We start from the raw sequence: 84,317 nt of genomic DNA, 5'->3' as shown, positions 1-84,317 counted from the left end.
ATCGAACAGGAACGGGCACCCCTGCAAGACCCCTATTAACAACCCGACCTATTAACAACCACCCAACACGCTTACAGCCACAAGGCCAAACCCCCAACATAAACAACGCGTTTAGTTCCTATAGCCCATGAAATATCAATTAAGCCCCTAGATTCCTTAAGAATCTCAGGGGCTTAATGGCTGGTGGCTCCGAGCGGGATCGAACCGTTGACCTAGCGATTTTCAGTCGCTCGCTCTACCAACTGAGCTACAGAGCCATGAACAGTCGAAAAGACCCGGAAAAACCGGGTCAGACCGTTCCCAGCGACTCCGGCCGGACTTGAACCGGTGACCTCCGCCGTGACAGGGCGGCGCTCTAACCAACTGAGCTACGGAGCCGAGGCTGCTTGAACAGCCAAGAGGAAAGTTTACATGAGCGCCGGGGGAATGCAAGCCCCGGCGCGTCGCTGCCTAGTCCTGCTGCTGCCAGCCATCGGTGTCGATGTGGTGGGCAGGGTTGGCCTGCCAGGCCTTCCAGGCTGATTCGACGATCTCCTCGACCCCGTACTTGGCATGCCAGCCCATCTCGGTGTTGATCCGGGTGGGGTCGCCGATCAGGTGTGGCGGGTCGCCGGCGCGGCGGGGCTTGACGGCCTCGGTGAAGGGCAGACCCGTCACCTTCTTGACCTCGTCCACGATCTGGCGGACGGATGTGCCCTGGCCGGTGCCCACATTGAAGGCATCATAGCGACGCTGATCGCGATCCAGGTAGTCCAGGGCGGCGATGTGGGCGTCAGCCAGGTCGGAGACGTGGATGTAGTCACGCACGCAGGTGCCGTCGGGGGTGGGGTAGTCATCGCCGAAGATGGCGGGTGCCTTGCCCTGACGCAGCCTGTCGAAGAGCATGGGGATCAGATTGAGGACCGCCGGATCCTCCAGGCTGACGGGTCCGCAGCCGGCCACGTTGAAGTAGCGCAGGGCGCAGAAGCGGATGCCGTAAGGCTGCTCGCAGGCCCGCGCCATCCACTCGCCGACCAGCTTGGTCTGGCCATAAGGGTTGATGGGGACCATGGGCTGCACGTCCTCAGGGACCACGTCGACCGGAGGCTCGCCGTATGTTGCGGCCGAGCTGGAGAAGACCAGCTTCTTGGCGTTGGTCTTTGCCATGGCGGACAGGACGTTGATCATGCCGTTCAGGTTCTGCCGGTAGTACCAGATGGGCTTCTCCACCGACTCGCCCACCTGCTTGCGGGCGGCGAAGTGGATGACCGAGTCGACCTTGTTCTTCTCAATGATCTCAGCCAGGCGCTGATCGGCGCCAGGTGCAGCCACGTCGGCGCCATAAAGCCTCGCATTGCCGATCCGGTCGGGCTTTCCGTAGCTGAGGTCATCGACCACGACGACCTCCTTGCCGGCCTCCTGCAGGGCGTGAACCACATGGGCGCCGATGTATCCGCAGCCGCCTGTAACCAAAACTGACATCTGCATGCCTTTCCTATCCAAAACCGCAGACGCGGTCATGTTCAATTTTGAGTAAAAATGTTCTATTTTGTTTCAATTTGAGTATATCACGGAGACGAACACGTCACGGTCCATAAGACAGCCGAATTTAGGATATACATGAAGGGTGAAAAATACTGAGCAACCACAGAAATCCAATCGAAGGACCATTGTCTCATACGTCTTGCGTTCCGGCAGGCTCAGTTCCCGTCTGGAAGCTGCCTGGAGGCGCTATTCCGGCATTTACATGTTGGACCTGCCGAGAGGGGAAGGATCCCCCTTGTCGGTGGCTCAGAATTTGCAACTGGATCAGGAGGCGGCTGATCGAATTTGGGGACGACGAGCGCCGCTGACCGTTGAAATCGGATCCGGCCAGGGCGAGAACATCGTGGCCGCCGCCCGTAGGCATCCTGAGCGTAACTACCTGGCTTTGGAAGTTTACCGTCCCGGTCTGGCCCACACTATGCTTATGGCCGGCAAGGAGGGGTTGACCAACCTGAGGTTGGCCCAGGTAAATGCCCCGGATCTGCTAGAGCACTTGGCTGTGAACCTGGTCGACGAGCTCTGGACTTTCTTTCCCGATCCCTGGCCCAAAACTAAGCATCACAAACGTCGGTTGATTCAACCTGCCCTGGCCGATGCGGTGGTGCCATGCTTGCAAGTGGGAGGGCTCTGGCGAATAGCCACAGACATTGAGGACTATGCCCTGCATGTACACGAGGTGCTGGATAACCATCCAGGTCTGCGCAATTTGGGCGATAGAACAGTTAGGCTGCCTCTGGGCCATGTGGGCAAGGGGACGGCCGCCATGGCTGAAGATATGCCTCATGGGGACTTTGTCGAGTCGAAGCGGTTCGAGGGTCGTATCGTCACTAATTTCGAGCGCAAAGGTATGCAGGCCGGCAGAACCATCCACGACTTAACCTACCAGGCGGTGGCAGTGGGATGACCACTGGAAGATCATCGGGCGCTGGTCTTCAACCCGTTGCCGAATCAGCAATAGGATCTAATCGGGCGTATGGATCCTGACGAGTAAGGTAAAACCGGACCGAGCAACTGATCGAAGAGGAGTTGGGTATGGCTAAGAGGCTTGTGGTTGGGTTGCTGGCTCATGTAGACGCTGGCAAGACCACATTGTCCGAAGCCATGCTTTACCGCGCAGGGAATATCAGACGGCTTGGCAGAGTGGATCATGGGGACGCCTTTCTGGACACTGACGAGACCGAACGCCGCCGAGGGATCACCATTATGGTCAAGCCAGCAAGACTTCGATATCGGGATCTGGATTTGACCATCTTGGACACCCCTGGGCATGTGGATTTCGCTGCTGGTATGGAACGGGCCCTGTCAGTGCTGGACTATGTGATTCTAGTAATGGATGCACGAATGGGTCCGGAAGGTTATACCGACACTCTCTGGCGACTCCTGGATGCCCATGGCATACCGACCTTTCTCTTTGTCAACAAGACGGATGCACCAGGAGCCGATCCAGGGGTTCTTTTAGAGGCCTGCCGACAGCACTGGTCGCCTGGTTGTCTAGAGTTCGGAGATGGACCAGAGGCAGCTGATCCGGAGGATCTGGCACTGTTGGATGAGGGCGCCATGGACGAGTATCTGGAGGCAGGCTATCTGAGCAAGCAGACCTTGAAGAGCCTCGTGGCCCGGCGACTGCTCTTTCCTGCATTCCGCGGCTCAGCCTTACATCTTGAAGGAATTGACGCCCTGCTTGATGGTTTGGAAACCTTGACTAGAACACCGAAATACAACGAGCAATTTGGCGCTCGTGTCTATCGTGTTTCTCATGACCGCAGTCATAGTCGGCTAACCTGGCTGAAAGTGACAGGAGGCAATCTTCCAGTCAAAACCCCGATGGATGACTTGCTCGATTATCAAAAAACTGAGGGAAAGACGGATGGTAATGGTGGACGTATTGATCAGCTGCGTCTTTATTCGGGCGACGGCTATCTGCTGACGAACATGGCGCATGCAGGAGATATTGTAGCCGCAACCGGGCTGGAGATGACCTATCCTGGGGAGGGTCTGGGTGTAGAGCCGGACTTGGGCAGGCCGGCCTTGGAGCCTGTGCTTACTTACGCTGTAAGGTCCCAGAATCAGAACTTGCACAGGATTCTGGAGGCCCTGAAGCTTTTGCAGGATGAGGAACCTATGCTGCATGTGTCCTGGGTGCCGCAGTTGCAGCAGATACAGTTACAGATCATGGGTCCGGTCGAGCTGGAGGTGATCCGTGAGGAGCTCCGTCGTCGTTTTGGACTGGAAGTGGACTTTAATCAGGGTGAGATCCTCTACAGGGAGACCATCCAGGCTCCTGTGGAGGGGGTAGGGCATTTTGAGCCCCTCCGTCACTATGCTGAGGTCCACCTGCTGCTGGAACCTACTGAATTGGGCTCCGGCCTGAGCTTCGCAAGCTCATGCAGTCGTGATCGGCTTGATGGAAACTGGCAGCGTTTGATCATGACTCATCTACAAGAGAAGGAACACCTTGGAGTGCTGACCGGATCGCCTATCACAGACATGCGGATCACTCTGCTGGATGGGCGTGCACACTTGAAACACACCGATGGTGGTGATTTTAGACAGGCTACCTACCGGGCAATTCGACAGGGACTGATGAAAGCCCGGAGTCTTTTACTTGAGCCCTGGTATCGGTTCCGTTTGAGTCTGCCACGTGAGTCTCTGGGGCATGCCATGTCCGACATAGCTGGGATGGGCGGTCAGCTGGGATCCCCTCATGGTTCACATGACATTGTGGATCTGGAGGGGCGGGCGCCGGTCTCGTATATGCGTGACTATGCCATTCGTCTCAGTGCTTACACTCATGGTCAGGGTCATCTGTCATGCTCGGTGGATGGGTACCGACCCTGTCATGATCAGGATGCGGTGGTGGCTGACATAGGTTACGACCCTGAGGCTGATCTGGACAATACCCCAGATTCGGTCTTCTGCGCTCATGGCGCTGGGTATACGGTCAAATGGAACTGCGTGGAGGATTTCATGCATTTGCCAAGCATGGCTGGGCATTGATGTGTTAAATGCGGGCTGGAACAGCAACCCCTATTGATTGATAGCCGTATTTATCGTTCAATTCGCCTGAATTTGGTATCTATGCACCCTGCTCGAGATGTGGGTTATATTCAGATACTGAAAAGCTGAATTGTTGTTTCAAAGACTGCCGCGGATCGCGGCAAGAAATGGCTAAGTTAGGGCTACCATCAATGCTAACCCCACAGGTGCAACCGGCATTGGTAATGTTTTACTGATGTGCTTGCAACATATATTGGTTGCTTGTGATGTTTAAAAATCCGGGCGATAGATAAAGTTATAAGAATTGAAAAACGGTGCGCGTTAATTCGGGAGTAGTGCTAGAAGGATATGATTTTTACAACTCCATGGTAGATTCCGGCGATAGCTTATTGTTTAAACTTGCATTCGTACCTTTATCGCGGTTATGCGTCGACAGGCGCTGTGCTGTTTCTTACTTTCAGACTGGTCGGTAGTACAACTTGATTATTAGTTATGGTGCCTTTTTCTTTGTCGATAAGCATGTTCGTGGCCATAACGGCCATCTCCTGTAACGGTTGGTGAACAGTGGTCATGGCTGGTCCCATAAAAGCGGAGGTCTGGATGTCGTCGAAACCGACAACTGATAGGTCTTCCGGAATCCGAATCCTCATTCTTCTGGCTGCTTCGTAGACGCCCATACTCTGCAGGTCACAGCCACCAAAAATTGCCGTGGGAGGGTTCGGCTCTTTCAGTAGGCTCAGAGCTTCCCGGTACCCACATTGAGTTGTGAAATCTCCTTCTCTTACAAGCTTCCTATCTAGCGGAATCCCATGCTCGTTCAATGCAGCCTTATATCCGTCAAAACGAGCCCTTGAACACATCATCTGATTGGGCCCGGTGATAATGCCGATGCGTTTGTGTCCTAGATCCAGAAGATGTCTGGTTGCTATGACGCCGCCAGTCCAATTGTCGGCTTGAACAGACATGTTATCGGGTGAAGGCGTACCTGATGGGTCTAATGTCAGATAGTTGATGTTGTATGAGTGCAGGAGCTTGGTCTCTTTGACTGTCAAATTAGAAAAAATCAGAATAACGCCGAGAGGCTGTCTGTGGATTACACCATTGACCCAGGATGAGTCAGGGTGCGTTTCGTCCCCACTTTCTGTAGTGATCACACTCAGACCGTGAGCCTGGGCTTCGGTGAGGATGCCACGCAGTATTTCTAGGCACCAGAGGCTGTCAAATTTTTGAAAAACTACTTCAATCAGCTTGCGATTCTTGGAGGAGCGGACCCTGCGGTGGTATCCATATGTTTCTATGGCTTCAGTTATGGTTTGGCGTGTTCTTTCCGAAACATCACTTCGTCCATTAAGTACCTTGGAAACCGTAGAGAGCGAAAAGCCGGTTTTCGCAGCAATGTCAGACAACTGTACCGTTGTATTGGCAACATTTTCCTTAAGCATGTCGGAACAGCCCCCACAAAGACGTTTCAGATGGTCACAACACAGTATACTCGAAACTTTCGTTTAGCGAAATAGGCTGCTGCATTGGGATTTTATTAATATCTGCTCAGAAACTAAGTTAATCATCGTTTTGACAACAACCTTGTTGACGGTTATATTATCAAGTACCGAAAAGAAAAGGTTTTTTCGGTATTCTTTTCGAAAGGAAGTGATGAACGGGCTGGTATCCCTTGGGCCGTCTTGGGGGGACAGGCCGTAGTGATTGTTCTAGCTGAGTTGCGGAACAATACAAAGGTGTGAAGTAACCGATCGTGAACAGTGTCGTTTGATCAGGAAAGGATCCCTGTTTAAGGGGAGCATGATGAGAGTAAAAACAATTGGAGCGGCTTTACTGACTTGCGTAACCGTTCTTTCACTTGGAGCTTGTGGAGGTTCGGATCATGCGGGTAAAGATGGCAAGGTCACATTAAATTTCTGGCATATTTCCACGACTGCATCAGGCAAAGCATATCAGGAAAATCTCGCTCGTAAGTTCGAGAAGAAGCATCCCAATGTGACAGTGAAGGTACAAGCAATTCAGACAGAAGATTATGATGGCAAGCTTCAAACAGCCATGCAGGATTCCAGTTCTGCGCCGGATGTCTTTTTGTCTAGGGGCGGTCAGAAATTGTCCGACATGGTTGAAGCTGGTCAGGTCATGGATCTGAGCGATAAGTTGTCCAAATCGGTACAGTCCCGTCTCAGCGATACTCTGTCTGTTCAAAAGGTCCAGGGTAAGCAATACGGCGTGCCGGTTATGCTTTCCCCCGGGGGTTTCTTCTATTCCAGGGATCTCTTCAAACAGGCAGGTATAGAACAACCCCCTGCCAACATGGCTGAGTTTAGCCAAGCTGTACAGAAACTGAAGGACGCTGGTATTGCCCCGATCGCTTTGGGTGCCAAAGATGCTTGGCCGGCTGCTCACTATTGGTACTGGTTTGCTTTGCGTGAGTGTGCACCGGCTACCTTCAATTCGACTGTCAAGACGAAAAAGTTTGAAGATAAATGTTGGACTAAGGCTGGACAAGATCTTGATGAACTTGCCAAGACATCCCCCTTTAATGAGGGATTCCTGACGACGTCTGCAGCACAAGGAGCCAATTCTTCGGCTGGTCTCTTGGCCAATCATAAAGCTGCAATGGAGTTGATGGGGAGTTGGGAGCCTATGAATATGATGGATCTGGCGCCCAATGGGAAAATGGATGATTTAGGATTCTTTGCGTTTCCCGATGTGTCGGGTGGAGCAGGTGATCAATCAGCCATGATGGGCGGTAGCGACGGATACGCGTGCTCGGTCAACGCGCCTAAAGAATGTGTAGACTTCCTTGACTTTATAGTGAATAAGGATAACCAAGAGGAGTACTACAAAGCTTTCTCGTCTATTCCTGCGGCTAAGGATGCGAGGAGCGCTGTTGATAATCCGACTCTGCAAGAAGTCTTGGCTGTGTATGCTAAGGCGTCTTCCATGTCTCTTTGGCTTGATACGCAATTCGGACAGAATGTCGGTAATGCGTTGAATACCGGCGTGGTCAATATGCTCTCTGGTAAGGGCGGGCCAAAGGATATCGTCAAGGCAACAGATCAAGCAGCCCAAAAAGGTTAAGCATCAGGTTTCATGGGTGATGCTGTCATCTGGCAGCATCACCCATGGTCTTACAGGCAACGCGCATAAGCATCGTATGAATCAGACTATTACAAGTAAGGGGGTTCGCATAACCAATGCGTGATCCTAATGCAATCACAAAATCCAGGCGTGAGAGAGTGGAAATAACCCTCCTGTCAACTCCGGCAATCATTATCTTTCTTGGTTTCGTCATATTCCCCGTTTTTATGGCGGTGTATTACGGACTCTTTAAGTGGAAAGGTTTCGGCTCGCCATCCAGCAACGGACAATTTATCGGTATTGATAATTTTGTTCTTATTCTCAAAGATCCGGTCTTTCAAAAGGCAGTTGGCCACAACTTCTTTATTGCCGTGATGTCTTTGATCATTCAAATACCGCTTGCCATACTCTTTGCACTGCTGCTCAATCAAAAGTTCAAGGGGAGGGGATTAATACGGACTTTGATATTTGTCCCCTATGTGATTTCCGAGGTAATTGTCGGAACTGGTTGGAGCTTGATGCTCCAAAGCAAGGGAGCTGTAAATGCAGTCTTAGCCAAGCTGGGACTTGCTGGAGCCGATTGGATCGCCAACCCTAAAATCGCCATGTGGACTCTGCTCTTTGTTATCTCTTGGAAGTATGTCGGTTTTTACGTCATCCTGATGCTGGCAGGACTTCAATCTATCCCAGAAGAGTTATATGAAGCCGCAGCTGTTGATGGTGCAGGATTTTGGCAGATGCAACGCAGTATTACATTGCCTTTGCTGGCTCCAACTGTGAGGATTGCCGCTTTTCTTTCCATTATAGGTTCTATGCAGCTCTTCGATTTGGTCTACATCATTTGGGGACAGTACGTTTCCGATACTGCCGGGACATCGACTATGGCTACCTATATGGTGCGCGAGGGGCGACTTGCATCAAATTACGGATATGGCAACGCCATAGCGGTGATTATCTTTCTGATTTCTCTGCTAGTGGCCTTGCTTTACCAAAAATTCGTACTCAGCAAGGATCTTGAGGGCGGGCTAACAGAGTCTAAATGAAGACGTACTGCTGATGCTATTGAGTTTTGTCGGGAAGGAACTAGAAAATGTCAAATCATAAGGGTGGTAGTCGTTTTGAAATATTGCAGCGGTGGAAGGGGGAACGCGCGTCGACTCCTTGGGGTAACCCTGTAGTCTATTTTCTTTCCCTTGTGCTTGTCGGAATCTGTGTTGGGCCGGTGCTGTATATCATCTTCGGTGGTTTTCGAACCAATGCTCAAATAACTCAAGATCCGTCAGGGTTGCCTAACCCTTGGGTTGTTTCGAATTACACGAGCGTTTTGGAATCCGGGACTTTTTGGCAACAACTCGTTAATTCCTTGCTCGTGGCGTTGCTAACAACAATTGGCACGGTAGCGCTTGGCCTTATGGTCAGTTTTGTCATTGCGCGGTATCGATTCAGGTATGCAGGATTGATGTATTCACTTTTCGCTGCAGGCCTGATGTTTCCAATGACGGTTGCAATTACCCCTCTTTACTTGCTTATTAAGGCTCTTGGGCTGGTGAATTCAATTTTTGGTTTGGTGTTGCCTGAGATCGCTTTTGCCTTGCCGACTACGATTATTATTCTGGTCCCATTCCTTAAGTCCATCCCTCAGGAGTTGGAGGAAGCTGCTGCCTTGGACGGCTGCTCGCGGATGGGGTTCTTCTGGCGCATGATTGTGCCCCTATCCATGCCTGGTGTAGCTACAACCGGAATTTTGGCTTTTGTCAACAGCTGGAATAACTACATGCTTCCGCTCTTTCTGATTAATGACCCGCACAGGTATACGCTGCCGCTCGGAGTCCAGATGTTCAGCTCCCAGTATTCCGTGGATACAGCCAAGGTTCTGGCTTTTACCTCAATGTCTATGATTCCGGCATTATTGTGCTTTACTTTCTTCCAAAAAAGGATTGTCGGAGGCTTGACCGGGGCGATCAAGGGTTGATGGCGTAAGCGGTGGAAAGACGTAAAGTGAGATTAAAGACCGATGGGGAAGTACGTTACCAGGCGGGGGAGTGATGAAGCAATGTCAAAGATGATTTCTAATCCTGTGCTCAGGGGTTTTAATCCTGATCCTTCGATTATCCGAGTTGGTGAAGCATATTATATAGCCACATCCACCTTTGAATGGTGGCCAGGCGTACGACTATATGAATCACATGATATGGTTAACTGGACATTGTTGCCCAGTCCGTTGAACAGGGTGAGTCAACTTGATATGAAGGGAACATGTGCATCTGGAGGTGTCTGGGCGCCGGACCTTTCATACAATGACGGGGTATTTTGGCTTATTTTTACTGATGTCAAACAAGTTGAAGGGGCCTTTAAGGATTGCACCAATTATCTCGTTACCGCTGAAAATATACGTGGACCATGGTCAGACCCCATCAGGTTAAACGGCGTTGGCTTCGACCCTAGTCTTTTCCACGACGGGGATCGCAAATATTTGGTGCAGCAGACGTGGGACTTTCGGGATTATCATCATACTTTCAACGGAATAACTCTGACTGAGTTCGATACTGGCACGATGAAATTAATGCCTGAAACCGAGCGGATAATCTGGAAAGGCAGCAAAGTAAAGGTCACTGAAGGACCTCATCTATATCGGATCGGGGACTATTATTATCTTTTTGCGGCCGAAGGAGGTACCGGCTATGAACATCAGGAATCCGTGGCTCGCTCGCGAAGTCTTGATGCCCTATCGTTCGAGGCGATGCCGAATAACCCACTGCTTGGAAACTATTTAACTCCTGAATCTTACCTGCAGAAACAAGGGCATGGTTCGTTGGTCGATACCCCCGATGGCCAGTGGTATTATGCGTCTCTTTGTGCTCGTCCATGGCATCGTCCGCAAGATCCAGTGAACGGAGTCAGAGGATGGTGCACTCTTGGCAGAGAGACCTCAATACAGAAGCTGGAGTGGACAGATGATGGGTGGCCTTATATCGTAGGTGGGCAAGCCGGTCAACGGTATGTCGATCCTCCCATAAAACCGAGTACGGAGAGCCAGCCATCCAAAAGGTTTCACGACGATTTTCAACTTTCAAAGCTAAACCAAGAATGGAATACATGTCGTGTACCGTTTTCCGAAAACATGGGATATGTAGGCGAAGGTTGTTTACGACTAAGGGGTGGTCAATCCTTAACCAGCAGGGATGAGCTCTCCATGATTGCTCGACGCTGGGACGCATTTAACTTTACTGCTGAGACAAAAGTCGAATTCAATCCCCACTCCTATATGCAGATGGCGGGTCTGGCCAATTATTACAATGATCGCTTTTGGTCTTGGATCTACCTAACTTGGGATGAAGAGCGCGGTTGCAAAGTAATAGAAGTCTCTGAGTGCGACAGAGGTCGTTACCATTCCTACCTGCATGACAGGAGCATAATAGTGCCCCAACAGGTTGAATCAGTGTGGCTTCGCACCCAGGTTGATACCGATATGTATAGGTATGAATATTCATTTGACGGTCATCGATTCGTTTCGTTGCCATGTGTTTTGGATGCTCGAATTCTTTCGGATGATTATGTTGCTCAGTCCTCTGGTGGGTTTTTCACTGGGGCTTTTTCGGGCTTGGCTTGTGTTGATCTCGGAGGATATAGGCGCGAAGCATATTTCGATTATTACGACTATAAAAGTAGGGATGCTGACTGAGAACGACGATTCAGCGTCCTCAACGCTGAGTCACTCCTTTACAGCTGGATGTCATCAAGACAGGGTGTTTTACTATTGTGATAGTTGTTGTGGTGGAGGCCTTTTATCCTAAGTTCATATTAAAAAATATGAACTCTGTGGTGTCTATTTGTGGCTTGCAGAGCGAAGGCCGATTCGCTAAGCCAAACTTCCTATAGGAAATGGAAGTATCGGGAGAGAGTCTGGCTAAGTCTCCAATAGACAGAGTTCCAGACATACAAGTCGATAAACATATGGTTCAGCATATGTTTATCGACTATTGATGAGATTGCTGCAAACAAATGTGTTTCGGCGTATTGTCGCAGTCGAGGCCTTCACCGGCTGACTGTTTAATATTGGATCAAGATATCTTATAGAATATTGTTTACTATCTTGCTAAAAAGAACTTGAGATTAGAACATGATCTGCGCCGGTTAGGCAGCTGAAGTGAGGTTCTGCGCAAAAGCGTGGCAAAAGGTTGTCCTTTGTCGTGACGGTAAGTGTATTGGAGTGTTTTAAGGTAGGCCTCGCTGTATGTGCCAAGGCAGATCTTCAGGCTGTGTGCGACCAATCCGATCTTTTGCGATGAGACTCAAAACAGCGAAGTTTTCTGTGCTTATTCAAGTACGGATCAGTTTATGAAGCTTGTAGTCACAGCTTTTATTCTCTTAGCAGGATATACGGTAAAACTTGTACCCCCGGAGAGAGTCGAACTCTCGCTGTCAGATTGAAAGTCTGGTGTCCTAACCGTTAGACGACGGGGGCGAACGTGCCCATGATACCCGCCCCCTATGGACCAGGCAAGCCTGGTGTGCCGTCCGCCGTTCAGTGATCCTCCTGGTCCAGCTCCTGGTCGCGGCGATGGAAGAGCTCCATCTGTTCGCGGATCCAGACACGTTCGGCAGGGTTGATATCGGCGGATTCCAGGTACTTCTGGTAGACGGGGTAGAAGGCCCTGAGGATGGGGTAGATGGCGTAGAGGGTGTGCTCGGGCTTCTGCTCCCTGGTGTGTTGCGGGTGGGCATCGAAGGTGTTCTTGAAGCGTTGCATGTAGTGGCGGAAGGATGTGAAGGAAGTGTCCATCCGGCGGGCGCTGATGCCCACGTTCATGTCCTTGCAGTAGACCGTCTTGAACCCCTGATCAATAAGGTGCAGGGAGATATCGACATCCTCGTGCATGATGTCCTCTTTGTCCCTGCAGACGTGGCTGCGTATGGCCCGCCAGGCCGTGGCGCGCAGGGCCATGTTGGAACCGTAGAGCAGGTATTGCCCGTCGTCGGCCCGGTAGATGGCCTTGCGGATGGTGTTGTCGCCCTTGAGCCCGATCCGCTTGCCTGGCATGTCATAGTAGGCCACCGGTCCAGTGGCGCCCATGGCTTTTGGATCACGGGTGAAGATGCCGGAGACCACCTCGACCCAGTTGGGTCGCAGCATGCAGTCGGCGTCGATCCGGCCCAGCACGTCGCCTGTGGCCCGGTCAAGTCCGTAATTGCGGGTGGGGATCAGCCCTTGTTCGCTGTCCTGGTGGAGGAGCTTGACATGCTGGTCAGGATGCTGGTCGATGAATTGCTGGACGATGGAGGCCGTTGCGTCCGTAGAGTGGTTGTCGACTACCAGCACCTCCTTGGGTGCCTGGCTCTGCCTGGTGGCGTTCAGTAGGCAGTCTTCAATGCGTTCTTCCTCATTCCAGGCGGGTATGACTATGGAAACGGTCAACATACCCCTCAGGATACGTGTGCCTGGATACACCGTCGGCTCAACCTGCGTCCCATAGCCCGCCATGTCAGCCATCTTGGGATAATGGAGCATATGGCCAACGAGCAAAAGCAGCGCTTCGATTTCGCGACGGTCTTCCCGCCCAAGGGGGATCCGCGCCGACCTCCGGAATGGTTCGGCCGCGCCCTCCTCTACGTGGTCATAGCCGTCTTCCTGGCCTGGTTCGCCTACTCCTCCTGGTGGAAGATCGAATTCCTGGTGCTGGACGTGGTGATCGCCATCTTCGTCTCTTTGGCCATGGAGCCTCTGGTGCTCAGGCTGGTCAAGCATGGCTGGCGGCGGGGAGCGGCCTCGGCGGTCACTCTGATAGGCCTGATTATTATTGTGATCGTCCTCCTGGGCATGTTCGGCAATCTGCTGGTCCAGCAGGTCATCGGCATGGCCAACGGGCTGCCGGCCCTTTATGAGCAGGTGGCGGAATTCATCGCCAGCCGCACTCCCTGGCACCTGCCGGCCATGCAGGATCTGGGCGGGGAGATCGTCAAGAATATCCAGACATCCTGGGTGACGGACTTCGCCGGGCAGGCCTTGACCACCACCGTAGGGTTGGCAGGATCCTTCATTAATATCATGACCGTTCTGCTGGTCATCTACTACATCTCCGCGGCAGGCCCCAAGCTGCGCCGCAGCCTCTGCCAGTGGCTGGCCCCCAGGAGCCAGCGTCGCTTCCTCTTCGTCTGGACCATCGCCCAGGACCAGATCTCCAGTTTCCTGTTCAGCAGGACCATCCTGGCGCTCATCTCCGCGGCCTGCATGTCGGTCTTCCTGGTCATCCTCAAGGTGCCCTATTGGTTGCCGTTGGCCCTCTTCTGCGGGCTGGTGTCCCAGTTCGTGCCCACCATCGGCACCTACATAGGCGGGGCCGTTCCCATAGTGGTGGCCTGGGGGAGCCGGGGACTGCTGATGGCTGTGGTTGTGCTGGTCTACATCATCATCTACCAGCAGATCGAAAACATGATCCTGGCCCCCAAGATCTCCCAGCGGACCATGGACCTTAACCCGGCCATCGCCTTCCTGTCTGTATTGGCATTGGGTGCGGTCTTCGGCGCCCTGGGCGCCTTCCTGGCCCTGCCTTTGGCGGCCAGCTTCCAGGCCATCTTCTCGGCTTCGGTCAAGCACTACGAGCTGATCGGCTCCCCGCTCATGCAGGATCCCAAGCCGGTCGGCAAGTCCAAGGTGGTCGAGGGGGTCGAGGCCTTCAACGAGCACGTGGTCCAGCCGGTGGCCAGCCACGTGGGCAGCAGGTCCGCCAAGGGAACCAGCGCCAGGGTTCGAGTGGACGATCCCGTCATGACCATTGCCAGCCAGCTTTACCCGACATCCTCGCCGACGGCCAAAGATCTGGATGAGTCGGCTACGGTGCCTATACCCAAATCCGCCTCGGCCCCGGTAAAGCACAGGCCGCTCAAGGGTACTGAGACCGGGGACGAGGCCTCCGAGGGGGAGGACAACCCCCGCAAGGAGTGGCGCTGATGGCCCTGCTCAAGGTATTGGACGTACTGATGATGCTGCTGGGCGGGGTGGGCATCGTCTACCAGGCCATCTGCATCGTCATCTCCTTCGTCTCCAAGCCGGCGGTCTTTCCCGATGCCCCCTTTGACAAGCGGTTCGCCGTCCTTATTTCCGCCCGCAACGAAGAACATGTGGTCGGTCATTTGATCAACTCCATCAAGGAGCAGACCTATCCATTCTCCATGGTCGATATATGGTTGGTGGCCGACAACTGCACCGACAACACCGCAGGACTAGCCAGATCTCTCGGCTGCCATGTGGTCGAGCGGCAGGACCCGGACCGGGTGGGCAAGGGCTACGCTCTGACCTTCCTGCTGGAGCAGATACTCGATCGAGGTCTTGACTCCTGCTATGATGCCTACTTCGTCTTCGACGCGGACAACATCCTGGACCGCCACTACATCGAGGAAATGAACAAGGCTTTCCAGTCTGGCTTCCGGATATTGACCAGCTACCGGAACTCGGTCAACTTTTCGGACAACTGGGTCTCCTCGGGCTCGGCCCTATGGTTCATCCGCGAATCCCGGTTCCTCAACACCTCAAGGATGGTCATCGGCTCCAGCTGCCATGTGGGCGGCACCGGATTCATGTTCTCCAAGGAGGTTATGGAGCGCAATAACGGCTGGAAGTTCCACCTGCTGACCGAGGACCTGGAGTTCACCATGGACTCGGTTCTCCACGGCGAGCGCATCGGCTATTGCGGCACCGCCATACTCTATGACGAGCAGCCGGTCACCTTCAAGCAGAGCTGGAGACAGCGGCTGCGCTGGAGCAAGGGCTTTCTCCAGGTCTTTCGCTACTACGGGCCTGCTCTGATTTCCCGGGCTTTTCGCGAACGCGATTTCTCGGCCGTTGACCTGACCATCCTGATCTGCCCCCTGACAGTCTTAGGTCTGGTCCGCTGCTTCTTCGGCCTGCTCTTCCCGGCTCTGGGTTTCGTGACCTGGACCAGCCAGGTGACCACCCTGATCGATGGCATTGCAGCTGGAATTCTGGGCATCCTGGCTATGATGGGCCTGGCTGCCCTGACCGTGCTGGCCGAGCGGGACAAAATCGGCGCATCCAACAAGGAGCTTTTTGCCTACTGCCTGAGCTTCCCCATCTTCATGCTCAGCTACGTGCCCATCTCCTTCCAGGCCATTTTCGCCAATCCAGGATGGAAACCCATCGAGCACTCAGGGCATTAAGGCCAGTTGTCCCTCAATCGTCAGTGAGAGGATCATACGGTAGACTTAAGGCCATGTCCGATGAAGCGCAAGCAACCAGTATGATCGGCCAGACGGCAATAGGCCCTCCGCCAGATCCGCAGGCAGCGGTCTCTATACGCGCCCTGGTCAAGTGCTTTCAGGGTCGGCCAGCTGTCAATGCCCTTTCTCTGGACATTCCCAGGGGGTCCTTTTACGGGATAGTAGGCCCCAATGGCGCAGGGAAGACCACTACGCTGAACATGATGACCGGACTTCTGGTGCCCGACTCTGGCAATGTCATGATCCTGGGCAGGGACGTGTGGTCGGACGTGGATACGGCCAAGCGGATCATCGGCGTCATGCCCCAGGGCGATCAGATCTTCGACAGGCTGACAGGTCTGCAACTGCTTGTTTACTCGGGCATGCTTCGACGGATGCCTCGCAGTGAGGCCCTGGGCCGGGCTAGGGACCTGCTGGAGGCCTTCGACCTGACTGATGCCGGTGGCAAGCGGGTCTGCGATTATTCATCGGGCATGACCAAGAAGATCTGCCTGGCCACAGCCATGATTCATTCCCCCAGGCTTCTGGTGCTGGATGAGCCCTTTGAATCGGTTGACCCAGTTTCCAGCGCCAATCTCAAGGACATCCTGGCTGAGTATGTCGACACCGGAGGAACAGTGGTCATTTCCTCGCATGTCATGGCCCTGGTGGAGCGGATGTGCACCCATGTGGCCATCATCGATCATGGTCTGGTTCGGGCTGATGGCACGGTGGCACAGGTCGCTGCCGGCGAGGATCTGGAGGATCGCTTCCTGGAGCTTGTCGGAGGCCGCCACCAGGCTAAGCGAATTGCCTGGCTGAACGGTTCCGGGTCCGAGGAAGACCAGGAGACGGAATGAGCACGGCATCCACCATCATCGCCATGCGTTGGTCCATTACCTGGGGCACGATCAAGCACTCCTCCTGGCAGATGGTCGGGGCCATCATCAGTTTGCTCATGGCCATAGGTATCTGCCTGGCCTCATGGCAGGCTGCGCTGACACTGGGGGGCTGGCTGCCCAGCGCCGGTCCGGGCGACCGGCAACGCATGGGAACCATATTGGTCATGTTCCTGGTCGGACTGACTCTGGGAGTGATCCTAATTCAACTGGCCTTTCTGGGCCAAGGGTCTAATCTGAGCTCTTCGCGATTTGTCCTTTACGGGATTCCTGACAGCCAGCTGCAAGTGGGGCTCTACTTGACCGGGCTGACCGGGCCTGCAGGATTGACCGGTCTTGGCTGCTTTCTCGCTCTGACAGCCATCTATGCCCGCACGGGTGTCGGAGCCACGATCATGGCTTTGATCGCAGCCCTGCTGGCTGTCATGGTGATGCTGGCCTTATCCCGGGCTGTTTTGGACCTGGTCGATACCTTGATGGTCTCCCAGCGCACCCGATCCGGGCTCTATCTGCTGGTCACCGTGGTGATCATGCTTTTGTGTCTGCTGCCCTCTCTGCTGGACAGCGGGATTATGGATGGCATGGCAGTCGACACTGATTCCCTCAAGCACTTGGCCGACATACTGGCCTGGACGCCACTGGGCGCCGCCGCCCGTCTGCCGGAGGATTTCCTCTCGGGATCATGGTGGGCTCTGGTCGGACGTCTGTGTGTGGAGCTGGCCACCCTGGCTCTCTGTTTCATGATCGGCATGCTGTGTCTGCGTCATGACCGTTTATACGCGGGGGCCAGTGCTGAAAGGTCGTCTGCCCCCAAGGGGCTGGGGATGCTGGGCCGGTCCCGGGACGCTGTGGATGCCATGACCGCGCGATTGCTGATCTATCTTCGTCAGGACCCCCGCAAACTTGTTAGCTATCCGCTTCTACTTGTTGTGGTGATTCTGTACGCGGTAATCTTCCGCCAGATGCCCATGATGCTATGGTTGGGGCCGGTTGTGGGCGCCTGGGTGCTGGAGGTTCCCGAGGGCAACGCATTGGCCTACGATGGGCTTGCCCTGCGCATGGAGATAGCGGCGGGAGTGAAGGGTCGTGAGGACCGGCTGTCACGTGTCCGAAGCCATCTGAGCGTGGCCATGCCCTGCATACTCCTGCTTGGGTTGGTGACTTTGGCACTATCCGGGGCAATGAAGGGCGGGCGAGATCTGGTTATCTCCCTGGATATGCTGGCTGTAACCATAGGATTGCTCCTGTCTGGGCTGGGAGTTGCCCAGGTCTTCTCGGCTCTGCTGATCTATCCGGTGCCCTCCATGGACCAACCTTTCACTTCACCGCAGGGACGTGCCGTTGCCCAAGGCTTCCTGCCCTTGTTGCAGTTGCTGGCTAGCCTGGTGATTATGTTGCCCACCTTCCTGGTGGCATTACTGGCCATGACCACGGTCGGGATTCTTCCGCTCTGGCTGCCCATGCCCGTCGCACTGGCGAACGGTCTGATTGTGCTTGCCGTTGGTGTCGCTATAGGGTCTCGAATCTTCGATCGTCGTCAGTCGGCCATTCTGCTGACTCTGGATCGATATGCCTCTCTGCAGTCCTGAGACAGTGACAGGACCAGTACTAGGCTAGTTGGATGATGCTGACCGAGCCGAACTCGGTTGGCGAAGGCAAGTCCGGGAGTGAGCAATTGGGTGACAGACATCAGCTGCGCATGACACGCCGTCGTCGGATTAAGCGACGCTGGCGGGTGGCCTTGGCCATGCTTGTGGCTGTCGTGCTTGTTGTCGGCTATGCGTGCATGGACTTGGCCGATTTGGTGCCCGGGCCTCTGACCTTGACCAAGACCAGTCATTCTTCGGTCCCCCCTGCTGTCTTGATGGGCGAGCCGCCGACCCTGGTCGCAGACAAGCCTGGGTCCGCAGTGGATGCCGGTCAGGTTCAGCAGTTGGTTAACACTTTCGCCGGCACGCCGGGCCTGGGCAATGCATACTCGCTGGTCGTCCGGCAGGCTGATGGGCGCGTGCTTGCTGAGAAGAATGCCGACCAGGCGCGCCAGCCGGCCTCCACCATGAAGACCTTGACAGCAGCAGCCGCCGCATCCGTTCTGGATATGTCCTCACAACTGGATACTGAGGCGGTTCTGAATTCCTCTTCCTCCGCGCAGGCGACGCTGACCCTGCGCGGTCACGGCGATATGCTTCTGGGGGTCGGCAAGGACGATCCTCTGCACGTCAATGGCCGGGCCGGTCTGGGGACTCTGGCCGAGAAGACGGCCCAGGCCCTGCATAAGCGGGGGATCGGCCGAGTGACCTTGGCCTACCAGGACACGCTATTCGGCGAAGATCGAGCACCGAAGGGAATCGAAGCAAACAATGCCGACGGGATCTACTTCCAGGAGCCTGTAGCTATGGCGGTGGATGAGGCCAGGCAGGGAAGTGCTGAGTCTCTTGCTTATCCGGACGCAGGCGGGGTCTACGTGCCCAGGGTCCAAAACCCGGCAGGGTCCGCAGCAGCCGTCTTTGCCAGCCGCCTGATGGAATTCGGGATTCAGGTGGACAATGCCCAGGAGCCGAACAGGACTGATCATGCCCAGGGCAAGGTTCTGGCCCGTATCAGCTCGGCACGGCTCAGCGAGATCATGTCACTGATGCTGCGCAACTCCGACAATAGTCTGGCCGAGCTTTTCGGCCGTCTGACCGCCTTGGCCCTGGACATGCCCAACAGCCCGGCCGGGGCCGTGAAAGCCGTGACCAGCACGCTGAGCAAGCTGGGTGTGGACACCGCGGGCCTCAACATGGCCGACTGTTCGGGATTGACCCCTGGCTCCAGTCTAAAGGTGGGAACCTTGGCGGACGTTCAGCAGCTGGCCCTGTCTGAGAAGGGGCTGACCCCCCTGGTCAAGGGTCTGTCGGTGGTGGGGCTGACAGGCACAGCAGCCCGACGAAAAATAGACAATCAGGCAGACGGGTTGATCCGGGTCAAGACCGGCACCTTGGACCATGTGACTTCACTGGCGGGCAATGTGATTCGGCGCTCAGGCGGTGTTCTGGTCTTTGCCGTAGTCGTCAACGATCCTGAGGATGTGGCTGCTGCCCGGCATGCTGTGGACACCTTGGTCGGATCCCTGGATAGGCTTTGAGCGGGAAGCGGCCTGGACCATGGTCTATTCAGCAGAGATGAAAAGGGCGGTGGGACTCCTGCGGTCGACTTTGGGCCGGGAGGGCCTGGGCCTGCAGGATAAGCGGTTCGCCCATCACGGGGTACACCGGCCCGATTCGGATGCTCCGCTGATTCTGGTGGCCTGTTCAGGAGGCCGGGATTCCCTGGCCCTGGCCTGCGTGGCCCACCTAGTGGCCGATATGACAGGGCTCCGGTGCGGGGCTCTGCTGATTGATCACGGTCTAGTGCCTAATTCGGATCGGATTGCCGCGCACGCGGCTGGAACCTGCCGGGCGCTGGGATTGGATCCGGTCCTTGTCACCAGAGTGGATGTACCCGTCACTTCGGCTGGCCCTGAGGCAGATGCCCGCGCAGCCCGTTACCAAGCCCTCTCCGGGCAGGCCCTCAGGTTGGGTGCCAGGGCCGTCCTCCTGGCACACACCCGTGATGATCAGGCCGAGACGGTGATGATTGGCCTGATTCGCTCCCAGGGGCTGGAGGCCATCACCGGGATGGCTCGGCATATAGAGCGTGGAGGAATGCGTTACCTGCGTCCATTCCTGGACCTGGACCGGAAAGATACCACAGCCATTTGTCGCCAGCAGAGGATCGATTGGTGGGACGATCCCACCAACGGTGACGATCAGCCGGCTGATTGTACGCTTCCCGAAACGTTGCCGTTGCGCTCGCGGATCCGTCATGACCTGCTGCCTGCCTTGGATCGCTTCGCTGGCCGGGACATGGTCCGTCGCCTGGCTCTAGGTGCGGATATGGCCCGTCTGGACCAGGATTACCTGGACTCCCAGGTGAATGGACTCTACCAGCGGCTGGTTGTGAGCCCTAATTCGGGCCAAAAGGCCAAAGGGGTTCTGGCCTGCTTGGATGCCCGCGGATTGGCCGACTGTCACCCGGCTCTGCGCACCCGCCTGCTGGCCCAGGTGCTGACCAAGCTGGGTATTCGGTTCACGGCCGTGCAGGTCCGGGCTCTGGACGATTTGGTCTGCCGATGGCACGGCCAGCAAGGGCCCCGTTTTCCCAGCTCCCATACAGCAATCCGTAAGGGTCAAGTCATTCTCATATGCAATGATGGAGACCATGCGCATCGCTGATATTCAATCCCATATCGACCATGAACTGGTGTCCAAGGAACGGATAGAGGAGCTTATCAATCGGACGGCTGAGCAGATCAGCCTGGATTACCAGGGCAAGAATCCGATCATGCTGGCCGTTCTCAAGGGGGCTTTCAACACGCTTGCCGCCCTCTCACAGGCCGTCACCATACCGGTTCAGATCGAGTTCATGAGCATTTCCAGCTATCCGGCCGGCAAAACCAGCGTTTCCAAGGGGGACCTGGACATCAGGATGGATCTGGACTGCGATGTGCGCGGACGGCATATTCTGATCGTTGAGGATATTATCGATTCCGGCTACACCTTGCACTGGTTGGTTGAGCATCTCAAGGAGCGGGGAGCTGCATCGGTGGAGATCTTCACCCTGCTGGACAAGACCTCGCGGCACGAGGTCGAGGTGGATGTCAAGTATCCAGGGTTCGCCATACCCGACGAATTCGTTGTGGGTTTCGGGCTGGATTACGACGAGCAGTATCGTAATCTTGACTCGATAGCCGTACTCAGGTCCGAGGAATACATGGACCCGACCCAGGAACAGGATCATCAGGATCAGGGGGAGCAGTCATGAGCTACTCGCAGGGACCGCAGCAGGGTCCGCCCAATGGGGGCAGGGACAACGGGGACAAGGGCAACAACCCCTTCAACTTCAACCTTGGCAACAACGGCTCCGGCCCCAACGGGGGCAACCGCTCATTCTGGCGTTCCCCTTGGCTCTGGGGGATTCTGGCCGTGGTCATCATCCTGGCCATCTTCGGCTTCTTCAGCAGCCAGAACGGCGCTCAGACCATCAATACCCAGGATGGCCTGGAGCTGCTGAACGACCGCAGCAGCATGGTCAAGAAGGCCGAGATTACCGAGAAGATGCAGGTCGTCGAGCTCAAGCTCAATAGCGACTTCGTCAAGGATGTACCCGGCTTCCGCGGCAACCGCACCTCCAAGAACTTCGGCAAGGATGTGCAGTTCTACTACGTGGAGGCCCAGGGGGAGCAGGTTGTCAAGGCCGTCGAAAAGGCCAAGCCCTCCGAGGGGTACAACTCGGTGGTGCCGCAGACCAGCATGATGAGCTACCTGATCTCCTCCATCCTGCCCATGCTGATCATTCTGGGGGTCTTCTGGTTCCTGCTCTCGCGCATGTCTTCGGCGGCCGGCGGCGGCATGTTCGGCATGGGGGGCAAAAAGAACTCCGCCAAGCTCAGCGACGGACAGACCCCCAAGACCAAGTTCTCGGACGTGGCCGGCGAGGAGGCCGCAGTCCAGGAGGTGGAGGAGATCAAGGAGTTCCTCAAGGATCCCTCCAAGTACAAGGCCCTGGGCGCCCGCATACCCCGTGGCGTCCTGCTCTATGGTCCCCCCGGAACGGGCAAGACCCTGCTGGCCCGGGCCATCGCCGGTGAGGCCAGCGTGCCCTTCTACTCCATGGCAGGATCAGACTTCGTCGAGATGTTTGTCGGTCTGGGCGCCTCCCGAGTGCGTGACCTGTTCGACGAGGCCAAGAAGAATGCGCCGGCCATCATCTTCATCGACGAGATCGATGCAGTGGGCGGCAAGCGCGGCTCCGGCATGAGCGGCGGCCACGATGAGCGCGAGCAGACCCTGAACCAGCTGCTGGTCGAGATGGACGGCTTCGACAACGACACCAACCTGATCATCATTGCCGCCACCAACCGCCCGGACATCCTGGACCCGGCCCTGCTCAGGCCCGGCCGGTTCGACCGGCAGGTGGCCGTGGAGGCCCCGGACCTGGAGGGCCGCGAGGCCATCCTCAAGGTCCACGCCAAGGGCAAGCCCTTCGTGCCGGATGTGGATCTGCACACTGTGGCCGTGCGTACGCCTGGCTTCACCGGCGCCGACCTGGCCAATGTGCTCAACGAGGCGGCTCTGTTGACCGCTCGCTCGGATGCCCAGCTGATCGACAACCGGGCCATCGACGAGGCCATCGACCGTGTGCTGAGCGGACCTCGGCGGCGGACCAAGGGCATGGCCCTGGCTGAGATGCGCAACACCGCCTACCACGAGGGCGGCCACGCCATGGTTGCTGCGGCCCTGCACCACACCGACCCGGTCACCAAGGTGACCATTCTGCCGCGTGGGCGGGCCCTGGGCTACACCGCGGTCATGCCCACCACAGACCGCTACTCGCAGTCCCGCAACGAACTGCTGGACCAGATGGCCTACGCCATGGGCGGTCGCGTGGCGGAAGAGGTGGTCTTCCACGACCCGACCACCGGCGCCTCCAACGACATCGAGAAGGCCACCAGCATCGCCCGGCAGATGGTCCTGCAGTATGGATTCTCATCCAAGCTGGGGGCCATCAAGTGGGCTGATGAGAACGACCAGGATGCCGGACTCGATGCCCTGAAGCCCCACAACTATTCGGAGAAAACCGCCGAGGCCATCGATGAGGAAGTCCACAATCTTATCGAGACGGCCCACCAAGAGGCCTGGCGGATCATCACCGAGAACCGTGACGTGCTGGACGAGCTCGTTCGACAGCTGCTGGTCAAGGAGACCCTGAACAAGGACGAGCTGGCTGCGGTCTTTGCTGGTCTGCGCAAGGCTCCCGAGCGCCAGCTCTGGCTGTCTGCGCCGGATCGGCCGGACTCCGAGCAGCCCCCGGTGGAGATCCCCGAGGAGCTCAGGCGCAGCGTGAACGGGTCGTCCACAGAGGACCAGCACTGAATTCCGGATTGGCCCGGTGAAGTGAAGGGTCCAGGGCCGCGTGGCAGTGGATGTTCCAAGGCGAGGGAGGAGCGTACATCATGGATTCCATCCGTTTGAGTTCCATCAAGGTCGCACCCCTGCACGGCCAGCAGAAGCCTGGGTTGGGCTACCAGGTCGATGCCGTCCTTTACCTGGATTTGAGTGAGGCAGGCAGGCTCAACGACGGCACCCAGACCGTGGACTATGTGCAGATTGTCCGTCGGATCGTCAACCTGATCCAGAACGAGCCGGCTGATGAGATTCTGGAATCCCTGACTGCCAAGGTGGCTGATGCCATCCTGCTCTCCCACCAGATCCGCCGCACACGGGTCACGGTCACCCGTCTGGGTGCTGACCAGGGAACTGGGGTAGATTTTCAGGTGGGCGTCACCCTTGAGCGTGCAGCCGACGATCAGGTGGAAGGCAACCCTGCCAGCATGGAATCCGGGCGGGTTAGCAGCGGCGGGAATGCTTCTTTAGGGCATCCCTCCTTCCTGCTGTCTGGTCAGGCTGATTCTGGCCATGCGGCACAGGCCCGGCTGCGTCACCCCCTGACCTTCTCCACCCAGAGCGGCCTGTACTCGGATCCGGATAGTGATAACGAAGCGTCCACTCAGCCGTCTGTTGGAGGAGTCAAGCCACAGGGCCTTCTGATGCGTGATGTGATTGCGCTGGAAGGAGCATCGGGAACCGACCGGTTGACCATGCTCCGTGCTCTTGCAGCCCTGGACGGAATTCCCGGCAGTCAGCTGGTCGGCATCTCGCCCCTATATGCCTACCGTGATGATCAGGGGGATCAGCGTCTATCGGCTGTGGTTATTCTGCAGACGCCGCTGAATCTTGGTGAGCTGCGGTCGGCCCTGGACATGGTGGCCGCTCCTATCAGACAGATGGGCGGACTGGATGCCGATGTGGTTGAGGTGGAGACCTCGGACGGTTCGGTTCTGTCTTCCCGGGACCGCCCCCCTCTGCTGACCGCCGATGCTCCATCGCGCATTCTGATTCCCTGGGCCTATTTGGAGCCTGAATACTGCCTGCCTGGGGCTGGCGGATCCTGTCTGGCCAGCCTGGCCAACCGTGCTCCTGACCGTGACCGTATCAGCCTGGTCTCGGAGGACTGGATTCTGGACGGTCTGTCATGAGGGCCCGCCGCACCCCGCTCGCGCACTATCTGGTCGCCCTGGTTCTGGGCCTGATGGGAGGCGCCGGCATCTCGGAACTGGGCATGTCCACCAGGACGGACCTGATGGGGGTTCCCTGGCTGGTCAGTGTATTGCTCTTCCTACTGGGGTTGGCCATCCTGATCATGGCCTTCCAGGTGCATCGCTACGCCAAGGGGGACCGCAAGCAGATGGATTTGCGCTTCGCGGTCAACGTGCTGATCATGAGCAAGGCCCTGGGCATTGCCTGTGCCGCCCTGTTGGGCTGGTACGGCAGTCAGGCCCTGATCAGCATGGGTCATGCAGGCGCGCCCTATTACACACGGGTCATGCAGGAGTGCCTGGTCGCCTCCCTGGTCTGTCTGCTCGATGTGGTGGCCGGAGCCGTGGGGGAGTGGCTCTGCCAGTTGCCCCCGGATGACGGGCCTGAGAACCCCGACCGTCGCAAGAAGTCCTCGCGAAGACCGATGGCCGATGCGGCCGATACCGCAGATAGGGCGGAGATAAAGGCCGATTCAAGCAAAAAGCACAGCTGAACAGCGTTCAAGGCCCTAACTGGGGACGTTTCTGAAGATAGCCGGCCTGCTGTCGACCAAGCTATTGATCCCTTGCTGGGGAAGAATATGCGATGACGTAGTGGAAGCTCAGTCTTTGGGCACCCTGATCATGGCCTCCTGAACCATGTAGGCAGCTAGGTCACCCTGGCGGTTATAGACCTTGGCCATGCACAGGCTGCGGCCGTGGTCGGCTACAGGGGACTCCTGGATGAAGCAGTGCCAGTCGCAGGGATCCATATCCTGATACCACCACATGGCATGGTCGATGGAGGCGAAGGAGATCCCCGGGGTTGTCATGCTCAGCCCGGCACGGCGCAGGGCGGGCTCCATCATGATCTGATCGCATTCCATGGCCAGCAGGGCCCGGCGCATCAGCGGGTCCAGTTCGGCTCTCCCCTGGGTACGGCTCCAAACGGCCTGGCGACTCCTGCTGTCGTCCTTGGAATCCCCATGTTCTGCATCATCTGCATCGTCCAGCAGTACCGTGCCGCCGACATGACGCATATCGAAGGGACTCTGATGGGCGTAGTAGTCAGCAAAGGGGGACTTGTCGGCATAGGGTTCCATCAGCTCTCGGGAGCCAGGCAGGTCCTCCGGATCGGGCAGCCCGGTCGGCATGGGGTCGGCATAGCGGACGCCCTCCTGGCCGACCTGCTGATAGGAGAGCAGGGCGTTCAGGATGGTCCGTTCCCCCTGGTGCAGGTCAACCCGTCGGGAGGAGAAGGAACGTCCGTCACGGATGGTCTCCACTTCCGCCTGGACATCCTGATTCAGGAGTCCTGTACGCAGGTAATAGGCGTGCATGGAATGAGGCAGTCGACCCTCGGGCACGGTCCGCCCGCCGGCCATGATGGCCTGGCCCAACAGCTGGCCTCCGTAGAGGCGGCCAGTGGGGAAGTCCAGCGATTTGCCCAGGAAACGGGAACGGCCATCGGCGGGCTGCCACTCCTGCAGGTTCAGCCCAGCGATGGCCTGGGCCAGTGCTTCATCCTCGGTGCTCATGCTTCTCCTCGGCCCTCGATCCCTCGGGGTGTATTTCGGTTCAGCGGGTCAGTTTGCGGTGGATGCGGTGGGGCCTGGAGGCCTCCTCGCCCAGACGCTTGACCTTGTTCTCCTGGTAGGCCTGGAAGTTGCCTTCGAACCAATACCAGGAGGCCGGATTCTCGTCCGTGCCCTCCCAGGCCAGGATATGGGTGGCGATTCGGTCCAGGAACCAGCGGTCGTGGGAGATGACCACAGCGCAGCCGGGGAAGGCCAGCAGGGCGTTCTCCAGACTTTCCAGGGTCTCCACGTCCAGATCGTTGGTGGGCTCGTCCAGCAGCAGCAGGTTGCCGCCCTGCTTCAGGGTGAGTGCCAGGTTCAGTCTGTTGCGCTCGCCGCCCGACAGGACGCCAGCAGGCTTCTGCTGATCCGAGCCTTTGAAGCCGAAAGAGGCCACATAGGCGCGAGTAGGCACTTCGACACCGCCGACCTCGATGAAGTCCAGCCCTCCGGAGACCACCTCCCAGAGGTTCTTGTTGGGGTCGATGCCCTCGCGGTTCTGATCCACGTAGGAGATCTTGACCGTGTCGCCGACCTCCAGGGTGCCCGAAGTCAGCGGTTCCAGGCCCACTATGGTCTTGAAGAGCGTGGACTTGCCCACGCCGTTGGGGCCGATGACGCCCACAATGCCGTTTCGAGGCAGGGTGAAGCTCAGGTCGTCGATCAGGACGCGGTCGCCGAAGGCCTTGTGGATGTGCTCGGCCTCCAGCACCTTGGAGCCCAGGCGGGGCCCCGGCGGAATCTGGATCTCGGAGAAGTCCAGCTTCTTGTTGTTCCGTGCCTCGTTCTCCATCTGCTCGTAGCGCTCCAGACGGGCCTTGTTCTTGGCCTGCCGGGCCTTGGGTGAGGAGCGGACCCATTCCAGTTCGCTGTTGAGACGCTTGGCCAGCTTGGCATCCTTCTGGCCCTGGACCTCCAGACGCTTGGCCTTGGTCTCCAAGTAGGTGGAGTAGTTGCCCTGGTAGGGGTAGAGGTGGCCACGGTCCACCTCGCAGATCCACTCGGCCACGTTGTCCAGGAAGTACCGGTCGTGGGTCACGGCCAGGACCGCACCCTTGTAGGTGTGCAGGTACTGCTCCAGCCAGAGGATGGACTCGGCGTCCAGGTGGTTGGTGGGCTCGTCCAGGAGCAGCAGGTCGGGTGCCTCCAGCAGTAGACGGCATAGGGCCACCCGGCGGCGCTCGCCTCCTGAGATGACCGAGACCGGGGTGTCCGGGTCGGGGCACTGCAGGGCATCCATGGCCTGGTCCAGCTGGGAGTCAAGGTCCCAGCCGTTGGCGGCGTCAATCTGCTCCTGAAGCTGACCCATCTCGGTCATGAGGGCGTCGTAATCGGCGTTGGGGTCTGCCATCTGTTCGCCGATCTGGTTAAAGCGGTCCACCTTGCTCATGATGTCGCCGAAGGCCATGCGAATGTTCTCGCCCACGGTCTTGTCTTCGTCCAGCGGCGGCTCCTGCTGGAGGATGCCTACCGTATAGCCGGGGGTGAGCTGTGCCTCCCCGTTGCTGACCGTGTCCAGGCCGGCCATGATCCGCAGCAGGGTGGATTTGCCCATGCCGTTGGGGCCCACCACGCCGATCTTGGCGCCGGGCAGGAAACTCAGGGTCACATCGTCCAGGATGACGCGGTCGCCGAAGGACTTGCGCGCCTTGATCATCTGATAAATGAATTCGGCCAAGAAGCTACCTCACAGAACCTTAGAAAGACAGTGCAAACTGCATTCATGGTAGTGGGAACTTCTGACTTATGCGCCGGGCTGATAAGCCAGGTGAAGCAGTGCATGGCCGCCTATAAACAAGACCTATGACCGGACCCTGGTTCTGCCGCCTTGGTCGGGGTAGCCTTGAGTCGACGTTCCCGCCCGGCATGCGCAGGTCAAGGAACGCCGGACGGGCTTTTGCTGGCATGGCAGGTACCGGCCTATCGCTGTGCGCATGAGGAATGGGCCGTCCGCTCTAGGGCGGTTGTAAGGGAGTATCAATGACGGTGAAACAGCAGCAGAGTCGGATTTCCGCAGCTCATCGGTTGCGTTGGAGGCCGCTCGACATTGCGGTCGGCGCCGGCCTGGGCGCGGTGTCGGGGCTGATTTACTGGTTGGCCAGTCTGCTCGCCTCGTGGATATTTCCGCTGATGACGGCCCTGCTTCCTGGGGCGGCGGCCCTTTTACATGGGGTCTTCTACTTTCCCTGCACCCTTTCCCTGTTGATATTGCGCAAGCCAGGCGCAGCCGTCTACGTTGGCGTCATCAGCGTCCTGGTCGAGATTCTGCCTGGTAATGCCTATAACGTGCCGATGATTTTGGTGGAGGCCATTGTCGAGGCCCTTTGCGCGGAATTGGCCTTTGGAATTTTCCGTTACCGCCGGTGGACCCTGGGAACGACCGTTTTGGGGGGTATTCTGATAGCTTTGGTGTACAACGCTTTTCTCCTGGCCTTTTACTATCAGGGGGTCTCCCTCCTCAGCCCGAGGGGGATTATCGGCACTATCTGTGAACTGATCAGCGGAGTGGTTCTGGCTGGACTGGTCAGCTGGTTCCTCTTCCGGGCCATCGGCCGCACCGGTGCTCTGGATCGGCTGGCATCCGGTCAGGATGTCAGGCAGGTCTGAATATCGGTATCCTCGTCAGACCGACTGTATCGACCATATGTTTGTTGTGCAGCTGTGACAGCCCGTACCGGGCAGGAAGGGTCCTATTATGACCAAGCTTCGTTCCTACCTCGCAGCAGCGATGCTCCCGTTCATCCTGGCGGCGGGCGCCTGCGGCACCTCCCAGGCTTCCCAGGAAGACCGGGTCGACCCTCAGGCCGCCATCAGCGTCAACAATGCCGAACCTACGGCCCCCTTGATTCCCTCCAGCACCAATGACACCGCAGGCTGGAAGGTGGTGACTCAGCTTTTCGATGGGTTGGTCACCTTCGACAACAAAGGCGGGATGACCCTGGTCGAGGCCAAATCGATTACACCCAATGAGAATGCAAGCCGGTACACGATTGTCCTCAAGCCAGGACTCACCTTCAGCGATGGGGAGAAGATCACAGCCAAGACCTATGCAGATTCCTGGTCTTTTGCGGCGAATGCAGCCAATGGGCAGCTGGGTGCCTCGGCTTTTTCGACCATTGCCGGGTACGAGCAAGTCCAGGATGAGCACGGCGACCCCAAAGCCACTCTGTCGGGTCTTCGGGTGGTTGACGATCTGACCCTGGAGGTGACCATGGGCAAGCCGGATTCCTCTTTCCCCTACAAGGTGGGAGACGTGGCCTTTCTACCCCTGCCGGCGTCCGCCTACAAGGACATCAAGGCTTTCGGCAAGAAACCGATCGGGAATGGACCCTACCGCTTCAAATCATGGGTGCCCAATCAGGGGATCAAGCTGGAGAAGGATCCCACATACAAGGGACCGCGCAAGGCTCGGAACGGAAGCCTGGAGTTCAGGGACTACCAGAGTCTTGATGCTGCCTATGCGGATGTTCAAGCCGGTCACCTGGATGTGCTCGATACGGTTCCGGTCTCTCGCCTGAAAACCTTCCATACCGATTCGGGCCTGCAGCCCTTGATCAAGCCGGGGCCGGCCTTCCGGTCCCTGACTATCCCGCAAGGCTTGAAGCATTTCCAGGGGCAGGAGGGTGCTCTTCGCCGGGCAGCCCTGTCATATGCCCTGGATCGCACGAAAATAGCCGACAAGGTCTTCGCTGGTTCTGTCACGCCGGCCACTGATTTCCTGGCCCCAACCATCAAGGGGAATGCCTCCGACATCAAAGGCAGGAAGGTGCTGGGCCACGATCCGGACCAGGCCCGTAGACTGTGGAAGCAGGCTGATGCCATATCTCCCTGGGAGGGCACGCTTCGCATCGCATACAGTTCTGACGGGACCGACAAGGACTGGGTTGATGCGGTTCTGCATGAGTATGCCCAGGTTCTGAGCATCAAGACGGAACCGAATATCTTCCCGACGGGTAAGGAATTCAATACGGCAGTTCATAACCGTCAGGTCAACAGTATTTTCAATTCGGGCATCACCTCGGACTATCCCCACCCCGAAGGCTACTTGGTTCAAGGGTATGCCTCCAGCCAGGCCGATGGCAAGGGTCTGAACAATGGGGACTACAAGAGCGCGGAATATGATGCCATTCTTTCCCGCGCTGCCTCCAAAACCGATCAGGACGAAGCCATGCAGGATTACCGCCAGGCCGAGGCCGTTCTCTTCAAGGATCTTCCGGTGCTGCCGCTCTGGTACAGGAAGGTCTCGGCGGTGGCCAGCAGGCAGGTTCGCCATGCTCCTTTCGGATACATGGGTCTGCCTGTCTACAACCAGGTCACCAAGTAGGTCCGACAATCCGGACCTGGCTGATGACGAGTCGTTTTGATACCATGACTCTGGCCGGTACGATCGGCGCGGGGCCTTAGCTCAGTCGGTTAGAGCAAACGACTCATAATCGTTCGGTCCAGGGTTCAAGCCCCTGAGGCCCCACCAGACGAAACCCCTACAGGCACAAAGCCTGTGGGGGTTTTCTTATATCTGCTGGGATAAGGTTCGTGCTCAAAATGTATACTATATTGCACGGGAAAACCGGTACGGACGGGCGGGCATAGAAAAAGCCTCGCCAGAACGGGCTGCTCTTTTGTCTTAATTGAACAGGTCCCAGATGCTGAACGTGGTCTTCCGGTAGATCTTGTTGTATATGGCTTTCTTGGGGTTTCGAATCCACCCCATGCCTTTCCTCCCATAGCCGGGAATAAGGTTCTTCTTCGCCTGCCGCTTCCACTTGCCCGTGGTCCGCGCCTTGAATGAGCGCTTAGGGCTGGGTGTGCGCATACCATATTTCATTCTTTGTCATTAGTCCTTGTCTGAGATGGACAGTGTCAGGTGCTGACCTGTTGAGTATATTCCGATGCTGTATTTGCTGGTTGAGAGGTGACCACTTCCGCCATTAGGTACTTGGTTATGTATGTCATCAGCGGTCACCCCCAGGGAATCTAGGAGGCAGTCGAGTCCAGGAAGGCCCTCGCTCGAGGCCGGCTCCTCCAGCTTTGACGCGTACAGGATGCTGTCGCCGTCCTTCTTATATTCGAACGCCGCCGACACTTTGGAGCATTTGTCGCTGACCTGTCGCGCTGAATTCACATTCTGCCCTCCACAGGCCGTGAGGGGGAGTGTGAAGGCAAGAACGGCTGCGATGACAGGTGCTGGTCTTTTCATCATGGCTCTAGTCCGCTTTGGCTATCAGTTGTTTTGTACGGTGATCGTGCTTGTTTGGGATCAGCTCTGTGCTTTGCAGTGCATGTGGCTCGAATCGAGTATGAGCTGGTAGTCGTTGATGATTTGGATTGTGACGTCGAGTTCGCAGGCGATCTGGTATGGGTTGCTTTCGTACATGGCTTCGGCTGTCTGGTATTCGAGTGGGTTGATGAGCTTTAGCGCGGTTTCGCGTCGTGTTCTGCGTTCCAGGCGTGCGCCGTAGACGCCTTTTCTGGTGGCGTCGGCGTGCTGCCAGTGGATGAGTTCGTGGACGAGGGTGCAGCGTTTCTGACAGTAGATGAGCTGTCTGTCGATGAGGATGGTTCTGGTGGTTTCATCGTAGAAGCCTGGCATGCCTGCCGGCAGGAGCGCGCTGCTGATGGTCACGTTGAGGGTGTCGGCGTAGTGACGCATCTGCCCGTATGTCATTGTCGAGGTCAGGCCGTCCAGGAGCCTTGGGCCTTTATCTGTCATCGCCGCCTTCTGCTTCCTTCTCCTTGTTGGGGTCGTTCATGGCTGCCAGCGCCTGGTCGCCGGCCTTGATCTTGTTCAGCACGTAGGCCACCTTCTCATCCTCGGGAAGCAAGAAGAGGTCCACTGTCAGCGGGGAGGGTAGGGGCCGAGGACTTCAATCACACGTTGCTTGGCCCTGCTGATGACCACGGTGATGTCTATTCCGATGTAGTCGCAGAACTCATAATCGTTCAGTCCAGGATAAGTGATGGAACAGAATGTAAGTTTCACGAGAAAATCAATGGTCTCTCATAGCGCCAAAGGAGCTTTCTCACCTTTGTTTATCTGAAAGTAATTTATAAATTACAAGCTCATCTAAAAGCTCATCGAGTAGAGTCCCATCGTTTAGAAGATTTACACGATGGCTTGGCGTTTCTTCTCATAGGCAGGGATGAGAGCCTATTTTTTGGTATTTGAAGCTGTATATACCCATGTGATGATCGCTCTTTTTGTGTCGGGTATATCCCCGCGTTGGAAGTCAACACTGTTTCTTCCTGTTAGTTCATCCATCGCAGGCGACCATCTTTGGCAGTTCTGCAGGTTAGAGTGGCGCCATTTTGGTCTGACGCTCCAGTGGACCCTGCTCCAGAACAGAATGCTCCACGGTGTACGGTGCCTTGTGAGCGGAGTTGTGGCTGCGCCTGCTGCTGTTGGACATGCTTTTGGGGCTGGAGTTGTTGGTGTTCAGCTTGTATTTGTGCGGCTTGGTCTGCGGCTGCTTTCCCTTGTGCAGCCTTGTTTGCTGCAGCTTTCTCCTGGTCCTTCTTGTCTTGTTCGGCTTTTTGTTCGGCTGCCTTCTTGTCAGCCTGCTCCTTATCCCACTTATCGGCTTTGTCCTGTACTTTCTTGACTTGGTTTTGCGCGTCAAGCAATTCCCTACGAGTCTTACGCAGATCGGCCTGTGATTTCGAGTAATCCGATTGCAGATCTTTGTAGTCCTCAGAATCTTTTGGATCAGAACTGCAACATGCGCTGAAACCAAAGCCGATGAAGAAGGTGAGTAAGGCTATGAAAGCTGTCTTCCATATAGATTTACCAGGTTTGCCTTTGTGGGTGTGGTGTCCGGTAGGTTTAGTGTTGCCGCTGTCGTGAGGCGGAGCTGGAGGAGTGGCAGCATCCGTTGATGCTGTACTTTTAACTGGAGTCAATACGCTTGTATCTTCCCTGGTATCAGCAGGAAAGAGCTCGCTAGTTTGTTTCTTCATAACTATGATCGCTCCTTGGTACAATCATCGATGACCGCACGAGCAGGACACTACTAGTATAAAGCGCTGAAAGGCTTGCATGCTCAGGAACCTGTTCGCGACATTTGACTCTGTGCGCATAAATCACTCGAAGGCTTGGATTCTTGACAATATTGCTTATTCGCACATGCTGACCTTTGTTCTTGCGTGAATGCACTTTGGCGGTACCCATATACAGATCGTCGATACAATAACTAGCTTTGACAAAAATGTATAGAACAGATAGACATCGACCGCGCGCAAAGCCATGTCAGAATTCTTCGAATCATCTCGATTAAAGGCGTTAACATTTTCTATCCAACCATGACAAGTATTTTCAATTTCCTATATTACATGCAAAGCAGTCCGAGTAATATGAACGTGTTCTCATTGTAGATGTTACAGATATTTAAAATACGGCTCTTGGAGTTATGCTGTTGCGTTTGCTGCTATTTTAGAAAGCGGAATCGAATTTGCACACGCTTCAGTTTTCGAGGGAGTTATGCAACTCGTTTCTTTTTTAGTATATAAGGTCTTCTTGATGCTTTGATATATAGATAGATAACTTATACCTGCACTATCGGTGTAAGGCACAACCATTGAATGTGCTCACAAATGAGCGTGTGGCATCATAGGCAATTGATTAGTTTTAGTGAATCGAACAATCCTGTTCTCTCGCGTGTCATAAGGATAAAGGCTGTGAGAACAACGATGTTCATTTATGTTTTAATTCCTCGCTCGTGTTTCAAATGTACCAAACCTATCGCGAAAATTCCAAAATTGTGTGGACAAAGAGACGGGTTCGCTTATCGAATAGGACGTGGACGTGGTATTTGTCAGTGAACTCAGCATATGATCGACCATCACAAACATGTATCTTTGCTGATTGTCAGCGAGGGCTATGAGTGTTTTGTGCCCCAAACTTTCTTGATAGTCTTAGTAGAAGGACTAGCCCCGGCTATTGTCGGGGCCGTCCTCTCGTCGCCTAGCTCTAGCATCCATGATTCACCGATGCAAATATGTATGGCTTCACATGTAAGCCGGGGGAAAAGAGCTAGGCGCGTTTTTTATATCGGATCATAGAGCACCCTCGGTGTATATCCACTTCTGGGTGCCCCAAGCGTGCATACGTAGACAGCCATAAAATCTGCGCATGCCACAATAATCCGGAAGCGTTTCCGTAGAACCGCTAAGTATGAGAATTTATCAGGGAAAAGAATACGGGACGGGCTCGAGTCGAAGCCGTCAGCATATGCCGGGAAACTATACGCATGTACATCTCCTCTGGAACTGAAGATAGCTCAGTCCCTGTAGGTCCATCGTGTATACGTCCCCCGTATATCTGTTCTTAATCATACACCCTGGAGGGGGTGTGTCAAAGCTGAGAAGGGTGCCGTCTCCGTGCTTCCGGTCAGATGGATTTGATGAAAAGATTGCTGGCCTCGGGCAGAGCGGTTTGCGCATCTCCGCTCCTCCTGGCTGAAGGGGATAAGCGGTACGTGCCTACTAAACAAGCTACCTGCTTGCTTGAATCAATAGGGTAGCTCGCATTGTTTCGTCGGGTCTATTTTCTAGGGGCGCCCTTGAATATATTGGACCCTCAGAAACCTAAGGTATGTTCATTCTTGGACTTCAAAATCCAGGCATAGCCACTTATTGGCATGAATATGACTGACACCTAGACGATGATCCTCGGCTGGGTACATCTTCAGTTGCGAATATTTCAACAGAAGAGTGTTATTGGTCCATAAATGATCAACCGTTGGCCTCAGATCTCTTATTGATGTTACTCGACAGGCTGCTCCTTGTTTTCTCTCTTTTCCTTTCTGATCAAGTGCAAGTATCTATACACCGTTGGTGCTGAAATGCCCAGTGCACCAGCCACGGTATCTATTGCACCCTTGATCAGGAAGATACCCGAATCGTCAAGGTCGGTGATGAGCTTCAGTCGTTCTGATTTGTTCATCCGCTCGGGCTGAACCCTGTGTTCCGCTACAAATGATTGGATGTGCTGATTTGTCAGATCCTCTGCGTTCACGGATAGGGTTTCATGCGTCCCATCGGTGACCGCCTGCTGAACAGATGCATCATTCTGAATTATTGCATTGCCATGCTCATCGGGCGTATCCACAGTTTGTGTGTCAGGATCCGATTGATCTCTCATGATGCGATGTGTAGGGAATGGGGATCCGCTGGAACTGATGGAATCCAGATAGTCGCTAGCTGTTCGCAGAGCTTTACTGGTTTCTTTAAAGATGGAATTGTCAAAGTTGATGCAGAGAAAACCGATGACCTGATCTTCTGTATTACGCAGGAAAAAGGTGGAGGAGACAATAGGGCGGCCTTCATGCGTGTAGCCAGCATAACGGACCAGGTAGTTTCGATGCTCGTATTCGCGGTTCTGCCAGATTCTCAGAACAAGGTCGGTAGCGGGACTGCCTACTTTGCGTCCGCTGACATGGCCGTTGGCTATTGCAACGACTGAGTGTGAGAAGTCCTTTACGTCCTGCAGAACGACCTCGGTGTCATGTCCCAATAGCTCGCCTAGGAAGTCTACCAAGGGAATAAAGGGTCGTAGGGATGTTGAGATGTTCTCTGTTCCGTTCATATTGCATTCCTTTCCCCCTGACGGTCTGTATTTGCAACAGGAAACAATGCTGACATATAGAGGAAATTCTATCACAATACAAAAAAGCTATTTTGTTGGAAACAAAATATTATTGATATGATAAAATAATATAAACAACTCAAGGAGGAGGTGCAGCACATGAGTAGATCTGATTCACAATCCAGTTCGGCCGAGAAATATGAAGATGAAGATTTGAAACGTAGCCTCAACACTCGGCAGATGGGAATGATGGCGATTGGCGGTGCAATCGGAGTCGGCCTGTTCTACGGGTCCTCCGGGGCAATATCTTATGCAGGTCCATCCGTTTTGCTGGCATACGCACTGGCAGGCGCTGCTATATTTGTAGTCTGCCGGGCAGTGGGCGAAATGGCCACTGCTGAACCGGTATCAGGAGCAACCGTATCGTATGCCAGCAGATATATTCATCCTTTTGTAGGGTATGCAATAGGTTGGACCAGTCTGCTTGGTTGCGTGGCTGGTTCAGGAGCGGAATTTACAGCATTGGGTAAATATGTCCAGTTTTGGTTTCCCTCCTTTCCCATATGGGCCAGCGGCTTGATCGGCATGGTGCTGATGGGCGTCATCAACCTGATATCCGTCAGCTTCTATGGCGAGTCGCAGTTTTGGCTTTCGGCCGTGAAAGTAGTCACCATTGTCGTTATGGTCATCGGTGGCCTGATCATCATCTTCACCGGCATCGGCAACGGCGGGCATCCAGTCATGCTCAAAAACCTGACAGTCGATGGATTCATGCCGAATGGCCTGTCGGGGCTGCTGTTTTCTGTGGTCATGGTGGCTTTTGCCTTTGGAGGCTCGGAGTCGGTCGCCTATACGGCAGGTGAAGCAAAAGATGTCAAGAAAACCATGCCTCGCGCCGTCAACGGGGTGTTTTGGAGCATTATCCTCTTTTACCTGGGATCCACTTTTGTGATCCTGTGCATGTGGCCCTGGGATAGGATGAAGGGTGTGGGTTCTCCCTTTGTCCGTGTCTTCGCGTCATTGGGTATCCCGGCTGCGGCCTCCATCATCAACTTTGTCGTCATCACCGCGTCCCTGAGTGCCGTTAGCAGCGGCATCTTCATGTACAGCCGTCAGCTTTACAACCTTTCGCTCCAAGGCAGCGCTCCCTCTATACTCTCCAAGGTGTCAAAGAAGAAGATTCCATACGTCAGCGTGCTGACTGTAGTGCTTATGCAGCTGGTAGGCATAGCGCTGATGGCTGTTCTTCCTGAGCGGGCATTCACTTTTCTCATCGATCACGGTTTTCATGCTGGTTTTCAGCTGGGTGGCCGAGCTTGTCAGCGAGTATCACTTCCGTTCCATAAAGCGTCGTGAGGGCAAAGAGGACGAGCTGACCTTCAAGCTGCCTCTGTACCCCTTCAGCAATTTTTATGCGCTCGCGTTCATGGGGCTGGTCATGATAATGATGGCAATAATGCCGGAATACAGAATCAGCTACCTGGTGACCATACCCTGGATGATCCTTCTTGCAGTTCTGTTCGTTCTTCAACGCAGAAGCAGCAACAAGCAGACTGAGACAACTTCGGATGAAGACTTGGTCAATCCGGCGCCCACTAACGGAGAAGCGGATTTGGACGCTACACTTTCAGGCGAGGGTCATGAGGCCATGGCGGATTCCTGATCGTATCGCCGAGGATCTGGCTAACTGAAAAAGACGGTCGGTTCGTCCGGCCAAAACATGGAAGGAACACAATGACCTACGATTTCACCAGCATCATGGATAGGCATGGCAAGGATGCTATTGCGGTTGACGGTTTGGGCGCCCAGCCTGGTTTCGCTCCCGAACCGCCCAAGGAGGGGTTCGATGTCATTCCCATGTGGGTGGCCGACATGAATTTCCCAACTGTGCCAACCATTCCCGAGGCCATCATTGAGCGTGCCAAGCATCCGGCTTTCGGCTACTTCGATCCGAGTGATGACTACTACAATTCAATTATCAACTGGCAGCGGACCCGTAACGGCGTGGAGGGCCTGACGGCCGAGGCCATCGGCTATGAGAATGGGGTCTTGGGCGGAGTGGTTTCCACCTTGACCGCCTTTGCGGCTCCTGGCGATGCTGTGCTGCTTCACAGTCCGACATATGTCGGCTTCACGATGTGCATCGAGAACAACGGTTACCACATCGTGCACAGCCCTTTGAGGAAGGACGAGCAGGGCGTCTGGCGGATGGACTTCGAGGACATGGACCGCAAGCTCAAGGAGAACAACATCCATGTGGCGGTCTTCTGCAGCCCGCACAATCCCTGCGGCCGTGTCTGGGAGAAGTGGGAGATCGAAAAGGCCATGGAAGTATATAAGGAGAACGACTGCGTGGTCATCTCCGACGAGATATGGTCAGACCTGATCCTGGCAGGCAACAAGCATATTCCTACCCAGTCGGTCAGCGAGGATGCCCGTAACAGGACGGCTGCCTTCTATGCGCCCAGCAAGACCTTCAACCTGGCCGGTCTGGTAGGCTCCTACCACATCATCTATAACAAGTATCTGCGCGACAGGATTGTGGCCAAGGGGTCCAAGGCCCACTACAACGACATGAACGTGCTGTCCATGCATGCCCTGATCGGAGCCTACAAGCCCCAGGGCCAGGAGTGGGTGGACGAACTCCGGCAGGTTCTGACCGGAAATGTGGACTACGCCTACGATTACATCCGGCAGCATTTCGAGGGAGTCGAGCTTTCCAAGCCCCAGGGCACCTACATGCTCTTCCTTGATTGCACGCAATGGTGCAAGGACCATGATCTGAGCCTGGACCAGCTGCTCAAGCGTGCCTGGGATGTGGGTGTAGCCGTTCAGGATGGGCGGCAGTTCAAGGCTCCCTGCGCCATCCGCATGAACCTGGCCCTGCCTTTGAGCCGTGTCCGGGAGGCCATGGACCGTCTGGACAAGTACGTCTTCAACGCCTGAATGATTTCTGAATTATCATGGACCCTCGCTGTCGGGCGGAACCGATCGGCGAGGGTCCATCATATGTGGGCGAATCCTTGCTACAGACTCACTGGAATTGCATGCCGCCGTCCACGATCAGGGTCTGTCCGGTTACATAGTCGGAATCATGCCCGGCCAGGAAGGCCACGGCATTGGCCACATCCTCGGGCTCGGAAAGCCGTCCCAGGGCGATGCCGTCCGAGAAGGTGGACATGCCCCACTCGTCATCCTTGCCGGCGTTGACCCCCACCTGATGAGCGATGTCCATCATCATGGGTGTTTTGACAATGCCGGGGGCGTAGGCATTGGCTGTGATGCCCTCCTTGGCCAGATCGCGTGCAGCCACCTGGGTCAGGCCGCGGATGGCGAACTTGGTGGATGAATAGAGCATCAGATTGGGGTTGCCCACCACGCCGGCCTGGCTGGTGGCGTTGATGATCTTGCCTCCGTGGCCCCGATCGCGGAAGGCCTGAACGGCGGCCTGCATCCCCCAGATGGTTCCTGCCACATTGACGTGGTAGACCTTGTCGAACAACTCCGGGGTGATGGACTCGATGGGGGTCGTCGGTCCCAGGCCGGCGTTGTTGACAATCACATTGAAATCGCCCAGCTTGGTTGCGGTCTTCTCGACGGCTGAGCGCACCTGGACACGGTCGGTCACGTCCAGGGTGACGGCCATGGCCTGTCCGCCTGATTGCTTGATGGAGTCTGCCACGGCCTGGGCCTTGTCTGTATTCATGTCCGCTACGGCCACGGCGAACCCGTCCTTGGCCAGACGGCGGGCTATGGCCTCGCCGATCCCCTGAGCCGCCCCTGTAACGAACGCCACTTCCTGCTGCATTGCTGCCCTCCTTTGTCGCCTCGCCGGGCCGGTCGGCCCGACTGTTCGATTCTAAAGGACGCTCGACCAGCCACCTTGGTTGATTGATTCGGCGTGTGGCGCAAGGGTGCCGTATTCTCTCCGGGTTGCGCTAGACTATTACGCGGTTGCCGGTTCACGTCCGCCACAGGGGCGGTCGACCCGGGGCCCTTGGATCTAGGAGTAACCATGAAGCAGGGAATTCATCCCGATTATCATCCCGTTGAGGTCACGTGCTCGTGCGGCAATACCTTCATCACCCGTTCGACCGCTCCCGGCGATCATATGACGGTTGATGTCTGCTCGCACTGCCACCCCTTCTACACCGGCAAGCAGAAGATTCTGGACACCGGTGGTCGCGTGGCTCGGTTCGAAGCCCGTTACGGCAAGAGGACCAAGTAGCACTTCCAACGCCAGTCCCTTCCGGGTCGCTCTGCTATGCCCGGTGGGGACTGGCGTTTTTTATGACTTGAACCATGCGGATGAGCGGACGGGAAGGGTGTAGATGAGCGAGGAGCAGTTTCCGGCGGCGGTGGCTGCCGTCGAGGAGTACGGTCGCCTGGAAAAGCAGATGAGTCAGCCCGAAACGGCTTCAGATCCGGCACAGATTCGCAAGTTGGGCCGCAGACATGCTGAGCTCGCTCCCATCGTTGAAGCTTATAAGGCCTATCAAAGCGCCTTGGAGGACAGCCAGGCGGCCGAACAGATGGCACGGGAGGATCCTGACTTCGCGCAAGAGGCCAAGGCCGTGGCTGACCGAATACCGGACCTGGAGCAGACCCTGCGTACCGCTCTTATCCCGCGCGACCCCGATGATGGCCGCGACACGATCATGGAGATCAAGGCCGGCAGCGGCGGCGAGGAGGCGGCCCTCTTCGCTGGCGATCTGATGCGTATGTATGTGCGTTATGCCGAAAAACGTGGTTGGACCACCGAGATCATGAGTGAGAATCGTACTCAGCTGGGCGGGGTGAAGGATGCCCAGTTGGCCATTCGCGCTCGCGGTCAGGTGGCCCCTGCCGACGGCGTCTGGGCTTCACTCAAGTACGAGGGCGGTGTCCATCGGGTCCAGCGTATTCCCGTCACCGAGTCCCAGGGCCGCATTCAGACTTCAGCCGCTGGAGTCATCGTCTTTCCCGAGGCCGATGAGGATGACGACGAGATCGAGATCGACCCCAAAGATCTAAAGGTTGATATCTTCATGAGCTCCGGCCCGGGAGGACAGTCAGTCAACACCACCTACTCGGCTGTGCGCATGACCCACATTCCTACCGGCATCGTGGTCTCCATGCAGGATGAGAAATCCCAGATACAGAATCGTCAGGCTGCCCTGCGGGTGCTCAAGTCCCGCCTACTGGCCATGAAACACGAGGAGGAGGCTGCCCAGGCTGCCGACATGCGCCATTCCCAGGTCCGTTCTCTGGATCGATCCGAGCGTATCAGGACCTACAACTTCCCCGAGAGCCGGATTGTGGATCATCGCACCGGCTACAAGGCCTACAACCTGGAGCAGGTGCTGGATGGCGACCTGCAGGCCGTCATCGACTCCGATATTCAGGCAGACGAGGCCCGCAGAATGGCTTCACAGGGGTGAATCAGCAGGAGTATGGGACCAGTCTGGCTGGACTGGTTGAAAGCGGCCATCGCCTGTTGGCACAGGCCGGTGTGTCTACGCCGCTCAATGATGCCAGGCTGCTGCTGGCCGATGCCCTTGAGTGCGATCTGCATCAGCTGGATCAGGCTCTGCTCTTGGACCGGACAGTTGCGGAACTGTTGACGAATGAAGGTGGTCGCAGACAGGCTGGTGGTTTTCAGTCGGCGGCCCTGGAACGTTATCGGTCCTATCTGCAGAGGCGAACCGGACGCGAACCCCTGCAGTACATTCTTGGCCACGCCTACTTTCGTTATTTGGATCTCCGCCTGGGGCCGGGGGTCTTTATCCCACGTCCTGAGACCGAAACGGTGGTCCAGGCGGGAGTGGACGCCTTGACCGGAGTGAATCATCCACTGGCTGTGGACCTGTGCTCAGGCAGCGGGGCCATCGGCCTGTCCTTGGCCACCGAGGTTCCAGGAGCGCGGGTCAGGGCCGTGGAGGTAGACGAGCAGGCGTATCGGTGGGGCGCCTTGAATGCCGCCGCTCAGGAGGCTGCCATCGGTGAGGCTGGGTCGGATTATCAGCTGCTGCAGGCCGATGCCACGGATCCCGCCACACTCTCTGATTTGGATGCCCAGGTGGATTTGGTCATCAGCAACCCTCCCTACGTCCCCCTGGATGCAATTCCTGACCAACCCGAGGTACGCGACTGGGATCCGGACCTGGCCCTCTATGGCGGTTCGCCTGACGGGTGCCTTTTGCCTTGCCGCATTCTGGACAGGGCCATGGTCTTGCTGGCTCCTGGCGGTCTGCTGGTCATGGAGCATGATGCCTCCCAGGGGCCGGCCATGGTTGCTGCTGCACTGGAGCGGGGGTATGTTCAGGCACGTACTCATCAGGATCTGGCTGGTCGAGACCGCTACCTGACAGCCTGGCGGCCTGCCTTGGTCCTGGGATAGATTGGTAGCTGGTCGCATGAACATGTCGAGCCGAAAGGTTGTGATGCAGGGTATGAGCCGGGTGATGACCTATGACAGTCGGTCGCCGCAGTTGCTGGCCCAGGTGGTGGCCGCCGGAGGGCTGGCGGTCATTCCTACCGACACGGTCTATGGCATCGTCTGTGATCCATGCAATGATGCGGCCATCGATAGGCTCTTCCAGGCCAAGCACCGTCCCAGGACCAAGTCCATCCAGGTGCTGCTGGATGGGGTCGAGACCATGGACCGGCTGGATCTTAGCCTGCCTGCGCCTCTTGATCGCCTGGCCGACGCCCTGTTGCCGGGTCCCTTTTCGCCTATCGCCCTTGTGGGGAAGTCCTGCCCCCTGCGCACCCCTCGGATCGAGCCCGAGGGTCCCACCCAGGCCGTCAGAGTGCCTGACTCGCCCATCTGTCGGGCGCTCCTGCAGGTGACCGGACCTTTGGCTGCTTCCAGCGCCAATCGATCGGGCAATCCCAGCGTGGAGACCGCCCGGCAGGCCAGAGCCGAGCTGGGTGATAGCGTCGACCTTTACCTGGACGGGGGGCCGACTCCCGGTTCGGTGGCCAGCACGGTGGTGGAAGCCGACAAGGCTGATCCCGACGGAATACATGTGCTGCGGCAGGGCGTAATCGGCGAGGCCCGGGTCCGTGCCCTTCTGTCGGGCCGGTCCAGCGGAGGGGAGGGCCAGTGAGGGTATACCTGTTCATTGCCGCCATCGCTGGCGGGGCCACCTGGCTGGTCATGCCCATGGTTCGTCACCTCGCCATCAGGGTTGGCGCCGTAGGCGTGGTCCGCGCTCGCGACGTACATAAGGTGCCCACCCCTCGTATGGGCGGCCTGGGCATGCTGATCGGCTTTGCCGTGGCCATGTGCTTCGCCTCCCGCATCCCCTTCATCACAGGCCTCTTCCAGTCCGGCCATCAGGCCTGGGTCATCCTGGCCGGGGCCGTAGCCATCTGCCTGCTGGGCATAGCCGACGACCTCTGGGACCTGGACTGGATGCTCAAGCTGGCCGGCCAGCTGCTGATCTCGGTCTTCGTCTCCTGGGGTGGTATCCAGATCATCTCCCTGCCGCTGGGATCCCTGGTGGCGGCCTCGCCTAGCCTGTCCATGGCCATCACGGCGTTTTTGATCGTGGCCTCCATCAATGCGGTCAACTTTGTAGACGGACTGGACGGCCTGGCTGCAGGCATCGTGGCCATCGGGGGTATCGCCTTCGCCATCTACTCCTATATCATCGCCCGCATTTCGCCCGACTACGCCTCACTGGCCACGCTGATCGACGTGGCCATGGTGGGTATTTGTGTGGGGTTCCTCCTGCACAACTGGCATCCGGCCAAGCTCTTCATGGGCGACTCAGGATCCATGCTGCTGGGATACCTGATTACTTGCGCCTCTATTGTGGTCACCGGCCGGTTGGATCCGGCCACCATTCATGCCAGCATCTATCTGCCGGCCTTCATGCCCATTCTTCTGCCCATTCTGGTGCTTTTCCTGCCTGTTCTGGACATGTGCCTGGCCATCATCCGAAGGCTCAGCCACGGGCAATCACCCATGCACCCCGACCGCATGCACCTGCACCACCGTATGCTGCGCATCGGTCACACGGTTCGTTCCGCTGTCCTTATTCTCTGGGGCTGGGCTGCGTTGATCGCCTTCGGATCGCTATTTATTCTGTTCTTCCGTCTGCGATATGTCTTGATCGGCCTGGCTCTTGCTGCCATACTGCTGACCTTCGCCACTCTCTATCCTTACTACCGCCGTCGTCTTCCCGAAATCAGGCGCGAGAACGCCATTCTTGCCGCCCAAGGCTCGCAGCATGCGGCCAGACCTCCCTGGCATAGCAGAAGTCGCCACGATAAGGATGAGGACGACTGATTCACTGGATGAAATAGTACGGACACGGCACCGCGAACGGTCAAGAAGCACTTGTAGCATGGTGCTATGGCTATGGAAAACCCACAAAGCGAACCTTCCTCCTACACTCAACTCCCTGACGCCTTCCAGAAAATCGGTCTGGCCTATGACGACGTCCTCCTGCTGCCCAACGAATCCGATGTCATTCCCTCCGAGGTAGATACCACCACCCGGCTGACGCGGAACATCACCATGAAGTCCCCTGTATTGTCGGCTGCCATGGACACCGTCACCGAAGCCACCATGGCCGTGGCAATGGCTCGCAACGGCGGCATCGGCGTCCTCCACCGCAATCTCAGCATCGAAGATCAGGCCAATCAGGTCGACATCGTCAAGCGGTCCGAGTCCGGTATGATCTCCGACCCTCTGACCGTCACCCCGGATGCCACACTGACCGACTTGGACAAGCTTTGCTCCACTTACAGGGTCTCCGGTCTGCCCGTGGTGGATCGTCGGCAGCGGCTGGTGGGCATCATCACCAACCGTGACATGCGCTTCGTCAACCCAGCTGACTTCGACCGGCTCAAGGTCAGCGACATCATGACCAAGGACCACCTGATTACTGGTCCGTCCAACATCACCAAGGAAGATGCCCACCAGCTTCTGGCCAAGTACAAGGTGGAGAAGCTTCCTCTGGTCGATGACGAGGGCAAGCTTACCGGGCTGATTACCGTCAAGGACTTCGTCAAGACCGAGCAGTACCCCGAGGCCACCAAGGATGAGCGCGGCCGTCTGCGTGTGGCGGCTGCCGTCGGTTTCTTCGGCGATGCCTGGCAGCGCATTACCGCCCTGGCCGACGCCGGCGTCGACATTCTGGTCGTGGACACTGCCCATGGCCACGCCAAGCTCATGCTGGACATGATCCGCCGGATCAAGGCTGATCACGCCTTTGACCATGTGGATGTGATCGGCGGCAACGTGGCAACCCGCGAGGGTGCCCAGGCTCTGATTGATGCTGGCGTTGACGCAGTCAAGGTCGGTGTGGGCCCTGGCTCCATCTGCACCACCCGTGTGGTGGCTGGCGTGGGTGTGCCCCAGCTGACTGCGGTCTACGACGCCGCGCTGGCCTGCCGTCCTGCTGGGATTCCTCTGGTGGCCGACGGTGGAATTCATTACTCGGGCGACATTGCCAAGGCGATTGTGGCCGGTGCTGATTCGGTCATGCTGGGCGGTCTGCTGGCAGGCACTGAGGAGGCCCCTGGCGAGAAGGTCCTCCTGCACGGCAAGCAGTACAAGGTCTATCGGGGCATGGGCTCGCTGGGCGCCATGGCCCCGCGCGGCAAGAAGAGCTACTCCAAGGACCGCTACTTCCAGGCCGACGTCACCAGCTCCGACAAGGTGGTACCTGAGGGAGTCGAGGGCGAGGTGCCCTACCGCGGTCCGCTCAACTACGTGCTCTACGAGCTGGTTGGCGGCCTGCATCAGACCATGTTCTACACCGGTGCCCGCACCATTCCCGAGCTGCAGCGCAAGGGCCGGTTCATTCGGATCACCGATGCCGGTCTGCGTGAATCGCATCCACATGACATCGTCATGACCAAGGAAGCTCCGAACTACTCAGGCTTCCACAACTGAGCCTACATAGGCAGGTGATCGGCGCAGGATCTCATCAGGACCTGCGCCGATTGCATATCTCATGTCAGTTACGGTCCGGACGGCCGGGCTGACGACCCCTCCGCCGGTCACGTGCTGGCGATATCTTGTAATGTTCCGTCCAAGGCGGCGGAAGGAGCGATCCGGGAGGCAACCCGGATCTGAAAGGCGTACAGATGAGTGATAAGAATGATCTGACTTTCTCGGCGGAGGAATCCCGCATGATCTGGATAGACTGTGAGATGACCGGTCTGGATATCTTCCATGACGAGCTGTGCGAGGTCTCTGTGGTACCCACCGACTTCAACATGAAAGTTCTGGACAAGGGCATCGACCTGGTCATCAAGCCCTCCCAGGCGGCCCTGGATCATATGGGGGATTTCGTCAGGAAGATGCACACCTCCTCCGGCCTGATCGAAGAGATGAAAACCGGCCTGGACCTTGAGGAGGCCCAGCGTCAGGTAATCGAGTACGTCAAGCCCTTCCTGCCCAAGAACGGCAAGGCCCATCTGGCTGGCAACTCGGTAGGTTCCGACAAGAAGTTCCTTGATAGGTACATGCCCGACTTGATGGCTCTTCTGCACTACCGGGTCATCGATGTGAGCACCCTCAAGGAGCTGTCCCGCCGCTGGTATCCGGACGTCTACAAGAACAAGCCGGCCAAGCACGGCGGCCACAGGGCCCTGGCCGACATCATCGAGTCCATGGACGAACTGCGCTACTACCGCTCCATGTTCTTCCTTCCGGCTCCCGGACCTGACGGGGCGCAGTCCAAAGCCGGAGCGGAACAGATCGAGCAGACCAGCCTTCTGCGCCACTACGAAGAGTCCGGCGATCCGGTAGAGGATGCCAACAAGCCTGAGAAGACCGACTACTGACAGGCGTGGCCATGTACCTCTGACGTGGCACCATGGAGGCATGCAGCAATCCGAAGCCTTGACCATATTGAGTGCGGGGGCCAATGCCTTCATCACAGGCGCTCCCGGGTCAGGCAAGACCTTTGTGCTCAATGAGTTCGTCGCCCAGGCTCGTCAGGCCGGAGCGGTTGTGGCGGTGACCGCTTCGACCGGCATCGCCGCCACACACATCAACGGCCAGACCATCCATTCCTGGAGCGGTGTGGGAATCGCCACCTGCATGACCGAATCACTCATGAAGCGGATCAAGACCCGCCGTCGTAGACAGATCGAAGGCACCGACATCCTGATCATCGATGAGGTCTCCATGATGCATGCCTGGCTCTTCGACATGGTCGACCAGGCCTGTCGGGCGGTTCGTCACAGCCCCGAACCATTCGGAGGGCTCCAAGTGGTTCTTTCCGGGGACTTTTTCCAGCTGCCGCCGGTGACTCGATCCAACCGAGCTGCAGGAATACTGCCCAGCCCTGAATTCCAGGCTGCCCGGGAACGCTATGCCCAGGCCGGCAAGGACCCGGACGGGTTCGTCACCGAATCACTGGTCTGGCAGGACCTGGACCCGGTCGTCTGTTACTTGACCGAGCAGCATCGCCAGGACGATGGCCAGCTGTTGACTGTCTTGACTGACATCAGGGAGGGCGGCGTCACCCAGGAGGACCATGAGGTCCTGGCCTCCCGCGTCGGCGCAGTGCCCACACCCGGTCAGGTGGCAGTCCACCTCTTCCCGGTCAACAAGCAGGCTGACACGCTCAACGACCAGCGCCTGGCCGCCATCGACGAAGAGGCCCACCATTACCAGGCCACATCCCGAGGCGAGGCCAGACTGGTGGAGCGGCTGAAGAAGAACATGCTGGCCCCCGAGGATCTGGCCCTGAAGACCGGAGCCGCAGTCATGGCCCTGCGCAACGACCAGGACCATCAATATGTCAACGGCTCTATAGGTACAGTCAGCGGATTCACCAGCTCGGCCAAGGGGGGATGGCCGATCGTCTCCTTCCAGAACGGCAACATAGTCACCATGAAGCCGGCCGCCTGGGAGACCATGGATGGGGACACTGTCTTGGCCGCCGTCAACCAGGTGCCGCTTCGCTGCGCCTGGGGGATCACCATCCACAAGTCCCAGGGAATGACCCTGGACAGGGCGGTCATGGATCTGAGACGGACCTTCGCGCCGGGGATGGGCTACGTGGCCCTCTCCCGTGTGGAAAGCCTGGATGGGCTCTACCTGACGGGCATCAATGAGCATGCCTTCCTGGTCTCTCCCGATGCCGTCGTTCTGGATGCGGGATTGAGGGCCGAGTCCAAGGCGGCCTGCGCCCGTCTGAAGGATGAGGGTCCTGAGTCCTTCACCAAGCGCGCCGTCGGTCAGGAACCAGAAGACGAATTCAGCCAGGACGAACTTTTCTGATTGGTCGCCTTTACCGGTCTTGATCCGGTGTAGTCATCCGGGTCGCTAGAGGCACCATGACAGGCGGACCATGTCTCTCAGGATGATTCCGTTCTCGACAATGGGCTGCTGGTAGCGGTCTACAAAATAATCCCGTTCAATGCGGTCCATGCGAAACCCGCATGTTTGGTAGAAGCAAAGGGCCTCAAAACTGGTGGATCCGGTGCCTACTTCCAATCTTCTCAGACCCAGCCTGACGGTCTCCATCTTGGCTCGGTCTATTAATCTGCTTCCAAGTCCCTGTCGGCGATAAGCACGGCCCACACTGATATTGGCGATTTCCAAGGTATCCGTGTTTGGTCTGACAAGCAGCATGACACCAGTCAGAGCGTGTTCCACTCGGATTTCATAAGCACAGGAATGGGTGAAAACGTCACGGATTATCAGTTCTGAAGGATCGGCCTCCAGGAGGAGTGTCATGTGCTCTGCGTCAAGGTTGGTAAAGGTCTGGATGGTCACACCTGGCTCTGATGACATAGGTGCCCGCCTTGTCCTTGTAAATCAGAAAACCTGTTCGATATACAACCATCATATCTTGGCCCTCTTTATGGGGGAGGGTAATGCTGGAGAGATGCCGGATGTCAAGTTGAGGATTTAACGACCTTTTCCGGTATGTGCCGTTTGGTTTCGGGTTCGGTCATACGGGACATATACGTAAATCCGGTTGACGACCAGGTGAACTCGGACAAACTCCTGCGCCGTTAAAGTTGGCAGGGTCTCACACATCTCACAAGCAGTTGTGCTGGCTCTTTATTTTTTGTCCAAGATCATTCCCCGGCCTCCGGTGACCGTCCAGAGTAAGACGGCGAAGACTGTCAAGACCGCTGCAATCGCCGCCCAAGTCCCCTGCCCAGGAATGGGCGGTTTGATGTCTTCGGGGTACAGACGGAGCGTCATTCCCATGCCTATCTGCATGCCTTGGCTGGCGATATTGATCACTGCCAGCCCTACGCCCAGGCCAAGCCCGTAGAAACGACCAAGCAATGCGATGCCGAGCATGACCAAGGATGCGTCGACCAAGCCATTGCAGACAGCCAGTCTGAGCAGCGACTGTACGCTGGTTGGGCCGCCGTGGGAGTCCGGTACGGTAAGGAGAAAGCTGAGAAGAAACGGCAGCATCAGCACGCCTATCCCTGCGGCCAGGGCTCGCCAACGGACGCGTGCCAGGTTCAGGCGCTCCCAGGTGGGCATAAGCGGGGCAAGCATGACCAAGGCGCACGCGATGAACGCCGCGTAGGCCAGCTCGGCCATGGGCACCATACTGGGCACGGCGCTTTTGCCTTGTGGGCATTGGGTATGCACGGCGTCGTTGAATACCGCTGCATGTGGATCAGGAACGCAGACGTACCCATAATAGGCTGGCCGGGCATAGATCTCCCCGCCGGTAGCGGAGGCCGAGGCGGAGGCAAGCAGGAAGGGCACGGTTGCAGCCATCACGACGAATGCCAAGGCCGCCCATGGGCGGCGTCCAGCCAGCCATCCGACCAAGATTTCGCCTTTCAAGGAGCCGCGTCGATGCCGGCCGCCCATCAGTGGTTCTTCCCCAGATCATTGATGACATCGGACGGCGTGACGGTGCAGCGTTCGAGCCCAGAGAGGTTGCGACGCACATAGGCATGGAACTCTTCATTAGTGGCATCGTTGAGCAGATCGGCGGCGGGGCCTCGGGCGCTTCCCAACCCAGAGATTGCGCTTCCTCCGCCCAGCGACTCGTAGACGGTCTCTCTCATGCGCTGGGGCAACTGCTCCAGCACGAAGGCGGACACGCTGGCACCATCATCCAATGTCCGTTGTTTATACACGTTTTTAAGTGCGGTAGCCGCGCAGTCGGCATGAATAAATTCCTTCACGATGGCCTGTGTGACATCAGCTAGGTCACTGTATCGTCCAGTGCGTTCGGTGACTGTGTCGGTCATTATCTGTATCTTCTTGCCGCCCAAGTGTTCCAGTTCGGCCAGGCCTTGGCCGGTGAGATTCCACGCCTGGCCGTGGGACGTAGGCGTAAAGGCGTTGCCCAGCAAAAGCACAAGACCCGAGCTGCCTTCCACACTGTCCTTGGGGAACCATGAGGCGACCGACCGCATATATCGCATGTAGCGTCTCAGGTGGGCGCCATCATCCGGGTGGGAGCACACTGACAGCGGCACGCCGTCTATGCTTTTGCACACTGGGGTGAACGGAGCGGACCGTCGCCATTCCGCCGGGCCGGACATGGCTACCAGGCCCCCGGCAGCAGTCGGAACTAAAAGAAGCACAGCCAATGGGGCGACTATCCATGACAGGCCGGGCCGCCACTGGTGTGCGGTCAGCATGCATGCCGCTGTGGATGCGGCCAGCACTACTGCGACCAAGATCCAGCGCACTGTCACCGCTGAAAGGTTAATACTGAGTCCCGGCTCGGCACCGATGCCCGTGTCCATCATCGGCATCACCACGGCCAGCGGCGACCCCCAGGCTCGGGGAAACACGTCACCCTTGGGTATGCGCGGCATCAGCAGCACTAAGCTGCCCCAACACAGGGCGGCAGGCAAAAGCGTGGCCGGCACCAGGGACCAGCGGCTGCCCATGATGGCCCCGAGCGCATAGCCGAGAGCGAACATGGCCGCCGGCACTGCCATACCCATGAGCAAGGCTCCCACGGGAACCGATCCGCCTGTGAACCGCAGTGTCTGGACGATGGCGGGAAGACAACCTGCCGCATAGGCCAGGGAACCCAATGCGGCACCCTTGAGGACAGGCACGCCATACCTGCGGACAGACGGGCCCCCGATCCAGGGCGGCGCGACCATGGACCGCGGGGAACACGCTTTCCAGGCGCTCCATGCGCCGAACATGCAGGCGATTACATCCGTCACCAGATGCATCCAGGTCAGGTCGAACTGCAAGGCCGCATCTGTCAATGCCCACGGGGACGCATCTGATTGGCCGACTCCGTAGTTGCGCACCGATAATGCGGCCGGATATGCCATCATTGACAGAAAGAACACCAGCGAGCTCACAGGTGACAAGGGATTGAGCAGACGGGCCATCATGTGACCTCACCCTGGTCGAATGGCAGGTGTCCGGATCCCGTCAGCAGCCGTCGATAACCGGATTCCCAAGGCGATGCCATTGAATCCTCAGGATCGGCCAAGGCGGCGAGATCATCCATGCGTCCGTCCAGGAGCAGATGCCCGTGGTCGAGTACCAGCACGCGGTCGGCGATTGCGGCCAGATCCTCGACCAAATGCGTGCTCACCAGCACTGTATGGCTGTCCGCATATGCGTCGAGGAATTTACGCACCTCAATGCGCTGCACCGGATCAAGGCCAACGGTCGGTTCGTCCAAGACAAGCACGTCGGGACGGGCGACAATTGCACACGCGATGCCCGCCCGTTGACGCATGCCACCGGACAGGCTGCGCACCGGGTGGCGAGCTTCCCCGGACAATTCCACCTGCTCCAGAGCCCACACCGCTGCATCGCAGGAAGCTTTCCAGGACAGACCGCGCGCCCATGCGGCGTACCGTACATTGCGCATTAGGCTGGAAGCATTCATCAACTCGAACGATTGCGGCAAATATCCGATCCGGCTCCTGGCCCGACGTCGTCCAGCGCTTGTCAGCACATTCGCCCTGGCTATCCTTACACTGCCCGAGGAAGGACGCGACAAGGTGGTCACAATATTCATCAGCGTCGTCTTGCCGGCACCATTGGGACCCAAGAGCCCGAATACGCCATTGCCGAAGTTCAAGGACACATCCGACAACGCCTGTTTACGGCCGTAGGAGAAAGACACGTGCGAGAGGGAAACGTCTACTTTATAATTCACCGTTGAACCAAACTAATAAAAGTTGAACCTTTACTCCAAAGTTAAATCAAACGTACATTACATAACTGCTTGAGTCAAATCGATGTGCTTGGCAAGGCGCATGAACGGTGTCCGGAAATGTTCAAAGAAGATGCAATCGCGGTGTTCTGCAGCGTCATGATTAATCTCAAGTGATGATCCGGGGCGTGGCCGCCAGAACTACGTATGATTGGCGCGATGAATAATGTTGGTTTTCAAGAGCCTCCATCTGCTAGCGGTGAGCGCGAGTCAACCCACCGCCTCATCTTCGAAATGGTGTCCAGGCGAGCATTGTTTTTTGAGGGTGGTTCGTCCTCGACGTTGTCGAGCGGCCGTATGCGACCATAGCGACTTTCTCTGTGAAAGCGTCCATAATCATAGGGGTTTATGGCTGGCTTTCAACAAATTGCCATAAGCCGTTCTCTATGGCTGCTTGTCCCTTTGCGCGCATATCTTTGGGAGGTATGAGAACCAAAGCCATGCGCATGTCAACCCTCTTTTTGCGGACCCTCAGAGAGGATCCGGCCGACGCCGATGTGGACTCGGCCAAACTCCTGCAGCGGGCAGGATACGTCCGCAAGGTGGCCCCGGGCATCTTCACTTGGCTGCCACTGGGTCTGAAAGTCCTCGACAAGGTCCAGGCCGTGGTTCGGGAGGAGATCGACGGCATCGGCGCCCAGGAGGTCCACTTCCCGGCCCTGTTGCCTCGCGAGCCCTACGAGGCCACCCACCGCTGGGAGGAGTACGGTGAGAATCTCTTTCGCCTCCAGGACAGGCACGGCGCCGACTACCTGCTGGCTCCTACCCATGAGGAGATGTTCACCCTTTTGGTCAAGGACATGTACTCTTCATACAAGGACCTGCCGGTGGTTCTTTACCAGATTCAGACCAAGTACCGCGACGAGTTCCGTCCCCGCGCAGGGCTGATCAGGGGTCGCGAGTTCATCATGAAGGACGCTTACTCGTTCACCGTGGACGAGGAGGGGCTGAAGAAGGCCTACCAGGATGAACGCGGTGCCTATGAGCGAATCTTCAAGCGTCTGGGCGTCAACTACGTAATCGTCCATGCGGTCTCCGGACCCATGGGGGGATCCGAGTCCGAGGAATTCCTGGCTCCGTTGCCTATAGGCGAGGACACTTTTGCTCTGGCGCCCTCGGGGAAGGCGTGGAATGTGGAGGCGCTGACCACCCCGCGTCCTGGTCCCGTCGACTACACTAAGATTCCCGCCATGCAGGAGCTGGATACCCCTGACTCAACCACCATCGATACCCTGGTGGAGCGGTTCAACCAGCTGCATCCTCGCGAGGATGGCCGGGACTGGACCGCTGCCGATACTCTGAAGAACCTGATTGTGGCCGTCAAGCATCCTGCAGATGATGACCATCCCGAGGGCTGGCGGGAACTGGTGGCCGTCGGCCTGCCGGGTGATCGTCAGGTGGACATGAAGCGGTTGGAGGCCCAGTTCGCTCCGGCCGAGATTGAGGAGGCCAATGAAGCTGACCTAGCTGCCCACCCCGAGCTGGTCAAGGGATATATTGGCCCCCGTGTTCTGGGTCCTCAGCGTTCGGACACCGAGTCTGCCGCCCATATCCGCTACTTCCTCGATGCTCATGTGGCACCTGGCTCAGCCTGGGTGACCGGTGCGGATGCCCAAGGAGTGCATCTGGCCAATGCGGTCTACGGACGTGACTTCCAAGCCGACGGAGTGGTTGAGGCTGCCGAGGTCCGTCACGGGGACATGAGTCCTGACGGTTCAGGGCCGCTCAGCTTTGAGCGTGGCGTGGAGATTGGCCAGGTCTTCCAGCTCGGACTGAAATACTCTGACGCACTGGGTCTGAAGGTCCTGGACAGCAACGGCAAGGCAGTGCCGGTCTGGATGGGCTGCTATGGCATCGGCATCTCTCGCGTGCTGGCTTGCATTGCCGAGATGCATCACGATGACAAGGGTCTGGCCTGGCCCAAGGCTGTCGCTCCTGCCGTGGTCCATGTGGTGGCCACCGGCAAGAAGCAGGAGGCCTTCGATGCCGCCGAGAAGCTGGTCACCGACCTGGAGGACCGTGGTGTGGAGGTCATCTATGACGACCGTCCCAAGGTGTCTCCAGGGGTCAAGTTCAAGGATGCCGAGCTGATCGGGGTCCCCCTGGTCGCCATCGCTGGTCGCGACACCATCGCCAACGGCACCATCGAGATTCGCAACCGCGATGGCTCGGATGTGCAAGCTGTTCCTGCCGATCAGGCTGCTCAGGTGATCGTGGATCGGATTACAGCCTTGCAGTAGGTTATGCCACGCTCATAGTTGCTTATTCGCAACCAATAGGGGTGGGGCCTTGGTCGCGTCATAATCTACGCGACCAAGGCCCCACCCCTTCGGTTGTATCGGTTTGGTTTCAGGAGTCTATCCGGTCAGATGCGCAGCAGTATGGGCAGGTGGTCCTGGCGTTCGCCTGTGTCCACGGGTTCGCTGGTGCTGACCTGATCTGCGATCCGGTTGGAGGTCAGCCAGTAGTCGATGCGCCAGCCGGAGTTGTTGACCTTGCTCTTTGGGGCCCGCTGGGCGAACCAGGTATAGACGCTGCGGTGGTCATCGTAGAAGCCGGCGGCATCTCCATGGATCTTTCGGAAGGTGTCGGTGAAGCCGGCGTCCAGCAGAAGGCCGAACTTTTCGCGCTCCTGGTCGGTGAAGCCGGCGGAATGGTGGTTGGAGGCCGGGTTGGCAATGTCGATCTCCTCGTGGGCCACGTTGAAGTCACCACAGGCCAGGACCGGCTTACGGGCATCCAGTTCCTGCAAGTAGTGACGGTAGCGATCGTCCCAGACGCCGCGCGGCTTGAGCCTGACCAGTCCCGATCCTGAATTGGGGGTGTAGACCGTGGTGACGAAGCAGTCCGGGAACTCCAGAGTGAGCATGCGGCCCTCGTCATCCATGGTGTCCGGAGCGCCGATGCGGGGTTGCGTCACGGTAGGTTCCGGCAGGCTCTTGCGGTAGAGCATGAGCGTGCCTGCGTAGCCTGTGCGGGCCGGGGGCTCGGAGCGGCGGTCCACCTCCTGGTAATCGGGGAAGTATCGCATGAGTGCCTTAAGGATGCCTGCGGATTTCTTCTGATCTCCGTTGAGTTTGGTTTCCTGGATGGCTACGACATCAGGATCCAGATTCCGTATGGTCTCCACCACTTTCAGGGAGAGGGCGCTGCGGCTGCTCTTGCCCAGCAGGGCGGCGTTGAGCGAATCGATATTCCAACTGACCAGCGTGTGAACCATGACTGCGGGTCCTTCCAAACCGTACCGATGTATCTGCTCTCACAGTTTAGCCCAGGACCAATGCTCGATTGCCCTGGGTGCTGAAAGGGACATTGCCAAACCAGCCATGGGCAGGGTTGTCCACCTCGCGAAACAAGCCGGGCTCGTTCGACCACAATGGTCTGCGGGTCAGGTGCGGAGACGTGGGTGGAGGCAGGATAGATTCACCGTTCGATGGAGGGTTTCTGGCCGGGGCCAGTACCTTCCCCCGCTCCGATTATCCGCGTTCCGGTCCGGGATCCTCCGTCGAACGGCCTCATTGCCGCGCGAGCAGGAATCGGCCGGCAGATTTACAGCATCGGATTCATAACATCGACAGAGAGGTGCCGGTATGTCTATCAACGAAATAAAAACGACCGTCTTTGGCTTTATGGGGACCCAGCCGACTCGTCTGGGACAGCCGGGGTCTACACCGATCTGCTCCTTCAGGTTGGGCTCTACGCCGGCCTATTACGATGCTGCGGCTGGGGTGTGGAAACGAAAATCCACCACCTGGCTGACGGTCAAGGCTTTCAGGACTCTGGCGGTCAATGCCTTGGCTTGTCTGCACAAGGGTGATCCAGTCATGGTGACGGGATCCTTGGTGACGGAAGAGTGGACCAGTGACGGCCAGCCGCATAGCAGTCTGGTTTTGATTGCGGATGGCATTGGCCACGACTTAGCACGTGGACAGGATACCTTCACTAGGATCCGATCGAGTTCTGCGCCTATTGATGAGGGGGCTGCCGGTCCGGATCCTTGGACCACACCGCTGGCATCTTCATCGTCCGAAACAGCCTCTGCATCACCTGCCTCATCTGCGCCGGAGGAAGTATCCGTGGAGGCTGCCAATGCTGGATGAACAAAGGTTGCTCCGGCCGAGCAAAACGAAGGCGGAAGGTCGACTGATTCCCGTAGGCCTCCCGCCTTGATCAGCAGACTGATTAAAACCGTCAACCAACGGTTTTAATCAGAACAGGTTTACCAAATCTTGACCCGTGCGTCGGGTTCCAGCCACATGCCGTCGTCAGCGGTGACTCCGAAGGCCTGATAGAAGCGATCCACGTTCCTGACGATGCCGTTGGTGCGGAATTCAGCAGGGGAGTGTGGATCGATCTGCAGATACTGTTCGGCCAGTTGATCCCTGTTCTTGGTCCTCCAGATGGAGGCATAAGACAGGAAGAACCGTTGCAGGCCAGTGTAGCCGTCCATGACCGGAGCCGAGACCAGTGCCTGGTCCATGGCCGCATCGTCTGTCCCAACTGTGCCGCCCTCCTTCTTCTGCAAGGAGAGGGCATAGGCCTTGATGGCGATGTTGACGCCTCCCAGGTCTCCGATGTTCTCGCCGATGGTCAGCGCTCCATTGACATGGGGTGCCTGCTCGGGCTTGTCGGCGTACTTCTCGGCAAGCTGTTGGGGGACGAAGCCGTTGTACTGCTCGATGAGAGCCTTGGTCCGTTGTTCGAAGTTTTCACGGTCCTGCGGGGTCCACCAGTCCTGCAGACGTCCGTCACCGTCGTACTTGGAGCCCTGGTCGTCGAATCCGTGGCCGATTTCGTGGCCGATGACCGATCCGATGCCTCCGTAGTTGACGGCATCGTCGGCTTCTGGGTCGAAGAAGGGCGGTTGCAGAATGGCTGCTGGGAAAACGATGACGTTCAGGGTGGGCTCGTAGTACGCGTTGACCGTCTGAGGATTCATCAGCCACTCTTCCTTGTCCACAGGCTGACCGGCTTTGCCGAACTGGTAGCCAGACTCGTAGAGGTTGGCCCGTCGCACATTGTCGACCAGACCCAGCTTTTCGTCCACAGCCAGAGCTGTATAGTCGCGCCAGTGCTCGGTGTAGCCGATTTTGGGCGAGAATTTGTCCAGCTTGGCCAGAGCCTTGACCTTGGTCTGTTCGCCCAGCCAGTCGCTGGAGGTGATGGAGACCCGGTAGGCGTCGATCAGGTCTGAGACCAGGGCCTCCATGCGGGCCTTGCTGGAGGCAGGGAAGTGCCGGCGTACATATTCGCGTCCGACCTCCTCGCCGCAAATGCCATTGACCAGGGAGACAGCCCGCTTCCAGCGGTCACGCATCTTGGTTGTGCCTGAAAGAACCTTGCCATAGAAGTCGAACCTGGCCTGATCGAAGTCGCTGCTGAGCAGGCCTGCCCACTCGATCAGGGTGTGCACGCGGGCCCAGAGTTTGAGATCCTCCAGATCACTGGTTTTCCAAAGCTCGTTCAAACCCTGCAGGAAGGAGGGTTCGTGCACAATGGTCCTGGACAGGGCTGAGCTCAGGTCGACCGGTTGCATATTGGCGACAGGGCTGGCTGCATATGCCTTCTGCCAGGACTCGATCCAGGTGTGCAGATCGAAATCGGCGAGCGTTGATTCCAGGTCGGCCAGGGTGGTGGGGTTATAGGTACGATCCTCATCACGGGTGGACACGTTGTCCCAATGGCGTGAAGCTATACGAGTCTCGATCTCAAGGAAGGACTCCGCCTGCCTGTGGGCATCCTCCTGGTCATCGGCGTAGCCGGAGAGCCTGAGCAGGGAGGCCACCATGTCGGTGTAGGCTTGTCGGACCGGAGCGTAGCTCTTCTCACGGTAGTAGGCCTCGTCGGGAAGTCCCAGCCCGGCCTGTTCCATATGAGCCACGTTGACGCCGGCGTTGCCCGGATCACCGTAGATGGCAATGCCGAACAGATCGGGACCGCCGGTGGGATTGAGTTGGCCCAGCAGGCTGGTCAGTGCCTTCTTGTCGGGCACGGCATCAATGGCCTGCAGGTCGGAGCGGATTGGTTCCATCCCTGCGGCTTCGATGGCATCGGTGTCCAGGAAACTGCGATAGAGCAGGGCTGACTTGACAGCTGGGGACTCCGGGTCCTCAAGGATTTCATGGATCTGTGCTTCGGCATCCTCGGCAAGCTTGTCGAAGGAGCCGAACCGGGAGCGGTCCTCGGGCAGGCTGTAGGTGTCGATCCAGGGGCCGTTGACAAAGCGGAAGAGGTCGTCCTGCGGCCGAATGACCGAAGAGAAGGAGGCCGGATCAAGTCCGGAAGAGGTCTTGGAATCAGTTGATTGTGCCATGCCACAAGCCTAGCCATCTTTGGTGACATGCCATGCCCTGGGTTGCCGGGAATCAGTGGACCGGCGCACCGTCCGCTGAAGGAAAAAGCCGCGATTGCCCCCTTGGTGATTTAAACTTGGAAGACAGTAACAGGACGGCTGCTCGGCTGCCCTGAGCGAGCGAAAGAGGACGGTATGACGGATCCCATGCAGGGCGGTCAGCCCAATCAGTACGGTGGTCGGGATTCTTCGCAGGATAACGGCCAATATCAGAATAATTATGGCCAGAATAATTATGGTCAGTATGGGCAATACCCCGGCTACCAAGGGCGCCCGCCACGGATGGATCCATTCTCCATGATCGCCGAGGATCTGGGATTCAGAACCCTGCGAGCCATCCGCATCATTATGGGCGTCATGGGCGTGATTGGAGTCATCCTGGGCCTGGCCCTGCTGCTCAGGCCGGACAAGACCCTGATCGCCATGACCGTGGTGCTGGGTATCTACTTCATCATCTCCGGCGTGGTCCGTCTGGCCACCTCCATCGTGTCCAAGGGGCTTCCCGGCGGTTGGCGTGTGTTGGGTGTCCTCTTTGGCGCCCTGATCGCCGTCGGCGGCATTGTCATCGTCAGGAACACGGCCCTGTCCGCTTCTGCGCTGACCCTACTGGTCACCATCATTGTGGGCATCAGCTGGATCATGGAGGGCGTGATGAGTCTGGCAGCCTCCTGGGGGCTCCCGCATTCAGGCTGGGCCATCTTCTCGGGCATCGTATCCATCATCGCCGGAATCATCGTCATGATCTACCCGCTGAGCTCCGTCATCTTCCTGGTCATCTTCAGCGGCTGTGCACTTCTGGTGCTGGGAGTCGTCTCCATCATCAGGGCCTTCACCTTCGGCCGGAACTGAGAGCCTGACTCGTCCGACTGACCCGATAATACTGAGAGGTAGTACTTGGGCAGGATCCTGAGGGGCGGCACCCGCGGGCACCAATTATGAAAGGACGCAGAGGATGATCGAGCTCAAAACCAAGCAGGAGATCGAACAGATGAAGCCGGCGGGCAGGTTTGTCGGCAGCATCCTCAAGGAGCTCAAAGCCATGAGCAAACCCGGGGTCAACCTGCTGGAGCTGGATGACTACGTCAAGGACAGGATCAACTCCCGTAAGGGAGCCACCTCCTGCTACGTGGACTACGCACCCGATTTCGGCACAGGCCCCTTCGCCCACTACATTTGCCTGTCCGTCAACGATGCCGTCCTGCACGGGGTGCCCTATGACTACAACCTGAAGGACGGCGACCTGCTCTCCCTTGATCTGGCCATCAATGTGGACGGCTGGGTGGGCGACTCGGCCATCAGCTTCGTGGTGGGTGAGCATGCCGATCCAGAGGATCTGCGGCTGATTCGGACCACTGAAGAGGCCCTGAAGGCGGGCATCGCCCAGGCTCAGCCCGGTAACCGTCTGGGTGACATCTCCGCTGCAGTCGGTGAGGTTGCTCATGAAAACGGATACAGCGTCAACCTGGAGTTCGGCGGACACGGGGTAGGGCGAATTATGCATGGTGATCCCCATGTGCCCAACGACGGCACTCCTCATCACGGCTACAAACTGCGCCCAGGTCTGGTCATCGCCATTGAACCCTGGTTCCTGGCGACCACCGATCAGATTTACCAGGATCCCAAGGATGGGTGGACCCTGCGTTCTGCAGACGGATCGCGCGGTGCCCACAGCGAGCACACTATCGCCATCACCGAGCAGGGGCCTGTCATCCTGACGACCAGGGACTGAGTCGAGGGCTGTCCGGCACCGGAGTATGACTATAAGGGACCCAGCAATGTCCACAATGTGGATGCTCCTGGGCCCCTCTTTTATACCGGTCCTATTTGATGCCGGCCCTTTCGTTTCTGCCCTTGTGCTTGCAGTCTGGTGCGGGGACGAAGACGGCACTGGCTTGGACCTGCGCGTCGTTGGTGGAGGTGACGGATTCATGCTTGTGGTTACAAGCCGGTAATCGAAGTCGTGGTTGTTTCTGCTAGCATGTCGGCAATTCCACGCCGGTACAGGTGCCGGTAGCCTGATTCGGCATGGCCGTCGACTCTCACTGGCACCTCACTGGTTGATTAACAGGAGGTGCGTGGTGTCTACAGCACGGTTGTCCATCGATTCCGAACAGGTTGATCTTCCCCTGGTTCGCGCCACCGAAGGGCCCGATGGCATTCTGGTCTCCTCCCTGCGCAACGACGGGTGGGTCACACTGGATCCTGGCTTCCAGACCACAGCCCAGTGCGTCTCGGGAATCACTTTCATTGACGGCAAGCGATCCATACTTCGCTACAGGGGCTATGCCATAGAGGACCTGTGTGCCCAGTCCAATTTTCTTGAAGTGGCCTGGCTATTGTCCCACGGTGAGTTGCCTGATGCCGAGCAGTACAAGCGGTTCCGCAGCCATGTCCTGGGTTATACGGTCGTAGGGGAGGACTTCCGTCATCTGCTATCGTCGTTCCCCCGCCAGGCTCATCCCATGAGTGTGCTGGCTGCGGCGGTCAATGCTCTGGCTGGCTTCCACCCGGACACATGTGATGTTGACGATCCCGACCAGTTGGATGAGGCCAGCGCCATCATTATGGCCAAGGTGCGCACCATCGTTTCTCTGATCCACCGTCGTCGCCGCGACCAGCCCCTGCTCTACCCGGACAGGAACTGGGGCTATGTGGAGGACTTCCTGCGGATGAGCTTCGCCATGCCCTACCAGCCCTATCAGGTCGACCCTCTCAAGGTGCAGGCCCTGGATAAGCTCCTGATCATCCATGCCGACCATGAACAGAACTGTTCTACTTCAGTAGTGCGGATTGCCGGATCAGCCCGGGCCAACCTGTATTCGGCAGTGGCTGCCGGCATCAATACCCTGTCAGGTCCCCTGCACGGCGGCGCAAACGAGGCCGTGTTGCGTCAGTTGAAGAGCATACGTGATTCCGGTCTTGGTGTGCGGGGCTATGTGGACCAGGCCAAGAGCGAGGGGCGGAAAATAGCGGGCCTGGGCCACCGGGTCTATAAATCTTATGATCCGCGCGCGGCCATCGCCAAGCAGTGGCTCTACAAGCTCATGGACGAACCCGACCAGGACAAAAATGCCAAGGATGCGGAACTTTTCGACGTGGCTCTGGAGCTGGAGGAGCTGGCACTGCACGACGACTACTTCGTCGAACGCCACCTCTATCCCAATGTGGACTTCTACACCGGGCTCATCTACCGCGACATCGGCTTCGACCCGGAGATGTTCACCACGCTCTTCGCACTGGGTCGCATCCCCGGATGGATCGCCCAGTACAGGGAGATGCTGGACGATCCTGACACGAAAATCGGTCGTCCCAGGCAGGTCTATACCGGGCAGGGCCCGCGCGACTATCTGCCCATGGAGCAGCGCTGAGTCCGAAGATCGTCTGGGCTCAGTTGGCGTGCAGCCGCTCGTTCAGCTCGATGCCCTTCTTGCGGGGCAGGGCTCTGACCTGGCCGGTGCGGGAGTCGCGGATGAAGAGCAGATGATCCCGTCCGCTCAGTTCCGCCCCTTTGACCACTTGGTCGCCCAGACCGATCTTGGTGCCGGCGGTGACGTAAAGCCCGGCTTCGACCACGCAGTCGTCGCCTAGGGAGATGCCGATGCCGGCATTGGCTCCCAGCAACGAGTGTTGGCCGATGGAGACCCGATGGCGGCCTCCGCCGGACAAGGTGCCCATGATGGAGGCTCCGCCGCCGATGTCCGAACCGTCGCCGACCACAACCCCCTGGGAGATCCGGCCTTCGACCATGGAGTGGCCTAGGGTCCCGGCGTTGAAGTTGACGAAGCCCTCATGCATGACTGTCGTTCCCGGAGCAAGATGGGCGCCGAGCCGAATCCGGTCAGCGTTGCCGATGCGTACCCCCTCGGGAACCACGTAATCCACCATGCGGGGGAACTTGTCCACGCTCAGCACCGTTACCTGCGTAACAGGCATGCCCGGCATGGACCGGCTGGCTGCAGCCATAACATCTGACCTGCGCAGGGCGAAGTCTTCCACAGCAAAGGGTCCGTAGTTGGTCCAGACCACCGTGGTCAGCTGTTCGAAGATTCCATCAAGGTTCATGCTGTTGGGCGGGGTCAGACGCATGCTGAGCAGATGAAGCCGCAGATAGGCATCGGCGGCATCCGCTATCGTGTCATCCAGATCGGCAACGGTGAAGACTGGCACCCGGCGGATGCCGCGTGCGTCGGGCTGGTTGTGGACTTGGTCACCGAAGTCGTGGTTGGGACGGTTCGCCGGGGTTGGCGGCGTCGAGATCTCGGCCTTCGGGTACCAGACGTCCAAGGTCCGGCCCTGCTCGTCCTGGCTGGCCAGGCCCCAACCCCATGCGGTGCGTGATGTGCTCATCGTTCCTCCTTCAGACGGTGCAGTCGTATTGACATAAGTTGTCTTATAGGATAAACCGGTCGACACTCAAACAGAGACTGTCCGTCCGACAGCCGGGTCTGGATCATTGCCAGCCAGGTCCCAGCCGATAGATAAAATTACCAACTATGAGTGCTTACAGTCATGAGCGGGAGCGTCGGGAGCATCGGCGCCGCAATACGGCCAGGGCGGTCTGCCTGGTCATCGCCGTGGCGTTGCTGGCTAGTCTTGTCATCCCTGCCATCTTCAGCGGCCTTTGACCCGGCCCGTCCGGTCGGGGGAATCCGGCCGTCACAGGCAAAGGCAAATAGGAATGAAGATGACGGCCGGATTGTGTGGAGCCGGTCTGGAAAGTGGTGAGACGGTATGGCAGAGATGGATTTTGCTCAAGCATTGGAGCAGGCAAGGGCCAAGTACGAGATGATTTCCAAGGCGCTGGATCCGGAGGGTTTGCGCTCGCGTATTGCTGATCTGGAGCGTCAGGCCAGTGCGCCAGGACTCTGGGACAATCAGGAGAACGCCCAGAAAGTGACCAGTAGGCTCTCGGCCTTGCAATCCCAGCTCAAGCATCTGGAGTCCGCATCCTCCCGGCTGGACGATGTCCAGGCACTGGAGGAGCTGGGCCAGGAGGAGCACGATCAGGACACTCTGGTGGAAGCCCGCAAGGAGATCGACTCTTTGAGGTCCGATCTGGCTGACATGGAGATTCAGACCCTGCTGGACGGCGAGTATGACGAGCGCGCCGCCGTGGTCACCATCCGCTCAGGCGCCGGCGGGGTGGACGCGGCCGATTGGGCCCAGATGCTCCTGCGTATGTACATGCGATGGGCTGAGAGGCACGGCTTCTCCACCAAGGTCATGGACACCTCCTACGCGGAGGAGGCCGGCATCAAGTCGGCCACCTTCCAGGTGGACGCTCCTTACGCCTACGGCCGTCTGTCGGTGGAGGGCGGCACCCATCGTCTGGTGCGGATCTCGCCTTTTGACAACCAGGGCAGGCGGCAGACTTCTTTCGCAGCCGTCGAGGTCATCCCTCTGGTAGAACCCACCGACCACATCGACATTCCCGACTCGGACATCCGAGTGGACACCTACTGCTCCTCCGGCCCGGGGGGCCAGGGAGTCAACACCACCTATTCGGCCGTGCGCATCACTCACCTGCCGACCAACATCGTGGTCACTATGCAGGATGAGCGTAGCCAGATCCAGAACCGCGCGGCCGCCATGGCTGTTTTGCAGTCCCGGCTGCTGGTTCTGCGACACGAGGAGGAGGCCAAGAAGAAGAAGGAGCTGGCTGGCGACATCAAGGCAAGCTGGGGGGACCAGATGCGTTCCTACGTGCTGCATCCCTACCAGATGGTCAAGGATCTGCGCACCGGATACGAGACCTCCGACACCCAGGGGGTCTTCGACGGTGACATTGATGCCTTCATCGAGGCCGGTATCCGTTGGCGGCACCAACAGCGGGTCCAGGCTCGCGAGGAGGAAGCCAGCAAGTAGAGCTTCATCCGGCCGCTGCTTGGTCGGTGTTTCATGAGTGAGTAGTGTCAGTCTTCTTGATAGCCTCTGTAGGTGAATACCGAGGAACGGAGTGTCAATGGCGTTGATTTCGCTCAAGGACGTGACCAAGATTTACCCCAAGGGGTCCCGTCCAGCCTTGGATGACATCAGTCTGGATGTTAATCGTGGGGATTTCGTCTTTCTGGTGGGCGCCAGCGGATCGGGCAAGACCACACTGCTGCGTCTGCTCCTGCGCGAGGAGGAGGCCACCGAGGGGGAGATCCGTGTGGCTGGCAACGACCTAAGACGTCTGCGTAATCGCGAGATCCCAGGGTATCGGCGTTCCATCGGTTTCGTTTTTCAGGATTACAAACTGCTCAATAACAAGACCGTATGGCAGAACGTAGCCTTCACACTGGAGGTTATCGGCGCCCGTCGCTCCACTATCAAGACTCTGGTGCCTCAGGTGCTCAAGACTGTGGGTTTGACTGGCAAGGAGCACAACTACCCCCATGAGCTTTCCGGCGGCGAGGCCCAGCGAGTGGCTCTGGCCCGGGCTTACGTAAACAACCCGGAAATTCTGCTGGCGGATGAGCCTACCGGCAATCTTGATCCCACCACCTCCCTGGGCATCATGGAGGTCTTGGACGCCATCAACAGGACCGGCACTACCGTGGTCATGGCCACCCACAACGAGGAAATCGTCAATTCTATGCGTAAGAGGGTGGTGGAGTTGCATACGGGTCGGATTGTGCGCGACGAAGCCCATGGCTCCTACGATTCTTCGCGATTCTTCCCAGATGCTGAGGTTGCGGCGCGTTCTCATCACGCCATCGGGGATCCCAACGACGGCGATGCCCTGGACCGTGCACGCGAGGCTGGAGTTGCAGGGCGCCGTCCGGTGCAGATCGTCGGGCAGGATGGGAACAGCTCGGCCACCGGGCCCATCGGGGATGGAACCAAGGGGGCCAAGCAGGTGGTCCAAGCGGTGGCACAGGCCGTCAACCAGGGTCAGTACGGCGATGAGGGAATCGCGCGTCTAGCCAAGTCCATGCATTCGGGGAGAACCGGACGCTATGGAAAGGTCTTCACCTCGGTGGAGGACACCCTGACCTGGGGCAAGGGTCTGGGCAGTCTTGAGTCCACGCAGGAAGATTCCAATCAGCATGAAGATGCGGCTGCAGGACAGTACGATCGAGGGAAAGACTCTGAGTCGGATGAGCGATTCCGCAGGCCTATGGCTCAAGGCAGCCAGAATCGATCAGATCAATCGAGCGACGGTTCCAGTGGCAGAGGTCACGACAAGGCAGGAACTGATCGTGATGAGTCTGACAATCACTCCCGGACAGAGCATACAGCTTCTCGCAAATCCTGGAAGCCAGCCCCGGGTTCGGAGGATGCCGAGCCTAAGTCGACCGCTGAAAGCAGACCCCAGGATCGGCAGGCCGAGGATTCGGATCGTCGGAGGCATGACAGGAAACGAGGCAGTGATCGCAATCGGAACCGTGGACAGGAGGATAAACGAGACGGTCATGGTCAGCCTAAGAAGGATGATACGGCCAAGGACCGCCAGTCGATAAAGAACTCCTCCTCCAAGGCTTCTGATCCTGAACAACGGCTCAAGAGGTCCGATCAGCCCTCGAAGTCTTATCGTTCCAGTCCAGCCGAGCCGACCGGCAAATCCAATCAGGATAGAGGTCAGATAAAGCAGGACGGAACGAAATCCTCAAAACGAGCATCCAACAAGCGCGGGCCCAATAAAAAGGTCTCGACGGGCGAAAACCGTCATGGCGTCGAGTCCATGGAGGCTCCGCCGGCCCCTCCTGCTCCGCCTGAAGCTTCCAAGGATACTAGGAAGTCCCAAGGAAAGAATGACGCACAGGCTCGGGATGAGCATGATGACGAGAAGAAGGCGGCACGATGAGACTGCGGTTCATCCTTTCCAGCACCTGGGACAACCTGCGCCGCAACGGGTCCATGATCCTCTCGGTCATGCTGGTCACCTTCATCTCCTTCCTGTTCATAGGTGCCTCGGGCCTCATGCAGGCTCAGATCAGCAAGGCCAAGGGAGACTGGTACGACCAGGTGGAGGTGGTGGTCTGGCTCTGCCCGGACGGCACCAGCCAGGCGGCCTCATGCGCGACCGGCAAGGCGCCCACCAATGACGAAATCGTCAAGCTGGAGAACACAATCAATACCGAGCTCAGCGACTCCGTGGCCAAGATCACCTACCAGAGCCGCGAGGACTTCTTCAAGAACACCTTCCTCAAGCAGTACCCTGACGGCACCTACGAGGGAAGGACCATGACCGCGGCAGACATGCAGGCCTCTCTGCGGCTCAAGCTCAAGGATCCGACTAAGTACCAGGTGGTCTCCGAGGTGTTGTCTGGACGCGATGGCGTAGAAGAGGTCTCCGACCAGCGTCAGATATTCGACCCGGTCTTCAAAATTCTCAACAGGGCCACGGCGGTCACTCTGGTCCTGGCTGTGGTCATGGTGATTGTGGCCATTCTGCTGACCGGCACCACCATCAGAATGAGCGCCGCCTCCCGTCGGAACGAGACGGAGATCATGAGGCTGGTGGGAGCCTCCAACTGGACCATCCGGCTGCCCTTCATTTTGGAAGGCGTGGTGGCCTCCCTGCTGGGTTCGCTTCTGGCTGTCGGAGCACTGAGCGCCATCGTCAAGCTCTTCATTACCGACTGGCTGGCTCGCACGGTTCAATGGATGCCCTACGTGGATCAGTCCACGGTCTTGTTCATAGCCCCTATGTTGATCCTGGGGGCCATGCTCTTGTCCGCGCTGGCCTCCTCCATCTCCTTGCGACGGTATTTGCGTACATGATCCGCGGCGACTGGCCAATCAATCGGGGGTGCAATCTCTGTCATAATGATGACTAGCATGGAATTGATAGTGAGGAACTTGACCATGAATCGTACCAAACGGTGGGAGGCTATCTGCGGCCTCGTGGGGTCATTGGCCATGATGCTAGGTGGCGGGATCCTCGGGCTGACCGTAGCGCCCGAACCGGCGCGGGCCGACTGGAGCAGCTACCAGCAGAAAGTCCAGAACCACGCGGCCCTGAAGAGCAAGCTGGCTGGTGTCAGCGCCCAACTCGCCAACCAGATACTGAGTCTTGATGACCTGACTTCTAATCAGATTCCGGCTGCACAGCAGAGTGCCATCGATGCTCAGCAAAAGGCCGAGCAGGCGGACAGCCTGGTCCAGGCCACCAATGACCGCCTGGATGCTGCCCGCAAGGATCGTGCCGACCTGGAAGCCAAAATACGTCAGACAGGCCTTGATTATGATGATGCCAAGGCTGGCGTGGCTCAGATGGCAAGAAAGAGCTTTCACGGGTCCGAGACTTCTCAGATCATGGATGTGGTGACCAAGTCTTCAAGCGCCCAGGACTTCGTAGACAAGATGCAGTCCGATGCGGCTGTAACCAGGTCCGAAGCCAATACGGCCAACGATGCAGCCAATACCCTCAACTCCTCCATGAATCGTAAGCAGCGTCTGCAGGCCATCGAGGAGCAGATCAGCACGCTGAAGGCCAAGGCTGATCAGCAGCAGGCGATAGCCCAGCAGGCTGTAGCGGCGGCGCAGGCCAAGCAGGATCACCTGCAGGCCTTGCGTGACCAGGGGACCGCAGCACGCAAGCAGTTGGAAAGTCAAAAGGCTGCCCTGACCACACAGTCGGCCCGAGAGGCTGCAGATATCGTGGCGACTGAATCAATGATCGACTCTTTGAACACCGGCAATCCAGGCGGCAGCGCCGACCCGCACGCTGGCGGAGCCCAGCAGATAAGCAGTGGTGGTGGCTCCCGTCCATCACCCGCTCCACGGCCTACCCCGCCCAGCAACAATGGCGGCGGTGGCAATAGCGGTAAAGGCAACGGTGGTGGTGGCGCCTCCGGCATGAATTATGCAGTGCCTGGCAGCTGCCCTTCCGGTTCCGGATTTTGCTATGGCCACAACACTGGCAACTCAGTGGGCGGTAGCGCCTATCCTGCTCGGCAATGCACACTTTGGGCTTATATACGCCGTTCGCAGCTGGCTCTGCCTGTGGGTTCCTATATGGGCAACGGTGCGGAGTGGGCCGGTACAGCTCGCGGCCTGGGCTATCTGGTCAATAACACCCCCCACGTTGGTGCTGTCATGGTCTTCGCCCGAGGCCAGCGGGTCACCAATTGGAACGCCGACTGGTCCTATGGTCACGTGGCTGTGGTCGAGCGGGTCAATGCGGATGGATCGGTGCTCATCTCCGAAGGGGGTACTGGCTTCGCCTCCTTCCCTACCTATGAGACGGTCTATGGTGCGGGCAACTACCAATACATTCACTACTGATGCCGATGCGGGCCAAGTCCGCCGCTTGGAACGGTGTTATCGCTGTCCGGAGTGCCCGGTAGCCTCCTTGGCGCGATCGAGAGGAGGATATTATGGCTAAGGAAACCGGCACGTCGATGATCGCCCAGAATCGCAGGGCCCGTCATGACTACCAGATTGAGGATCGGTATGAGGCCGGCATCGCGCTGACGGGGACTGAGGTAAAGTCTCTGCGCGAGGGGCGTGCTTCTCTGGCCGAGTCGTTCGTTAGCATTGACCGGCGGCACGAGGTCTGGTTGGAGAACGCCAATATTCCTGAATACCTCAATGGCACCTGGAACAACCACGCTCCCAAGCGCAAGCGTAAGCTGCTCCTCCACGCCAAGCAGATCGTTCGCTTGGAGCGGCAGATTCAGGCGAAAGGTTATACCATCGTCCCCTTGAGCCTGTACTTCAAGGACGGCAGGGTCAAGGTAGAGATCGCTGTGGCCCGAGGCAAGCGCGAGTACGACAAGCGCCAGTCTCTGCGGGAGGAGCAGGATCGCCGCGAGGCCCAAAGGGCCATGCGTTACCGCAACCGGCGCGGCTGAGCTCTCAGATAAACATCCAAAACTCCTAAAGACTAAGAGTCGCCCGTTGATCGGTCTCTGCTCTATACAGATTCGACACGCCCGGGGCGGGTGGCACCAGACAATCCCCGATAGCGCCTTTGGCTTGCTATAGAGCCAAAAAACACCAGAATATGCAGTTTGCAATATAGAGTTAACCTAATTCTGTGTGCATAAAAATACAAATATGTGCATAATAGTGCATGTCAACCAAGAGAAAATCAAGAGCAATGAGGGGTCGCTTCTGGGCGGTCCGGAAGAGGAGAAGACATGGGCAAGATCAAGGCGGTGTTGGCGGCGGCTCTGAGCGTTACCCTGCTGGCCTCCATCGGAGCCTGTGGAACCACCGATGAGGCGGACACCAGTAGTGCATCGGGCAAGGCCACCACAAGCTCACATCCAGCGGCTTTTGACGTCAGCGGCATCAAGAAGGATCCTGCCATTGCGGCCAAGGTGCCTGAGTCGGTTTCCAAGGACGGGAAGCTGACTGTGGGCATGGAGACCTCATATGCGCCTGGCGAGTTCATGAATGAGGACGGGAAGACCCCCATTGGCTATGACGTGGACCTGTCGAACGCCATTGCCAAGGTCATGGGACTCAAGGGGGAGATGGTCAGCGCCTCCTTCGATACCATCATCCCAGCCATCGGCAGCAAGTATGATGCTGGCATCTCCAGCTTCACCATCACCAAGGAGCGGATGCAGTCGGTCGACTTCGTCACCACTTTCAAGGCGGGTACGGCCTTTGCCGTCAAGAAGGGCAACCCCTCAAAGATCAATCCCGACGACATCTGCGGCGTCAAGGTCGGAGTACAGACTGGGACCATCGAAGAGCAGCAGGCTGCCGACAAGATCTCGGCCGAGTGCAAGGCCAAGGGCAAGAAGCCGGTGGATGTTCAGTCTTACAAGCAGCAGACTGATGCCGCCACGGCAGTGGTCAACGGCAAGATCGACGTTTTCTACGCCGACTCCCAGGTGACCGGGTATGCCATCAAGCAGACCGATGGACAGCTGGAGAAGCTGGGCAAGGATACCGACATCGTCCTTCAAGGCGCCGCACTGAAGAAGGGCAGCGGCATGGCCGAGGCCACCCAGGCGGCTCTTCAGAAGCTGATCGATGACGGCGTCTACACCAAGATCCTCAAGAACTGGGGCGTTCAGAGCGGCGCGGTCGAAAAGGCTGAGATCAACCCTGCGGTCTCTGATTGAGGCAAGGCCAGGCGCGGGTCGTCACATCGGGCGACCCGCGCCTAAGCAGGTGATTCAGCCAATGGGCTAAGCCGAAATAAGTTCAGCGGTGCGGAAGGAAGCAGGAGATGCATACCAAGAAGGGGACGGACCAGATTCAGATCCCCGGGAGAATACATGCCAGGCCGGTGCGCAAGCCAGGGCCTATCGTGGCTGCGGTCATCGTAGCCATTTTCGTGGCCATGCTGATCCATGGCATGGTGACCAATCCCAATTTTGATTGGCCCACGGTCTGGAAGTATCTTTTCAACGAGCACGTCCTTGACGGCATCAAGTGGACCCTTCTGCTGACCGTCTACGCCATGGTCCTGGCTACAATCCTGGCCATCATCCTGGCGGTCATGCGCAAGTCATCCAATCCGGTGCTGCGCTGGGTCAGCTGGTTCTTCATCTGGTTCTTCCGTGGCACTCCTGTGTACACCCAGCTGGTCTTCTGGGGCCTGCTTTCCGTGTTGATTCCTAAGCTGGCCATCGGCATCCCCTTCGGGCCTGAATTCTGGAGCATCGACACCAAGACTGTGCTGAACGCCACCGTGGCTACGGTTCTGGGCTTGGGACTGAACGAGGCCGCCTATCTTTCCGAAATCGTCCGTGCCGGCATCGAGGCTGTGGATCCCGGCCAGGAGGAGGCCGCCAAGGCTCTGGGCATGCCCCCGTCCATGATCATGCGGCGAATCGTCCTGCCCCAGGCCATGCGCATCATTGTGCCGCCTACCGGCAATGAGACCATCGGCATGCTTAAGACCACATCCTTAGCTCTTGCCGTGCCCTTCACCCTGGAGCTCCAGTTCGCCACCAACGCCATCGCCAACCGCATCTACAAGACCATCCCGCTGCTGATTGTGGCCTGCATCTGGTACTTGGTCATCACCTCCATTCTGATGGTCCTCCAGGCTCAGCTGGAGAAGCACTACGGCAAAGGCTTCGACTCACGGCCTTTGGCCGGGTCGGGGACCAAGGACGGCAAGGATGGCGAGGACCCACAAACCCGTCAAGAGACGGACAAGGTCAACAAGGTCATGATGGCCGGACTGAACGCCTGAGGGCAGAAGGAGAATCATGGACGAGGACAGGCTGACCAGGAAAGACGGTCAAGGCGGTAAGGATCCGGCCATCGTCATCAGGAATGTGCACAAGGTATTCGGCGATCAGCATGTGCTGCGGGGAATCAACCTGGAGGTCATGCCCGGCACGGTAACGGCTGTTCTAGGACCTTCCGGCTCAGGCAAGTCAACGTTGTTGCGGCTGATCAACCAGTTGGAGACCCGTACAGCCGGCGAAATCTACGTGGACGGCGAACTGACCGGTTACCGGAAGGTCGACACCGGCAAGGGCCCCGTGCTGCAGACACTGGACGATAAGGCCATTGCCAGGCAGCGCTCCAAGATCGGCATGGTCTTTCAGCGTTTCAACCTCTTCCCTCATATGACTGCCTTGGAGAACGTCATGGAGGCGCCGGTCCATGTGGGTAGGGTTCCCAAGATCGATGCCCGTAAGGAGGCTCAGGCCCAGCTGGAACGTGTAGGGCTCGAGGACAGGATGGACTACTATCCCGCTCAGCTCTCCGGCGGCCAGCAGCAGCGTGTGGCCATCGCGCGGGCCTTGGCCATGCACCCTGACATCATGCTCTTTGACGAGCCCACCTCAGCCCTGGATCCGGAGCTGGTGGGGGAGGTTCTAGGGGTCATGCGGCAGGTTGCTGAACAGGGTATGACCATGGTGGTGGTCACCCATGAGATGGGCTTCGCCCGCGAGGTGGCCGAGCAGATCGTCTTCATGGACCAGGGTGTCGTGGTGGAGCAGGGAGGCCCTGACATCATCGACCATCCTCACACCGAGCGGTTCACTGAGTTCCTGCATACCGTGCTCTAGAAGCAGGCACTGTTCAGGTTGTAGAAATTCCGGCAAGAAGCCTTCTGGATGGTCGGTGGCCGAGCTCCCATGGCTAGACTGGGGCCCATGTGCGGAATCGTCGGTTATGCGGGATCAGTACGGACGGCCTGTGGCAGGCCCTTGGAGGTCTGCCTCAAGGGTCTGGAACGCTTGGAGTACCGTGGTTATGACTCGGCCGGAGTGGCCATGGCTGCCCCTGGGATGGCGCGGGTGGCCGTGCGCAAGAAGGCCGGGCGCCTGGGCAATCTGGTTGCAGATCTGAAGGCCAAGCCCATGCCCGAGGCCACTGTGGGCATCGGGCACACCCGTTGGGCCACCAATGGCGAACCCACTGACGTCAACGCCCATCCCCACATCAGCCGTGACGGCAAGGTCGCGCTGATCCACAACGGGATCATCGAGAACGCCTCCAGGCTGCGGCTGGACTTGGAGACCGAAGGTTACACTTTCGTATCCTCCACGGACACCGAGGTGGCTGCCAAGCTTCTAGGCAAGATCGCCCAGGAGATTATCGATGCCACTGGCCAGCCCGACATCTTCGAGGCCATCAGGCGGCTGGCCCGCATGCTCAAAGGGGCTTTCACCATCCTGGCTGTGGATTCACGGCAGCCCGATCTGGTGGTGGGCATCCGACACGATTCACCGCTGGTGGTCGGCCTTGGGGACGGAGAGAACTACCTGGGCTCCGATGTAGCGGCCTTCGTGGCCTATACCCGTCAGGCTATGGAGTTGGGGCAGGACCAGGCTGTCTGCATCAGCGCGGACCAGGTCTTGGTCACCGACTTCCAAGGGCATCCGGTGGAGCATCCCCGCCGCTATACCATCGACTGGGATGCATCGGCCGCCGAAAAGGGCGGGTGGGACTCCTTCATGGACAAGGAGATCCACGAGGATCCGGCGGCGGTTTCCAACACCCTGCTGGGCCGGTACGACGAGTCGGGCGACCTGGATCTGGACGAGGTCCACATCGATGAGGAGGTCTTCCGTCAGATCGATAAGATCATTGTCGTAGCTTGCGGGACGGCCTCTTATGCGGGGCTGGTGGCCAAGTACGCCATCGAGCACTGGGTTCGCATTCCGGTGGAGGTCGAGCTGGCCCATGAGTTCCGCTACCGTGATCCCATTCTGACCCCGCGCACCCTGGTCGTGGCCATTTCCCAGTCCGGGGAGACCATGGACACGCTGATGGCGCTCCGGCATGCAAGGGAGCAGGGTTCCCGGGTTCTGGCCATCTGCAACACCCAGGGGTCCACCATCCCCAGGGAGTCCGATGCCGTGCTCTACACGCACGCTGGTCCCGAGGTGGCTGTGGCCTCCACCAAGGCTTTCCTGGCCCAGATCGTAGCGGCTTACCTGCTGGGGCTCTACCTGGCCCAGGTCAAGGGAACCATGTATCGAGACGAGATCCACCAGACCATCGACAGCCTTAAGGCCATGCCTGCCAAGATCCAGAAAGTGCTGGATGGGCAGGCCGAGGTCATCGAGCAGACGGCTCAGTGCATGTCCAAGGCCCGTTCCTTCCTCTTCCTGGGGCGGCATGTGGGCTATCCGGTGGCTCTGGAAGGGGCGCTCAAGCTCAAGGAGATCGCCTACATCTTCACCGAGGGGTTTGCCGCCGGCGAGCTCAAGCACGGGCCCATCGCCCTGGTGGAGCCGGGGGAGCCTGTGGTGGTCATCGTCCCCAGCGCCCGGGGCCGCAACGTGCTGCATGACAAGGTCATCTCGGCCATCGAAGAGGTCAAGGCCCGCGGTGCCTTCACCATCGTCGTGGCTGAGGAGGGCGACCCGGACGCCGACCGCTATGCCGATGTAGTCTTTTGGAGGCCGCCCTGCCCGACCTTGCTAAGCCCCCTGGTTGATGTAGTGCCCCTGCAGCTGTTCGCCCTGGACATGGCCCGGCTCAAGGGCCTGGATGTGGACAAGCCCCGCAATCTGGCCAAGTCGGTCACTGTGGAATAGAGGCTGTCCGTGGTCGTCGGGTCCGAGCAGCGGGGGCATCGGATCGTTCTGGAGGAGCCGCAGATCCCCTTCGAGCCCAAAGTCATCTATGAGGACCGTCGCATCATTGTGGTCGACAAGCCCCACTTCCTGGCTACTATGCCTAGGGGGATGTGGCACGCGGAAACCGTGTTGATCAAAATACGAAAGCTCTACGGGGAGCCCGACATCATACCCGCTCACAGGCTTGACAGGGCCACTGCGGGCGTGCTGGTTCTGGTGCGCGATCCGGCTGCCAGGCGGGCCTACCAGATGCTCTTCCAGGAGCATCGCGTGCGCAAGGTCTACCAGTGTCTGGCGCCGGTGCGACCCATGGTTCGTCCGCGGACCGGCACTGTGCGACACCTGGCTCCGCCCCGGGTCTTCCCATTAGAGCGCCGCTCCCGGGTGATCAAACGCCGAGGGGTTCTCCAGGCCTGGGAGGAGCGCGGGCCCGTCAATGCCATTACCGGGATCGAACTGACTACGGGCCAGGGATGTCTGGCCACCTACACGCTCTATCCGCAGACAGGCAAGACCCATCAGCTTCGGGTGCATATGAGCTCTTTGGGCCTGCCCATAGTGGGCGACGATCTCTACCCCCGGATTCAGACTCGTGCCTATGACGACTTCCCCCGGCCTTTGCAATTGGTGGCCCGTCGTCTGGAATTCACTGACCCCTTCACGGGGGTTAAGCGCACCTTCACCTCCTCTGTTCCCTTGGATTCTCAAGAAGAAGCCTGAACAGTCAGCCTGGCGGGACATAATGGTCAGGGGATCCCGGAGCTGCGGGGCGACGTGGACGCGGCAGGCATCCCCGTCCGAGGATCAAGACGGACCAGGAGGTTCTACCCATGAGCAAACCGACACGGCGGGCCTATCGATGGCCCAAGCATCTCAAGGGTCAGCAGTCCCTCTGGTACGGATGCGACTACAACCCCGACCAGTGGCCCGAGGATGTCTGGGATGAAGATATCAGGCTGATGACTAAGGCAGGGGTCAACGTGGTGGCCCTGGCAGTCTTCTCCTGGTCGCGCATTGAGCCCAGCGAGGGCGTTTTCGACTTTGATTGGCTGGACCGGATCATTGACAGGCTCGGTCGGGCGGACATCGGGGTCAACCTGGCCTCGGCCACGGCCTCCCCGCCGCTCTGGCTGACCCAGGCCCATCCCGAAGTCCTGCTCAGGGACGAGCGAGGTGACACGGTCTGGCCCGGGGCCCGGCAGCACTGGCGGCCCACTTCGCCGATCTTCCGCTCCTATGCCTTGAAGCTCTGCCGGGCCATGGCCGAGCACTACCGGGATAACCCTTACCTGGTGGCCTGGCATGTGGGCAACGAATATGGCTGTCACAATCGTTTCGACTATTCCGACGATGCCATGAGGGCCTTCCAGCGTTGGTGCCGCCACCGTTACAAGGACATCGAGGCCGTCAACCGGGCCTGGGGCACGGATTTCTGGTCGCAGAGGCTGAGTGACTTCTCACAGATTCTGCCGCCGCGTTTCATCGGTCAGGGGAATTTCCAGAATCCGGGACGCATGCTGGACTTCGAGCGGTTCAGCTCCGACGCCCTCAAGGATTTCTACATGGCTGAGCGTGACACCCTGGCTGAGATTACCCCGGATATACCTTTGACCACCAACTTCATGGTCAGCGCCGGCGGATTTACCCTGGACTACGACGACTGGGGCGACCAGGTGGACTTTGTGGCCAATGACCACTACGCGACGCCAGGCAGGGATCACCTGGAGGAGCTGGCCTATTCCTCCAGCCTGGTGGATGCCATCGCCCGCCGACGTCCCTGGTGGCTTATGGAACAGGCCACATCGGCGGTCAACTGGCGGCCGGTCAATCCCCGCAAGGAGCCCGGACAACTGGAGCGCGATTCCCTGGCTCACCTGGCACTCGGTGCTGATGCCATCTGCTACTTCCAGTGGAGACAGTCCCGTGCTGGCGCGGAAAAGTTCCACTCGGCCATGCTGCCTCACGCCGGCGAGGACACGGCCGTCTTCCGTGATGTCTGCCAATTGGGAGAGGACCTGCAGGGGCTCTCACAGGCCGGTCTGGCGGGTAGCACGCTGGCCAGGGCCCCATTGGCCCTGGTCTTCGACTACGCAAGCCAGTGGGCCAGCTCCCACGCGTCCTCGCCCAGCGATCGGGTCGAGCATGGTCAGGAGCCGCCGGTCTGGTACCGAGCCTTTCTGGACAACGCCATCCGGCCTGATGTCCTGCCGGTCAGGGCTGCCTGGGAGGAGTACCCGCTAGTGGTCCTGCCATCCCTCTACCTGATCGACGCTGATCTCTCCAAACGGCTCCACAAGTATGTACATAGTGGAGGGCGGCTGATCGTCACCTGGGGCAGCGGTATCGCCGACGAACAGGACCGCGTCTGGACCGGTGGGTATCCGGGGCCGCTCCGGGACCTGCTAGGGCTGTCGATCGAGGAGTTCGCACCCATGGTCCCCGGCACGCCTGGTCTGCTGGACCACCTGGACCTGACCAACGGGGTCGCGGCCCACGATTGGGCCGATGTCATCGGCCACTTGGACAAGGGCACCAAGGTCCTGGCAAGCTACCGGGCTGATCCCTGGACGGGGATGGATGGCATGCCGGCCATGACCGTCCATGACTGGGGCCATGGCAAGGCCGCCTATCTGGGTTGCCGTCTGGACGCCCAGGGTCTGGCCAAGGTCCTTCCTGCCTTGTTAGAGGCCTTGGACGTTGCCGATATGAGGTCGGCTCAGGGCGACCCCGATCTGTTGAGAGTTGAGCGAGTCAGTCAGGATGATCGGACGCGCTTTGTCTTTCTGTTTAATCGCACCAGACATCCGGTGCAGGTTCAGGTGGAGGGCCAGGTCCTGGTGGGCTCGCTGACCGGCATCGACAAGGACGGCAAACAGGCCATTCTGCAGGTCAATGGCGCGCTGGTGCAGCGTGTGGTCGGCCATCGGCATTGAGCTGGTGAATCCTGTACATGCCGGTGAAGATCAGCTCGGGATCGTAGACCTCGATCAGGTCAGTGTCCTGTGAGAAGGTGCGACCCATGCCGCCCGTGGCCACCACGTGGAAGTCTCGGCCTATCTCGCTGCGGTACTGACGGATGATCCGCTCCAGGCCGCCCAGGAAGTTGTAGTAGAGCCCGGCCTGCATGGCCGTTTTGGTACCCGTGGCCATGATGGTCTGAGGACGGGTGATTTCCACTTGGGGCAGCTGGGCGGTCTGGCCGGCAAGGGCCTGGGCCCCCGAGCGGATACCCGGCACGATCAGGCCGGAGCGGATGGCGCCCTTGGCATCCACATAGTTGAAGGTGGTGGCAGTGCCAAAGTCGATGACCAAGACCGGCCCTCCGTAGCGGTTGAATGCGCCTACGCAGTCGGCCAAGCAGTCGGCGCCCAGGGAACGCGGGTCGTCCAAACGGATGTTCATGCCTGTCTTCACGCCGGGGCCTACCACCATGGGGTCGATGGAAAAGAAACGGATCAGGCAGGACCTGACGGCATGCATGACCGCAGGAGCCACCGAGGAGATGATGGCGTCCTGAACATCCGAAGTCTTGTAGCCGGCCAAGGCCATGAGCTGCCCCAGCAGAAGCCCGAACTCGTCGGCCGTGTGGTCGATTCTGGTGGTCAGTCTGTAGGAGGCGGCGACCTGGTCGCCCTCCATGAATCCGACCTCGATGTTGGTGTTGCCGATGTCGATGGCCAGCAGCATGTCTCTTCCTCCCTGCCGTCGTCGGGGCGCGTGGCGCTTTTCGAATCCATCCTAAGCGCATAAGCCTGAGTGATGGCTTCGGGGAGTATGCTGGTGGGCGGTGATCGACCAGAATGGCGGTCAACCGCAGCATAAGGATTCGTCAATGAATGCAGATCGACACGGCACGCATGTTCATGGCAGCGTGACCGCAGCAGATATGGATACGGCCCAGGAGCCAGGCCCCAGCACTGACCCCGAACTTAATGCCAGGATTAGGCCCATGAGGTCGGGCGGCAACACCTTGCCCTGGAAGCTGCTCAGTCTCCTGTTGGCCTTGGCCTTGGCTTTCTCCCTGTGGACCGGGCATCGTGGAGCCTCCGGACAGGCTGGAGGCGGAACCGTGGCCGATACAGTCACGGTGGGGCTCAAGCTGGCTCCCACCAATCTGGACATCCGCAACCAGTCGGGCACGGCGCTGGATCAGCTTCTGATCGGCAACGTCTATCAGGGCCTGGTGTCACGGGATTCCCGGAACCGGGTGCGTCCGGGCCTGGCCAGGACCTGGAATGTCTCCGAGGACGGGCTGGTCTACACCTTCCACCTGCATGAGGGCATCCGTTTTTCCAACAATCATGCTCTTCGGGCCCAGGACGTGGTCGACTCCATACGCGGGCTTATGGCAGGCCACTATCAGGGTAGCGAGATGCTGGAAGGTTTCCAGGGCGTTGAGGCCACGGATCCGCTGACGGTGCGTCTGACGCTGTCCAGACCCTACCAGGACCTGCTCTGGCAGCTGAGCGGCCGGGCTGGCCTGGTCTTTGACCGGCGGGCCCATTACGACATGAAGACCCAGGCCGTGGGTTCCGGCCCATATCTGTTGGAAAGCTTCCGCCCAAACGACTCGGTCACGCTCAAGGCCGATCCGCACTACTGGGGGAGCGACAAGCCTAAGACGCCAACCATCGTCATCCGCTACCTCAATGACGACAACGCCGCCGTCAACGCCCTGCGCAGCGGGGATGTGCAGGTGCTGGCTCCGGTCACCGAGAACCTGGCCAGCCCATTCCGCAACAGCCCCGACTTCCAGGTCAAGGCGGGCGACGACACCGACAAGTACGTCCTAGCCATGAATGGCAAGGGTGCCGCTACATCCGACCCACGGGTGCGGCAGGCCATCCGCCATGCCATTGACCATCGGCAGCTGATTGCCTCCCGAGGCGGATCGGACAGGGCCTTGGGCGGACCCATACCCTCTCTGGATCCCGGCTATCAGGATTTGACCGGTCTTTACCCCCACGATCCGGAGCAGGCACGGAGGCTCCTGGCCCAGGCCGGGTATGGTCCCGACCACCCTCTCAAGCTGCGGTTGACCTATGCCAACACCTACGGCAGCGAGTTGGGTGATCAGCTGCGCTCGCAGCTGCGCCAGGTGGGCATTGACCTGGATGTGAGGGTGGTGGAGTTTTCGGTATGGCTGCAGGACGTACATGCCAACAAGGACTATGACCTGTCTCTGGTGGATCATGGCGAGAGCCACGACTTCCATCAGTGGGCCAATCCTGGCTACTACTACAACTATGACAATCGTCAGGTTCAGGAGCTTTATAGGCAGGCCATGGCCACGACCTCTGCCGATGATTCCAACAGGCGCCTGGCTCAGGCCGCCCGGATCGTCAGCAGCGATGCGGCGGCGGACTGGCTCTTCAACTACCGGGTGACCACGGCCTGGCGGACAGGGTTGGAGGGCTTCCCGGTCGATCTGAACCAGTCCCTCATGCCCCTGTCCGACGTGACTTATAGGCGGGGATGACCATGGTCAGATTCCTGATTCGGCGTCTGGTGCTCTTCGTTTTGGCGTTGATGGGCATCTCCCTGCTGATCTTCCTGGCCCTGCGCATCTTGCCCGGGGATGTGGCCGCCGTCATGGCCGGACTGGATGCCCCGCCCGAGCGTGTCGACCGGCTCCGTCGGCAGATGGGTCTGGACCGCTCCTACCCAAGGCAGTATCTGGATTGGATCAGCGACTTTCTGAAAGGGGACCTGGGCAGGTCCATTCTGACCAACCGTTCCATCGCCTCCCAGGTGGGCATCCGGGCCCAGATCACCTTCCCGCTGATTCTTTTGGGCCTGTGTGTGGCTCTGCTGCTGGGCATTCCCCTGGGCTGTGCGGCGGCTCTGGCGCGCTCGCCGCGGATGCAGTCCTTCAGCCACATGGCAGCCATCGTGGGCGGATCCGTACCGGCCCTCTGGTCAGGACTGCTGCTGATCATGCTCTTTGCCAAAGGCAGCGGCTTGATTGGCCTGCTGCCCTCCCAGGGCTTTCCTGCTCCCGGCTGGGCCCAGCCGGGGCAGGCTCTGGCGGCCTTAATTCTGCCCGCTCTGTCCACCGGCATCATCGTAGGCGCCGGCATCATGCGATATACCCGCTCTTTATTAGGCGACATGCTCTCTTCGGGGTATGTGGACATGGGCATGGCCTGCGGGATGACTCGGACCCAGGCTGCCCTACGCATCGGTTTGCGGCTGGCTTCCCCCCAGCTGGTTTCGGTGGTCGGGTTGACCATGGCTGAGATGATTACGGGTGTCATGGTCAGCGAGAACCTGTTCGCCCTTCCGGGACTGGGCTCCATGCTGATCACCGATGTGGGCAACCGGGATCTTCCGGCCGTTCAGTCCGAGCTGCTTCTTCTGGCGGCTTTCTTCCTCTCCCTGGGACTGCTGGTGGACGTTATCCATAGGCTGATCGATCCGCGTTTTCGAGGTGCGGCCAGGCAGGAGGCGACTGACTGATGAGCTGGGAGCATGTAGACAGGCCTCGTTTGGGATTGAAAGCACCCTTTCCCGGCCGACTGGGATTCTTCGGACGGATACGGGTGGTGCTGGCCAGCATGTGGCGCAAGGTCTCAGGGCGATACTCGCTGATTGTCCTGGCCATTTGGATCTTGGTCTCTCTGGTTTCCAGATTCTGGACCCCGGTCCCTATTTGGACCACCGACGGGTACCGGATCTGGCGGGCACCCAGCCGTGCCCACCTTCTGGGAACGGACGGCACCGGGGCAGACATTCTCTCTTGGCTGATGGCGGGGTCAGCCACCAACCTGGCCATCAGTCTTCTGGCGGTCGTCCTGTCAGGCGTATTGGGACTCCTTCTGGTCATGGCTATGGTCTCGCGCCGTTCAGGAGTATCGCAGACGGTCGTAGTCCTGGTCGACGCTCTGATTTCCCTGCCCACAGTTCTGCTGGCCCTGATCCTGGCTGTTCCCCTGGGACCCAGCATTGCCGTGGTCGTCGTGGCCTGTGGGTTCGGCTACGGACTCAATCTGGCCCGGATCGTACGGCCCCAGGCGCTTCTGGTGGCAGAGTCTGACTACGTGCAATCCGCCCGGCACAGCGGGATCGGGTCCTTCAGAATCTTCTGCACCCACCTGGTGCCCAATGTCATTCCTGTCCTTTGCGTGCAGCTTTCCATGTCAGCAGGGACCTCCGTTCTGGCCGAGGCAGGGTTGACCTACCTAGGGGTGGGTGTCCCCTCTGGCCTACCCTCTTGGGGGCACTCACTGACCACCTCTGTCAAGTTCATCAACGTCTTCCCGCTGACCGTGCTCTGGCCCGGCTTGGTGGTCACCATGGTGGTGGTAGCGCTGAACCTGTTCGGGGATGCCCTGTGTGATGCCATCGATCCGGTCACCAACTCCAGGCTCAGGGCCGCCGTGGCTGCCGCCGGACGGTCTGCTCTTCAACCTGCGCCTCAGGCAGTTTCAGCGCAATTAGATGATTCCGATCATCTTGTCGAGAATGCAATTTACGCAGGCGAGGGAGGCAATGATGTCGCTGAATATTGACGGCCTGAGCCTGTCCATCAATGGACGCAGCATTCTTGACAGGGTGAACCTCAGGGTGGCGGATGGCCAACGGGTCGGCCTGATCGGCTCCTCGGGCTCCGGAAAATCGATGATCGCCCGCAGCGTCCTGGGCACAGCACCTTTGACGGCCTCCCTTTCGGGATCCATTCTGGTGGATGGGCTTCAAATTCTCGGTTCTGATGACCGGTCCCTGGCGGACCTGCGCGGTTCTCGGATGGGTATGGTCTTTCAGAATCCTTCTACAGCCCTGAACCCGGTAAAGAAGATTTACGACCAGGTGGAGCTCCCTCTTCGCCGCCACTATCGCCTGAGCGCCCAGGAAAGGCGCAGACGGGTCATGGAGATATTGCAACAGGTCGGGTTGGGTGCGGATCTGGCTGGCTCCTACCCGCATGAGCTGTCCGGGGGTCAGCAGCAGCGGGCGGCTATAGCCACGGCCCTCGTCACCAAGCCCAGACTGATACTGGCAGACGAGCCCACCACAGCCCTGGATGCCATCACCCAGCGGCAGATTGTTGACCTGCTGGTCTCCCTAGTCGACCAGAGCGGGGCCTCCCTCCTGTTCATCACCCATGACTTCTCCGTCCTGGCCCGGGTTGCTGATTACTGCTACATCCTTGACGCGGGCCGAGTGGTGGAAAGCGGGCAGACGCAGAGCATTCTGCGCGACCCATTCAGTCCGCAGGGCAGGACTCTGGTGAGAGCGGCCAGAGAGTTGACGCTGAGCGCAGATGGAGGCAAGCATGAGGCTGACTGACGGTGCACAGGCCGATCCGATCCTGACCGGAAAGGGTCTGACCAAGGTCTATGCCTCCACTGGCAGCGGCATGGCTCGAAAGGCCGCGGTTGACGGAATCGATGTTTCACTCCTGCCGGGGGAGTGTCTGGCGATCATAGGAGAGTCTGGTTCAGGGAAGACCACGCTTTCCCGTTTGCTCCTTGGCCAGTTGAGGCCTGATGCGGGACAGGTGGCATACGAGGGCAGACCAGTTCTGCATGGTTCATCGGTCGCCAAGGCGCTTGCCCGGGACTCTGCTCTGGTCTTTCAGAATCCCTTTGCCTCCCTGGATCCCCGGTGGACCATCGGTCGTTCAGTTGCTGAGCCTCTTCTGGCTGCCAGACGCAGGGAGAGTGGGCACCTATGGCATCGTCGTCAGGACGGGACGGGTCTTGCCGATCAGGTGGTCAAGGTCTTGTCAGCGGTTCAGCTTGACCCAAACAGGCTCATGACGGCCTATCCCTCGGATCTGTCCGGAGGCCAGGCCCAGCGAGCGGCCATAGCCCGGGCTCTGATCGTCAAGCCTCGGATACTCTTGGCTGATGAGCCTATGAGCGCCATCGACGTTTCGGCGCGCGTAGGGATTCTCCATACCCTTCAATCCATCATGGCCCAGTCCAGGCAGCAGGCCGATCCGTCAAATGGCATGTCCATGATCATCATCTCCCATGATCTGGGCGTGGTCCAGCATATCGCGGACAGGGTCATGGTGCTCGTCCGAGGCAAGGTGGTGGAAGAGGGGCCGGTGAAAGCCATTCTCAATCATCCCAAGCAGTCCTATACCCGGCAGTTACTGGCAGCTGCGACCCTGTAGGTACCGGATTTATCCGGCATTCTGGCAAGCGGAATTACATGAGGACATGCCCGTCCTAGCCGGGATGAAGGAGGGCGGCGGGAGCATATGCGCGAGCAAACGGGCGGATTACGACTGCATCTGATTTGACGGTTAGAAGAGCAAATCGTAGACTGTTGGTTAGTTACTCAAGTAACTAAGTAATAAACAGCAATACAGGTCCTAATTCGAGGCCTCGAATCAAGGCAGACAAGGCGGTCAAACGATGGCGATCGAAATACCGGATGGTCGGCCCGTTTTCGTGAAGGTGGCAGACCGATTGACCGAAGCCATAGCCGAGGGACTGGTCGCCGATGGTGAAAGGATTCCCAGCACCACGGAAATCTCGACTGCCTACCAGATCAACCCGGCCACAGTCCTCAAGGGGATGAACCTGCTGGTCGACCGTGGCCTTCTGGAGAAACGGCGGGGGCTGGGCATGTTTGTCACTGTCGGTGCGGGCCGAAGCGTTCGTGAGCGTCGCAGGAGGGAACTCCTGAACGGAAGGTTCCAGGATCTGGTCGAAGAAGCCAAGGCTCTGGACGTATCCCGTGAGGACTTGGACGCCATCATAGAAAGGGTCTACCAATGAGTCTGACAGTTTCCAAGGTGGACAAATCATACGGAAAGCTGAAGGCCTTGGATGAGATCTCGCTCTGCTTTGAGCCCGGCAAGATATACGGACTCTTCGGGCGGAACGGGGC

At 58.2% G+C, this 84,317-nt stretch carries 71 protein-coding genes, 4 tRNA genes and 2 pseudogenes (1 of these 77 only partly in view); 54 read left to right on the top strand and 23 right to left on the bottom strand.

What is annotated here, in order from left to right; genetic code table 11:
* Positions 1-181: 181 nt before the first annotated feature.
* From DKK74_RS06330 to galE, 3 genes are all read right to left on the bottom strand, one after another.
* Positions 182-257, bottom strand: a tRNA-Phe gene (locus DKK74_RS06330).
* 47 nt (positions 258-304) lie between these two features.
* A tRNA-Asp gene (locus tag DKK74_RS06325) sits at positions 305-378 on the bottom strand.
* A 72-nt stretch (positions 379-450) separates the two neighbouring features.
* Positions 451-1,461, bottom strand: coding sequence for a UDP-glucose 4-epimerase GalE (gene galE / locus DKK74_RS06320; RefSeq protein ID WP_110413279.1), 1,011 nt, complete (start codon positions 1,459-1,461; stop codon positions 451-453).
* A gap of 145 nt (positions 1,462-1,606) precedes the next feature.
* Between galE and trmB the strand changes: the two genes are divergently transcribed.
* Together trmB and DKK74_RS06310 are read left to right on the top strand one after the other, a co-directional pair.
* A complete protein-coding gene (gene trmB / locus DKK74_RS06315; RefSeq protein WP_024626718.1) occupies positions 1,607-2,428 on the top strand; it encodes a tRNA (guanine(46)-N(7))-methyltransferase TrmB in 822 nt (273 codons plus the stop codon).
* 128 nt (positions 2,429-2,556) lie between these two features.
* Complete coding sequence (locus tag DKK74_RS06310; RefSeq protein WP_110413278.1) at positions 2,557-4,521, top strand: elongation factor G; 1,965 nt, start codon at positions 2,557-2,559, stop codon at positions 4,519-4,521.
* 422 nt (positions 4,522-4,943) lie between these two features.
* On the opposite strand, the gene DKK74_RS06305 is transcribed toward DKK74_RS06310, so the two are convergent.
* Positions 4,944-5,963 (bottom strand): LacI family DNA-binding transcriptional regulator, encoded by a 1,020-nt coding sequence (locus tag DKK74_RS06305; RefSeq protein WP_110413277.1) that lies wholly within the window; start codon positions 5,961-5,963, stop codon positions 4,944-4,946.
* A 361-nt stretch (positions 5,964-6,324) separates the two neighbouring features.
* Here DKK74_RS06305 and DKK74_RS06300 point away from each other — a divergent pair, with 361 nt between their 5' ends.
* The 4 genes from DKK74_RS06300 to DKK74_RS06285 all read left to right on the top strand — a co-directional run bounded on the left by DKK74_RS06300 (position 6,325) and on the right by DKK74_RS06285 (position 11,287).
* A complete protein-coding gene (locus tag DKK74_RS06300; RefSeq protein WP_110413323.1) occupies positions 6,325-7,605 on the top strand; it encodes an ABC transporter substrate-binding protein in 1,281 nt (426 codons plus the stop codon).
* Between the two features lie 116 nt (positions 7,606-7,721).
* Positions 7,722-8,648 carry a carbohydrate ABC transporter permease gene (locus DKK74_RS06295; RefSeq protein ID WP_110413276.1) on the top strand — a complete coding sequence of 309 codons (927 nt, stop codon included), beginning with the start codon at positions 7,722-7,724 and terminating at the stop codon, positions 8,646-8,648.
* Between the two features lie 47 nt (positions 8,649-8,695).
* Positions 8,696-9,577, top strand: coding sequence for a carbohydrate ABC transporter permease (locus DKK74_RS06290; protein WP_051354081.1), 882 nt, complete (start codon positions 8,696-8,698; stop codon positions 9,575-9,577).
* Positions 9,578-9,658: 81 nt separating this feature from the next.
* Complete coding sequence (locus DKK74_RS06285) at positions 9,659-11,287, top strand: glycoside hydrolase family 43 protein (RefSeq protein ID WP_375537555.1); 1,629 nt, start codon at positions 9,659-9,661, stop codon at positions 11,285-11,287.
* Between the two features lie 711 nt (positions 11,288-11,998).
* Here DKK74_RS06285 and DKK74_RS06280 read toward each other — a convergent pair.
* Positions 11,999-12,070, bottom strand: a tRNA-Glu gene (locus DKK74_RS06280).
* 60 nt (positions 12,071-12,130) lie between these two features.
* Positions 12,131-13,024 (bottom strand): glycosyltransferase, encoded by an 894-nt coding sequence (locus DKK74_RS06275; protein WP_110413321.1) that lies wholly within the window; start codon positions 13,022-13,024, stop codon positions 12,131-12,133.
* A gap of 90 nt (positions 13,025-13,114) precedes the next feature.
* Between DKK74_RS06275 and DKK74_RS06270 the strand changes: the two genes are divergently transcribed.
* The 10 genes from DKK74_RS06270 to DKK74_RS06225 all read left to right on the top strand — a co-directional run bounded on the left by DKK74_RS06270 (position 13,115) and on the right by DKK74_RS06225 (position 25,391).
* Positions 13,115-14,554: an AI-2E family transporter gene (locus tag DKK74_RS06270; RefSeq protein ID WP_110413275.1), complete on the top strand. Its 1,440-nt coding sequence runs from the start codon at positions 13,115-13,117 to the stop codon at positions 14,552-14,554.
* Positions 14,554-15,780, top strand: coding sequence for a glycosyltransferase family 2 protein (locus tag DKK74_RS06265; protein WP_110413274.1), 1,227 nt, complete (start codon positions 14,554-14,556; stop codon positions 15,778-15,780). Before DKK74_RS06270 ends, DKK74_RS06265 begins: the two co-directional genes overlap by 1 nt.
* A gap of 80 nt (positions 15,781-15,860) precedes the next feature.
* Positions 15,861-16,679, top strand: a complete 819-nt coding sequence (locus DKK74_RS06260) for an ABC transporter ATP-binding protein (RefSeq protein ID WP_258334474.1) — start codon at positions 15,861-15,863, stop codon at positions 16,677-16,679.
* Positions 16,676-18,307: a hypothetical protein gene (locus tag DKK74_RS06255; protein ID WP_110413272.1), complete on the top strand. Its 1,632-nt coding sequence runs from the start codon at positions 16,676-16,678 to the stop codon at positions 18,305-18,307. Before DKK74_RS06260 ends, DKK74_RS06255 begins: the two co-directional genes overlap by 4 nt.
* 32 nt (positions 18,308-18,339) lie before the next feature.
* Positions 18,340-19,845: a D-alanyl-D-alanine carboxypeptidase/D-alanyl-D-alanine endopeptidase gene (gene dacB, locus DKK74_RS06250; protein WP_110413271.1), complete on the top strand. Its 1,506-nt coding sequence runs from the start codon at positions 18,340-18,342 to the stop codon at positions 19,843-19,845.
* Positions 19,846-19,864: 19 nt separating this feature from the next.
* A complete protein-coding gene (gene tilS, locus DKK74_RS06245; RefSeq protein ID WP_110413320.1) occupies positions 19,865-20,974 on the top strand; it encodes a tRNA lysidine(34) synthetase TilS in 1,110 nt (369 codons plus the stop codon).
* On the top strand, positions 20,961-21,563 hold the full coding sequence (hpt, locus tag DKK74_RS06240) for a hypoxanthine phosphoribosyltransferase (RefSeq protein WP_110413319.1): 603 nt from the start codon (positions 20,961-20,963) through the stop codon (positions 21,561-21,563). Before tilS ends, hpt begins: the two co-directional genes overlap by 14 nt.
* Positions 21,560-23,674, top strand: a complete 2,115-nt coding sequence (ftsH, locus tag DKK74_RS06235; protein WP_110413270.1) for an ATP-dependent zinc metalloprotease FtsH — start codon at positions 21,560-21,562, stop codon at positions 23,672-23,674. The genes hpt and ftsH overlap by 4 nt, the downstream gene beginning before the upstream one ends.
* A gap of 80 nt (positions 23,675-23,754) precedes the next feature.
* Entirely contained in the window at positions 23,755-24,837 is a 1,083-nt protein-coding gene (locus tag DKK74_RS06230) for a dihydroneopterin aldolase (protein ID WP_181414939.1), read from the top strand.
* Entirely contained in the window at positions 24,834-25,391 is a 558-nt protein-coding gene (locus tag DKK74_RS06225) for a DUF3180 domain-containing protein (protein ID WP_045935650.1), read from the top strand. The genes DKK74_RS06230 and DKK74_RS06225 overlap by 4 nt, the downstream gene beginning before the upstream one ends.
* Positions 25,392-25,499: 108 nt before the next feature.
* Here DKK74_RS06225 and DKK74_RS06220 read toward each other — a convergent pair whose 3' ends face one another.
* Positions 25,500-26,414 carry an acyl-CoA thioesterase gene (locus tag DKK74_RS06220; protein ID WP_110413268.1) on the bottom strand — a complete coding sequence of 305 codons (915 nt, stop codon included), beginning with the start codon at positions 26,412-26,414 and terminating at the stop codon, positions 25,500-25,502.
* A 40-nt stretch (positions 26,415-26,454) separates the two neighbouring features.
* Entirely contained in the window at positions 26,455-28,131 is a 1,677-nt protein-coding gene (gene ettA / locus DKK74_RS06215) for an energy-dependent translational throttle protein EttA (protein WP_110413267.1), read from the bottom strand.
* Between the two features lie 302 nt (positions 28,132-28,433).
* Here ettA and DKK74_RS06210 point away from each other — a divergent pair, with 302 nt between their 5' ends.
* The 3 genes from DKK74_RS06210 (at position 28,434) to DKK74_RS06200 (ending at position 30,924) form a co-directional block, all read left to right on the top strand.
* The gene (locus DKK74_RS06210) at positions 28,434-29,060 is read left to right on the top strand and encodes an ECF transporter S component (RefSeq protein ID WP_046323227.1); all 627 of its coding nucleotides are present in this window, start codon (positions 28,434-28,436) and stop codon (positions 29,058-29,060) included.
* Between the two features lie 88 nt (positions 29,061-29,148).
* Positions 29,149-30,777 (top strand): peptide ABC transporter substrate-binding protein, encoded by a 1,629-nt coding sequence (locus DKK74_RS06205; protein ID WP_110413266.1) that lies wholly within the window; start codon positions 29,149-29,151, stop codon positions 30,775-30,777.
* Between the two features lie 70 nt (positions 30,778-30,847).
* Positions 30,848-30,924 (top strand) — tRNA-Ile (locus DKK74_RS06200).
* Between the two features lie 153 nt (positions 30,925-31,077).
* Here the strand turns inward: DKK74_RS06200 and DKK74_RS06195 are convergent.
* The 6 genes from DKK74_RS06195 to DKK74_RS06175 form a co-directional block, all read right to left on the bottom strand.
* Complete coding sequence (locus DKK74_RS06195) at positions 31,078-31,278, bottom strand: hypothetical protein (RefSeq protein WP_110413265.1); 201 nt, start codon at positions 31,276-31,278, stop codon at positions 31,078-31,080.
* A gap of 432 nt (positions 31,279-31,710) precedes the next feature.
* Positions 31,711-32,163, bottom strand: coding sequence for a hypothetical protein (locus tag DKK74_RS06185; protein ID WP_258334473.1), 453 nt, complete (start codon positions 32,161-32,163; stop codon positions 31,711-31,713).
* Complete coding sequence (locus tag DKK74_RS08845) at positions 32,153-32,275, bottom strand: hypothetical protein (RefSeq protein ID WP_258334472.1); 123 nt, start codon at positions 32,273-32,275, stop codon at positions 32,153-32,155. Before DKK74_RS08845 ends, DKK74_RS06185 begins: the two co-directional genes overlap by 11 nt.
* 14 nt (positions 32,276-32,289) lie before the next feature.
* Complete coding sequence (locus DKK74_RS08740; protein WP_181414938.1) at positions 32,290-32,433, bottom strand: hypothetical protein; 144 nt, start codon at positions 32,431-32,433, stop codon at positions 32,290-32,292.
* A 266-nt stretch (positions 32,434-32,699) separates the two neighbouring features.
* Positions 32,700-33,407: a hypothetical protein gene (locus DKK74_RS06180; RefSeq protein WP_110413263.1), complete on the bottom strand. Its 708-nt coding sequence runs from the start codon at positions 33,405-33,407 to the stop codon at positions 32,700-32,702.
* A 1,804-nt stretch (positions 33,408-35,211) separates the two neighbouring features.
* Positions 35,212-36,033 (bottom strand): helix-turn-helix transcriptional regulator, encoded by an 822-nt coding sequence (locus tag DKK74_RS06175; protein WP_110413262.1) that lies wholly within the window; start codon positions 36,031-36,033, stop codon positions 35,212-35,214.
* Positions 36,034-36,192: 159 nt separating this feature from the next.
* On the opposite strand from DKK74_RS06175, the pseudogene DKK74_RS06170 reads away from it, so the two are divergent.
* The 3 genes and pseudogenes from DKK74_RS06170 to DKK74_RS06160 form a co-directional block, all read left to right on the top strand.
* Positions 36,193-37,489 (top strand): annotated as a pseudogene (locus tag DKK74_RS06170) (amino acid permease); the annotation flags it as partial.
* Positions 37,490-37,696 carry a hypothetical protein gene (locus tag DKK74_RS08735; protein ID WP_181414937.1) on the top strand — a complete coding sequence of 69 codons (207 nt, stop codon included), beginning with the start codon at positions 37,490-37,492 and terminating at the stop codon, positions 37,694-37,696.
* A 71-nt stretch (positions 37,697-37,767) separates the two neighbouring features.
* Positions 37,768-38,979 carry a MalY/PatB family protein gene (locus DKK74_RS06160; protein WP_110413259.1) on the top strand — a complete coding sequence of 404 codons (1,212 nt, stop codon included), beginning with the start codon at positions 37,768-37,770 and terminating at the stop codon, positions 38,977-38,979.
* A gap of 88 nt (positions 38,980-39,067) precedes the next feature.
* Here the strand turns inward: DKK74_RS06160 and DKK74_RS06155 are convergent, their stop codons facing one another.
* Positions 39,068-39,841, bottom strand: a complete 774-nt coding sequence (locus DKK74_RS06155) for a (S)-acetoin forming diacetyl reductase (protein WP_110413258.1) — start codon at positions 39,839-39,841, stop codon at positions 39,068-39,070.
* Positions 39,842-40,048: 207 nt separating this feature from the next.
* Between DKK74_RS06155 and rpmE the strand changes: the two genes are divergently transcribed.
* From rpmE to DKK74_RS06115, 8 genes are all read left to right on the top strand, one after another.
* Positions 40,049-40,261, top strand: a complete 213-nt coding sequence (gene rpmE, locus DKK74_RS06150; RefSeq protein ID WP_015022244.1) for a 50S ribosomal protein L31 — start codon at positions 40,049-40,051, stop codon at positions 40,259-40,261.
* A gap of 103 nt (positions 40,262-40,364) precedes the next feature.
* Positions 40,365-41,453 carry a peptide chain release factor 1 gene (prfA, locus tag DKK74_RS06145; protein ID WP_110413257.1) on the top strand — a complete coding sequence of 363 codons (1,089 nt, stop codon included), beginning with the start codon at positions 40,365-40,367 and terminating at the stop codon, positions 41,451-41,453.
* The gene (prmC, locus tag DKK74_RS06140) at positions 41,450-42,412 is read left to right on the top strand and encodes a peptide chain release factor N(5)-glutamine methyltransferase (RefSeq protein ID WP_110413256.1); all 963 of its coding nucleotides are present in this window, start codon (positions 41,450-41,452) and stop codon (positions 42,410-42,412) included. The genes prfA and prmC overlap by 4 nt, the downstream gene beginning before the upstream one ends.
* Before the next feature lie 52 nt (positions 42,413-42,464).
* Positions 42,465-43,124: an L-threonylcarbamoyladenylate synthase gene (locus DKK74_RS06135; RefSeq protein ID WP_110413317.1), complete on the top strand. Its 660-nt coding sequence runs from the start codon at positions 42,465-42,467 to the stop codon at positions 43,122-43,124.
* Complete coding sequence (locus DKK74_RS06130; protein ID WP_110413255.1) at positions 43,121-44,311, top strand: MraY family glycosyltransferase; 1,191 nt, start codon at positions 43,121-43,123, stop codon at positions 44,309-44,311. Before DKK74_RS06135 ends, DKK74_RS06130 begins: the two co-directional genes overlap by 4 nt.
* 66 nt (positions 44,312-44,377) lie before the next feature.
* Positions 44,378-45,925: an IMP dehydrogenase gene (gene guaB, locus DKK74_RS06125; protein ID WP_110413254.1), complete on the top strand. Its 1,548-nt coding sequence runs from the start codon at positions 44,378-44,380 to the stop codon at positions 45,923-45,925.
* 194 nt (positions 45,926-46,119) lie between these two features.
* Positions 46,120-46,821 carry an oligoribonuclease gene (gene orn / locus DKK74_RS06120; RefSeq protein ID WP_110413253.1) on the top strand — a complete coding sequence of 234 codons (702 nt, stop codon included), beginning with the start codon at positions 46,120-46,122 and terminating at the stop codon, positions 46,819-46,821.
* A 40-nt stretch (positions 46,822-46,861) separates the two neighbouring features.
* Positions 46,862-48,268 carry a PIF1 family DEAD/DEAH box helicase gene (locus DKK74_RS06115; RefSeq protein WP_110413252.1) on the top strand — a complete coding sequence of 469 codons (1,407 nt, stop codon included), beginning with the start codon at positions 46,862-46,864 and terminating at the stop codon, positions 48,266-48,268.
* Positions 48,269-48,313: 45 nt separating this feature from the next.
* Here the strand turns inward: DKK74_RS06115 and DKK74_RS06110 are convergent, their stop codons facing one another.
* The 4 genes from DKK74_RS06110 to DKK74_RS06095 form a co-directional block, all read right to left on the bottom strand.
* A complete protein-coding gene (locus DKK74_RS06110) occupies positions 48,314-48,784 on the bottom strand; it encodes a GNAT family N-acetyltransferase (protein ID WP_052733363.1) in 471 nt (156 codons plus the stop codon).
* Positions 48,785-49,057: 273 nt separating this feature from the next.
* Positions 49,058-49,795 carry a hypothetical protein gene (locus tag DKK74_RS06105; RefSeq protein ID WP_146210552.1) on the bottom strand — a complete coding sequence of 246 codons (738 nt, stop codon included), beginning with the start codon at positions 49,793-49,795 and terminating at the stop codon, positions 49,058-49,060.
* 41 nt (positions 49,796-49,836) lie between these two features.
* Positions 49,837-51,279 (bottom strand): hypothetical protein, encoded by a 1,443-nt coding sequence (locus tag DKK74_RS06100; protein ID WP_146210551.1) that lies wholly within the window; start codon positions 51,277-51,279, stop codon positions 49,837-49,839.
* 56 nt (positions 51,280-51,335) lie between these two features.
* Complete coding sequence (locus DKK74_RS06095; protein WP_110413249.1) at positions 51,336-52,118, bottom strand: ABC transporter ATP-binding protein; 783 nt, start codon at positions 52,116-52,118, stop codon at positions 51,336-51,338.
* 482 nt (positions 52,119-52,600) lie between these two features.
* Here DKK74_RS06095 and DKK74_RS06090 point away from each other — a divergent pair, with 482 nt between their 5' ends.
* Entirely contained in the window at positions 52,601-54,415 is a 1,815-nt protein-coding gene (locus tag DKK74_RS06090) for a proline--tRNA ligase (RefSeq protein ID WP_110413248.1), read from the top strand.
* A 125-nt stretch (positions 54,416-54,540) separates the two neighbouring features.
* Here DKK74_RS06090 and DKK74_RS06085 read toward each other — a convergent pair whose 3' ends face one another.
* The gene (locus DKK74_RS06085; protein ID WP_110413247.1) at positions 54,541-55,395 is read right to left on the bottom strand and encodes an exodeoxyribonuclease III; all 855 of its coding nucleotides are present in this window, start codon (positions 55,393-55,395) and stop codon (positions 54,541-54,543) included.
* Positions 55,396-55,765: 370 nt separating this feature from the next.
* Between DKK74_RS06085 and DKK74_RS06080 the strand changes: the two genes are divergently transcribed.
* A complete protein-coding gene (locus DKK74_RS06080; protein WP_110413246.1) occupies positions 55,766-56,275 on the top strand; it encodes a single-stranded DNA-binding protein in 510 nt (169 codons plus the stop codon).
* Between the two features lie 119 nt (positions 56,276-56,394).
* On the opposite strand, the gene DKK74_RS06075 is transcribed toward DKK74_RS06080, so the two are convergent.
* On the bottom strand, positions 56,395-58,488 hold the full coding sequence (locus DKK74_RS06075; RefSeq protein WP_110413245.1) for a M13 family metallopeptidase: 2,094 nt from the start codon (positions 58,486-58,488) through the stop codon (positions 56,395-56,397).
* A 174-nt stretch (positions 58,489-58,662) separates the two neighbouring features.
* Here DKK74_RS06075 and DKK74_RS06070 point away from each other — a divergent pair, with 174 nt between their 5' ends.
* The 3 genes from DKK74_RS06070 (at position 58,663) to DKK74_RS06060 (ending at position 61,895) form a co-directional block, all read left to right on the top strand.
* Positions 58,663-59,376 (top strand): DUF308 domain-containing protein, encoded by a 714-nt coding sequence (locus DKK74_RS06070; protein WP_110413244.1) that lies wholly within the window; start codon positions 58,663-58,665, stop codon positions 59,374-59,376.
* A 103-nt stretch (positions 59,377-59,479) separates the two neighbouring features.
* Positions 59,480-60,256: a type I methionyl aminopeptidase gene (gene map, locus DKK74_RS06065; RefSeq protein ID WP_029678693.1), complete on the top strand. Its 777-nt coding sequence runs from the start codon at positions 59,480-59,482 to the stop codon at positions 60,254-60,256.
* Positions 60,257-60,605: 349 nt separating this feature from the next.
* Entirely contained in the window at positions 60,606-61,895 is a 1,290-nt protein-coding gene (locus DKK74_RS06060; protein WP_110413243.1) for a citrate synthase, read from the top strand.
* A gap of 19 nt (positions 61,896-61,914) precedes the next feature.
* On the opposite strand, the gene dapD is transcribed toward DKK74_RS06060, so the two are convergent.
* Complete coding sequence (dapD, locus tag DKK74_RS06055; RefSeq protein WP_110413242.1) at positions 61,915-62,874, bottom strand: 2,3,4,5-tetrahydropyridine-2,6-dicarboxylate N-succinyltransferase; 960 nt, start codon at positions 62,872-62,874, stop codon at positions 61,915-61,917.
* Positions 62,875-63,020: 146 nt separating this feature from the next.
* On the opposite strand from dapD, the gene DKK74_RS08840 reads away from it, so the two are divergent.
* The 12 genes and pseudogenes from DKK74_RS08840 (at position 63,021) to DKK74_RS06000 (ending at position 77,404) form a co-directional block, all read left to right on the top strand.
* The gene (locus DKK74_RS08840; protein WP_258334471.1) at positions 63,021-63,152 is read left to right on the top strand and encodes a hypothetical protein; all 132 of its coding nucleotides are present in this window, start codon (positions 63,021-63,023) and stop codon (positions 63,150-63,152) included.
* Positions 63,153-63,258: 106 nt separating this feature from the next.
* The gene (prfB, locus tag DKK74_RS06050) at positions 63,259-64,392 is read left to right on the top strand and encodes a peptide chain release factor 2 (RefSeq protein ID WP_110413241.1); all 1,134 of its coding nucleotides are present in this window, start codon (positions 63,259-63,261) and stop codon (positions 64,390-64,392) included.
* A gap of 97 nt (positions 64,393-64,489) precedes the next feature.
* A pseudogene (gene ftsE, locus DKK74_RS06045) lies at positions 64,490-65,521 on the top strand (cell division ATP-binding protein FtsE); the annotation flags it as partial.
* Between the two features lie 791 nt (positions 65,522-66,312).
* Entirely contained in the window at positions 66,313-67,236 is a 924-nt protein-coding gene (gene ftsX / locus DKK74_RS06040; protein WP_110413240.1) for a permease-like cell division protein FtsX, read from the top strand.
* Between the two features lie 84 nt (positions 67,237-67,320).
* On the top strand, positions 67,321-68,742 hold the full coding sequence (locus DKK74_RS06035; RefSeq protein WP_110413239.1) for a CHAP domain-containing protein: 1,422 nt from the start codon (positions 67,321-67,323) through the stop codon (positions 68,740-68,742).
* 92 nt (positions 68,743-68,834) lie between these two features.
* Positions 68,835-69,311, top strand: a complete 477-nt coding sequence (gene smpB / locus DKK74_RS06030; RefSeq protein ID WP_110413238.1) for an SsrA-binding protein SmpB — start codon at positions 68,835-68,837, stop codon at positions 69,309-69,311.
* Positions 69,312-69,599: 288 nt separating this feature from the next.
* Positions 69,600-70,538 (top strand): ABC transporter substrate-binding protein, encoded by a 939-nt coding sequence (locus DKK74_RS06025; protein WP_046323203.1) that lies wholly within the window; start codon positions 69,600-69,602, stop codon positions 70,536-70,538.
* Positions 70,539-70,645: 107 nt separating this feature from the next.
* A complete protein-coding gene (locus DKK74_RS06020) occupies positions 70,646-71,620 on the top strand; it encodes an amino acid ABC transporter permease (RefSeq protein WP_110413237.1) in 975 nt (324 codons plus the stop codon).
* A gap of 16 nt (positions 71,621-71,636) precedes the next feature.
* On the top strand, positions 71,637-72,449 hold the full coding sequence (locus tag DKK74_RS06015) for an amino acid ABC transporter ATP-binding protein (RefSeq protein WP_110413236.1): 813 nt from the start codon (positions 71,637-71,639) through the stop codon (positions 72,447-72,449).
* An 87-nt stretch (positions 72,450-72,536) separates the two neighbouring features.
* Positions 72,537-74,429, top strand: coding sequence for a glutamine--fructose-6-phosphate transaminase (isomerizing) (gene glmS, locus DKK74_RS06010; protein WP_110413316.1), 1,893 nt, complete (start codon positions 72,537-72,539; stop codon positions 74,427-74,429).
* 9 nt (positions 74,430-74,438) lie between these two features.
* On the top strand, positions 74,439-75,191 hold the full coding sequence (locus DKK74_RS06005) for a pseudouridine synthase (RefSeq protein WP_110413235.1): 753 nt from the start codon (positions 74,439-74,441) through the stop codon (positions 75,189-75,191).
* A 110-nt stretch (positions 75,192-75,301) separates the two neighbouring features.
* Positions 75,302-77,404, top strand: a complete 2,103-nt coding sequence (locus DKK74_RS06000) for a beta-galactosidase (protein WP_110413234.1) — start codon at positions 75,302-75,304, stop codon at positions 77,402-77,404.
* Here the strand turns inward: DKK74_RS06000 and DKK74_RS05995 are convergent.
* Positions 77,361-78,158: a type III pantothenate kinase gene (locus DKK74_RS05995; RefSeq protein ID WP_110413233.1), complete on the bottom strand. Its 798-nt coding sequence runs from the start codon at positions 78,156-78,158 to the stop codon at positions 77,361-77,363. The two genes, DKK74_RS06000 and DKK74_RS05995, sit on opposite strands and share 44 nt — an antisense overlap.
* 199 nt (positions 78,159-78,357) lie before the next feature.
* On the opposite strand from DKK74_RS05995, the gene DKK74_RS05990 reads away from it, so the two are divergent.
* From DKK74_RS05990 to DKK74_RS05960, 7 genes are all read left to right on the top strand, one after another.
* Positions 78,358-79,950, top strand: a complete 1,593-nt coding sequence (locus DKK74_RS05990) for an ABC transporter substrate-binding protein (RefSeq protein ID WP_181414947.1) — start codon at positions 78,358-78,360, stop codon at positions 79,948-79,950.
* Positions 79,951-79,952: 2 nt separating this feature from the next.
* Complete coding sequence (locus DKK74_RS05985; protein ID WP_110413315.1) at positions 79,953-80,930, top strand: ABC transporter permease; 978 nt, start codon at positions 79,953-79,955, stop codon at positions 80,928-80,930.
* A 98-nt stretch (positions 80,931-81,028) separates the two neighbouring features.
* Positions 81,029-81,982 carry an ABC transporter permease gene (locus DKK74_RS05980; RefSeq protein WP_181414946.1) on the top strand — a complete coding sequence of 318 codons (954 nt, stop codon included), beginning with the start codon at positions 81,029-81,031 and terminating at the stop codon, positions 81,980-81,982.
* Entirely contained in the window at positions 81,966-82,760 is a 795-nt protein-coding gene (locus DKK74_RS05975) for an ABC transporter ATP-binding protein (RefSeq protein ID WP_110413230.1), read from the top strand. The genes DKK74_RS05980 and DKK74_RS05975 overlap by 17 nt, the downstream gene beginning before the upstream one ends.
* A complete protein-coding gene (locus DKK74_RS05970) occupies positions 82,747-83,595 on the top strand; it encodes an ABC transporter ATP-binding protein (RefSeq protein ID WP_110413229.1) in 849 nt (282 codons plus the stop codon). The genes DKK74_RS05975 and DKK74_RS05970 overlap by 14 nt, the downstream gene beginning before the upstream one ends.
* 244 nt (positions 83,596-83,839) lie before the next feature.
* Entirely contained in the window at positions 83,840-84,205 is a 366-nt protein-coding gene (locus tag DKK74_RS05965; RefSeq protein ID WP_045924708.1) for a GntR family transcriptional regulator, read from the top strand.
* A protein-coding gene (locus tag DKK74_RS05960) for an ATP-binding cassette domain-containing protein (RefSeq protein WP_110413228.1) crosses the window boundary here: on the top strand, positions 84,202-84,317 show its beginning. The gene runs 745 nt beyond the window's last position; only the first 116 of its 861 coding nucleotides appear in the window; its start codon is at positions 84,202-84,204; its stop codon lies beyond the right edge, outside the window. The genes DKK74_RS05965 and DKK74_RS05960 overlap by 4 nt, the downstream gene beginning before the upstream one ends.

Source organism: Bifidobacterium asteroides (assembly GCF_003202755.1).
Classification (GTDB): Bacteria; Actinomycetota; Actinomycetes; order Actinomycetales; family Bifidobacteriaceae; genus Bombiscardovia; species Bombiscardovia asteroides_F.
Note: the sequence above shows the minus strand (reverse complement) of the source record. Positions and strands in the feature narration are given on the sequence as shown.

Excerpts from the sequence above, each read along its gene's own strand:
- galE (WP_110413279.1), bottom strand. The coding sequence starts at position 1,461 with ATGTCAGTTTTGGTTACAGGCGGCTGCGGATACATCGGCGCCCATGTG.
- DKK74_RS06310 (WP_110413278.1), top strand. The coding sequence starts at position 2,557 with ATGGCTAAGAGGCTTGTGGTTGGGTTGCTGGCTCATGTAGACGCTGGC.
- DKK74_RS06305 (WP_110413277.1), bottom strand. The coding sequence starts at position 5,963 with ATGCTTAAGGAAAATGTTGCCAATACAACGGTACAGTTGTCTGACATT.
- DKK74_RS06300 (WP_110413323.1), top strand. The coding sequence starts at position 6,325 with ATGAGAGTAAAAACAATTGGAGCGGCTTTACTGACTTGCGTAACCGTT.
- DKK74_RS06295 (WP_110413276.1), top strand. The coding sequence starts at position 7,722 with ATGCGTGATCCTAATGCAATCACAAAATCCAGGCGTGAGAGAGTGGAA.
- DKK74_RS06290 (WP_051354081.1), top strand. The coding sequence starts at position 8,696 with ATGTCAAATCATAAGGGTGGTAGTCGTTTTGAAATATTGCAGCGGTGG.
- DKK74_RS06285 (WP_375537555.1), top strand. The coding sequence starts at position 9,659 with ATGTCAAAGATGATTTCTAATCCTGTGCTCAGGGGTTTTAATCCTGAT.
- DKK74_RS06275 (WP_110413321.1), bottom strand. The coding sequence starts at position 13,024 with ATGTTGACCGTTTCCATAGTCATACCCGCCTGGAATGAGGAAGAACGC.
- DKK74_RS06270 (WP_110413275.1), top strand. The coding sequence starts at position 13,115 with ATGGCCAACGAGCAAAAGCAGCGCTTCGATTTCGCGACGGTCTTCCCG.
- DKK74_RS06265 (WP_110413274.1), top strand. The coding sequence starts at position 14,554 with ATGGCCCTGCTCAAGGTATTGGACGTACTGATGATGCTGCTGGGCGGG.
- DKK74_RS06260 (WP_258334474.1), top strand. The coding sequence starts at position 15,861 with ATGATCGGCCAGACGGCAATAGGCCCTCCGCCAGATCCGCAGGCAGCG.
- DKK74_RS06255 (WP_110413272.1), top strand. The coding sequence starts at position 16,676 with ATGAGCACGGCATCCACCATCATCGCCATGCGTTGGTCCATTACCTGG.
- dacB (WP_110413271.1), top strand. The coding sequence starts at position 18,340 with ATGATGCTGACCGAGCCGAACTCGGTTGGCGAAGGCAAGTCCGGGAGT.
- tilS (WP_110413320.1), top strand. The coding sequence starts at position 19,865 with ATGGTCTATTCAGCAGAGATGAAAAGGGCGGTGGGACTCCTGCGGTCG.
- hpt (WP_110413319.1), top strand. The coding sequence starts at position 20,961 with ATGCGCATCGCTGATATTCAATCCCATATCGACCATGAACTGGTGTCC.
- ftsH (WP_110413270.1), top strand. The coding sequence starts at position 21,560 with ATGAGCTACTCGCAGGGACCGCAGCAGGGTCCGCCCAATGGGGGCAGG.
- DKK74_RS06230 (WP_181414939.1), top strand. The coding sequence starts at position 23,755 with ATGGATTCCATCCGTTTGAGTTCCATCAAGGTCGCACCCCTGCACGGC.
- DKK74_RS06225 (WP_045935650.1), top strand. The coding sequence starts at position 24,834 with ATGAGGGCCCGCCGCACCCCGCTCGCGCACTATCTGGTCGCCCTGGTT.
- DKK74_RS06220 (WP_110413268.1), bottom strand. The coding sequence starts at position 26,414 with ATGAGCACCGAGGATGAAGCACTGGCCCAGGCCATCGCTGGGCTGAAC.
- DKK74_RS06210 (WP_046323227.1), top strand. The coding sequence starts at position 28,434 with ATGACGGTGAAACAGCAGCAGAGTCGGATTTCCGCAGCTCATCGGTTG.
- DKK74_RS06205 (WP_110413266.1), top strand. The coding sequence starts at position 29,149 with ATGACCAAGCTTCGTTCCTACCTCGCAGCAGCGATGCTCCCGTTCATC.
- DKK74_RS06195 (WP_110413265.1), bottom strand. The coding sequence starts at position 31,278 with ATGAAATATGGTATGCGCACACCCAGCCCTAAGCGCTCATTCAAGGCG.
- DKK74_RS06185 (WP_258334473.1), bottom strand. The coding sequence starts at position 32,163 with ATGACAGATAAAGGCCCAAGGCTCCTGGACGGCCTGACCTCGACAATG.
- DKK74_RS06180 (WP_110413263.1), bottom strand. The coding sequence starts at position 33,407 with ATGAAGAAACAAACTAGCGAGCTCTTTCCTGCTGATACCAGGGAAGAT.
- DKK74_RS06175 (WP_110413262.1), bottom strand. The coding sequence starts at position 36,033 with ATGAACGGAACAGAGAACATCTCAACATCCCTACGACCCTTTATTCCC.
- DKK74_RS08735 (WP_181414937.1), top strand. The coding sequence starts at position 37,490 with ATGCCGGAATACAGAATCAGCTACCTGGTGACCATACCCTGGATGATC.
- DKK74_RS06160 (WP_110413259.1), top strand. The coding sequence starts at position 37,768 with ATGACCTACGATTTCACCAGCATCATGGATAGGCATGGCAAGGATGCT.
- DKK74_RS06155 (WP_110413258.1), bottom strand. The coding sequence starts at position 39,841 with ATGCAGCAGGAAGTGGCGTTCGTTACAGGGGCGGCTCAGGGGATCGGC.
- rpmE (WP_015022244.1), top strand. The coding sequence starts at position 40,049 with ATGAAGCAGGGAATTCATCCCGATTATCATCCCGTTGAGGTCACGTGC.
- prfA (WP_110413257.1), top strand. The coding sequence starts at position 40,365 with ATGAGCGAGGAGCAGTTTCCGGCGGCGGTGGCTGCCGTCGAGGAGTAC.
- DKK74_RS06135 (WP_110413317.1), top strand. The coding sequence starts at position 42,465 with ATGAGCCGGGTGATGACCTATGACAGTCGGTCGCCGCAGTTGCTGGCC.
- guaB (WP_110413254.1), top strand. The coding sequence starts at position 44,378 with ATGGCTATGGAAAACCCACAAAGCGAACCTTCCTCCTACACTCAACTC.
- orn (WP_110413253.1), top strand. The coding sequence starts at position 46,120 with ATGAGTGATAAGAATGATCTGACTTTCTCGGCGGAGGAATCCCGCATG.
- DKK74_RS06115 (WP_110413252.1), top strand. The coding sequence starts at position 46,862 with ATGCAGCAATCCGAAGCCTTGACCATATTGAGTGCGGGGGCCAATGCC.
- DKK74_RS06110 (WP_052733363.1), bottom strand. The coding sequence starts at position 48,784 with ATGTCATCAGAGCCAGGTGTGACCATCCAGACCTTTACCAACCTTGAC.
- DKK74_RS06100 (WP_146210551.1), bottom strand. The coding sequence starts at position 51,279 with ATGATGGCATATCCGGCCGCATTATCGGTGCGCAACTACGGAGTCGGC.
- DKK74_RS06090 (WP_110413248.1), top strand. The coding sequence starts at position 52,601 with ATGAGAACCAAAGCCATGCGCATGTCAACCCTCTTTTTGCGGACCCTC.
- DKK74_RS06085 (WP_110413247.1), bottom strand. The coding sequence starts at position 55,395 with ATGGTTCACACGCTGGTCAGTTGGAATATCGATTCGCTCAACGCCGCC.
- DKK74_RS06080 (WP_110413246.1), top strand. The coding sequence starts at position 55,766 with ATGTCTATCAACGAAATAAAAACGACCGTCTTTGGCTTTATGGGGACC.
- DKK74_RS06075 (WP_110413245.1), bottom strand. The coding sequence starts at position 58,488 with ATGGCACAATCAACTGATTCCAAGACCTCTTCCGGACTTGATCCGGCC.
- DKK74_RS06070 (WP_110413244.1), top strand. The coding sequence starts at position 58,663 with ATGACGGATCCCATGCAGGGCGGTCAGCCCAATCAGTACGGTGGTCGG.
- map (WP_029678693.1), top strand. The coding sequence starts at position 59,480 with ATGATCGAGCTCAAAACCAAGCAGGAGATCGAACAGATGAAGCCGGCG.
- dapD (WP_110413242.1), bottom strand. The coding sequence starts at position 62,874 with ATGAGCACATCACGCACCGCATGGGGTTGGGGCCTGGCCAGCCAGGAC.
- DKK74_RS08840 (WP_258334471.1), top strand. The coding sequence starts at position 63,021 with ATGAGTGCTTACAGTCATGAGCGGGAGCGTCGGGAGCATCGGCGCCGC.
- prfB (WP_110413241.1), top strand. The coding sequence starts at position 63,259 with ATGGCAGAGATGGATTTTGCTCAAGCATTGGAGCAGGCAAGGGCCAAG.
- ftsX (WP_110413240.1), top strand. The coding sequence starts at position 66,313 with ATGAGACTGCGGTTCATCCTTTCCAGCACCTGGGACAACCTGCGCCGC.
- DKK74_RS06035 (WP_110413239.1), top strand. The coding sequence starts at position 67,321 with ATGAATCGTACCAAACGGTGGGAGGCTATCTGCGGCCTCGTGGGGTCA.
- smpB (WP_110413238.1), top strand. The coding sequence starts at position 68,835 with ATGGCTAAGGAAACCGGCACGTCGATGATCGCCCAGAATCGCAGGGCC.
- DKK74_RS06025 (WP_046323203.1), top strand. The coding sequence starts at position 69,600 with ATGGGCAAGATCAAGGCGGTGTTGGCGGCGGCTCTGAGCGTTACCCTG.
- DKK74_RS06020 (WP_110413237.1), top strand. The coding sequence starts at position 70,646 with ATGCATACCAAGAAGGGGACGGACCAGATTCAGATCCCCGGGAGAATA.
- DKK74_RS06015 (WP_110413236.1), top strand. The coding sequence starts at position 71,637 with ATGGACGAGGACAGGCTGACCAGGAAAGACGGTCAAGGCGGTAAGGAT.
- glmS (WP_110413316.1), top strand. The coding sequence starts at position 72,537 with ATGTGCGGAATCGTCGGTTATGCGGGATCAGTACGGACGGCCTGTGGC.
- DKK74_RS06000 (WP_110413234.1), top strand. The coding sequence starts at position 75,302 with ATGAGCAAACCGACACGGCGGGCCTATCGATGGCCCAAGCATCTCAAG.
- DKK74_RS05995 (WP_110413233.1), bottom strand. The coding sequence starts at position 78,158 with ATGCTGCTGGCCATCGACATCGGCAACACCAACATCGAGGTCGGATTC.
- DKK74_RS05990 (WP_181414947.1), top strand. The coding sequence starts at position 78,358 with ATGGATACGGCCCAGGAGCCAGGCCCCAGCACTGACCCCGAACTTAAT.
- DKK74_RS05985 (WP_110413315.1), top strand. The coding sequence starts at position 79,953 with ATGGTCAGATTCCTGATTCGGCGTCTGGTGCTCTTCGTTTTGGCGTTG.
- DKK74_RS05980 (WP_181414946.1), top strand. The coding sequence starts at position 81,029 with ATGTGGCGCAAGGTCTCAGGGCGATACTCGCTGATTGTCCTGGCCATT.
- DKK74_RS05975 (WP_110413230.1), top strand. The coding sequence starts at position 81,966 with ATGTCGCTGAATATTGACGGCCTGAGCCTGTCCATCAATGGACGCAGC.
- DKK74_RS05970 (WP_110413229.1), top strand. The coding sequence starts at position 82,747 with ATGAGGCTGACTGACGGTGCACAGGCCGATCCGATCCTGACCGGAAAG.
- DKK74_RS05965 (WP_045924708.1), top strand. The coding sequence starts at position 83,840 with ATGGCGATCGAAATACCGGATGGTCGGCCCGTTTTCGTGAAGGTGGCA.